The 114939-nt window shown below is 44.0% G+C and carries 120 protein-coding genes, 2 tRNA genes and 3 pseudogenes (3 of these 125 running past the window's edge); 75 read left to right on the top strand and 50 right to left on the bottom strand.

The window, feature by feature from the left end; all coding sequences use genetic code 11:
• The 4 genes from ACRQ5D_RS33025 to ACRQ5D_RS33010 all read right to left on the bottom strand — a co-directional run.
• Positions 1-506: the beginning of a glycoside hydrolase family 38 C-terminal domain-containing protein gene (locus ACRQ5D_RS33025; RefSeq protein WP_091169996.1), read on the bottom strand. It extends 2377 nt beyond the left edge of the window; the window shows 506 of its 2883 coding nt (coding positions 1-506); its start codon is at positions 504-506; its stop codon lies beyond the left edge, outside the window.
• A 648-nt stretch (positions 507-1154) separates the two neighbouring features.
• Positions 1155-2318 (bottom strand): hypothetical protein, encoded by a 1164-nt coding sequence (locus ACRQ5D_RS33020; protein WP_432327908.1) that lies wholly within the window; start codon positions 2316-2318, stop codon positions 1155-1157.
• A gap of 112 nt (positions 2319-2430) precedes the next feature.
• A complete protein-coding gene (locus tag ACRQ5D_RS33015) occupies positions 2431-2910 on the bottom strand; it encodes a GntR family transcriptional regulator (RefSeq protein ID WP_431198848.1) in 480 nt (159 codons plus the stop codon).
• Positions 2911-2921: 11 nt separating this feature from the next.
• Positions 2922-3164, bottom strand: a complete 243-nt coding sequence (locus tag ACRQ5D_RS33010; RefSeq protein WP_431198847.1) for a GntR family transcriptional regulator — start codon at positions 3162-3164, stop codon at positions 2922-2924.
• A gap of 398 nt (positions 3165-3562) precedes the next feature.
• On the opposite strand from ACRQ5D_RS33010, the gene ACRQ5D_RS33005 reads away from it, so the two are divergent.
• From ACRQ5D_RS33005 to ACRQ5D_RS32950, 12 genes are all read left to right on the top strand, one after another.
• Complete coding sequence (locus ACRQ5D_RS33005; RefSeq protein ID WP_432327906.1) at positions 3563-4513, top strand: GH36-type glycosyl hydrolase domain-containing protein; 951 nt, start codon at positions 3563-3565, stop codon at positions 4511-4513.
• Positions 4510-4776, top strand: a complete 267-nt coding sequence (locus tag ACRQ5D_RS33000; protein WP_431198845.1) for a hypothetical protein — start codon at positions 4510-4512, stop codon at positions 4774-4776. The genes ACRQ5D_RS33005 and ACRQ5D_RS33000 overlap by 4 nt, the downstream gene beginning before the upstream one ends.
• Positions 4777-4980: 204 nt before the next feature.
• Complete coding sequence (locus tag ACRQ5D_RS32995) at positions 4981-5571, top strand: carboxypeptidase-like regulatory domain-containing protein (protein WP_432327904.1); 591 nt, start codon at positions 4981-4983, stop codon at positions 5569-5571.
• Entirely contained in the window at positions 5472-8054 is a 2583-nt protein-coding gene (locus ACRQ5D_RS32990) for a SusC/RagA family TonB-linked outer membrane protein (protein ID WP_432329943.1), read from the top strand. The genes ACRQ5D_RS32995 and ACRQ5D_RS32990 overlap by 100 nt, the downstream gene beginning before the upstream one ends.
• Positions 8055-8109: 55 nt before the next feature.
• Positions 8110-9609, top strand: a complete 1500-nt coding sequence (locus ACRQ5D_RS32985) for a RagB/SusD family nutrient uptake outer membrane protein (protein ID WP_218134447.1) — start codon at positions 8110-8112, stop codon at positions 9607-9609.
• Between the two features lie 467 nt (positions 9610-10076).
• Positions 10077-10646, top strand: a complete 570-nt coding sequence (locus ACRQ5D_RS32980; protein WP_431198843.1) for a carboxypeptidase-like regulatory domain-containing protein — start codon at positions 10077-10079, stop codon at positions 10644-10646.
• Positions 10601-11176 carry a TonB-dependent receptor plug domain-containing protein gene (locus tag ACRQ5D_RS32975; protein ID WP_432329942.1) on the top strand — a complete coding sequence of 192 codons (576 nt, stop codon included), beginning with the start codon at positions 10601-10603 and terminating at the stop codon, positions 11174-11176. Before ACRQ5D_RS32980 ends, ACRQ5D_RS32975 begins: the two co-directional genes overlap by 46 nt.
• A gap of 179 nt (positions 11177-11355) precedes the next feature.
• Positions 11356-12705 carry a hypothetical protein gene (locus tag ACRQ5D_RS32970; protein WP_432327901.1) on the top strand — a complete coding sequence of 450 codons (1350 nt, stop codon included), beginning with the start codon at positions 11356-11358 and terminating at the stop codon, positions 12703-12705.
• A 29-nt stretch (positions 12706-12734) separates the two neighbouring features.
• The gene (locus ACRQ5D_RS32965) at positions 12735-13253 is read left to right on the top strand and encodes a hypothetical protein (protein WP_431198842.1); all 519 of its coding nucleotides are present in this window, start codon (positions 12735-12737) and stop codon (positions 13251-13253) included.
• A gap of 15 nt (positions 13254-13268) precedes the next feature.
• The gene (locus ACRQ5D_RS32960; protein ID WP_256337466.1) at positions 13269-15215 is read left to right on the top strand and encodes a RagB/SusD family nutrient uptake outer membrane protein; all 1947 of its coding nucleotides are present in this window, start codon (positions 13269-13271) and stop codon (positions 15213-15215) included.
• 48 nt (positions 15216-15263) lie between these two features.
• On the top strand, positions 15264-16442 hold the full coding sequence (locus ACRQ5D_RS32955; RefSeq protein WP_176844497.1) for a DUF5000 domain-containing lipoprotein: 1179 nt from the start codon (positions 15264-15266) through the stop codon (positions 16440-16442).
• Between the two features lie 23 nt (positions 16443-16465).
• Positions 16466-17668 carry a DUF4998 domain-containing protein gene (locus tag ACRQ5D_RS32950; RefSeq protein WP_091169975.1) on the top strand — a complete coding sequence of 401 codons (1203 nt, stop codon included), beginning with the start codon at positions 16466-16468 and terminating at the stop codon, positions 17666-17668.
• Between the two features lie 730 nt (positions 17669-18398).
• On the opposite strand, the gene ACRQ5D_RS32945 is transcribed toward ACRQ5D_RS32950, so the two are convergent.
• The 6 genes from ACRQ5D_RS32945 to ACRQ5D_RS32920 form a co-directional block, all read right to left on the bottom strand.
• Entirely contained in the window at positions 18399-19949 is a 1551-nt protein-coding gene (locus ACRQ5D_RS32945) for a RagB/SusD family nutrient uptake outer membrane protein (RefSeq protein WP_091169972.1), read from the bottom strand.
• 16 nt (positions 19950-19965) lie between these two features.
• Positions 19966-20841, bottom strand: coding sequence for a hypothetical protein (locus tag ACRQ5D_RS32940; RefSeq protein ID WP_431198841.1), 876 nt, complete (start codon positions 20839-20841; stop codon positions 19966-19968).
• A complete protein-coding gene (locus tag ACRQ5D_RS32935; protein WP_432329940.1) occupies positions 20811-23021 on the bottom strand; it encodes a SusC/RagA family TonB-linked outer membrane protein in 2211 nt (736 codons plus the stop codon). Before ACRQ5D_RS32935 ends, ACRQ5D_RS32940 begins: the two co-directional genes overlap by 31 nt.
• Positions 23022-23451: 430 nt before the next feature.
• Positions 23452-24135: a FecR family protein gene (locus ACRQ5D_RS32930; protein ID WP_431198839.1), complete on the bottom strand. Its 684-nt coding sequence runs from the start codon at positions 24133-24135 to the stop codon at positions 23452-23454.
• Positions 24084-24533: a hypothetical protein gene (locus tag ACRQ5D_RS32925; RefSeq protein ID WP_431198838.1), complete on the bottom strand. Its 450-nt coding sequence runs from the start codon at positions 24531-24533 to the stop codon at positions 24084-24086. Before ACRQ5D_RS32925 ends, ACRQ5D_RS32930 begins: the two co-directional genes overlap by 52 nt.
• Before the next feature lie 90 nt (positions 24534-24623).
• Positions 24624-25199 (bottom strand): RNA polymerase sigma-70 factor, encoded by a 576-nt coding sequence (locus ACRQ5D_RS32920; RefSeq protein ID WP_091169963.1) that lies wholly within the window; start codon positions 25197-25199, stop codon positions 24624-24626.
• A 551-nt stretch (positions 25200-25750) separates the two neighbouring features.
• Between ACRQ5D_RS32920 and ACRQ5D_RS32915 the strand changes: the two genes are divergently transcribed.
• Genes ACRQ5D_RS32915 through ACRQ5D_RS32905 form a run of 3 tightly spaced genes read left to right on the top strand, consistent with a single transcriptional unit; the run spans position 25751 to position 26551 of the window.
• Complete coding sequence (locus tag ACRQ5D_RS32915; RefSeq protein WP_091169960.1) at positions 25751-26104, top strand: alpha/beta fold hydrolase; 354 nt, start codon at positions 25751-25753, stop codon at positions 26102-26104.
• A gap of 55 nt (positions 26105-26159) precedes the next feature.
• Positions 26160-26390 carry a hypothetical protein gene (locus ACRQ5D_RS32910; RefSeq protein ID WP_091169957.1) on the top strand — a complete coding sequence of 77 codons (231 nt, stop codon included), beginning with the start codon at positions 26160-26162 and terminating at the stop codon, positions 26388-26390.
• On the top strand, positions 26390-26551 hold the full coding sequence (locus ACRQ5D_RS32905) for a hypothetical protein (protein WP_432327897.1): 162 nt from the start codon (positions 26390-26392) through the stop codon (positions 26549-26551). The genes ACRQ5D_RS32910 and ACRQ5D_RS32905 overlap by 1 nt, the downstream gene beginning before the upstream one ends.
• 219 nt (positions 26552-26770) lie before the next feature.
• On the opposite strand, the gene ACRQ5D_RS32900 is transcribed toward ACRQ5D_RS32905, so the two are convergent.
• From ACRQ5D_RS32900 to ACRQ5D_RS32880, 5 genes are read right to left on the bottom strand one after another with little or no spacing between them, the layout of a single operon-like run.
• Positions 26771-27490 (bottom strand): LytR/AlgR family response regulator transcription factor, encoded by a 720-nt coding sequence (locus ACRQ5D_RS32900; RefSeq protein ID WP_091169953.1) that lies wholly within the window; start codon positions 27488-27490, stop codon positions 26771-26773.
• The gene (locus ACRQ5D_RS32895) at positions 27487-28545 is read right to left on the bottom strand and encodes a sensor histidine kinase (RefSeq protein WP_091169950.1); all 1059 of its coding nucleotides are present in this window, start codon (positions 28543-28545) and stop codon (positions 27487-27489) included. Before ACRQ5D_RS32895 ends, ACRQ5D_RS32900 begins: the two co-directional genes overlap by 4 nt.
• A 9-nt stretch (positions 28546-28554) precedes the next feature.
• Positions 28555-28959, bottom strand: coding sequence for a c-type cytochrome (locus ACRQ5D_RS32890; RefSeq protein ID WP_091169946.1), 405 nt, complete (start codon positions 28957-28959; stop codon positions 28555-28557).
• Positions 28956-29450, bottom strand: coding sequence for a YceI family protein (locus ACRQ5D_RS32885; RefSeq protein ID WP_431198835.1), 495 nt, complete (start codon positions 29448-29450; stop codon positions 28956-28958). The genes ACRQ5D_RS32890 and ACRQ5D_RS32885 overlap by 4 nt, the downstream gene beginning before the upstream one ends.
• 44 nt (positions 29451-29494) lie before the next feature.
• The gene (locus ACRQ5D_RS32880; RefSeq protein ID WP_091170313.1) at positions 29495-30514 is read right to left on the bottom strand and encodes a metallophosphoesterase family protein; all 1020 of its coding nucleotides are present in this window, start codon (positions 30512-30514) and stop codon (positions 29495-29497) included.
• 265 nt (positions 30515-30779) lie between these two features.
• Here ACRQ5D_RS32880 and ACRQ5D_RS32875 point away from each other — a divergent pair, with 265 nt between their 5' ends.
• The 10 genes and pseudogenes from ACRQ5D_RS32875 to ACRQ5D_RS32830 all read left to right on the top strand — a co-directional run bounded on the left by ACRQ5D_RS32875 (position 30780) and on the right by ACRQ5D_RS32830 (position 37682).
• Entirely contained in the window at positions 30780-31421 is a 642-nt protein-coding gene (locus tag ACRQ5D_RS32875) for a TetR/AcrR family transcriptional regulator (RefSeq protein WP_432327894.1), read from the top strand.
• Positions 31418-32404: an alpha/beta fold hydrolase gene (locus ACRQ5D_RS32870; RefSeq protein ID WP_091169932.1), complete on the top strand. Its 987-nt coding sequence runs from the start codon at positions 31418-31420 to the stop codon at positions 32402-32404. Before ACRQ5D_RS32875 ends, ACRQ5D_RS32870 begins: the two co-directional genes overlap by 4 nt.
• 94 nt (positions 32405-32498) lie before the next feature.
• Positions 32499-32693, top strand: a complete 195-nt coding sequence (locus tag ACRQ5D_RS32865) for a hypothetical protein (RefSeq protein ID WP_091169928.1) — start codon at positions 32499-32501, stop codon at positions 32691-32693.
• Between the two features lie 183 nt (positions 32694-32876).
• A complete protein-coding gene (locus tag ACRQ5D_RS32860) occupies positions 32877-33749 on the top strand; it encodes an alpha/beta fold hydrolase (protein WP_091169925.1) in 873 nt (290 codons plus the stop codon).
• Positions 33750-33818: 69 nt separating this feature from the next.
• Positions 33819-34264: pseudogene (locus tag ACRQ5D_RS32855) on the top strand (DMT family transporter).
• Positions 34265-34303: 39 nt separating this feature from the next.
• A complete protein-coding gene (locus ACRQ5D_RS32850; protein WP_091169920.1) occupies positions 34304-35116 on the top strand; it encodes a haloacid dehalogenase type II in 813 nt (270 codons plus the stop codon).
• 252 nt (positions 35117-35368) lie between these two features.
• Positions 35369-35659: a hypothetical protein gene (locus ACRQ5D_RS32845; protein ID WP_091169918.1), complete on the top strand. Its 291-nt coding sequence runs from the start codon at positions 35369-35371 to the stop codon at positions 35657-35659.
• A gap of 62 nt (positions 35660-35721) precedes the next feature.
• Complete coding sequence (locus tag ACRQ5D_RS32840) at positions 35722-36165, top strand: DM13 domain-containing protein (RefSeq protein WP_091169915.1); 444 nt, start codon at positions 35722-35724, stop codon at positions 36163-36165.
• A gap of 12 nt (positions 36166-36177) precedes the next feature.
• Positions 36178-37107: a hypothetical protein gene (locus ACRQ5D_RS32835; protein ID WP_091169911.1), complete on the top strand. Its 930-nt coding sequence runs from the start codon at positions 36178-36180 to the stop codon at positions 37105-37107.
• An 80-nt stretch (positions 37108-37187) separates the two neighbouring features.
• A complete protein-coding gene (locus tag ACRQ5D_RS32830; protein ID WP_431198831.1) occupies positions 37188-37682 on the top strand; it encodes a GNAT family N-acetyltransferase in 495 nt (164 codons plus the stop codon).
• A 172-nt stretch (positions 37683-37854) separates the two neighbouring features.
• On the opposite strand, the gene ACRQ5D_RS32825 is transcribed toward ACRQ5D_RS32830, so the two are convergent.
• Positions 37855-38445 carry a TetR/AcrR family transcriptional regulator gene (locus ACRQ5D_RS32825; RefSeq protein WP_091169907.1) on the bottom strand — a complete coding sequence of 197 codons (591 nt, stop codon included), beginning with the start codon at positions 38443-38445 and terminating at the stop codon, positions 37855-37857.
• A 259-nt stretch (positions 38446-38704) separates the two neighbouring features.
• Between ACRQ5D_RS32825 and ACRQ5D_RS32820 the strand changes: the two genes are divergently transcribed.
• The 10 genes from ACRQ5D_RS32820 to ACRQ5D_RS32775 all read left to right on the top strand — a co-directional run bounded on the left by ACRQ5D_RS32820 (position 38705) and on the right by ACRQ5D_RS32775 (position 49543).
• Positions 38705-39766 carry an efflux RND transporter periplasmic adaptor subunit gene (locus ACRQ5D_RS32820; RefSeq protein ID WP_091169904.1) on the top strand — a complete coding sequence of 354 codons (1062 nt, stop codon included), beginning with the start codon at positions 38705-38707 and terminating at the stop codon, positions 39764-39766.
• A 9-nt stretch (positions 39767-39775) separates the two neighbouring features.
• On the top strand, positions 39776-42883 hold the full coding sequence (locus ACRQ5D_RS32815) for an efflux RND transporter permease subunit (RefSeq protein WP_091169901.1): 3108 nt from the start codon (positions 39776-39778) through the stop codon (positions 42881-42883).
• Positions 42884-42893: 10 nt separating this feature from the next.
• A complete protein-coding gene (locus ACRQ5D_RS32810; RefSeq protein ID WP_432327889.1) occupies positions 42894-44186 on the top strand; it encodes a TolC family protein in 1293 nt (430 codons plus the stop codon).
• 37 nt (positions 44187-44223) lie between these two features.
• The gene (locus ACRQ5D_RS32805) at positions 44224-44808 is read left to right on the top strand and encodes a TetR/AcrR family transcriptional regulator (RefSeq protein WP_091169896.1); all 585 of its coding nucleotides are present in this window, start codon (positions 44224-44226) and stop codon (positions 44806-44808) included.
• 174 nt (positions 44809-44982) lie between these two features.
• Positions 44983-45573, top strand: a complete 591-nt coding sequence (locus ACRQ5D_RS32800; RefSeq protein ID WP_091169893.1) for a TetR/AcrR family transcriptional regulator — start codon at positions 44983-44985, stop codon at positions 45571-45573.
• Between the two features lie 214 nt (positions 45574-45787).
• Positions 45788-46885, top strand: a complete 1098-nt coding sequence (locus ACRQ5D_RS32795; protein WP_091169891.1) for an alkene reductase — start codon at positions 45788-45790, stop codon at positions 46883-46885.
• Between the two features lie 28 nt (positions 46886-46913).
• Positions 46914-47693 carry an SDR family NAD(P)-dependent oxidoreductase gene (locus ACRQ5D_RS32790; RefSeq protein WP_431198830.1) on the top strand — a complete coding sequence of 260 codons (780 nt, stop codon included), beginning with the start codon at positions 46914-46916 and terminating at the stop codon, positions 47691-47693.
• A 39-nt stretch (positions 47694-47732) separates the two neighbouring features.
• The gene (locus tag ACRQ5D_RS32785) at positions 47733-48500 is read left to right on the top strand and encodes an SDR family oxidoreductase (protein ID WP_091169884.1); all 768 of its coding nucleotides are present in this window, start codon (positions 47733-47735) and stop codon (positions 48498-48500) included.
• 38 nt (positions 48501-48538) lie between these two features.
• On the top strand, positions 48539-48952 hold the full coding sequence (locus ACRQ5D_RS32780) for an alcohol dehydrogenase catalytic domain-containing protein (RefSeq protein ID WP_432327885.1): 414 nt from the start codon (positions 48539-48541) through the stop codon (positions 48950-48952).
• A 33-nt stretch (positions 48953-48985) separates the two neighbouring features.
• Positions 48986-49543: an NADP-dependent oxidoreductase gene (locus ACRQ5D_RS32775; protein ID WP_432329938.1), complete on the top strand. Its 558-nt coding sequence runs from the start codon at positions 48986-48988 to the stop codon at positions 49541-49543.
• Positions 49544-49890: 347 nt separating this feature from the next.
• Here the strand turns inward: ACRQ5D_RS32775 and ACRQ5D_RS32770 are convergent, their stop codons facing one another.
• From ACRQ5D_RS32770 to ACRQ5D_RS32755, 4 genes and pseudogenes are all read right to left on the bottom strand, one after another.
• Entirely contained in the window at positions 49891-50133 is a 243-nt protein-coding gene (locus ACRQ5D_RS32770; RefSeq protein WP_256337472.1) for a carboxymuconolactone decarboxylase family protein, read from the bottom strand.
• Positions 50127-50336, bottom strand: coding sequence for a hypothetical protein (locus ACRQ5D_RS32765; RefSeq protein WP_218134446.1), 210 nt, complete (start codon positions 50334-50336; stop codon positions 50127-50129). The genes ACRQ5D_RS32770 and ACRQ5D_RS32765 overlap by 7 nt, the downstream gene beginning before the upstream one ends.
• Before the next feature lie 619 nt (positions 50337-50955).
• Positions 50956-51543 carry an alcohol dehydrogenase catalytic domain-containing protein gene (locus ACRQ5D_RS32760; RefSeq protein WP_091169877.1) on the bottom strand — a complete coding sequence of 196 codons (588 nt, stop codon included), beginning with the start codon at positions 51541-51543 and terminating at the stop codon, positions 50956-50958.
• Between the two features lie 122 nt (positions 51544-51665).
• Positions 51666-52990: pseudogene (locus ACRQ5D_RS32755) on the bottom strand (NAD-dependent succinate-semialdehyde dehydrogenase).
• 153 nt (positions 52991-53143) lie between these two features.
• Between ACRQ5D_RS32755 and ACRQ5D_RS32750 the strand changes: the two are divergent.
• The 3 genes from ACRQ5D_RS32750 to ACRQ5D_RS32740 all read left to right on the top strand — a co-directional run bounded on the left by ACRQ5D_RS32750 (position 53144) and on the right by ACRQ5D_RS32740 (position 55968).
• Positions 53144-53314, top strand: coding sequence for a hypothetical protein (locus tag ACRQ5D_RS32750; RefSeq protein WP_432327883.1), 171 nt, complete (start codon positions 53144-53146; stop codon positions 53312-53314).
• An 867-nt stretch (positions 53315-54181) separates the two neighbouring features.
• Positions 54182-54787 carry a TRC40/GET3/ArsA family transport-energizing ATPase gene (locus tag ACRQ5D_RS32745; protein WP_432327882.1) on the top strand — a complete coding sequence of 202 codons (606 nt, stop codon included), beginning with the start codon at positions 54182-54184 and terminating at the stop codon, positions 54785-54787.
• Positions 54788-54807: 20 nt separating this feature from the next.
• The gene (locus tag ACRQ5D_RS32740) at positions 54808-55968 is read left to right on the top strand and encodes an ArsA-related P-loop ATPase (RefSeq protein WP_432327880.1); all 1161 of its coding nucleotides are present in this window, start codon (positions 54808-54810) and stop codon (positions 55966-55968) included.
• Positions 55969-56188: 220 nt separating this feature from the next.
• On the opposite strand, the gene ACRQ5D_RS32735 is transcribed toward ACRQ5D_RS32740, so the two are convergent.
• Positions 56189-56365 (bottom strand): hypothetical protein, encoded by a 177-nt coding sequence (locus tag ACRQ5D_RS32735; protein WP_176844495.1) that lies wholly within the window; start codon positions 56363-56365, stop codon positions 56189-56191.
• A 176-nt stretch (positions 56366-56541) separates the two neighbouring features.
• Positions 56542-56775 carry a hypothetical protein gene (locus tag ACRQ5D_RS32730; RefSeq protein WP_091169862.1) on the bottom strand — a complete coding sequence of 78 codons (234 nt, stop codon included), beginning with the start codon at positions 56773-56775 and terminating at the stop codon, positions 56542-56544.
• Positions 56776-57160: 385 nt separating this feature from the next.
• Between ACRQ5D_RS32730 and ACRQ5D_RS32725 the strand changes: the two genes are divergently transcribed.
• The 15 genes from ACRQ5D_RS32725 (at position 57161) to ACRQ5D_RS32655 (ending at position 71338) form a co-directional block, all read left to right on the top strand.
• A complete protein-coding gene (locus ACRQ5D_RS32725) occupies positions 57161-57337 on the top strand; it encodes a hypothetical protein (RefSeq protein ID WP_176844494.1) in 177 nt (58 codons plus the stop codon).
• Positions 57334-57531 (top strand): hypothetical protein, encoded by a 198-nt coding sequence (locus ACRQ5D_RS32720; RefSeq protein ID WP_091169859.1) that lies wholly within the window; start codon positions 57334-57336, stop codon positions 57529-57531. The genes ACRQ5D_RS32725 and ACRQ5D_RS32720 overlap by 4 nt, the downstream gene beginning before the upstream one ends.
• On the top strand, positions 57524-58357 hold the full coding sequence (locus ACRQ5D_RS32715; RefSeq protein ID WP_431198826.1) for a sterol desaturase family protein: 834 nt from the start codon (positions 57524-57526) through the stop codon (positions 58355-58357). The genes ACRQ5D_RS32720 and ACRQ5D_RS32715 overlap by 8 nt, the downstream gene beginning before the upstream one ends.
• Before the next feature lie 130 nt (positions 58358-58487).
• Complete coding sequence (locus ACRQ5D_RS32710; protein WP_091169854.1) at positions 58488-59627, top strand: formylglycine-generating enzyme family protein; 1140 nt, start codon at positions 58488-58490, stop codon at positions 59625-59627.
• Positions 59628-59820: 193 nt separating this feature from the next.
• Positions 59821-59994, top strand: a complete 174-nt coding sequence (locus ACRQ5D_RS32705; RefSeq protein WP_176844493.1) for a hypothetical protein — start codon at positions 59821-59823, stop codon at positions 59992-59994.
• Positions 59991-60296 (top strand): carboxypeptidase-like regulatory domain-containing protein, encoded by a 306-nt coding sequence (locus tag ACRQ5D_RS32700; protein ID WP_431198825.1) that lies wholly within the window; start codon positions 59991-59993, stop codon positions 60294-60296. The genes ACRQ5D_RS32705 and ACRQ5D_RS32700 overlap by 4 nt, the downstream gene beginning before the upstream one ends.
• On the top strand, positions 60281-63079 hold the full coding sequence (locus tag ACRQ5D_RS32695; RefSeq protein WP_432327877.1) for a SusC/RagA family TonB-linked outer membrane protein: 2799 nt from the start codon (positions 60281-60283) through the stop codon (positions 63077-63079). Before ACRQ5D_RS32700 ends, ACRQ5D_RS32695 begins: the two co-directional genes overlap by 16 nt.
• A 24-nt stretch (positions 63080-63103) precedes the next feature.
• Positions 63104-64660, top strand: a complete 1557-nt coding sequence (locus tag ACRQ5D_RS32690; RefSeq protein WP_091169848.1) for a RagB/SusD family nutrient uptake outer membrane protein — start codon at positions 63104-63106, stop codon at positions 64658-64660.
• Between the two features lie 341 nt (positions 64661-65001).
• The gene (locus ACRQ5D_RS32685; protein ID WP_431198823.1) at positions 65002-65271 is read left to right on the top strand and encodes a hypothetical protein; all 270 of its coding nucleotides are present in this window, start codon (positions 65002-65004) and stop codon (positions 65269-65271) included.
• A 13-nt stretch (positions 65272-65284) separates the two neighbouring features.
• Positions 65285-66298, top strand: a complete 1014-nt coding sequence (locus tag ACRQ5D_RS32680) for a sulfatase-like hydrolase/transferase (RefSeq protein ID WP_431198822.1) — start codon at positions 65285-65287, stop codon at positions 66296-66298.
• On the top strand, positions 66244-67119 hold the full coding sequence (locus tag ACRQ5D_RS32675) for a sulfatase-like hydrolase/transferase (protein ID WP_431198821.1): 876 nt from the start codon (positions 66244-66246) through the stop codon (positions 67117-67119). The genes ACRQ5D_RS32680 and ACRQ5D_RS32675 overlap by 55 nt, the downstream gene beginning before the upstream one ends.
• 18 nt (positions 67120-67137) lie before the next feature.
• On the top strand, positions 67138-69015 hold the full coding sequence (locus tag ACRQ5D_RS32670; protein ID WP_091169837.1) for an arylsulfatase: 1878 nt from the start codon (positions 67138-67140) through the stop codon (positions 69013-69015).
• Between the two features lie 2 nt (positions 69016-69017).
• A complete protein-coding gene (locus ACRQ5D_RS32665) occupies positions 69018-69749 on the top strand; it encodes a thioredoxin domain-containing protein (RefSeq protein WP_091169834.1) in 732 nt (243 codons plus the stop codon).
• 6 nt (positions 69750-69755) lie between these two features.
• Positions 69756-70673: a sulfatase-like hydrolase/transferase gene (locus ACRQ5D_RS32660; RefSeq protein WP_431198820.1), complete on the top strand. Its 918-nt coding sequence runs from the start codon at positions 69756-69758 to the stop codon at positions 70671-70673.
• Positions 70628-71338, top strand: a complete 711-nt coding sequence (locus tag ACRQ5D_RS32655; RefSeq protein WP_431198819.1) for a sulfatase-like hydrolase/transferase — start codon at positions 70628-70630, stop codon at positions 71336-71338. The genes ACRQ5D_RS32660 and ACRQ5D_RS32655 overlap by 46 nt, the downstream gene beginning before the upstream one ends.
• A 5-nt stretch (positions 71339-71343) precedes the next feature.
• On the opposite strand, the gene ACRQ5D_RS32650 is transcribed toward ACRQ5D_RS32655, so the two are convergent.
• The 10 genes from ACRQ5D_RS32650 to ACRQ5D_RS32605 all read right to left on the bottom strand — a co-directional run bounded on the left by ACRQ5D_RS32650 (position 71344) and on the right by ACRQ5D_RS32605 (position 84364).
• Positions 71344-71607, bottom strand: coding sequence for a tyrosine-type recombinase/integrase (locus ACRQ5D_RS32650; protein ID WP_091169825.1), 264 nt, complete (start codon positions 71605-71607; stop codon positions 71344-71346).
• 804 nt (positions 71608-72411) lie between these two features.
• Positions 72412-73386: an AAA family ATPase gene (locus tag ACRQ5D_RS32645; protein WP_431198818.1), complete on the bottom strand. Its 975-nt coding sequence runs from the start codon at positions 73384-73386 to the stop codon at positions 72412-72414.
• Positions 73361-73912, bottom strand: coding sequence for an AAA family ATPase (locus ACRQ5D_RS32640; RefSeq protein ID WP_431198817.1), 552 nt, complete (start codon positions 73910-73912; stop codon positions 73361-73363). Before ACRQ5D_RS32640 ends, ACRQ5D_RS32645 begins: the two co-directional genes overlap by 26 nt.
• Before the next feature lie 188 nt (positions 73913-74100).
• On the bottom strand, positions 74101-74379 hold the full coding sequence (locus ACRQ5D_RS32635; protein WP_256337463.1) for a winged helix-turn-helix transcriptional regulator: 279 nt from the start codon (positions 74377-74379) through the stop codon (positions 74101-74103).
• Between the two features lie 406 nt (positions 74380-74785).
• Positions 74786-75112, bottom strand: a complete 327-nt coding sequence (locus ACRQ5D_RS32630; protein WP_432327872.1) for a hypothetical protein — start codon at positions 75110-75112, stop codon at positions 74786-74788.
• A gap of 674 nt (positions 75113-75786) precedes the next feature.
• Positions 75787-76761 (bottom strand): hypothetical protein, encoded by a 975-nt coding sequence (locus tag ACRQ5D_RS32625; RefSeq protein WP_091169822.1) that lies wholly within the window; start codon positions 76759-76761, stop codon positions 75787-75789.
• 32 nt (positions 76762-76793) lie between these two features.
• Positions 76794-77489 carry a hypothetical protein gene (locus tag ACRQ5D_RS32620; RefSeq protein ID WP_091169817.1) on the bottom strand — a complete coding sequence of 232 codons (696 nt, stop codon included), beginning with the start codon at positions 77487-77489 and terminating at the stop codon, positions 76794-76796.
• Positions 77490-77513: 24 nt separating this feature from the next.
• Positions 77514-79013 carry a RagB/SusD family nutrient uptake outer membrane protein gene (locus ACRQ5D_RS32615; RefSeq protein WP_091169814.1) on the bottom strand — a complete coding sequence of 500 codons (1500 nt, stop codon included), beginning with the start codon at positions 79011-79013 and terminating at the stop codon, positions 77514-77516.
• A 49-nt stretch (positions 79014-79062) separates the two neighbouring features.
• Complete coding sequence (locus tag ACRQ5D_RS32610; protein ID WP_091169809.1) at positions 79063-82248, bottom strand: SusC/RagA family TonB-linked outer membrane protein; 3186 nt, start codon at positions 82246-82248, stop codon at positions 79063-79065.
• A gap of 1216 nt (positions 82249-83464) precedes the next feature.
• Entirely contained in the window at positions 83465-84364 is a 900-nt protein-coding gene (locus ACRQ5D_RS32605; protein ID WP_091169805.1) for an AraC family transcriptional regulator, read from the bottom strand.
• Between the two features lie 314 nt (positions 84365-84678).
• On the opposite strand from ACRQ5D_RS32605, the gene ACRQ5D_RS32600 reads away from it, so the two are divergent.
• The 4 genes from ACRQ5D_RS32600 (at position 84679) to ACRQ5D_RS32585 (ending at position 86551) form a co-directional block, all read left to right on the top strand.
• Positions 84679-85137, top strand: a complete 459-nt coding sequence (locus tag ACRQ5D_RS32600; protein ID WP_256337462.1) for a MarR family winged helix-turn-helix transcriptional regulator — start codon at positions 84679-84681, stop codon at positions 85135-85137.
• Complete coding sequence (locus ACRQ5D_RS32595) at positions 85137-85535, top strand: DoxX family protein (RefSeq protein ID WP_091169802.1); 399 nt, start codon at positions 85137-85139, stop codon at positions 85533-85535. The genes ACRQ5D_RS32600 and ACRQ5D_RS32595 overlap by 1 nt, the downstream gene beginning before the upstream one ends.
• Before the next feature lie 26 nt (positions 85536-85561).
• Positions 85562-86239, top strand: coding sequence for a type 1 glutamine amidotransferase domain-containing protein (locus ACRQ5D_RS32590; protein WP_091169798.1), 678 nt, complete (start codon positions 85562-85564; stop codon positions 86237-86239).
• A gap of 117 nt (positions 86240-86356) precedes the next feature.
• Complete coding sequence (locus ACRQ5D_RS32585) at positions 86357-86551, top strand: hypothetical protein (protein ID WP_256337461.1); 195 nt, start codon at positions 86357-86359, stop codon at positions 86549-86551.
• Positions 86552-86885: 334 nt separating this feature from the next.
• On the opposite strand, the gene ACRQ5D_RS32580 is transcribed toward ACRQ5D_RS32585, so the two are convergent.
• The gene (locus ACRQ5D_RS32580) at positions 86886-87575 is read right to left on the bottom strand and encodes a LytR/AlgR family response regulator transcription factor (protein ID WP_091169795.1); all 690 of its coding nucleotides are present in this window, start codon (positions 87573-87575) and stop codon (positions 86886-86888) included.
• Positions 87572-88090, bottom strand: a complete 519-nt coding sequence (locus tag ACRQ5D_RS32575; protein WP_431200913.1) for a sensor histidine kinase — start codon at positions 88088-88090, stop codon at positions 87572-87574. The genes ACRQ5D_RS32580 and ACRQ5D_RS32575 overlap by 4 nt, the downstream gene beginning before the upstream one ends.
• Positions 88091-88863: 773 nt before the next feature.
• Between ACRQ5D_RS32575 and ACRQ5D_RS32570 the strand changes: the two genes are divergently transcribed.
• Positions 88864-89853 carry a hypothetical protein gene (locus ACRQ5D_RS32570; protein WP_431198812.1) on the top strand — a complete coding sequence of 330 codons (990 nt, stop codon included), beginning with the start codon at positions 88864-88866 and terminating at the stop codon, positions 89851-89853.
• Positions 89854-90008: 155 nt separating this feature from the next.
• Positions 90009-90581: pseudogene (locus tag ACRQ5D_RS32565) on the top strand (TlpA disulfide reductase family protein); the annotation flags it as partial.
• Positions 90582-90710: 129 nt separating this feature from the next.
• Here ACRQ5D_RS32565 and ACRQ5D_RS32560 read toward each other — a convergent pair.
• From ACRQ5D_RS32560 to ACRQ5D_RS32525, 8 genes are all read right to left on the bottom strand, one after another.
• Positions 90711-91436 carry a LytR/AlgR family response regulator transcription factor gene (locus ACRQ5D_RS32560; RefSeq protein WP_091169782.1) on the bottom strand — a complete coding sequence of 242 codons (726 nt, stop codon included), beginning with the start codon at positions 91434-91436 and terminating at the stop codon, positions 90711-90713.
• A 199-nt stretch (positions 91437-91635) separates the two neighbouring features.
• Positions 91636-92130, bottom strand: coding sequence for an efflux RND transporter permease subunit (locus tag ACRQ5D_RS32555; RefSeq protein ID WP_431198811.1), 495 nt, complete (start codon positions 92128-92130; stop codon positions 91636-91638).
• Positions 92121-92987: a hypothetical protein gene (locus ACRQ5D_RS32550; protein WP_432327866.1), complete on the bottom strand. Its 867-nt coding sequence runs from the start codon at positions 92985-92987 to the stop codon at positions 92121-92123. The genes ACRQ5D_RS32555 and ACRQ5D_RS32550 overlap by 10 nt, the downstream gene beginning before the upstream one ends.
• A 167-nt stretch (positions 92988-93154) precedes the next feature.
• The gene (locus ACRQ5D_RS32545; protein WP_432327864.1) at positions 93155-94360 is read right to left on the bottom strand and encodes an efflux RND transporter permease subunit; all 1206 of its coding nucleotides are present in this window, start codon (positions 94358-94360) and stop codon (positions 93155-93157) included.
• A 35-nt stretch (positions 94361-94395) separates the two neighbouring features.
• Entirely contained in the window at positions 94396-94776 is a 381-nt protein-coding gene (locus ACRQ5D_RS32540; RefSeq protein WP_431198809.1) for an efflux RND transporter permease subunit, read from the bottom strand.
• 47 nt (positions 94777-94823) lie between these two features.
• The gene (locus ACRQ5D_RS32535; RefSeq protein WP_091169777.1) at positions 94824-95273 is read right to left on the bottom strand and encodes a hypothetical protein; all 450 of its coding nucleotides are present in this window, start codon (positions 95271-95273) and stop codon (positions 94824-94826) included.
• Positions 95266-96360, bottom strand: a complete 1095-nt coding sequence (locus tag ACRQ5D_RS32530) for a hypothetical protein (RefSeq protein WP_432327860.1) — start codon at positions 96358-96360, stop codon at positions 95266-95268. Before ACRQ5D_RS32530 ends, ACRQ5D_RS32535 begins: the two co-directional genes overlap by 8 nt.
• 222 nt (positions 96361-96582) lie before the next feature.
• Positions 96583-96774: a hypothetical protein gene (locus ACRQ5D_RS32525; protein WP_143020797.1), complete on the bottom strand. Its 192-nt coding sequence runs from the start codon at positions 96772-96774 to the stop codon at positions 96583-96585.
• 387 nt (positions 96775-97161) lie between these two features.
• Between ACRQ5D_RS32525 and ACRQ5D_RS32520 the strand changes: the two genes are divergently transcribed.
• Genes ACRQ5D_RS32520 through ACRQ5D_RS32505 form a run of 4 tightly spaced genes read left to right on the top strand, consistent with a single transcriptional unit; the run spans position 97162 to position 102612 of the window.
• Entirely contained in the window at positions 97162-98112 is a 951-nt protein-coding gene (locus tag ACRQ5D_RS32520; RefSeq protein ID WP_431198808.1) for an efflux RND transporter periplasmic adaptor subunit, read from the top strand.
• A gap of 5 nt (positions 98113-98117) precedes the next feature.
• Positions 98118-101159: an efflux RND transporter permease subunit gene (locus ACRQ5D_RS32515; protein ID WP_091169765.1), complete on the top strand. Its 3042-nt coding sequence runs from the start codon at positions 98118-98120 to the stop codon at positions 101157-101159.
• A gap of 2 nt (positions 101160-101161) precedes the next feature.
• The gene (locus ACRQ5D_RS32510; protein ID WP_432327857.1) at positions 101162-102118 is read left to right on the top strand and encodes a TolC family protein; all 957 of its coding nucleotides are present in this window, start codon (positions 101162-101164) and stop codon (positions 102116-102118) included.
• The gene (locus ACRQ5D_RS32505; protein WP_432327855.1) at positions 102064-102612 is read left to right on the top strand and encodes a TolC family protein; all 549 of its coding nucleotides are present in this window, start codon (positions 102064-102066) and stop codon (positions 102610-102612) included. Before ACRQ5D_RS32510 ends, ACRQ5D_RS32505 begins: the two co-directional genes overlap by 55 nt.
• 628 nt (positions 102613-103240) lie before the next feature.
• Here ACRQ5D_RS32505 and ACRQ5D_RS32500 read toward each other — a convergent pair.
• Positions 103241-103624, bottom strand: a complete 384-nt coding sequence (locus tag ACRQ5D_RS32500; protein WP_369596630.1) for a DUF3570 domain-containing protein — start codon at positions 103622-103624, stop codon at positions 103241-103243.
• A gap of 849 nt (positions 103625-104473) precedes the next feature.
• Here ACRQ5D_RS32500 and ACRQ5D_RS32495 point away from each other — a divergent pair.
• The 5 genes from ACRQ5D_RS32495 to ACRQ5D_RS32475 are packed head-to-tail and all read left to right on the top strand — an operon-like array spanning position 104474 to position 106827.
• Complete coding sequence (locus ACRQ5D_RS32495; protein WP_432327852.1) at positions 104474-105115, top strand: alpha-L-fucosidase; 642 nt, start codon at positions 104474-104476, stop codon at positions 105113-105115.
• Positions 105112-105573, top strand: a complete 462-nt coding sequence (locus ACRQ5D_RS32490) for a hypothetical protein (RefSeq protein ID WP_432327850.1) — start codon at positions 105112-105114, stop codon at positions 105571-105573. The genes ACRQ5D_RS32495 and ACRQ5D_RS32490 overlap by 4 nt, the downstream gene beginning before the upstream one ends.
• Positions 105560-105847, top strand: a complete 288-nt coding sequence (locus tag ACRQ5D_RS32485) for an ISAon1 family transposase N-terminal region protein (RefSeq protein ID WP_432327848.1) — start codon at positions 105560-105562, stop codon at positions 105845-105847. The genes ACRQ5D_RS32490 and ACRQ5D_RS32485 overlap by 14 nt, the downstream gene beginning before the upstream one ends.
• A 9-nt stretch (positions 105848-105856) precedes the next feature.
• Positions 105857-106186 (top strand): hypothetical protein, encoded by a 330-nt coding sequence (locus ACRQ5D_RS32480; RefSeq protein ID WP_256337536.1) that lies wholly within the window; start codon positions 105857-105859, stop codon positions 106184-106186.
• An 8-nt stretch (positions 106187-106194) separates the two neighbouring features.
• Positions 106195-106827 (top strand): ISAon1 family transposase, encoded by a 633-nt coding sequence (locus tag ACRQ5D_RS32475; RefSeq protein WP_256337535.1) that lies wholly within the window; start codon positions 106195-106197, stop codon positions 106825-106827.
• Between the two features lie 137 nt (positions 106828-106964).
• Here ACRQ5D_RS32475 and ACRQ5D_RS32470 read toward each other — a convergent pair.
• From ACRQ5D_RS32470 to ACRQ5D_RS32455, 4 genes are all read right to left on the bottom strand, one after another.
• A tRNA-Leu gene (locus tag ACRQ5D_RS32470) sits at positions 106965-107049 on the bottom strand.
• A gap of 53 nt (positions 107050-107102) precedes the next feature.
• Positions 107103-107175: transfer RNA gene (locus tag ACRQ5D_RS32465), tRNA-Gly, on the bottom strand.
• Between the two features lie 123 nt (positions 107176-107298).
• Entirely contained in the window at positions 107299-107373 is a 75-nt protein-coding gene (locus ACRQ5D_RS32460) for a hypothetical protein (protein ID WP_431200912.1), read from the bottom strand.
• Complete coding sequence (locus ACRQ5D_RS32455) at positions 107342-107779, bottom strand: regulatory protein RecX (RefSeq protein ID WP_431198802.1); 438 nt, start codon at positions 107777-107779, stop codon at positions 107342-107344. The genes ACRQ5D_RS32460 and ACRQ5D_RS32455 overlap by 32 nt, the downstream gene beginning before the upstream one ends.
• A 60-nt stretch (positions 107780-107839) precedes the next feature.
• On the opposite strand from ACRQ5D_RS32455, the gene ACRQ5D_RS32450 reads away from it, so the two are divergent.
• Genes ACRQ5D_RS32450 through ACRQ5D_RS32430 form a run of 5 tightly spaced genes read left to right on the top strand, consistent with a single transcriptional unit; the run spans position 107840 to position 110910 of the window.
• The gene (locus ACRQ5D_RS32450; RefSeq protein WP_431198801.1) at positions 107840-108919 is read left to right on the top strand and encodes a Mur ligase family protein; all 1080 of its coding nucleotides are present in this window, start codon (positions 107840-107842) and stop codon (positions 108917-108919) included.
• Between the two features lie 38 nt (positions 108920-108957).
• Positions 108958-109902, top strand: coding sequence for an alanine racemase (alr, locus tag ACRQ5D_RS32445; RefSeq protein ID WP_432327846.1), 945 nt, complete (start codon positions 108958-108960; stop codon positions 109900-109902).
• Positions 109871-110302 carry an alanine racemase C-terminal domain-containing protein gene (locus ACRQ5D_RS32440; protein WP_432327843.1) on the top strand — a complete coding sequence of 144 codons (432 nt, stop codon included), beginning with the start codon at positions 109871-109873 and terminating at the stop codon, positions 110300-110302. Before alr ends, ACRQ5D_RS32440 begins: the two co-directional genes overlap by 32 nt.
• A gap of 16 nt (positions 110303-110318) precedes the next feature.
• Positions 110319-110693 (top strand): DUF502 domain-containing protein, encoded by a 375-nt coding sequence (locus tag ACRQ5D_RS32435; protein ID WP_432327841.1) that lies wholly within the window; start codon positions 110319-110321, stop codon positions 110691-110693.
• Complete coding sequence (locus tag ACRQ5D_RS32430; RefSeq protein ID WP_431198798.1) at positions 110638-110910, top strand: DUF502 domain-containing protein; 273 nt, start codon at positions 110638-110640, stop codon at positions 110908-110910. The genes ACRQ5D_RS32435 and ACRQ5D_RS32430 overlap by 56 nt, the downstream gene beginning before the upstream one ends.
• An 88-nt stretch (positions 110911-110998) precedes the next feature.
• Here ACRQ5D_RS32430 and ACRQ5D_RS32425 read toward each other — a convergent pair whose 3' ends face one another.
• From ACRQ5D_RS32425 to ACRQ5D_RS32415, 3 genes are all read right to left on the bottom strand, one after another.
• On the bottom strand, positions 110999-112252 hold the full coding sequence (locus ACRQ5D_RS32425; protein ID WP_091174467.1) for a TCR/Tet family MFS transporter: 1254 nt from the start codon (positions 112250-112252) through the stop codon (positions 110999-111001).
• Between the two features lie 49 nt (positions 112253-112301).
• The gene (locus ACRQ5D_RS32420) at positions 112302-112820 is read right to left on the bottom strand and encodes a 3'-5' exoribonuclease domain-containing protein (RefSeq protein ID WP_091174464.1); all 519 of its coding nucleotides are present in this window, start codon (positions 112818-112820) and stop codon (positions 112302-112304) included.
• Between the two features lie 74 nt (positions 112821-112894).
• Positions 112895-114160, bottom strand: a complete 1266-nt coding sequence (locus ACRQ5D_RS32415) for a TCR/Tet family MFS transporter (RefSeq protein ID WP_091174461.1) — start codon at positions 114158-114160, stop codon at positions 112895-112897.
• Positions 114161-114253: 93 nt separating this feature from the next.
• On the opposite strand from ACRQ5D_RS32415, the gene ACRQ5D_RS32410 reads away from it, so the two are divergent.
• Positions 114254-114939, top strand: the 5' portion of a protein-coding gene (locus ACRQ5D_RS32410; protein WP_432327838.1) for a hypothetical protein. It continues 34 nt past the right edge of the window; only the first 686 of its 720 coding nucleotides appear in the window; its start codon is at positions 114254-114256; its stop codon lies off the right edge, out of view.
• A protein-coding gene (locus tag ACRQ5D_RS32405) for a redoxin domain-containing protein (RefSeq protein WP_431198796.1) crosses the window boundary here: on the top strand, positions 114928-114939 show its start. 1269 nt of this gene lie beyond the right edge of the window; only the first 12 of its 1281 coding nucleotides appear in the window; its start codon is at positions 114928-114930; its stop codon lies off the right edge, out of view. Before ACRQ5D_RS32410 ends, ACRQ5D_RS32405 begins: the two co-directional genes overlap by 46 nt.

Below are 114939 nucleotides of genomic sequence, written 5' to 3'. Positions count from 1 at the left end.
GGGTAATTGGCCGTTTTTTTAGCCAGATCAATAGCCTCATCAATATTATCCATGTGAAGCTTCAAAACCTTTGCCTGTGTGTTGGTGTAACCGATATCTACATGCGAGTGAGGGAGGATATACATGGTCCAGTTGTTACGGGCCGGTTCAACAATGCAGCGGGCCATATAGGTTTGCCCGCCGGAATTTAAGGTAACAGTAACCTGTGCTGCCGAAGTTATTGGCGAGCCGGGAAGCGGAAGCTCAAATACATCAGTACCCTCTTTACTGGCCGGTATTATAACATGATCGGTTATGCCATTGAAGGAAACGGTGACCTCTGTGGCTGCGAAGCTTTTACCTTCATGAAATAGTAGCCGGGCCATTCTGCGGGACTGTCCCTGGTAATTGATATAGGCTATTGTTGGTTGCAGGGTGATTCCATTAAAATGCTTACCACCTGTTTGCGCCATTGCTGATGTGCATATGAAAATGAATGCCGACAGGATGGAAAAAATCTTATTCATAACTTAGAAGGTTTTAAGAGGATGCGTTTTTGAGTTTGATTAAGCAGAAATATTAACAACATTCGTCTTTAACAAAAGCTTTGATAACCTTAGCCCTTGTTTTGCCCGTATTTTTAAGTGTATAGCTTTTAACCGCGGCCGGAATAATAAAGGTTTCGGCATAATGAATAACCTGTTCACGGCCGTTAGTGATCACCGCAATGCTTTCGCCCTCAACCAGGCTCAATACATGGCATTGGTTATTGGTATCTTCAGTTATCTCGGTATCAAACTCAAAGCGCTCAATGGCGTAAAAGTGTTCAGGATGAGTTGATAGGTTAATGATTTCCCAGTCATGGCCTTTTTTTAAGGTGGTTTGTTTGGAGATGAGGGTTTCCGTCACTACATCACCTTTCCTTTCGAAATTGAGGTTTTCAAAGGCCCGGTCGATATTCAGCGTTCGTGGATTTCCACTTAAATCGGGGCGGAGCCAGTCGTACATTTTAAAGGTAAAGATGTACGGCGTGGCGCTGATCTCCAGTACCATATTATTTTTGCCCGAGCAATGTACCGTACCATTCGGGATCAGGAACAAGTCGTGCCTTGTTGCCGGGAAGGTTTGTACGTAGTCTTTGATCTCTACCGGTTCGTTTTGCTCAAAACTGTTCTCTAAAATACTCCTGAATTGTTGTTTATTGATATTTTCCTGGAAACCAAGGTAAACTTCGGCGCCTGGTTTTGCATCGAGGATATAATAAGTTTCATCCTGTGTAAAATCTTCGCCGAAGTTATTTTTAATATATTCAACAGAAGGGTGGCATTGTAATGAAAGGTTGCCGCCGTCAAAAGTATCCAAAAATCAAACCGGATAGGAAAGGCATCGCCAAACCTGGCTGCCGCTTTGCCTAAAATGGCTTCGTTATCCAGTAACAGCAAGGTATCCAACGATACCTCTAACATATTGTTGCCACTTTGCAACAGGATGCCGTTTTCCGGGGCGATAAGTTCAAATGACCAGGCATAGTTTACAACATCTTTGTTCAGCCCATTGATGTTGTTTTTAATCCATTGGCCTCCCCAAACCCCGGGCTCAAACCATGGCCTGGCCCTAAACATGTGGCTGGACATGGTTTTAAGTCCGTTTCTTAACGCATCGCCAGTTGTCCACGATATTTCATTGATCCTTTGCTCATCGATGATTGCATCTATCGCAGGCAAAAGCTGTTTTTTATGCTTGTTGAGTACTGGCCAATCTATAAAGTAAAAACGTTTGTATTGATTTTTGGGATCGGCAGGCTGCTTTTCGCCAAGGTTGCAAATTGCGTTGGCCCTTGACCGGAACTGGATCTCATTTTTAGGAACATCGATATATAGCAATGTACATTTCCATCCCGCAAGAGCGGCACCCGCACCATACAATATGTTTAATTTGTTTGGTTCGGGTTTAAGACTTTTGAGCTTCTCGACATCAAAAAAATCGCTCAGCTGTCCATTGTATAGCTTACCAAATAACGGGTCATCGCCACCATCGTAATTAGCGGTTATTTCATGAATAATGCTTTCCGGTTTTAATGTTTTATTTACGTTAATCCAATTGGCCTGGATGCCTAAAGCGGCAAATTCATCGTTCAGACAGCAGATAAGTACATCCCAATATACGCCCGAATAGCCATCTATAACAATATCATGGTTGCATGTAACGATCCAATTGGCTAAAGTTTTATAGCCGGTATATATTGGCCCGGCAATGTCGAAAGTGGGGTAAATGTCATACTCCTGCCTTTTCGCAGCTTTCTTCAAATCCGGAAGCAGAAACTGTTTGGTGTTCCTCATTGTTTCGATATTAACCGAGTTCAATAAAATAGATTTATTCATGCACTTATATGTTGTAATGTGCAAACATATTTTATTTCGTTTATATTTCAAATAAGTCAAAAAAATAAATTTAGGAACTGCGCCTGCTTTCTACCGTATAAACAAAGCTTTCGGCTTTATAATAGCCCAGGTTATACTCCATCGGCCGTTCGCCCTGATCGTAAACAAACCGTTTCCTGATCAAAACAGGACTGCCCGGATCTATCTCCAGTTTACCTGCTATGAATTTATCGGCTGCCTTGGCGCTTATTTCTTCTTTTGACAGGTCTGCAACTACAGAATGCTCACTCTCAAGCATTTCGTAAAGTGGTTTCTTGAAATCTTCTTCGCCTGTAAGCCCGATCCTTGGATGAAAATACGAAATAAAATATACAAAAGCCTCTTCGGCGTTTCCCCTTAACCTTTCCATTTTCAAAATTTTCTTATCTGTTTTGATATCGAAAAAATTCGCGATATGATCTTCGGGAAAGACCCAGCTAATATGAAGCTCGTAATTTTTTATGGGGATGCTGCGGGCTTCCATCTCCTGTGTAAAGCTCAGCCAATTCATTGATTTGGAGCTCATTTTGGCATGGGCCACTTTGGTTCCAAGCCGTTTTTTCTCACCAGTAGCTCTTCGTAAACCAGTTTGTTAATGGCCTGACGTAAAGTGGTGCGCGATATAGCCAGCTTTTTAGCAAGGTCAACCTCATTAGGCAATAATTTACCTGCCTGATATTCAGGCTCGCGGATGAGCTCTCTTAGCAGGTTCTCTGCCTGGATATGTAAGGGTACGGCGCTTTTATGATCGATGGAAATTTTCATAATGAATTAAGTGGCAAGGTAGTAATTTATCAGGAAAACGGCAGGGGCCGGCATATAGTGGTATCACTTTTGGAGGAGGAACATCTACGGAGCAGAAAAAGGTTGAATTTTTTTATAATACGGTTTTGGGGTTCAATAGCTGCTTCCTTTACTAAGGTAATTTTCTGACCTCTGTTCATTTTTTATCATAGTTAATAAAAAAACTTTGGAAAAACTTTGGAATATAATATTATGATACTATGTTTGTACATAATATAACAATCTGTCTCCATTTCTATCTGGTAAGGCAGCAACCTAATTACATATTTACCTGCATGAAAAAACGTCTACTCATTTCTACGGCATTGTCTTGCTTTGTTTTTTGCATTGCCGGAGCGCAACAGTCCTCCAACAAAGCTTTGGCAAGGAAAATTCTTGCCGATATCCGGCTTGATACAGTCCAGGCGAAGGCTTTAAAACTGCTATCCGGTTTTTCTGCAGGTACATCCTACAGCGAGGTGTGGATCCGCGACTTCAACACTTTCATCAATGGTTCATTAAAAGTACATCCCAAAGAAGAAGTAAAAACCAAACTATTGATGTTTTTTCGCATCCAGGGCCAGGGCGGGGATATTGTGGATGGTGTAGTTGACAGCGCTAAAGCCAGTGTAGGCTATAAATACCGCTACTCATCTTTATTACCGGGTTGGGCAGCGCATAAAAACACGGTAGAGACCGACCAGGAATCGTCATTGATCCAGGCTGTCAAAAAATACATTGATTTTACCGGAGACCAATCTATTTTAAACGAGTGTATTGGTGGTAAAACGATTTTGCAACGAATGGAGGCGGCGCTGGCCTATCTGCATAAAGATCGCTGGTCGGAAAAATATGGTTTGATAACCGGGGCCACCACTATTGATTGGGGCGATGTGCAATCCGAAAACGGCTGGGGCGTGGCCATTAATGATAAAACCAAATGGGCTTTGGATATTTATGATAACGCCATGTTTGTGAAGGCAGTTCAAGATTTCCTTGCGATGGCACCTCGAGGCTACAAAGCCCAAACTGATTGGAAGGCCGTTGCCTCAAAAGTCACTGCCAATGTTCGTAAATACCTTTGGGATGCTGCCGCTCAAAAATATATCCCACATATTTACCTTGACGGCAGCCCTTTCTCATCGGATTTTAATGAAAAAGAGATCTTATACACCGGTGGATCCATATGTGCTATCATAGCGGGGTTTAACACTCCGGCCGAAGTTTTGGAAATAAACAGACAAATGCTTGCAGCCGCGGCTAAAGAAAAGCATGCCACTATCGGCATCACAGTGTACCCCCTTATCCTGAAAAGCAGTATCCAAACATGAAGCCTTATAGTTATCAAAACGGCGGCGACTGGACATGGTTTGGCGGACGAATGATAGCACCGCTCATTATCTATGGTCGCCCGCAGGAGGCTTACGCGGAGTTGTCACCGATGCTCGACAGGATGCTTGCCAACGAGGGCTTTTTTGAATGGTATGATGTGCAATCCGGCGCACCAAAAGGCTCGGGCGATTTCAGGGGTGAGGCAGGTGTTTTATATGATGCCATTACGGCACTAAGGCAATGGGCCGCTAAAAACCGGTAGCCTGTCAGCCAATAAGCTGACATAAACTAAAGTAAACTATAATCCAAATTGATGAAAAAAATGATGCCATAAAGGCAATCCGGACTTCTTTGCCCTTTCTGAAGGGCAACTTCCGGCCTTGCGGCGGTTATAAACCGCCATGAATGCTTCGCAGAGAAGTGTTCCTATAATTACCAGTTTAAAAACAACCTACTAAACAATGTTATGAAGAAAAATCTTATCTACTCAATTCTGCTCACCTTGCTGTCGCTGCACACGATGGCGCAGGTTAAGATCAGCGGCAAGGTAACCGATGTTAAGGATAATTCAGCTTTACCTGGTGTAAGTATCAAAATAAAGGGCACCCAGGGTGGTACCCAGACGGATCTTAACGGAAATTACACGATACAGGTAACCAGTGTTAAACCTGTACTGATATTTTCATATACAGGTTATGCCAGCCAGGAGATATCAACCGTTGGCAAAACTGTCGTTAACGTGCAGTTAGCTGGAACGTCCAGCGCCCTTAACGAAGTCGTCGTGATAGGCTACGGAACCGTTAAAAAATCGGATCTTACCGGCGCTGTTACCGGCATCAAAGGCGATCAGTTAAATGATAAACCCGTGGCTAACGTAACCCAGGCCCTGCAAGGCAAAATAGCCGGTGTGGAAGTTAGTGTTAACAGCACGGCCCCGGCGCGGGCGCTAAAGTACGAATTAGGGGTATCGGATCCATCAACTCCAATGTCGATCCATTATATGTGGTGGATGGCGTTGTTGGAGTTGATCCAAACTCTATCAACCCGCTGGATATAGCCTCGGCCGAGGTGTTAAAAGATGCTTCGTCCACAGCTATTTACGGTTCGCGTGGTGCCAATGGTGTAATTATGATCACTACAAAACGTGGCCGTACTGGTGCAGCAACTATTACTTATGATGATAACTTTAACGTAAGCGAACTGTATCGCCATTTACGCACTTTAAACTCGGCCGAGTTTGTTAAAGTTTACAATGAATCATTCGCCAACGGTCAAAAATTTGACCCGGCCGGAGGGGTATGGGCACCACCGGTTGCATTAAACCATGCTAATTTCCCTAAGCTTTTTGACGCTAATAATAACCCAATTTATGATACCAATTGGGAAAAAGAAACCTACAAGCCGGCGTTTTCGCAAAGTCACCAGTTAAACATTCAGGGTGGTAGCGAAAAGTCGCTTTACAGTTTATCGCTTGGCTATTTTAACCAGAATGGTCTTGCGCCAACATCGGCCTTTAAAAGATATACCATCAAAATGACAATGGATAACGACCTGAAAAGCTGGTTGAAAGTGGGCGGCAGCATCAACCTCATCAGCAGCAGGCAACGTTTAGTTACCGATGGCAACGGTGGCCTGAACGTGCCAAGGGACGTATCAGAAGAGGTGCCAATAGTACCTGTTAAATATCCTGATGGCACATGGGCAGGTAATTATGACATTGCCGGTCTTGAGGGCGCGCCAAACCCGGTGCAGGTTGCCAACGAGCGTTACACGCTTAACAATAACCTGCAAATGTTAGGTAACATCTACTCTCTGTTCCACATTACAAAAGAGCTGGATTTTAAAACAGATTTCGGCTATAACTTAAGCGCTCAAAAAAACAACTTCTATTCAGCAGGCGATCTGCCGCACTTATCACAGGATCAGGGAGGTGTAGCTAACGTAAACGCTTATAATAATTACTATTGGCAAACAGAAAACTACCTTACCTGGAACAAAAAGATCAACGAAAGGCAGCGCTTCACCGCCTTGTTAGGTATCTCGTTCCAGCAACAAGGGTATGCCCGGGTACGCTCAGAAACGCAGAATTTTATTGATGATATTTTTCAGTACCACTATGAGCAGGCCGGTTCTGTAAGGAGCGCCAATGAAACGCAGGATGAAAAATCATCATTAAGTTCATACTACGCCCGTTTAACTTATAACCTTGACGAAAAATACTTGTTTACCGCAACGGGCCGGTACGATGGCTCATCGCGGTTTGGGGTGAATAACAAGTACGCATTCTTCCCTTCGGTGGGTGCCGCCTGGCGTGTATCGCAGGAGAATTTCCTGAAGGATAACCATACCATCACCAACATGAAATTGCGGGCCAGTTACGGTACTTCGGGTAACCAGGAGATAGGTAACTATCGTTCGCTGGCACAGATCCAGCCGAGCACCACGGTTTTGGGTGGGGCTGCTCAGTCAACATTGTTGCCAAGCTATATTGGTAACCCTAACTTAAAGTGGGAACGTTCTGTTCAGTTTGATGCCGGATTGGAGTTAGGTTTATTTCGTGATCGTGTAAACCTTAACCTTGATTATTATAACCGCACAACTAAAGATCTGTTGTTGCAGGCGCCTATACCATGGTCTGCCGGTGAAACCAATGCCAATGTATATAAAAACGTAGGATCGGTGCGCAACTCCGGTGTCGAGGTTAGTCTGAACACCCTAAATGTTAAAACTCCCGATTTTGAATGGAGTACCAATTTTATATTCACTACCAATAAAAACAAAGTTTTAAAACTAAACGATAACGGCGCTGACATCTTCCCGGGCCCTAATTTCCTCGGTCAAAACTTTGTGATCAGGGTTGGCGAACCTATTGGTTCGTTTTATGGTATGACAAGGCTTGGTACCTATAGCACTTCGGCCGAGGATGTAGCCGAGGCCGCTAAACACAGCTTAAAGCCAGGCGACAGGAAATATATTTACAATCCGGATGGCAGTAATTATTATAGTATCATCGGCCGCGCTTATCCTAAATGGACGGGCACTTTCAGCAGCAGCTTCAGATATAAAGCTTTCGATTTTTCATTCGATATCCGCTTTGTTCAGGGAGTAAATACTGCCGCCAACTTCAAACACTCGGTTGAAGACAGGCAAACCCTTTCAAACAGTTTGGCCAGCGTGCTTAACGCCTGGACACCTAATAACCAGAATACATATATTTCGCAGGTGCGTAATTACAAATTCGCGCAGGATTCGCATTTCGATACATGGTGGGTTGAGGATGGTTCGTTTATTCGCGGCCAAAACTTTACGTTGGGCTATACCTTGCCACAGCCGGTGCTTAAAAAGCTTCATGCCAATCGTTTCAGGATCTACGCAAGTGTTCAAAACGCTTTCATCATAACCAAGTATACAGGTTATGACCCGGAGGTGGATACCTTCAATTCAAGCTACGGGTCGAACGGTTCGTTCTCGCAGAATTTAGATTTCTTCTCAAACCCTCGCCCCCGTGTATGGAACCTTGGTTTACAGGTAACTTTTTAAACAGCGGTAGAGGATCGATTGATAGTTTAATTTAAATGATATAAAAATGAAAACCATGAAAAATATATTGCTTGTAGGGCTGGTGCTGTTTGCATGCTCCTGCAAAAAGTTTTTGAAGGAGGAGCCTACCAGTTTCCTTACGCCCGAATCAAATGTATCGAGTGTTAAGGTGGCCAGGGCTTTTACCAATTCGGGTTACCAAAACCTGCAGGGATTTTTATCGGGCCAAAGTGGTTCGTACGGTGGTAATACCTGGAATTTGATGGAATTTATGACCGGCAAATCGGGCAGCGACCTTGGGCAAACCGGTTACGTAAATTACCAGAACCTAACTTATAGCACCACCTCATTTTATTTTGATACCTGGTGGCAGCAAATGTACCTTGGTATAGGTGCCTGTAACCTGGCCATTGGTAAAATACCTGCTATCAGCGCCCCCGGCCTTACCGATGAGGTGAAAAATAACATGCTTGCCGAAGTAAAAACCCTGCGGGCGCTTTATTACTTTCAGTTAGTACGGATGTACGGAGCGGTGCCAATGGTTACCGAAACACCTAAGGACCTTAACCTGAATATCCCGCGCACCGCGGCTAAAGATATCTATGATAAAGTGATCATCCCCGATCTGTTAGCTGCCGAAAAATCAACGCTGCCATGGAAGGATAACACAGGCAAAGTATCGATGGGTGCTGTTGAGGCCTTACTGGCCGATGTGTATTTAACCTACGCAGGGGCTGCGATCAATGGCGGTAAAACATTCTACGCCGAATCGGCCAAGCGCTCACTTAACGTGATCCAGAATGGTGGTTATACACTATTCCCGGAATATACCGACATGATCAAACCAGCAAATAAAAATACAGGTGAATTTATATTCCAGGTGCAATATGCGGCGTCGGTACCATCGTCAAATCCGCTTACACCGCTTACTATTCCAAATTTTTCGGGTGTTTCGCAATATTCAGATGAGTATGGCTCGGTTTATCCTACAACTCAGTTTTTAGCATCGTTTGCTGCTGGCGATAAACGAGTACAAGAAAAGCAGTTCTTTTACTCCAGCTATACCAATACAAAAACGGGCAAAAAAATTACTTTCCGCAGCCCCTATATATACAAGTGGTTTGATTCTACCGCAGTTAATACCACGTTAAAATCTAATCTTAACTACACCCTTTACCGTTTGGCCGATGTTGAGTTGATGTACGCCGAAGCATCAAACGAAGCCGAAGGCGCACCAAATGCTACGGCTATATTGATGGTTAATAATATCCGCGCAAGGGCTAAGCTGGCTCCGATAGGGGCGTTAACCCAATCAGCATTTGAGCAGGAGGTGTGGTTGCAGCGGTATTTTGAGCTCTGCTTCGAAAATAAAATGTGGTTTGATATGCTCCGAACCCGCAAAGTTCATAACGATGTTACCGGCAACTGGGACAATTTTATAGGCCATAAAACAGTATTTGGCGCCACGTTTACAGATAAACAGCTGCTGTTCCCGCTGCCTAAACAGGAGACAGATGTCAATCCGAAATTGTTACCTAATAATCCGGGTTTTTAAAGGGAAAGTAATCTGAAATTTATTTATAATACAAACAGTAAAAGGCCGGGCACGCGGCCTTTTACTGTTTGTGAGTTTGACTCATAGCTGCTTCTCAAGCATGCAATTTACAAAGGTAAGATAACCTGCAACGTGGTTTGTCCTGCTGAAGATGCCGTTGCACGCCTTTACATAAAAAACTTCATCCGCTTTATAATAGCCTCTTGCAAAATTTCAAAATCTATCCTGTTTAATAAAATGGCCATACATAATTTAAATGTTTGTACAATTTTATTGATTTTAATTTTATTTATAAAAACCTCTTAAATTAAGAAGTAAAGCCTAATAAGGCTATTTTATTATAACGTACTTAAAACAAGCCTGTTGTTGAATAAATTATTAAACTGCATAATTTGTTAATTTAAATTTAAATATGTAATTATGTATATACAATATAATAAAAAATTAATACTAAACCAAATCATTCTATGGTTCAAAGAATCTTTACCTATCAAAATTTAAAATTCCTGGGTTCTTGTGTTCTTTTAATGTTCCCGATCGGATTGGTGGTACACGGCCAAACTTCGTTTACGGTTAAGGGAAAAATAACGGATACCAAAGGTGTAACCATGCCGGGAGTTAGTGTAACCATTAAGCACAGCCCGCGAGGGGTTGTAAGTGATAACGCAGGCGACTATGTGATCAGTTTACCAAAGGGCAGGGATACACTGGTGTTCTCCTTCCTTGGGTTCGTTAAACAGCAAATTGTGCCTGGCGACCGCCACACCATCAACGTCGTATTACTTGATGATAAAAACGACCTAAACGAAGTAGCGGTAGTAGCCTACGGCACGCAAAAAAAGGAGAGCATGGTAAGCTCCATCACTACTATTAGCCCTAAAGAGATCAAAGGCCCTACCAGTAACCTTACCACCATGCTTGCCGGGCGCATTTCAGGTTTAATATCCTACCAGCGTAGCGGGAGCCGGGCTATGATAATGCCTCGTTCTTTATCAGGGGAATCACCTCTTTTGGTTCCGGTAAAATCGATCCGTTGATATTAATAGATGGTATGGAATCGGCAGCGAACGAGCTTGCCCGTCTCCAGCCGGACGATATCTCGGCATTTTCGGTTTTGAAAGACGCGGCTGCATCATCATTATATGGTGCACGCGGTGCTAATGGCGTAATTTTGATCACCACTAAAACGGGTAAAAGCGGCGATACACGGTTTAATGTGCGCCTTGAAAATTCAACATCAACCAATACCGAAAACTTCAGGCTCGCCGATAATATCACTTACATGAACCTGGCCAACGAAGCCGCCCTTACCAGGAATCCATTAGCACCTTTACCATATTCGCAAAACAAGATAGATCATACGGTTGCAGGTGATAATCCGCTTTTATATCCTAATAATGATTGGATTGGTTCGCTGATAAAAAAATACACCAATAACCAAAGGTTTAACTTAAACCTCACCGGCGGCGGCACTAAGGCGCAATACTATATAGCTGCTACCGCTAACCAGGATAACGGTGTTTTAAAAACCAAAGCCTCAATAACTTTAGCAATAATGTTAAACTAAAAAGTTACGAGATCCGGTCCAACATCAACGTTAAGCTTACCCCCACTACCGAAGGCATCCTGCGTACCTCCGGCGATTTTGATGATTATTCTGGGCCAATAGGTGGTACAGATGCTAATGGCAACACCGTTAGTGGTGGTACAAGGGTTTTTAACAGCACGCTTAATGCCAATCCCGTATTGTTTCCGGCTATTTTCCCGGCATCAGATCTGCCTTATGTAAAACACCCGCTTTTTGGCAATGCCGCTCGGGGCACTAATGGCGAGGTGTATACCAACCCTTATGCATCCATGGTATCGGGGTTTCAGCAATACAGCACATCAACGCTTAACGTTCAGCTGGAGTTAAAGCAAGACCTGAAGTTTATTACCGAAGGTCTTTCGGCAAGGGGAATGGTTTATACCAAGCGCTATTCATACTTCAACTTAAGCAGGCAGTACATCCCATTTTATTATGCTGCAAGCCCCTCGGTAAGCGATCCTAAAGGTTATACCATTTCTCTCCTGAATGAAGGCACCGCTACTGAGTACCTTAACTACACACAAGGTGATAAACTGGTAAACACCACCACATATGGCGAGCTTGCCTTGAACTATAACCGCACTTTTAACAAGCTGCACAATGTAAGCGGTTTGCTTATCGGCATCAGGCGCAACTACCTTAACGGTAACGCCGGCACCCTTACATCATCTTTGCCTTTCCGTAACCAAGGTTTATCCGGAAGATTTACTTATGGGTTTGATGGTCGCTATCTTTTTGAAACCAACTTTGGTTATAATGGCTCAGAACGTTTTGCTCAAAATAACAGATATGGTTTTTTCCCGTCTGTGGGCGTGGCATGGAATGTAAACAACGAGAAGTTCTTTAAGCCGCTCGAGCATGTTATTAATAAACTCAAGTTCCGCGCAACCTACGGCCTTGTTGGTAATGATCAGATAGGCAACGCCGGCGACAGGTTCTTTTACCTATCAAACGTAACGTTGAATGATCCGGCCTATGGGGCCACTTTTGGCGAAAACGGCGGATATACAAAAAATGGTGTATCTATTTCAAGATATGCCAACGAAGGTATCACCTGGGAGAGGTCGAAAAAATTAAACTTAGGTATGGACTTAGGTTTATTTGATTCCATGAACCTTATTGTAGACGCCTACAAAGAACGCCGGAGCAATATTTTGATGGATAGGGCATATATCCCAACCACGCTCGGCCTTACCGCCCCGGTTAGTGCCAACGTTGGTGTTGCTGAGGCAAAAGGCTTGGATGTTGCTATGGATTACAATAAAAACTTTGGGAAATCGTGGTTGCAAATGCGGGGTACTTTCACCTATGCCACCAGCAAATTGCTGGTTAACGAAGAGCCGCAGTACCCATCTAACATGCTATATCTTTCACGGGTTGGCCAGTCGCTTACACAGGCCTACGGGTTGATAGCAGAGCGTTTGTTTGTGGATGATGAAGATGTGAAAAATTCGCCTAAACAAAACTTTGGCGAAGTAAGGGGGGAGATATCAAATACCGAGACCTGAACGGCGACGGGCAGATTACCAACCTGGATATGGTGAACGGGTTAGGATACCCAACCACTCCCGAAATTATTTATGGTTTTGGCTTTACCTACGGATATGGTAATTGGGAACTTAGTTCGTTTTTCCAAGGTTCGGCACGGTCATCGTTTTTTATCAATCCAAGCCAGATCTCGCCATTTGTGGCCAACGGGCCCGATCAGCATGGTTTGTTGGATGTGATAGCAAAAGATCACTGGTCGGAAGATAATCGGAACCTTTACGCTTTTTGGCCAAGATTAAGTTTAACACAAAATAGTAATAACAATCAATCATCAAACTGGTGGATGCGTAACGGATCATTCCTGCGGATGAAGAGTGCTGAACTGGCTTATAACATCAGAGAGAAAACACTTAAGCGGTACCATATCTCTTCTATCCGCCTTTATCTCAATGGTACCAACCTATTCCTGCTTAGCAGCTTTAAGCTGTGGGATCCCGAGCAGGGCAGCAATGGCCTTGGTTACCCGGTACAAAAGGTGTTTAACATCGGCGCGAACATTACATTTTAAACCAATTCAAATCGCATGAAAATTTTATCTGTATATAACCAATATTTCGGGCATATCCCGGGGAGGATGGTAAAGCTTTTACTATTAGTTGTATTGCTTACCGGGATAGCCTCCTGCAAGAAAAGCTATCTTGATGTAGTACCCGATAATGTAGCCACGCTCGATAACGTATTCGCTAACCGTACCGAGGCCGAAAAATACCTGTTCACCTGCTATTCATATCTTCCGCAGGAGGGCAACCCAGATAAAAATCCTGGCTTTAGCGGCGGTGACGAGGCCTGGACCTATTGGCCCATGACAGAGGATTACTTTTTCCTTGACCCTTACAACATTGCCCGAGGCGAACAAAACAGGGCAGACCCATACATGAACTATTGGGACCAGTTTGATAACCGTAACCTATGGCAAGGCATCAGAACATGTAATATATTTTTGGAGAACATCGACAGAGTGGCGGATCTGCAGCCTTATATAAAACTAAGATGGATTGCCGAAGCTAAGTTTATCAAAGCTTACCTGCATTGGTACCTGTTCAGGATGTACGGGCCAATACCTATCCTTGATAAAAATCCGCCGATAACAGCCAACCCCGGGGTGTTTAAAGTGTTCAGGCAGCCGGCCGACTCGGTGGTGAACTACATTGCTAAACTGATAGACGAGGCCGCCGCGGGTGATGCCAATACCGGCTTGCCAAGCACCATTACCAGTACTACTACCGAATTGGGCCGTATTACCAAAGTTGCAGCTTTAGCTATTAAGGCCAGGGTGCTGGTAACAGCTGCCAGTCCGCTTTTTAATGGTAATAACGATTTTGCCGGGTTTAAGGGAGTTGATGACAAATTGCTGTTTAACCCGCAATACGACGCTAAAAAATGGACACGTGCTGCCAACGCCTGCAAAATAGCCATTGATGCTGCCGCGGCCGCGGGCCGTAAGTTGTACTATTTTTCAAGTACAGATGTAGCGGTTGATGATGCTACTAAAATTGAAATGAACATTCGTAATGCCATTTGTGAAAAGTGGAACAACGAACTGATCTGGGGCCTTACCTCCGAGGCGGCAGCTTCAACCTTCTGGTTGCAACAATATGCCTGCCCGCAAATTGATCCGGATAACATTAACCTCAGTTTGAAAGGCAAATTGGCCCCGCCGCTAAAAATGGCAGAGCTATTCTATACCAAAAATGGTGTGCCGATAGAGGAAGACAAGACCTGGAACTATGCCGATAGGTTCAAACTGCGAACCGTTACCAATTTGGACACCTGGATGCAGGAAGGCTATCAAACTGTAGGTCTTCACTTTGAACGCGAGCCCCGTTTTTATGCCGATCTGGCTTTTGATGGTTCAACCTGGTTTATGCATAATGGCAACTATAATATCCAAAGTAAGTCTGAACAGTACACCGGCAAAAAGCAAAGTCGCCTGTATTCGGTAACCGGGTATTACACCAAAAAAGTAGTTAACTGGAACCTGGTTTATTCAAAAACAAATGTCACTATCGAATCATATCCATGGCCGGTTATGCGCCTTGGCGATCTGTATTTGTTATACGCGGAAGCATTAAATGAAACAGGTAACCCCGCTGCCGCATTGCCTTATCTTAACCAGATCAGGGCAAGGGCGGGTTTGAAATCGGTTGAAAGCTCATGGGCTACTTATTCAACCAATCCTACCAAATACACTACGGTTGCCGGCTTACGGGATATCATTCGCCAGGAGCGCGGGATAGAAATGGCTTTTGAAGGCAGTCGCTTCTGGGACCTCCGCCGCTGGAAAACCGCGCCACAGGTATTAAGCGCGCCAATATACGGCTGGGATATTATACAATCCACCTACGAGGATTATAACCGTCGGGTATTACTGTTCACGCCGAAGTTTGTTGCCCCGAGGGATTACTTCTGGCCGATAAAAGAAACCGATTTGCAGGTTAACCCCAACCTGGTACAAAACCCCGGATGGTGATTGGCTTAAACGACATTAAAAATGGAGATCATTTTAAAATATAAGATAATGAAAAAGATATTGTTCAGGTGCTACATCGTCCTGATTGTATTATTGGCCAACTCCTGTAAGCAGGATGAGCTTGCGCCTATTGTTAATGACCATACCCCGCCCGGCCCGGTAAGCAAGGTTACGGTGACTAACCTGAACGGTGCCGCCAAAATAAGCTACACCATACCCACCGATGGCGACCTGCTTTATATTAAAGCGGTATACGCTATCAAAAAAGGTGAGGCCAGGGAAACAAAAGTTAGCCGCTATAATAGCGATCTGACTGTGGATGGCTTTGGTAACAGCATGGATTATCAGGTAAAATTATACGCTGTAGACAAAGGTGAAAACGTATCGGCTCCGGTAGAGGTAACAGTACATCCGCTCACCCCGCCTTTAAAACTTACCCGCGATTCGTTAACTGTAACGCCAGATTTCGGTGGTATTAACGTTAAGTTTACCAATAGCACTAAAGCCAGTTTGGCTATCGTGGTGTTAGCTAACGATTCGTTAGGCGAGTTCGCGCCTATCCTTACCAACTATACCAACCTGCAAAAAGGTAATTTCTCAACTCGCAACTTGCCCGCCAAGCCAACCAAGTTTGGTATTTACACCCGCGACAGGTGGGGTAATTTGTCTGATACCCTACTGGTAACTGTTACTCCCCTGTTTGAAGAACTTTTAGACCGGACGAAGATCAAAGGCATAGCCCTGCCAACAGACGCGCCACTTGGCCCACAATACGGCGGCGGCATTGATGAACTATTTGATGGCGACGTAACCAACGCCGGTGGCTACTACCACACGGGCGATGCATCTAAAATGCCGCAACAGTTTACTTACGATATGGGTGTTACGGCAAAACTAAGCCGCTTAAGTTATTTCATGAGGGAGGGGTTTTTCTACTCGTTACACAATCCGCGTGTAGTAGAGATTTGGGGCACTAACACCATTAATCCCGATGGCAGCTATGACGGCTGGACCCTTTTAGCATCACATACTCAAATAAAACCATCAGGACTGCCTGAGGGCCAGCTATCGCAGGACGATATTGATGCCGCACGTGCCGGCGAAACCATCACATTTCCACTGGATGCCCCAAAGGTGAGATACATCAGGTTCCGGACGCTGAAAAACTGGTCGAACGGATCGTATGTGAATTTTAATGAAATAATGATGTGGGGAGATACTAAATAAAACAAACTGATCAATAAAAGTTTATGAAAGTAATAAAATATTTTGCGGTGCTGTGTCTCGTTGCCTTTATCGCAATATTAAGCTCATGCACTAAAAGCGGCGACGCTTATAAAAAATACATGGCGGGTGGTGAGATCACATATCCCGGCAGGCTGGATACTGTACTGGTGCATTCTGGTTACAATAGGGTGCAGTTATCGGCAACGCTTGGTAATGACCCACTGGTAACCAAAATGAGGGTGTTCTATAATAACCATCATGATTCAACAGAGGTTGCTATTACCCACGCTCCTGGCAAGGACACAGTAAATGTGATCATCGATAAACTGACCGAGGGTAACTACAGTTTTGATGTTTATACCTACGACGCGCAAGGTCGAAAATCTGTAGGGGTAAACGTTTCGGGTGTAGTTTATGGGCCGAGTTATTTAAACTCCTTGATTAACCGGAAGCTGAAAACCGTAGAACAATCACCCGATGGAAACAAAATAGAACTGGGCTGGGGCGAACCTGCAAATGGAGAGCTTGGCGTAGAGATAAATTATACGGCGGTTAATGGTTCTGCCAAAAAGTTCATCGTTCCGGCAAATCAAACCAATACCGAACTGCCTGATTATAAAGAAAGCAGCGTACTTACATTTAAATCCTTATTCAAGCCTGATACCACGGCGTTCGAAACATTTTCTCCAGATCCATCATCGGTCACCTTGCCCAAGTTTGAAAGGCAGTTTGATAAATCTAAATTCGCGGTAAAGATCTTACCTACAGATGTGCTTGAAGGCGGCTATGGTTGGCTGGAAGAGTATTTATGGGATGAAAGTTATAACCCGCCGGGCTTCGCAACAGAATCTACAATTCCATGCTGGTTCACTTTTGATGCCGGTACTTCTACCTCCTTAAGCCGGTTTAAAGTTTGGCAAGCTAACGATAGGCTTTATCAATTGCAAAGCGTAAAAACCTTCGAATTATACGGCAGTAATAACCCCAACATGGATGGAAGCTGGGCAAGCTGGACTAAAATAGGATCCTATACTTCGGTAAAACCATCTGGCCTCCCCGTAGGTCAGAACTCTGACACGGATGTCACTTTTGCCTTGGCGGGTGAAAACTTTTCTGTTCCAGCCTCAACTCCAAAATTCAGGTATTACAGGTTTAAGCTTCTATCTAATTATGGTGGGGATTTTATGACCTTGGAGGAAATTACTTTTTACACGCATGAAAGATAGCCTAAACATAGCAATGGTTATTTATACCAAAAAACTGTGTAAGCCAACATGGATATCGGTATCGACATAGTAGGCTGAGGTTTATAATTCATGCCTGGTTTTACTGTTTGACTAATCATTATCGTTGGATCGTAATTCTTTCGATAAGTGTAGAACTGAACAAAGGAAAGAATACTAACGGGATAGTTGCTAACGGGTACCTGATTGAAGTAATAAATTTTTAATGACAATGGGGTTTCTTCATTTACAGAAATCATGTAAGAGACCGCTTTGATAAAAATAATTACTGGCGTTTCATCAGTGCCTGGATCTGAGATATACTAAATAATAGAAATGAAAAAATCTGCTCGATATCGAACAGACTTTGTTCGGATTTGTCTATAATCCCATATGTACCGGGACTGGGAAATTAATTGAACACATTTATGGCTTCCTGATGATGGTAGAGCTGATTTTGGAGAAATATGAGTAGAAAAAGTTGAGTGAAAAACACGAATAATTGAGCCATTTTTCTTTGTAAAAGGTGTTCAATAAATCAACATGGGGGATTTATTGAACACCTAATTATTTTAATTCAAAAACTGACTAAATTTATTGGGGCAATACTAAACGCTAAGCTTGCCTTTAGTCGAACTATTTTATTAGTTCCGATATATGCTGTCTTATTTTGTTAATTAATTTACGGTCCGCAGTTCATGCGAGATTGAACAACGGAAAAAGTAAGGAGCAATTACCAGGCACTGTTTTGTTTGAGTACGCCATTTGATGAAGTAACAAAAGTTTGAGGAAGTGGGAAATGACTGAATTTGGCATAATTAAAATTAGTTCTCCCATAAACAGTCTTCAGCAGGTTTTCTGTATAACCGGTGCCTGAACTGCCATTGGGGCCGGCCACTTTGTTATATCTTACCAGGTCGTACCAGCGATTGAATTCAAGGGCCAGCTCTATCCGGCGTTCATGCCAGATGGCTAAACGCAATGTTGTTTTGTCTGTGGTTATGATTTGTGGAAGGATACCCGCTCCATCATTTTCGCCTGCTGCGACTGATGCCGCGAATGTTTTATTACCACGGGCTCTGAAACGGATCATTTCCAGGTATTTCAACGCATCGGATATATTCCCCAACTCATTATTGGCTTCAGCGGCTATCAAAATGATGTCGGCATACCTCAGATACATTGGGTTCACACTCTGAAAGTTAAAGTTACCGCCGTTCCAGTATGAATATGGCCAGATCACTTTTTTATTGGCATAATTGGTTGATGCCGGGAATGCCACCGGCTGGTTGTTGTTAAAGCCGGGAATGATGTCAGTTTTCGTAAAAATAGTCGCGCTCATTCTCGGATCACCTTTTTCATAACTGCTAACCAGGTTAGGTGAGGGGAAGATATCACCATTTGAACCCAGCGAAGGAAGCCCCTGGTATTGAAGGTAAGGTCCGTACTGGCGTCCGGCGGGCAGGGATGTGTTGTAAATAAATCCACCGGGCATCATATTTTCAGAAGAATACAATTGATCCGGGCTAAACAGGCTGCGGTAATTACTGTAAAGACTGTATTCGCCGCCATTGATAACTGCTTCGGCATATAATTTCGCGTTAGCATAATCCTGCTCATAAAGATAAACCTTCGATAGAAGTCCCTGTGCTGTGCCTTTGGTAACACGGCCAAGGTTGGCCGTTCCCCATTGGCTTCTCGTTGGTAAATGATCGATAGCATACTTCAGGTCTGATATCACCAGCTTAATGATATCCGCGTGCGAACTTTTTGGGATATTATATTCAGCAGTTGACACCGGGTCATGATCTCTCAGCGGGGCATCGCCGAACACATTAGTCAGGTCAAAGTTGTAATAAGCCCTGAAATATTTGGCTTGGGCTTCAAATAATTGTGCCGAATAGGGGGCTTTTAAAGTCGATGTACGGTCAATTACTACGTTGCAGTAATGGATATTTTCAAAGGCCCGTCCCCAGTAGCGCTCTATCATGTAATTATCCGTGAGGTAGCTGTAATCCTGGAATACTTTAAAGTCAGCATTCCCGCCCACAATAAAGTCATCGCCGCACATTTCTTTTGTTGAATACTGGTGTTGCCCTATCCGGAATTCCCTCCAGGCAATGGAACCATAAAGGCGGTTTACCGCCAAGCCAAGTGTTGTTGTATCGGCCGAAAAGGTTGCGCTCGAAAGCACCCCAAGCGGCTCTTTATCAAGAAAACTCTTTTTGCAGGAAGATGTCACAAAAAGCTCTAAAACAACAATGAATTTTATAATATTTTTCATAACTGTTATTTCTTATTTAAAAAGTTAAGTTTATACCCAATCTGGCAGTGCCTGAAACCGGATATGTCCGGAAATCATCGCCTATAGTTGAAACCCCGTAAGCATTTGATACTTCAGGAGAGAAGCCTTTGTATTTGGTTATGTAAAAAGGATTGGTGGTGTTGACATAAACACGAAGCCCCGAAATTCCAACTCTTTTCAATAGCTGCTTGTTGAAAGTATATCCCAGCTCGATAAACCGCGCTTTGATATAAGTACCGTCAAAAATGTTAAAATCGGATGATTGCGTTGTTGACGTGTTAACAGCGTAACGCGGAATGGTGGTATTGGTATGAGTAGGGGTCCAGGAATCCAGCCACTCAACATTCAGGTTGGATAACCCGGAGCTTACAAACTGGTTCCTGGTGTCATTGTAGATCTTACCTCCGAAACTGCCCATCATATCAATGGTTAGGTCAAAACCTTTGTAATCTGCCGAAAGCGTCAAACCTCCGACAAATTTTGCATAAGGCGAACCGATATCTGTTTTATCATTTGCATCCACGAAACCGTCGCCGTTTATGTCTTTGAACAGCAGGTCGCCAGGTTTTAATCCCGACCAGTACTGTTTTGTTGGATTGCCTGATTTTGATGCTGCTGTTGCGTTTAGCTGGTCAATCTGTGCCTGGCTTTGCACAATGCCGAGAGATTGATAACCATAAAAGTCACCAATAGGGGCACCTGCTTTTGACACGTGGGTAGATGGCACCTGGAAATCTGATGTATACGAAGTGAGGCCTTTAAAGTCCAGGATTCTGTTCTTATTGGCGGTACCGGTCACTTTTACACCATATCCAAGCCCCCCGATACGGTCATTCCAGCTTACCGCCAGTTCCACACCGCTGTTACGCACAGTTCCCGCGTTTGAATACGCAGGGGCGGTACCCGTTGAGCCCCCGGAACAGGCAATATTAACAACAGGTTTTTGGTGTCCCTGCGGTAATAGTCACCTTCAAACCGCAGCCTGTTTTTTAATGTGCCGAATTCGATGCCGGCATCAGTTTGCTGTGAAACCTCCCATGTAATATTAGGGTTTGAAGCGGCTACGATTGTTGCCATCGGATAGAAAACGCCGTTAAATACGCCGTCGTAGGTTGTTTCCTGATTAAGCAGGTTAAAGGTTTGGTAATTGGCGATTTTGTTGCTGCCTATCCGGCCCCAGCTCCCGCGTACTTTCAGGTTGTTTATCCACGAAACGTTCTTCAGGAATTTTTCTTCGGAGGCCCGCCATCCGAGGGCTACTGATGGAAAATATCCCCAGCGATGCCCTTCAGCGAATTTTGAGGAACCATCGCCACGGAACGAAGCGGTTAACAAGTACCTGTCCTTGTAGCTGTAATTGGCCCTGAAAAGATAAGAAAGAATAGATTCGCTGGAAGGCAATGCACCAAGTGAATTGATGTTTGATATCGGGTAAACCTGGATATAGCGATAATTGGGATCGGTTGTAGTTAACGGGCCGCTTCCTGTTACGTCCACTCCTCTATAATCAGTATTCTGCGCGGTATAACCGGCCAGGAGGTTCAGATGGTGAGATGCGCCAAGCTGTTTGTCATAAGTCAGCGTATTTTCCCATAGCCAGGTTGAAACCGCAGTATATCCATTTTCAATACTGGTTAAACTGCTTTGATTTGCCCCCAGGTTGTATGGAGGTGTGTATCTGTTGATATTATTCAAAGTATAATCTACACCATAGCTGCTCCGGAATGTAAGGCCTTTAAATAATTCATAGTTCAGGTATCCGTTACCAACAAATTGCAGCGGATGGGTTTGGGCATCTTTATGAAGATAAAGCTCCGCAAAGGGGTTAACAATGTCCACATCCTGGCCTGATGAAAAAGAGCCATCACTTTTGTAAACGGGGATCAAGGGTGATATGCGGGTTATTGAATTAATCCCTCTGCCCGTATTGGAGCCGCCATCACCATTATAATGGCTACTGGCCAATGAGAGGTTATGCCCGAAGGTTAATTTTTTGCTGATCTTATATTCGTTATCGGCGCGCAGAGTTAAGCGGTTATAGTTGGTGTATTTCAATACGCCATCTTCATTATGGTAACTGGCACTGATATTATAATTGACATTTTCGCTTCCTCCGCCAACAGACAGCTGATAATCGCTGACAATTCCGTTTTGAGTTACTTCTTTGGTCCAGTCGGTTCCGGCGCCTATCTGGCTGATATTATCGTAAACCGGTGCTGCGCCTGCATTAGTTTTAAACAGGTTTACTAATTGGGCGTATTCCTGGCTATTGGCAACGTGAAACTTACGTGTAAGAAACTGGAATCCCTGACTTGTTAAAAAATTGATAACTGGTTTGCCTGGTTTCCCTTTTTTTGTTGTTACAAGTATAACTCCGTTTGCTCCGCGCGATCCATATATCGCGGTAGCGGAAGCATCTTTTAAAATTTCCATCGACGCGATATCATTCGGCGCAAGGAAGCTAATATTGGTCACCATCATACCGTCAACAACATATAGCGGGGTAGGGTCGCCGTTTGTGCCAAGCCCGCGTATCAGTACTGTAGGTGCGGCGCCGGGACCACCCTGGCTCAGTATCTGAACGCCAGGTATTTTCCCCTGCAGCGCCTCGGCCGCGTTGCTGCCCCCGATTTTAGTTAGGTCGGCGCTCTTTATGCTGGTTACAGCGCCGGTAAGGTCGGATTTGCGTTGAACACCGTAGCCAACTACTACCACTTCGCTAAGCGAATTATCTTTTGCTTTCAGCTTTATGTCGATAACTGCCCGGCTGTCAACATTAACTTCCTGGGCCTCGAAGCCGGTGTAAGTGAACACGAGATAAACGCTACCGTCCGGAACGTTCAATGAATAATTGCCGTTCAGATCTGTTTGGGTACCTGTGGATGTTCCTTTCAACCGGACAGAAACGCCGGGTAAAGGCTGGCTGTTATCATCCGTCACTTTACCTTTCACCACAAAAGCATTAAATTGTGCTCCGTTCAAGTAAATAATGACGGTATTGTCTTCACCGAGCTGGTACTTAATGGCAGTGTTACTGGTTAGCAGGTCCATCACCGCATGGATGGATGCGTTACTTACCTCAATAGATTTAAGCTTATCAATGTGCCTGATCGTTTCATCGTTATAAAGAAAGTGATAGTCAGATTTTTTTCGATCTCCCGGAATGCAGTCTTCAAGCTTACATTCTTCAGGTTAAGATTGATCGCGGTCTGCCCGAAACCCTTTGAATAGGATTGCAGGGTCGAGACAATGATCAGGAAAAGTATAAATTTTGTCATGAGAAGAACGTTCAAAAGTCGTTCGTGCCGCAAATAACATATGCGGCCTTGATTTTTTTCATAATTTAGTATCAAGGGTATTTAACTAATTGGTTTATTAAGACGGACTGGTAGTTATGTACCATTTGACGGGGAATGTTGGAAGCATTTCCCGTTCTTTTTTATCGCTGGTCTGTTATTTTATCATACGCATGTTTAAAATTTTAATAAATGAAAACCTGGTTATTTATAATTTGATAATTGAAATTGCTTGTTAGCTTAAGCTGCTGCAGCGCCTTGTCAAGCGTTATATTTTCAAATTTTCCGGTTAGAGTCAACTTTTTCAATTCTTCCTTTTTAAAAAGGATGGTGGTGCTGTATTTCCGCTCCATCATTTTTGCTACCTCCCCAAATTCCATGGTGTCAAAAGCTACTTTATTTTTGGTCCATCCGGCTTCTGCAGGTAAAGAATCCCTTTTACTCTGGTGGATTTCACTGAGCTCAACTATCGCTTTTGACGTGGTATCGGTTGACTTATACCGTGATGCCGATGTTTCTACCGGTTGATTGAATACCGTCAGTTTTTCCGAAGGCTTTAAAATAATTTGTCGGTCAGGGTTTTTCAGTACAGTAAGCTCAATAACACCGCGTATTAAAGCTGCTTCGGAAGTGTTATCACCCGGATAAGATCTGACATTAAACCGGGTACCCAGAACCCTGATTTTTATTGTTGGCGTTGTTATTATGAACGGGTGTGCCGGGTCTTTAACGATATCGAAAAAGGCTTCGCCTGATAAGGTTATCTCCCGGTGCCTGGCATCAAATGTGTTTTTATAGGCAAGCTTGCTGCCTGCATTCAGGATAACCGTACTGCCATCGGGTAATTGTATATTTGTAATTCCCCCCATTGGTACCTTAATCTCACAGATCCCGTTTTTTTGTCGGTTGACCTGAAATAGATCAATGCTATGCTACTACAAAATAAAATGACAGCCGCTGCTGCTATCAATATGTAGTTGAGCCTTCCGCGATGCATCGATTGGATCGTTTCGGCTCGGTATTCATCTTCAACATAAGCATCAGGCCTATTATTTAACTGAGATTGTAACTGCGCCCATCGTTCTTCTTTTGGCTCATTATCACATCCTTTTGATATCGGATATAATCGCCAAAGATGCTCCAGCATGGCTATAGGGTATTGTGACCCGCCATCTTCCTTCAGGATCTGGTCTATCTCTTCCAGTTCCTCCGGAGTTGCCGTATTATTCAGCTTTTTGTAAATAAGTATCCAGGTATTGTTGACCATAAGTGTTTTCTAATCTTATAGACAATCAAAAATTGCCCGGCACGGGGAAGGAAGAAAAATATTTTTTAATGAAATAAAATGAGAGCTTCCTTATTTGGAGGAAACCAGGGGAGCATTTTTTTTGTAATTCAGGCTTTCTGACAGTTTTTTCAGGGCAATGCTCATATGGTATTCGATGGTTCTTACGGATAAATTAAGAAGCTCGGCAACTTCCTTGTGCGGAAGACCATCTTCTTTGATCATCTTAAATACCAGCTTACACTGCGGGGGCAGGCTATTAACTGCATGCTCTATTAAAAGCTGAAAGTCTGCCACGATCATTTGGTCCTCAATATTCAGGGTAACATCTTCAATTTCTGCCTTAACGTCGTCGATGTTAAAATGTATCGGGAAGTTTCTTTGTTTCAGGAAATTCAGCGATTTGTTTTTTACCGCTTTGTAGATATAAGAAGTGAAGTCAGTAATGTCTGCCAAAAGTTTTCTCCGTGACCAGATCGAAATAAAGGTATCATTCACTACTTCTTCTGTAGCCTCGGCAGATCGCACGTAGAAAGAGGCCAGATTATACAGCCTTTTATAGTATTGAAAATACAGCACCTTGAAAGCCTGCTGATCATCTTCAAAAGCTATTTTTTGTAACAAGTCCTGAATAGTGGTTTCGTTCATACTGATATCCTAACATCCAGAGGTAATTCCCAACTGATGCATATTATTATAATGGGTTATAGTTTTGGTTTTGGCAGAGTCTGACCTGTGATTATTAAATAAGACAGCAGAACAGGATTGTTATACTCAAAAATTTCAGGAAGATTTAACGAGGCATTGAAGTGGCTATGTCAAATAAGTAAAACAACTGGCTTTTAATCAAGGGATTTCGCACGAATTATATTTAACGAAGATTCGACCAAGCGGCAAAATACCTTCGAAATAGAAGTATACATAGTCTTTGCGATTCAATATTGAAAGTGGGCATCCAGCTGATAGAAATTTAATATATAGTTTATTAATTGTTATATTTACAATTAATAAAGGCTTGAAGTAAGTTGTTACTGGCACTTTCATTAATTAGGGAGTGTTAAAACATCCTCTCAAGTGTAAATAATTCTGCCTGACCCGAATAAATCTTTTGGAGGGAATTTAAAAGAAAAAGCCCTAAATCATTTGATTTAAGGGCTTTTGAAGCGATTTTACGCTGCTTTTGTACTGACAGCGGGAGATTGATTGAACACATTTACGGCTTCCTGATGGTTGTAGTGCGGATTTTAGTGCTTCCCGAATATTTCCAGGTCGTCTATCCGTTCATAGGAGGAAAGAAAATAAAGCCGGTACCGCTGGTACTCCACATCCGGGTTATCGATCTGGGCATAACAATTCCGGACAAAGCCCTGCACGGCTTCTCATATTCGTCCTTTATGTACCGGGATATTATAAATGACCTCGCAGCCGACTACCATTTAATCGTACCTGATTATCCGGGCTTTGGCTTAAGCAGGCGGCCGCCGGTGTATGGGTTTGATTACTCATTTGATAACCTGGCCGCTGTGATGGAGGATTTTTATAAGCCAAATTAACCTAAAACACTTTAGTTTATACACGCAGGATTACGGGGCGGCTATAGGTTTCCGTTTGGCGGTAAAACATCCGGAGTGGATAAGCGCGCTAATTGTTCAGAATGTAAATGCTTACAGTGAGGGATTAGGCAGCGGCTTTAAAAAGATAATGACAATGGAAGATGTTGGCGATAAGGCTGAGGTTGAAAATATCCTTAAATCCATCATTTCATCTGAAGGCATCAAGGTACAAAATACACCGAGGGTGCAGCTAACCCCGCTCATATCAATCCCGATGCTTATTTAATGGACTATCAATTTATCAAAGGGGAAGAAAACGAGCCCATCCAAAATGCGCTGTTTCAAAACTACCATACCAATTTAACAAAATATCCCGACTGGCAGCGATACCTTCGCCAGCATCGGCCGCCTGTGCTAATTGTAGGGGGCAAAACGACCCGATATTAAACTTTCCCAGGGCTTTAGCTTATCTAAAGGACCTGAAAAGCGCGGAAGTGCATTTATTGAATGGCGGGCATTTTGCACTGGTGGAATACTATACCGAGATTACGGCTTATATCCGGTCGTTGTTACCAAGTAAGGGCATCAAGTAAACTTTGTTTTTAAAAGCACAGCCCTAAAATAATCGGCCGCGGGATGTGCATCCTGCTGAGATGCTTTGTGAAGCTATCGCTTGATGAATTTGTCCCTTAAGAGACGCTGCATTACTGCGTCGTGAAAGTTTAAACCAATTGTGATTTTAACCCCGCCCAGCCTTAGCATATTGCCTTCAATGGTTTGCACGTTATTTAGGTTAACGATATGGCTTTTGTGCACCTGCATAAATTTGTCGGCCGGCAGTTTCTCCAGGATGCCTTTAATGGTGAGATACACAACAAATTTACCTCCGTTAGTATATAGCGTAAGGTAATTTGCCATCGCTTCTATATAATTCAGCTCGGCATATAAAATTTTTTCTATTTTGCCTTCACACTTAACAAAAAAATGATCTGGCTTCGCGTCTGTATAAGACGTCTTTTTTTGTTTAAGCGATTTTAACTCCAGCGCTTTTTGAGTGGCTTTTAAAAAACGTTCGAGGCTAAAGGGCTTTACTAAGTAGTCTACAACAGCCATTTCAAATCCATCCAACGCATATTGGCCGTAAGCCGTGGTCATGATTACCATGGGTAAATTTACGGATGACCGTAAAAAATCTAACCCATTCATTTTGGGCATATTGATATCCAGGAATATCATGTCTACCTCCAGCTGGTTAACCAGTCCTGCTGCCTTCAATGGATTTTCGGCAGTACCCACCAAAACCAAAAAATCTGTTTCTTCGATATATTCCTGCAGTAATTTACGGGCAATAGGTTCATCGTCAATGATCAGGCAGTTAAGTTTCATAGATCGAAAAGTGTTAGAATAATTTCATAAGTGTCTTCTTTATCCACTATAAGCAGTTCATGTTTGCCGGGATAAAGCAGTTCGAGGCGCCTTTGGGCATTGGCTATACCTAAGCCGGAGGCAACCGTTGGCGCTTGATTGATGAAGGCATCCCTGGTATTGGCGATCGAAAATATCAACCTGCCGCTGCTGTAGTTTAAATTGATGTCGATGCGGTTTGCCGTGCACTCGTTAAAGCCCACGTATTTGAACGCATTTTCAATAAAGGTGATCAGCAGCAAAGGCGCAACCTGAATATTACCGTTGATTTCGCCAATGTTGAAGGAAACGGCGATCCGCTCATCAATCCGGCTTTTTTGCATAGCGATGTAATTGCGGATGTAGTTCAGTTCCCTGTTCAGTTCTATTTGCTCTACATTACATTCATATAATTGGTAGCGCAGCATTTCAGAAAAAACCAGTAGCATACCGCGGGCATCTTTGTTCGATTTATCGATATGACCGTAAATAGAATTGATGGAGTTGAATAAAAAATGTGGATTAAACTGAGCCCTTAAAAAATTCAGTTCATTGGTTGCTTTCTCTTTCTCTATCTGCTCGATATAGATCTGAGAACGGGTCTTTTCGATCACCATTTTTGCGGCGAGTATACAAAGTACCCAAAACAGGATATTGATGAACGAGTCAACAAAAATGGTCAACAAATCGAAATGTGGGGTTGGCACTTTAAAAATATAGGTAACCACCAGTATGGATACTGGTATGCGGATAAGCGCAGTAAGCACGATGCCACCAATAAACAGGATACCGAATTTTACATACCGTTTTTTGTTAAGCAATCTGGGTATGGTGTACAGCGCGTTAAAATAGTAGTTTGCCGATATAAACGCCAGATAACAAAACTGTATGGTAATGGTATGGGTAAGCACCAGCGCCCCGTTTCTGAAAATAAATATCCAAAAAAAGTAGGCCAGCGCCCAAAACAAAAGATGATATATTATTTTATTGATCTTCAATACCGGGTTCAAATTACAAGTAAGGTAAGAAAAAGACATTTAATTTTTCTATTGCGGTTCTGCCCCATCTGGGAAGGCCTGCCCTTTATGGCAGGTGCTGCATTGTACAACAAGAGCCGGGTCTCCCAATCGCGGGTGTTTGTTTTGCAGCCAGCGCTTATTCAGGTCGAGCGTCATGCGCATCATGGTACGGGTTATGGCCTTTTCGGGCTTGGCATCACTGGCAAAATCAAGGCCATGTCCATCCGGGGCATTAGCATGGCAAAAGCCGCAACTTACACCCAGACCATCTTCAAAATCGTCAGCCATGATACTTTGCAAGTCTCGCGAACTGATGTTCTTAGGCAGGACTTTCAAATTGGTATATTTAGCACTATCGGAAGACCTGATGGTGGCCGCAGCGGTTAAAAACACGGGCAGGGCAAGGCTTACTATCGTTAGGAATTTCTTCATTTTTTTGCGATCAGGTTAATGTTTACCTCCACCTCATCAGACACGGTGCTTGTTCCTCCCAGGCTAAAATCTTTCCGTTTCATTTTAAACGAACCCTTAAAGGCATAACCATCTCCTAAAGGTTCTGCCATGAATGGGAATGTTACGGTTTGCGATTTTCCTTTTATCGTCAGCAAACCATTAAACTGGTATGTGGCTTTCCCGGTAGCCGTGATCTTGTTAGATTCCATTCTGATCCTCGGGTTATTTTTAATGTCAAAATAGCCTTCCTGTTTCAAATGTTCGTCCCGCAGACTGTTATCTGTATTTACAGTAGCAGCGTTAATGGTTACGTCGATTTTGCTGCCCGACGGGTTTTGAGGGTCGAAGTTGATGGTCCCATCAAAGCCACTAAAAGTCCCCTCAACGCTGAAGCCCAGATTTTTTATGGTAAACTTTAAGGATGATGCTGCTTCAACGGGTTTGTATTGGGCCAGGCTGGTTTTTGACACACCGGCTATCAGTATCAGTAATATGATTTTTTTATCATCTCAGGTTATTTCTGTTCGATCATGGATTCTGCCAATATCAGCGGCGTATCTGTTATAGCCAGGGTATGGTTGTGTTCCACATAATTAACGCTGGTTAGACCCAGAAAGCTACGCAGTTTATCAGCAGGAACTTTCATTGGCCCCGGTGATGGTGCCGCGCCGGGTGCGGGTTGCGGGAACGCGGTAGAATTGGCCGTATGAAAAGTAATATTACCTTCAACTTTTTGAATGGTTTGATGGATATGCCCATTCAATACCGACACCGAACCGAAGCGTTTTAATAAAGTCAGGACCTGTCCGCTGTCATCTGTTCCCCAACCCCATTGCGGATAAATGGCCCAAAGCGGAATATGGGCGAATACCACAATAGGCGTACTGTTTGATAGCGGCTTCAGGTCTGCCTCCAGCCATTTTAACTGGGCAGCACCGATATAACCCAATCCGCCATCTACATGGTTAGTTACGTTATTAAGGCCAATGAAGTGAACGCCGTGCGAATCAAAGCTGTACCATCCGTCGCCAAGTGTGCCTTTACCGTAGCGTTCCAGGTATAGCTTGCCGTTATCGGTAACATCATGTTCGCCGGGCACATAAAAAACCTTTTCAGTTTTTACGCTTTTTAACGATTGTTCGAGCGTATCAAACTCATCAGCCTGTGCCAGATGGGTCAGGTCGCCGGTATGTAATACAAAAGATGGCGTTACCGGCATGGTATTGATTTTGGAGATGGCGGCATTTAGTGTCCCTACCACATCTGTATTGGCCGGCTTGGTAAAGCCGATATGGCTGTCGCTGATCTGCACAAAACTGAAATCAGATTTCGGCATAACAAGCCCTTTTTGCAAGGTCCCGGTCGTTTTATCTATCATCTGGCTCATCCCATACGATTTTAATATGCCGCCCGACATCATCCAAAGCACACCGGTACCGGCCCATGCCATGCATTCAAGGAAACCTCTGCGGTCAATACCATCGTTATTTGCTTGCGGGGTGTGTTCATCCCCGTTGTGAAAATGGTTTTTCATGATCTTTGTTTTATTTATTTTGTACGAAGTACCATCAACAAAAACCACTTTCGCAAAATTTTACACCAATCGGGAAATATTCTTGATGAATACAGTTTCCTTAATATTTCCGGATTGTTATCTAAAAGGAAATTACTGCCGTAAGGTGATTAATGAGCGTCTCCCAGATTACTGATCTTTTAGACAAACAACAACTTAGCGTCATACAAAAAATAAAAAAATACAAACCTGTCTGTATGTTTAAATTAATTTTTACATTTGTGCCATGAAAACAAGTGCCGTAAGAAACCAGATCGTAGAAACCGCATCCAGATTGTTTTATAAGCAAGGCTATAATGCCACCGGCATTAACCAAATTATTGAAGAGGCAGGGGTTGCGAAAGCATCCTTATACCAGCATTTCCATTCAAAGGAAGATTTGCTGGTAGAATACCTCACTGTAAAGGGGGCAGAAACGAATGCTGCACTGAAAGCCGAAGCTGAAAAATTTGAAGCACCGAAGGAAAAGGTACTCGCGGTGTTTGACTTTTTAGCGGAGGTCTCTGTGCAGCCGGAGTATTATGGCTGTAATTTCCTGAATATTGTTTCGGAACTGCCGGTTGACAGCGAAAGGGTACGGGGGATCATACGCAAACAAAAAGATGGTGTAAGGGCCATGTTTGCAGATATATTGAGGCCCGTACATAAGGAAAAACTGGCGGACGAGATTGTATATGCTGTTCGACGGTGCGCTGATTACCAACAAGGTACACGGCAATGGCTGGCCAATTCAGACAGCGAAAACACTGGCAGGAAAAATCTTATAACTAAACATCAGCCAACCACGGCAGCCGGGTTGGAAAAAAATTTAACTCAATTAAAACAGACTTGTCTGTATATTATCATCAATAAACAAATAAAAGAATGAAAACAAAGAGCATCGTCGCCTCGCTATTGCTGGGCAGTGTATTTAATTCAAGCCCTGTAGTCCATGCAGCAACTCAAGCGAAACAGGCGGCTCATCAAGCACCTAAAGTAAATGGTACTGCAGGCGTGTATTTCAGGACCATAAAAGTGGATGGTTTAGACATCTTTTACCGGGAGGCCGGAGATAAAAGCAAACCCACCATTTTATTGCTACATGGCTTTCCATCTTCTTCCCACATGTTTCGCGACCTGATCAGGGACCTTGCCCCTAACTATCATTTGATCGCGCCGGATTATCCGGGCTTTGGACAAAGTAGTGCGCCGGAGCCAACAGCATACAACTATACGTTTGATAACCTGGCTGCAACCATGAACCATTTTATCGACGCGCTGGGTTTAAAGCAATTTAGCCTTTACGTGCAGGATTATGGCGGCCCTGTAGGCTTTCGCATCGCAAGTGCAAGGCCCGGATTGATCCAGTCCATTATCGTGCAAAATGCTAACGCCTACACCGAAGGATTGGGTGATGCACTGAAGCCTTTAGTGGCCTATATTCAAAACCCCGGCGAATCCACTATTGGCCCGATTAAAGGGGTCTTAAGCATAGAAGGAACCAAATGGCAATATACCGATGGTGCGGAAGATGTGTCGGAAATAGACCCCGACAGCTACATCACCGATCAATATTATTTGAACAGACCGGGCAACCAGGATATACAGCTTGCTTTGTTCCGAAACTATGGCACTAACTTACTTTTATATGCAGAATGGCAGGCTTATTTCAAGAAACACCAGCCATTAGCCCTGGTTATTTCGGGTAAGAATGACAAGCTCTTCATTGCCGCAGGAGCGATGGCCTATAAAAAAGACCTCCCGAAGGCAGAGATCCATCTATTGAATGGCGGCCACTTTGTGCTGGAAGAAAAACACGAGGAAGCGGCCGGCCTCATCAGGTCATTTTTGTTAAAAAACAACATCAAATAATTTATTCGTGAAATTAAAACAGACTGGTATGTATGTTATATGAACGAATACATTGCATTTTTCCTGTTAAGGGCCGGGTTAGGCTTTAACATTATTGCTTCACGGGCTGGTTAGGCTTAAGAATGGCCGTTCATTATTCTTAAACGCACTGGGCCGGGAGTTTGAAGGCTCAGGCTTGCCGCCTGTTGTTACAATAGCCACCGGCAACAGCCTGCCTTACCGGGAAACTGGTATCGGCTTGCTACTGGTATGCGGGTTGGAAACTCAGGGTGTACTGATAGCGGGCTGACTGTTGATGTTTCTCTTACTTACCGGCAAAAGCCTGGTTTTGGATTGGGCCACGGTTACTTTTCAAATGATTTATATCCTGGTGTACTGCATCCTACTGTTTTACCTGCAATTGAACAGTATTTCAGCGGACGTATTTTTCTCGCTGAAACCTTAATTCCTATAAATATCAAACCATTTTAAAATGAAAAAAACAACAATTTACTACAAAAATGAAACCGTAAACGGCGTCAATATTTTTTACCGGGAGGCCGGGAGCAAAGAGAATCCTACAATATTACTATTGAATGGGTTCCCTTCATCATCTATTTCTTTCCGCGACCTGATTAATGACCTGGCAGGCGATTACCATTTGGTGGCACCGGATTACCCGGCGTTTGGAAACAGCGAAGTACCATCTCGCGATGAATATGAATATACGTTCCATAACCTGTCAGTCACGATTGAGAAATTTATCGACCAGATCGGTTTGAAGCAATTCAGCTTATACGCTTTTGACTATGGCGGCCCGGTAGGTTTCAGGATCGCCGCCCGCAGGCCCGAGTTGATCCAATCATTGATCATCCAGAATGCGAATGCTTACATAGAAGGTATCGGCCCGGCTTTCGGATTGGCGATGCCGTTTTTACAAAACCGCAACGCTGAAACAGAGCAACCGATCAGAGGATTAATGACCCTGGATGGCATCAGGATATTCTACTTTGACGGGGCTGAAGACCCGGCAAAAATAAACATGGATGGCCCTGTGATGGACTTGTATTACCTGACCAGGCCGGGACTGATAGATATTCATTTAGACCTGTTGCATAACTATTCTAATAACGTGGCTGAATATGCGAACTGGCAAAATTATTTCCGCACCCATCTGCCGCCTACTTTGCTCACCTGGGGTAAAAATGATCAGTTCTTCCCGCTGGCTGCTGCTGAAGCTTACAAAACAGACCTGCCGCACGCCGAACTGCATGTTTACAACACCAGCCATTTTGCCCTTGAGGAATATCATGCGGAGATTGCGGAGAATATAAGGGAGTTTTTAACCAGGAATAATATCCGGTAGATTAATTAACCTGTTTCCCGTTCTTGTCAAACCTAATGATGAGTGCGGGAAACTTTATAAAAGTAAGTTATGAATAACGTTTCCTATATAGCGGCTACAATGATGGTTGGGATGTGCCTGCCGGTTATGGCATCCAGTAACGGCGCATTGGGAAAGACACTGGGTAGTCCGTACTTGGCGACTTTATGCGCCTTTTTAATCGCGGCGATAATAGTAAGCTTGGTGATAACCGTTACCCGCACGCCTTTGCCTGGTATCGCGCAAGTGTTAAGTACGAATTGGGTGATGTGGCTTGGCGGAGTTATCATCGCCATGAACATCTTAACCTTCAGTATTGTACCCCAGAAGATTGGTGCGGGTAATACCATCATTTTTTTATCGCCGGGCAAATCATCTCATCGGTGCTTATAGAACATTATGGCTGGCTGCATTACGCTGCGCACCCTGTAAACCGGGCTCGGGCGGGTGGTATCGTACTTTTGGTTACCGGCGTAATACTGATCAAAAAGTTTTAGGCTTCGCAAAATTTCAACTTACAAAATAATCCTATAAGTATGGCAAAGAAACAAATAATATCAGAAAATGAGTTCAGTAATGTGTTTTCCCGTAGAGGGTTTATCGCAACTACCGTTACCGGCTTACTTGCCACACAAATCCCCTTAAAAGCGGTAGGCTCCGGGAAGGGATCAAGATCAAATAGCGTGAAGAAAGCAATTTTATTTGATGGCTTTGTGATTTTTAACCCGGCACCAGTATTTGCGCTTGCCGCAGAATTGTTTGGAAGCCAAAGCACTGAATTAGTTGCCCTATGGCGAACGAAACAATTTGAATATTCGTGGATATTGACTGCGGCCAAACAATATAAGGATTTTTGGCGGGTGACGGAAGATGCACTCACGTTTGCAGCAGCAAAAATAGGCTTGGCCATGACTGATGAGAACAAAGCGCGGTTAATGAACGTCTATTTAAATCTCGACATCTGGCCTGATGTTGTTGCAGGGCTGGAAACTCTGAAAAAGATGAATATCAGCTTGTCCTTTCTGTCCAACTTTACGGTGGACATGCTTAAGTCTTCTTTAAAGAAAAACAATATCAGCCAGTATTTCGACCATCTGCTAAGCACCGATGAGGTACGTGCCTTCAAGCCGAGCCCCGCTGCCTATCAAATGGGGATCGACACTTTAAAACTACCCAAGGACGACATCGTTTTTGCGGCCTTCGGTGCCTGGGACGCCTGCGGCGCTAAATTCTTCGGTTTCCCCACATTTTGGGTAAACCGGGGCGATAGCACTCCCGAGGAACTGGGGGTGTCTGCAGACGTAGTTGGGAGGGAACTGCCGGAACTGATCGCCTATATGAAAAAATAGCGGGTACGGCGTGCCTTTTAGCGAAATGGAATTGACCCGCGCAGCAGCGGGCAAACGGGCTGATTTTTGAAAAAACAGCTTCCTGCCGGTTGAACGCCCCATTAAGTGTGGAGGCATCCCATATCAAAACTGGCTTGCATTAATTCAAATAGAATAAAGGCCAATCGCTTTTTGTCGACAACAATGCCAGGAAACAAAAGGAATCGAATAAACTGGGAGATCTTCTATATTAAATTTTAAGATCAAGTAAAAATGACTTTTGGTGCCCTGGTGATTTTTTCTCTTGCTGCCTGCAAAAAAGATGAAAAATCTACGCTTCCTACAGAACAGCTGAATAACAACACGGTAGAAACTGTACTGAATTCCCAGCCGCTCGTAGAATCCGGGACCTTCCAGGGATTAGTACGCCTGCGTTTATCCGGCTTGACCAATCGACGAATAAGTAATGTGGCAGTTGCTTTAGCCGGCATCGTGAATTATCGAAGGTACATAATCGATGCTGATTGTTTTAACATTGGCCGCATAACCGGTGATTTCTTATAAATTGATGTAAGGTTTCCCGGAATATGTCGTCTAAACTGCTAAAACCATAATTATTAATCATCATGAAAACACCAAATTTCTTAAAAATAAGCATTATCGTGCTCTTGACATGTACGATTTTGGCGGGTTGCAAAAAAGGGAGTACGCCAACCGCTACTTTGAATGAGAGGATTGATGCGTCCCAATCTAAACCTGCAAGCAATAGCGGCGATTTTAGCAATGGCCCATACGGCACCGTCACGGGTACTGCCAGGGTCTTTTTAACGGGAGGCAAATATCAACTAGCCCTGGAGGGTTTTTCTACCAGTAACGGGCCGGATCTTAAGGTTTATATCAGCCAGGAACAAAATCCGGTTCATTTTATAAACCTTGGGTCGCTAAAATCTACTTCCGGCAACCAGGTGTATGATATCCCTTCGGAAGCGAACGTGAAAGATTACGCATACGCTTTGATCTACTGCCAGCAATACCACCATTTATTCGGTTATACACAACTCACTTTTTAATCGGGGCATATCATGAAAACTATATATATATTTGCTATTGCCATGGTAATAGCCTTAAACGGGTTTGCACAGGGCTGCAGCGATGCAGGGTTTTGTAGCCTTGGCGTATTGAAAAATAATATTGAAGATACAGTAGGCACATTGCCCAAAAAACATGCTATTGACTTTGGCATAAATTACGGGTTAGGAGAACAGAATACCAGCACGATCAATACTTATGTCCAATACCAGGTAAATTTAAACAATCATTTTTCTTTTCAATCAAAATTAACCGCAACGTATGCTACTGGCTTTTTAGGGCATGCATTTAATATCGGCGATGTGTACGGAACGCTCAATTATACACCCCGTTTAAATTCGGCCAATAGCCTTAATTTCATTGGCGGCATAAAGATCCCGGTGAGCACCGGGAACGATAAAAATAATGAGGGCAAGCCTTTGCCTTTAGATTACCAGGCAAGTATCGGCACTTACGATGCCATTGCAGGTGTTAACTATATCGTAAACCGGACATGGGAATTCGATGCGGCTGTACAGTTGCCTGTCATACAAATAAATAAGAGTACGTATTTTCCTGATGAATATAATGACCCGAGGGCACTGGAATTCGCGCCAACCAATAATTTCAGGCGAAAAAGCGACCTGCTTGGCCGGATTGGTTATTACATCCACTTACCACAGTCTTCCCTTACGCTTAAACCCAGTCTTTCAGCGGTTTATCATATTGGAGATGATGCCTATGAAAACAAATTCGGTTATAAGACTTCGATCGATGGATCACAAGGGCTTACGTTAAATGGCAGCATTGTCGCCACAAAGACTTTCAAAAATGCGAACCGTTTTGAAATTGTTGTCGGAACGCCGTTTATCGTGAGAAAGATAAGGCCGGATGGATTGACCAGAAGCGGTGTGATCAATTTTCAATACACAATTGCTTTTTAACTTAATGATGATCCAACCATGATTGATCAAACAGCGATCCGGCTATTAAAAAAACAGATGCCATCCCCTACGAACTTTTATTGCTTGCAGATGAGGAAATGCAAGCTATTGAACGTTATATATTCCAATCGGCTATTTATGTGGCTGAAACCGGCGGCATCGTAATTGCTGTTTACGCACTTTATCCCATTGACGAACACAGCGCAGAGATAAAAGCCATCGCTGTAAACGAGGCTTGGCAGAACCAGGGGATCGGCAAGCTGTTGCTCAAAGATGCAGAGACCAGGGCTACGGAGCAGGGTTTCTGCGAACTAATCATTGGTACACCCACCATCGCCGGAAAGCAATTAGCCATTTACAAAAGAGCAGGTTTTGAATTATTTGAAATCAAAAAAGGATTCTTTTTGACCTATTATTCAGCACCGATATTTGAAGATGGCGTCCGGCTAACGGACATGGTTTATTTCGGTCTGTTCTTCGACCTTGTCAAATGGCTTGCGTCTTACGATAGCCGCTACTTTCTTTTTCTTCCCTGGAATTGTTTTCATTTTCTTGTCTTTAGTGACAAGCTATAGCAGGACGAGACAATTAACCATTTATGAATTTAAAACTGTAAAAAGTTGAAAACATCGCAGTCTTTTGGTGGGCATTTAACCATCAAAAAGAAAAAGCAAAAAATGGCGTTGCCAGCGGTTATGCCATTGTTACCGTTATTAGAAGAGCAGCACCAACAATCCGTTTCAATGGTTATAACAAACCCTTATGCAGCATCTGCGCCAACCAGGCCACCTGGCTGTCGCTTTGCGGAAATTTTCCAAAAACGAGTACTTCCTGTTCAAAACTTTTGAAGGCAGCATTCAATGTTTCTGACAAAAAATCAATGTCTTCCTTTGTCAGTTCGCCAATATCCTTGTTTTCTACGCCCCATGCGATGATTTGACTGACAACGGCAACCTCTTTTTCAGCAAATCTCCTCAATTTGAATATAAAGCCTGAAGGGTCTAAACGCAAGTCGTCAATGGCTAACTTGTACTTTGAGACCATCTGACGGAGGTTCTTTAATTTGGTGATATTAAAAGATTCGATATTAGCCGAAAAGGAGCGCCTTTTACTGATGGTAGCTTCGCTCTCCGCCAGGCAATTCAAAAAAATCTTCTCGCAAACCGCATCCAGCACTTCCTCCTTATTTTTAAAGTAATGGTATATGGTGCTTCGGCCTTTCTTACATTCATTAGAAATATCCTGCATGGAAACCCGGAGATAACCGTAACGCTCGAAAACCGCTTCAGAAGCTAAAACTATTTCTTCCCGCACCTGATCATTTTCTACTCTTTTCATAGTCGACAAAAATACATTATTTGTTCAATACGGGCGTCGTCTTTTATTATATGGGCGCAAAGTACCCGACTTGAAGAATTTATGACAATTAAATTGAAAAAAATACAAATACAAAAAATGTATATTTGTCGAAATTAAAATAAATTGGTTTCGGGAAGATTGATTATTGCTCACCCCAATTAGGTAGAAAAAGAACGAAATCTGATGTTTCCTATGAACAAAAAATCGACAAAAAAACAATAAACGTTCAATTAACTCAATGAAAACAACGATCACACTGGCCGGAGCGGTATTAACTGCCCTATGGATTACCGGCTGCTCCAACAACAGCAAATTGAAGCCGGGACCTGATACCCTCACGGTAAAAGTATTTAATTTGTCGGCAGAGGCCCAGGCAATCAATGATCGCATTGTTTATGACGGAACCCTGGAAGCAGAAAAAACGATCGACCTGAGTTTCCAGGTTTCGGGTACCATTTTGTCATTCCCGTTCAAAACTGGTGATTACGTTAAAAAAGGTCAACTGGTGGGGGCTGTGGATGAAACCACCTACCGCAGCCAATACAACGCACAACTGGCGCAGGCTAAACTGGCCAATGAAAACTATACCCGTATCAGCGAGGTTTTTAAAAAGGGAAGCGTTGCCGAGATCAAAATGCTGGAGGCTAAGTCCAATTACGAGCAAGCGACTTCAGCTGCTAATGCAACCTACCAGAATATAGCACATACACATCTTTACGCCCCGGTAAGCGGATATGTTGGCGCTAAAATGGCAGAAGCCGGTGCGGTGGCCAATCCAGGCCAGCCGGTGTTACAATTATTGGATACCCATTCGGTAAAGGTGCTGGTCGCCGTGCCTGAAAGTGAGATCAACCACTATAAAGCCGGAACCCCGGCATTCATAAAAATCGATGCGCTCGGCGATCAGACTTTACAGGGTAAAGTGACCGAAGTCGGCATGCTTGCTTTGAACGGCAGTGCCAATTACAATCTAAAAATAGCCTTACCCAATACCAGTGCCCAATTAAGGCCAGGCATGCTATGTAAAGTGTCATTTGGCGCAGCAGATAAAAAAGGCAATACGTCAGTGGATACTAAAGAGATCATCGTACCTGTACAGGCTGTACAGGTTGACGATAAAGGAAACAACTTCTTATTCATTATGAATGCCCAAAATAAAGCGGTACGTAAAGATGTGACCACCGGACAGCTTTACAGCAACGGTATCGCCATCAAGTCAGGCCTGTCAGGTAACGAACAAGTGATTACCTCCGGCTATCAGAAGCTTGCCGATCAAACCCCTGTTATCGTTAGTAAATAATCGCCTATCATGAAGAAGAACTCGAATTTAATAGCATGGGCGATGGAGTACCATGTGTTCCCGCTTGCGCTATCGGCCATATTGGTGCTGCTCGGCCTATCCGGGCTGTTCAATATGCCCCGAAACGAATTTCCGGATTTTACTATCAGGCAGGGCCTCATCGTTGGGCAATACCCCGGCGCTTCATCCAAACAGGTAGAAGAGCAATTGACAAAAAAAGTAGAAGAATACCTTTTTAGTAATAACGAGGTTAACAAGAAAAAAACCTACTCCTTTTCCCGGGATGGCGTAATGTACATCTTTGTGGAGGTAGCAGATAACCAAAATGCTATCCAAACCAAAGCGTTCTGGAACAAAATCAAAAACGGGATGCTGATCCTGCAAAGCCAGCTTCCTAAAGAAGTTAAAGGCTTCTATATCGATAGTGATTTCGGTAATACCTCTGCCATGCTTTTGTCCGTAGAGTCCAAGACACGGCCCTATAAGGAACTGCTTCGTAATGTAGAAGACATCGAGGCAGAACTGAGGCAGGTACAGGACGTTGCCAAGATATCCCATACCGGCAACCTGAACGAGCAGATTACCATTTATGTAGATAATAATAAACTGCTGCAAAAAGGGGTATCGGTCAATAATGTGATGCAGGTGCTACAAAATGATGGCGCTATTAACGCCACCGGTAAAGTAGAAGGAAAGGTGGTAGATGAGCCTATTCATTTGAGCACCTACTATAAAACCGAGGCCGAGCTTGCTGAACAGATCATCAGGCAGGACCCCGGCGGCAACTCAGTGCGCCTTCGTGATGTGGCTACCCTGAAACGTGAGTATGACGAGCCGGACAGCTACGTAACCTCCAACGGCACCAAATCCATCGTGATATCACTGGAAATGATCACCGGCAAAAACATTGTACAGTTTGGTAAGGAGTTGGAAGAACATATAGAAAAAGTAAAGCAGCATCTGCCGCCTGATATCCAACTGGTAAAACTGGCCGATCAGCCTGAGGTGGTGGATGATTCGATCAGCCACTTTATGAAAGAGTTTGCTTTTGCGCTTATCGGCGTAGTGTGCGTTGCCTTACTCTTGCTTCCTTTCAGGGTTGCCGCAGTTGCAGCGGCAACTATACCGATTACTATAGCCGCAACGCTGGGTATTATGTATATGACAGGTATAGAACTGGACACTGTTACGCTTGCAGCGTTGATCGTGGTGCTGGGGATTGTGGTTGACGACCCTATTGTGGTAATTGATAACCACGTAGAAAAGCTGGACCACGGCATGTCGGTTTGGGATGCCGCCATTAGCAGCGCCAAGGAATTGTTTCCATCAGTGTTTACGGCTACGCTGGCTTTATCAGCAACCTTTGTACCCCTGGCATTTTTTATGACCGGTACGGCAAAAGATTTTATCCGCCTGTTCCCGGTAACGATTATGATCGCTCTGACACTGTCGCTGATCATCTCTATGATGGTGGTGCCGTTTTTCAATACGCTGTTTATCAAAAAAGGCTTGCTGCATAATAAGGCAGATGAAAAAAGATCTTTCCTGGACCGATTACAGGATTTCTTTAATAACCATATCGGCAATTCTATGAAACACTACAAGCTGACCGTATTTTTTGCGGTACTGTCTGTAGTGATCGGCATAGGGATTATGGGAATATTGCCGCAACAGTTGTTCCCTAAAGTAGAGCGAAACCAATTTGCAATGGAAATCTACCTGCCATCGGGTTACAGGCTTTCGCAAACGGACAGCGTGGTGAAGGGAATGGAAAAAATATTAAAACAGGATAAGCGCATTCTTAATTATACCAGCTTTATCGGCAGCAGTTCGCCGCGTTTCCACTCGGTATATGCACCAAATCTTCCGTCAAAAAATTATGCGCAGATCCTGGTCAAAACAGTATCTGAAGATGCCACCGCAGCGGTGATTGTTGACTATCAGCATAAATACAGTAACCTGTTTCCGGCTGCTTATGTCAGGATGAAACAATTAAACATGATCAATGCGCTGGCAGCTATCGAGGTAAGGATCAGTGGAAATGATATTCCAGCCTTAAAGCAGGTTGCCAATCAGGTTTTAGCCATCGGCAAAACGCATAAACAGGTTACCTGGGCCCGGACAGATTATAACGAGATACAGCCAACCCTTAAAATAGATGTAAAAACAGCAGAAGCTGCACGGCTTGGATTAAGCAAGGGCGATATTGCTAATGCAATAGCCATGCATTCAGAAGGGATTACAGCCACACAGGTTTGGGAAAATAATTACGCGGTAGATGTAAAGATCAAATCGCCTAAACTGTCCCGGACTGACCTTTCAGCTCTGCGTGACCTGAATATCGTAGCGCCACAAACTAAATCCCTGATCCCTTTAAGACAGGTTGCAGACGTAAACCCGGAGTGGAATGATGGCCAGATTGCCCGCAGAAACAGTGTACGTACGCTGACGGTACGTATGGATGTAACCCAGGACGCTGTTGCCAATGCCGTGTTGCAGGAACTGCAACCGGCCATCGAAAAAATAAAACTTCCCGCCGGCGTTGAACTGCGTTACGGGGGCGAACTGGAATTGCAGGGAGAAAACCAGGGCCCAATGGGTACCGCGCTTGGGGTAAGTATAATATTGATATTCCTCATCTTATTATGGCACTTTAAGCACCTTAAACATGCCCTGTTGAGCATTACTACTATGCCATTAAGCTTATTGGGGGCATCTTTTGGCCTTTTTATCATGGGCTATCCCTTTGGCTTTACGTCGTTCCTCGGTTTACTTGCGCTCTGCGGAATTGTAGTTCGTAATGGTATCATCCTGATAGATTTTGCGGAAGAACTACGATTACATGAGGGTAAATCTGTTTTTGAAGCTGCAAAACTTTCTGCCGAACGCAGGATGCGGCCCATCTTTTTAACCTCTTCGGCAGCGGCCGTGGGCGTAATACCGATGGTGATCAGCAGGTCATCCTTATGGGGACCGCTGGGTACTGTGATCTGTTTCGGGTTACTGTTATCCATGTTGCTGACCCTATTCGTGTTGCCAACGCTATACTGGCTGTTCTTCCGCAAGGAGGATCAAAAGCATCCGGAAAGCAAAACACCGGAATCTGTAACTGCATAAGCTCATTATCATGAAAACATTCCTATTATCAATATTCACTTTTACATGTCTGCAGGCCGGGGCTCAGCAGCATATCATGTCCCTGCAGGAAAGCAAGCAGGCTGCCATAGCCTACAGTTACGCTTTAAAAAATGGTGAGCTGAGGATAAACTCTGCAAAAACCGATGTCGCTGCAGCCAAGTCAGATTATCTCCCATCGGTCAGCGCAACCGGGCTGGGTTTATTGGGGTTTAAAGACTTCATATCGGCCGCGCCGCCATTATTGGAAAAAGGTATCAATAACTTTTACCTGTTTGGCGTAACCGGTACGGAATCCCTTTATGCCGGCGGCAAAGTTAAAACGGGTAACCAGTTAGCGGCATTGCAGCTACAGGTCAGCCAGATCAGGAAAAAACAATCGGCAGATTCTGTGATACTGCTTACCGAGCAGAAATACTGGAACCTGGTAAATATACAGGAACAGCAGAAAACCATACTGGTCAATGAAGCATTGCTTAACACTGTACTGAAAATGCAAAAGGACATGCTGGCATCCGGATTGATTGCCCGGAATGATCTGCTCAAAGTAAAAGTTCAGCTAAGCCAGTTGCTGGTTAATAAAAGCAAGCTGCAGAACGGCCGTCGGGTGGCCCTGCTTGATTTTTCCATGTATACAGGTATTGCCTTTGATTCGCTCATGGTGATGCAGGATACCTTTAACAAAAACGGCACGCCGGTATTGCCTGCCCTGCAGCCCGATACCAACCTGGCCCGCAATGCCAATTATCAGCTACTGACCAAACGCATAGAAGGCGAGAAGCTACAAACCAGGTTAGCCAATGGCGATAACTTGCCGAGTCTGGCAGTTGGTTTAAGTGCATCACAAACAGGGTCAATCAACAGCGGGATCGGGAGCAACTTTGCACCTGCCAGTTTTGTTACCCTGAGTATTCCCATCTCCGGCGGTTTATGGGGCCGAGGCAAGCAAAAGATGCAGAAGCAAAGGATCAATGAGCAAATAGCTCAAAACGATTTCCGCGACGGACAAAACCAGCTGAGAGTAGGCATTATACGTTATTGGTATGATATGCAGGACCAGCTTACACAAATTAGCTATGCAAAAGACAACCTGGAACAGGCTACCGAAAATCTGAAAGTTAACCAGGATAATTACAAAGCCGGTTTGGCCACCATTTCGGAGGTGCTGGATGCCCAGGCTGCTTATCAGCAGGCCTCAAGCACTGTTGCTACAGCATTTGCTGATTTTTACGTAAGGTCGGCTGTATATAATTATGTTACCGCCAAAACTGAAAATCAGCCCTGACCTGAAACTTTAAAAGTTAACAAATTAGCAACCGGGAATGGAAGATAAAAGAAAACGTTTGATTGATATTACTATTGAGCTTTTTATCAACCATGGTATCATCAGTGTAACAATGGATGATGTAGCGAAAGCAGCCGGTATGTCGAAGAAAACCGTTTACCAATGTTTTGCCAATAAGGGACTCCTTGTAGAAGCTGTTGTTCATCAACTGATAGGTCAATCTAAAAGCATCATCAGTTCAAATACCAATGCCGCAGATGACCCGGTACAGGAGTTGGTTCTTCAACAAGGGCTTTTTAAACATTTGATCGCCTTACGGCACCTTTTTAACGACACGATGTTGAAAAGGTACCCGAGGGCCATGAAAGCTTTCCATGAGTTTAAAATTAATCATCTGAAGATAATTATTGAATCAAATTTAGCGGATGGCATTGCAATGGGATTGTACCGCACTGGTCTGGATGTGCCGGCCACAGCAGCCATCTATATATCCGTGGCAGACTTTTACCTGTTTAATAATACTGGGAAAAAAACAGCTGATATATTTGAAGCGCTCCAGCTATTTATAAACGGAATAATTACCGATGATGGGCGTCGGCTTCTCGCGGATTATACCAAGTAAAAGCAAACGCCTCTATGTAACCTATTGTTAAGCAGACTAAATCAGGTAGCGCCACTTCGGATATTTTTAAGGATCACCATGATTGTCATTCTCCTATCACAAAGTTAAAAATATACTAAAAAGTATTTTTAATTAGACTTTTTAGTATATTTTTGTATCATAAAATTTATTAACTTGCTTACTAAAGCCGAAAGAACAAAGCAATTCATCCTGGAAACAGCGGCGCCTATCTTTAATCAGAAAGGAATATCCGGTGCTAACATAGACGATGTGCTCGCTGCCACGAAACTGACAAAAGGATGCCTTTACGGTCATTTTGAAGGAAAGGAAGACCTCGCTCTGCAGGTTGTTGACCACATGCTGAATACTAATGGCGAGAAAATGCTACAAACCATCAGTAAAGGTAAAACAGCGAAGGCTAAGGTATTTGCCTTTCTCGATTTTTATAAAGATCCTTTGAATACTTACCTTAAAGGTGGATGTCCTGTATTTAACATTGCAGTTGAGTCGGATGATAACTTTCCGGCTGTTAAAGAAAAGATAGCCGGTGTTATTCGCCATGGACAGGAAGTATTTGTTAGTATTTTAAATCAGGGCATTGCCGATGGTGAATTTTCTGACAAACTTGATCCTGCTGTCTATGCATTCAAAGCGGTAGCTGCGGTTGAAGGTGCAGTTGTAATGTGCAGGGCGATGAATACTGCAAAACCGATGGCCGGTTTACTCAGGGACCTGAAAGCGGAGTTAGAAAGTTATGCAATATAATTTTTTTGATATTAAATATACTAAAAAGTCTTTTTTGTAGACAGTGGGATTGTATTGGAGATTAAGTGTTCAACGGACTACCGCATACTTGATTTAGCAAGGGATACAAGCAATCAAAATGAAATAAAATATACTAAAAAGTATAAAATAGAATTTAAACAACTAAAAATCAGGGTCGGAAACCTGCTTCCTGATACTATTTGAAATTAAAACAATGAATGAGCAAATTATTTTCGAGCCATATAATTTAAATGGCCTTGCACTAAGCAACCGCATAGTAATGGCACCTATGACGCGCAGCCGGTCTGCTAATCCGGGCAATGTGCCAACCGAACTGACAGCACGCTACTACCAGCAGCGCGCCTCGGCAGGGTTGATTATCACGGAAGGAACTTACGTCAGCCGTGAGGCTGTAGGGTATGTTAATGTGCCCGGAATTTACACCGAACAACAAGTTGAAGGCTGGAAACTGGTTACCGATGCGGTGCACGAGCGGGGCAGCAAAATTTTCGCCCAGTTATGGCACGTAGGGCGCATATCGCACCCTGATCTGCTTAACGGTGAACTTCCGCTGGCGCCATCCGCATTAAATCCGCTTACCAAAGTATTCACCCCCGAAGGCTTCAAAGACACGGTTGATGCCAGGGAGATGACAACTGCGCAAATCCAAAAGACCATTAACGATTTTAAACAGGCTGCCGCAAACGCGGTAGAGGCGGGGTTCGACGGTGTTGAACTGCATGCCGCCAATGGCTACCTGCTGCACCAGTTCTTTAATCTTTACTCCAATAAACGCCAGGATCAGTACGGCGGCACTATAGAGAACCGCGCGCGGATATTATTCGACATTCTTGATGAACTGCGCACGGTAATTGATATCACGAGGGTGGGTGTAAGGCTAAATCCTTCTCTTCACGGCATTCAGGGGATGATGCTCGACGAGGAAACTATCGCCGTCCACGATTATATCGTTGCCAAATTGAATGAATATAGCCTGGCTTACCTACACCTCACCGAGCCTTTTACCGATGTATCGGGCAATCCCTGGGGTATTGAAGAAGTGGCCAAACGTTACCGCCCGCTCTATGATGGTACTATCATCATTAACCGCGGATTTAACAAGACAACAGCCAGCCAGGTATTGAACGACGGTGATGCTGACCTGGTATCATTCGGGGTTCCCTTTATTGCCAATCCGGATCTAGTTGAACGCTTCAAAGCAGACGCGCCGCTCAATCAGCCCGATCAATCAACATTTTATACGCCGGGCGAAAAAGGTTATACCGATTATCCGGTGATGGCTGAACAATAATGCTTTTTAATAATTAAAAGACATCAAAATGAAACACACGATTTTAGTCACAGGAGCCTCATCAGGGATCGGGCTGCTTGTTGCCAACAAGCTTCATCAAGAAGGCTACCAGGTGATCGGCACAAGCCGGAGCCCGGAAAAACACCAGGCGAAACTGCCATTTAAGTTACTGGCAGTGGATCTGAATGACGACCGATCCATCGCATCCCTGGGCAAGCAATTGTTCAGTGAGATCAAAACTTTAGATGTGCTGATCAATAATGCAGGTTACCTGGTTAACGGACTGGCAGAGGAAACCCCCGTTGAGTTAGGCAAGCAGCAGTTTGAAACCAACTTTTGGGGAACGATCAAATTAACAAACGAACTACTGCCTTACTTCAGGAGGCAAAAACACGGAAAAATAATCACGCTCGGTTCCCTGCTGGGTTTAGTCGGCCTTCCTTATGTAGCCTATTATGCGGCTTCCAAACATGCCCTTGAAGGTTACTTTAAATCGCTCCGGTTTGAATTGAACCAGTTCAACATCAAGGTGGTCATGCTTGAACCGATGAGTTTCAAAACCAGCATCGGCGAAAGCGGGACTGTAGCGGAAGGAAATATCAGGGATTATGACCTGTTCAGGAAAAAGATTACTTCATATACCAAAAGCACATTTGATAAGGCGCCGGAGCCTGCGCCGGTTGTGGCTGCTTTATTAAAGGCAGTAAAAGAAAAAATCCGACATTTAGCTACCCTGTCGGCAAAGGATCGTCGATCATACTCCTGCTTCAGCATTTCGCCTATAAAATCTTCGAAAAATCTATTTTAAAATCAATCAACGCCTCTAAATAATTCAAAAATAAGGATTATGCAAATCAAAGGAAAAACGGTATTGATCACCGGCGGTGCATCAGGTATCGGGTTGGAAGCGGCAAAACAATTCCGGCAACAAGGCGCAAGGGTGATCGTGACCGGGCGCAATAAAACTAAACTCGATGCAGTCAAACGAAGCTATCCCGATATGACGGTCTTCCAAAGTGATGTATCCAATGAAAGTGATGCAAAGAGACTCTTCGAGGAGATCGAGCAAATAGGCGGTATTGACATACTTTATAATAACGCTGGGGTTGGCGTGTCGCCATTAAACCTGGGAGTTGCGAATGATAAACATCTCGAAGGGGCAGTATATGAAATGGAAGTGAATTACTTTGGGGTAATACGCCTGAATAATTTATTTATGAAAATGCTTAACTCACGCCACGAATCAGCGATCATTAATACCACTTCATTGCTCTGTATGGTACCTTCCGTGTTAGAAGCTACCTATTCCGCGTCCAAAGCGGCCTTGTCGTCATATACAAAAACCTTAAGGGCACACCTGCAAGCGATCGGCAGCTCCGTCAAAGTGTATGAGTTGCTTCCACCGCTGGTAGACACCGATATGGTGGCAGATCGGCCAGATAAAAAGATCAGCCCGGAAAAACTGGCGAAAGCGCTCATCGAAGGTTTAAAGAAAGAGCAGTTGACCATCCGGGTCGGCGATAGCAAAGCAGTTTATCTCATCAATCGGCTTTTTCCAAAAGTGGCTTTCGGGTTAGTCAATCCTAAAAAAAGTTACCAGGTGTTAGTATCATAGAAATCATTCCAATCCTAAAAATAAATTAAAAAAAGATCATGCGGGCATTTATAGTCAAAAGCTACGGCAAAAAGGAAAAACTGCATCTCATCGAATTACCTGAGCCAATGGTAAAGGAAAACGAGGTGTTGGTACAAATACATTCGGCAGGTGTCAATTTGTTGGATTCGCTTATAAAAAATGGTGACTTCAAATTGTTTTTACCCTACAAGCCACCATTTGTAAACGGCCATGATCTGGCAGGTGTGGTAACTAAAGTTGGTTCGAACGTCGGCCGGTTCAAAATTGGCGATGAAGTGTATTCAAGAGTGGGCGATCACAGGATAGGCACTTTTGCGGAATACATCGCTGTAAATGAAGGCGACTTAGCCTTAAAGCCTAAAAACCTTACTATGGACGAGAGCAGGTTCCATTCCTTTGGTTGGCTTAACCGCGTGGCAGGCATTGGTTGAGATCGGCCAGATCAAAAAGGTCAGAAAGTTTTTATTCAGGCAGGCTCCGGTGGTGTAGGAACATTCGCCATTCAGTTGGCGAAGCATTTAGGGGCCTATGTTGCCACAACCACCAGTTCAGCGAATACTGATTGGGTTAAAAAACTGGGCGCAGACCTGGTGATCGATTACAAAACAGAAGATTTCGAAACCAAACTTAAAGATTACGATCTGGTATTACACAGCAACCGGGATCCTAAGGTGCTGGAAAAATCATTCCGTATTTTGAGATCCGGCGGACAACTGATCTCATTGGTTGGTCCCCCAACCCCGGAATTTGCACAAGAACTGGGCTTGCCCTGGTATTTAAAATTGGTGACAAAATTATTGAGCTTCGGCGCAAAGAAAAAGGCAAAAAAGGCAAATAGCAGTTTCCGGTTCCTGTTTATGCGGGCTGATGGCAATCAACTGGCAAAAATTACATCACTGATAGAATCAGGTGTGATTAAACCGGTAATAGATAAAATATTTCCAATTGAACAAACCAACGAAGCGTTGGCCTATGTGGAATCCGGGCGAGCGAAAGGTAAAGTGGTTATTAAGATTAAATAGATAATAGAATGAAAGCAGTACGATTTCACCAAACCGGAGGGCCGGAAGTTCTGTTACGAAGATGTACCCGACTTATCACCTAAACAAGGAGAGGTTCTGATTAAAATTGAAGCCATCGGCTTGAATTATTCGGATACCATGCGCCGCCGCGGCGACCCTTGTTCCTGTACCGTCACTCACGCCACTTACATTGGGCGTGGAAATAGCGGGTACCTCAGGTTATAAAAAAGAGTTTTTTATTAAGAGAAGGCGATGTTAGCCGTTTTGAAGCTAAACCGCGGGAACCGCCAGCGGATCGGTCATGGCGTAAACATAGTTGGTGATGATCCTCAGGTCGGTCAATAAAATCACATCGATGAGCTGCCTTTAGTGTACCCCCTGGGTAAGGAAGTTATCAACTGCTTCGGGAGCTGCATGTCCTTTGTTCTCAGAGATGCTTTTGCCAGTTTTACCAGGGCTTCAAACTTAGGATCGAAGGAGGCCTGGCCGATTCGTATTTCCATGATTTGCTCATCTGTAAACCCGTTCATTTTTGCAAATTTGCTGTGCGCACTCCGGCAGTATTCACAGTTATTAACCTGGCTTACGATCGGGTTAACGATCTCTTTTTCTTTATTGTCAGGGAGGTTTTGGCTCCCTGAATTGTTAAAAACGCAGACAGGGCATCACCGGAGTACGCAAAGTTTGCATACAGGTTAGGGACGAAGCCTATTGCTTTAATCAATGTATCAAAGATAGCTTGATTGGCCGCAGAAACCTCGTTTCTTCCGGGCACGTTAAATGTGGTTTCCATAGAAGTAAAATTAGGGGCTGTGCTTTTCTGTTCCTATGCATGATAAAGCGTTTCTGTGGTATCAAACGAATATTTACAGAGCAGCGGCCGATGTGATTTCGGTTTTATTAATACAAACCTGCCGGCAGATAGCTGACCATCAAAAATGAAGCCCGAGGACTGACGAGCTGAATATCAGGACAAACTGAAGCATCTTAATAAAGCTGTTTTTTTGGCAGAAAAAGAAAATGCACGAATCAGCTCATCCGTGCATTAAAAGTAGTATCGGTGTAAACTGATTCCAGTATTACCACTCAAAAACTACAAATAAAATAAGGACGAGACAACATGGGGATATTCCGCATCCATTGACGAATGCATTCCGAAAAAGAGTTCTGAGCGTTCTATTACGCTTTGACCATGCTATCTTCTTGGTTTAGATATTTAAATTTAAAATTTATTAACAGAACCCGCTGCTCTAATGAGCACGAAACAGGGTGGTTAAGTATGCCGGAATATCCAGCACAGGGACTGAATTGTTTATAATTGCGAGAAGTGCTACCGGATAAATATAAGATGATCATTTCAGCTGGGAACGAAGCCGCAATCTCGTCCAGGTCTATCTCTCTTGACTGTGGCCCTAAGCTTGCCTTCCACCGCGAATGAGATGGCTTCTTCCATGTCCTTGCGGGTTCCGACGATGGAGCCCCGGATCGTTGTGCCATTGAGTATTCCCGGGTTTGGCCTTTGTTTGCTTTAATCCCTTATAAACGGTAACCCCGGCACAAATTATCGGAGCCATTTCTGTAAATTTAATATGGGAAGGGAAATGCGCGACATACTGCGCGTCAGCCACGACGTATTCGGCAAAACCGCCGTCAACGCTGTAGCCGCCATTTTGTTGGGTTTCGCACAGGGTTTCCCAGCCCGTATAACAGTAGTCGCAACAGCCGCAGGCACTGTAAAGCCAGGGAACACCCACGATATCGCCTTCCCTGATCTTATTGACGCCTTTTCCCAAAGCGATCACGTAGCCGATGGCTTTATGGCCGGAGACTAAAGGCATTTTCGCTTTGGCCGGCCAGTCGCCCTGGCAGGCATGCAGATCTGTATGGCAAATACCGCAGGTGATCACCTTTACCAGGATCTCGTTTTTACCGGGTTCCCTCACGGGCATTTCTTCGATATGCAGCGGCTCTCCAAATCCATGAATGACGGCGGTTTCCATTTTTTTCGGGTATCATAAACTTTATATTCGTGTTGGTTTGACAGCACTGAAATTACGTCCTGGTTTATCCAATAAGAAAGCCCGCAAAACTGTGAGCTTTCTTATTAAACGGCTGGGCTAAATTAATAGGCGCTTTCCGGCGTAGTCACCCGGATCAGTTTGGAGTTGACGAATTCGTATATCGCAGCCTGTGATTGCTCCCTGCCGTAACCGGAATGTTTGGTGCCGCCAAAAGGCAGTTCAGGGGCGATTCCGGTCACATGGTTGATATAGACCATGCCCGTATCGATCTGCCTGGCGACCTTAACCGCACGTTCATTATTCGAACTGAACACGCTGCCGCCCAGACCGTAGTCGGTGGCATTGGCCAGGTCAATTGCCGCCTGCTCGTCCTTTACTTTGTAAAACATAAACACGGGGCCAAAGATCTCTTCCTCATACGCCGCAGTTCCAGGCTGTATACCGGTCAGGATCGTAGGCTCCATAAATGCGCCAGGACGATCAATGCGGTGCCCGCCTGCTAAAACGGTCGCGCCCTGTTCTACCGCTTTTTGTACTTGTTTGATCACGTCTTCGACCGCTTTTTCGCTACTGAGGGGGCCAGATCGGTTTGTTCGTCCATCGGGTCACCTACCTTTAAAGCAGCGAATTTGGCCTTTACTTTGTCCAGGAACAGGTCGGCTATTCCTTCCTCTGCGATTACCCTTTTCGGCGATACGCAGACCTGCCCGGCGTTCCACATACGGCCACGCACGGCAGCCTCGGCGGCTTGTTCCACATCGGCATCGTCCAGCACGACAAAAGCGTCGCTGCCGCCTAATTCCAGCGTAGATTTCTTGATATATTTTCCGGCAGCGGCGGCGATGGAAGAACCTGCCGGCTCACTCCCGGTCAGCGTTACCCCTTTGATCCTCTTATCGGCTACTAAAACATCAATTTTGCTGCCGGGAATAAATAAGTTCTGGTAAACACCTGCGGGAAAACCAGCTTCCAGGAAGATATCTTCCATGATCTGGGCGCATTGTGGTACGTTTGAAGCATGTTTAAGCAGCATGGTATTACCTGCCATCAGGTGTGGCGCTGCGGAACGGGTGATCTGGTAGAAAGGGAAATTCCAGGGCTGGATACTTAATAAAACCCCGATCGGCTCAAAACTTAAGAAAGCTGAACCCTGCGGGGTTTCCAGCGGCTGATCGGCCAGGAACTTTTCGCCGTTCTCCGCATAATAATCAAAAATAGCAGCGCAAAGCCCCACTTCCGCACGGCTTTCCGTTACCAGTTTTCCCATTTCCAGTGTGGCCAGTTTTTCCAGTTGAACTGATTTAACGCGCATCAAGTGGGCCACACGGCGCAAAAGCTGCGCACGATCCGCCATCGGCGTTTTTTTCCAGGTTTGAAAAGCATGATCGGCAACCGCGATCTTTGATTCGATCTGCTCATCGCCCATGATTTCGAAAGATTTGACCAGTTCATTGTTAAAAGGGTTTACCGTTTTTATCGGCGAAGTTTTCGCTGCTGTTTCCATTTTGATTGATTTTAAATACTCTTTCAAAATTAGAAACTCGCTGGCCGGCAGAAATGACACAGAACAACTTTTGAAATGAGCATACTCATTTCTTTCGGCGTGGTTTTTCCTAAAATTTGCCTTGTTAAACAATATATCATGAGCAGGGAACTGATAGAATTTTCGGACCGGATAGATGAATTGTTCGATCATCAAATGGTTGAACCAGATGATTTTTGGGAACAACCGTGTAACCTGTTTATCTGACAATATTTACTTCTTGCACGTTGCATCCATGCCGAAATATTTAAGCATGTTAGGAAAAGACAAAATACCGGACACTTACCGGGGAAAATAACGGAATCGGAGTAGAATAACATGAAGAAATAGACGACGAAGCGGATGAAACGTGGTGCCTGTTTGACGGACAACTGGTGGATGCCGAATTATATGCCATATGGACCAAATTTGCGGCCGGCGTAAGGATATTGATTATATCCTGCAGCTGCCATAGCAGTACAATCATCAAATTTAATAATACCGAGATTATCCGTAAAGGCGCGAAAACCTTCCGGAACGAGAGGCAGGAAAAACTTATATACAGCGCAAAGATTTTTACGACAATATTCAAAAAGCCACGGCTGCATCCAATCATTTACCGGTCAAAGCCTCGGTCAAACTTCTTTCCGCCTGCAAAGATGATGAACTTTCTTACGAAGGACCACTAAACGGTGCTTTCACTAAAGCATTGCGGGATGTATGGGCATCAGGCGGATTCAGCGGCAACTACGAGCATTTCAAGGGCCTGATTAAAAGCAAACGATCCGGTCAGGCGCCGCAGTTATTGAACATCGGACAAAACGATGTGGTCCGGTTTCATCGACAATCGCCCTTGAAAAAGACACCAAATACGAATTCTATCCGGCCCCCAAAGGCTTTTACATCGGTTTACAATATAATTTCCGACTTTCATGCAATAGCAAGTCAACCACACTCAGTGAGCTACATGAAAAAAGCCCCGCCCGGAATATTAAACCTGATAATGACCAATATCATTAAATGGGCCGTTAACGATCACCTTGTTTTCGTGCTGTTAGTGTAACTTTAATTATTCAACAATCAGTAAATGCTAAAATGACTGCCCAGGGATTTAGATTTCTATTTTTTACAGGAAAAGGTGGCGTAGGTAAAACTACGCTGGCCTGCGCCACAGCGGTGGCCATGGCGGATAAGGGTAAGAAGGTGCTGTTGATCAGTACGGATCCCGCGTCCAATCTGCAAGATGTATTGGGCACCCCCGTTAGCGATCAAATAACGCAGCATCAGGATCTAAATCTCCTGTTCACGGTCAATATCGATCCCCAAACTGCTGCAGAAGATTACCGCAAAAGGGTGATAGATCCGCTTGCAGCCATTGCTACAGCTGATGAGATAAGCAAAATAAGAGAAGGGCTTTCTGGCGCCTGTACCACGGAGATCGCTTCCTTTGATGAGTTTTCCCGGTTTATCACCGGGGAAGGTCTTTCGGAAATATTTGATACCGTCATTTTTGATACTGCGCCGACCGGGCATACCATCCGTCTTCTGGAATTACCCGCCGCCTGGGATGATTTTCTTGGGAATAACCCGAACGGGGCTTCCTGCATCGGGCCTTCGTCGGCCCTGAAAAGTAGTAGGGAAAGATATGAAAAGGTAGTGTCCAGTTTAAGAGATCCCTTGCAAACTACTTTTTCCTGGTAACGCGGCCCGACGCTACATCATTGAAAGAAGCGGGCAAAACAAGCCGGGATCTGATCGACCTGGGGATGGCCAATCAAAGCTTATTGATCAACGGAATATTTCAGGCAAGGGACCAAACGGACACTACCGCGCTAAAAATGGAAAAAATAGCGGAAAGGGAATTGCTGGAGATGCCCGGGACATTAAAAAACCTAGCTGCTGAGCGTTATGCATTATTGCCTTATAACGTACTGGGTCTGGAAAAGCTACGGTCTGTATTTGATACGGACCTCCAAAGTAAAATCGTATCCGCTGAATTTTTAAAATTAACGGAAGCTGGTCATTTGCTGCCTGATTTGAAGGCATTAGTTGATGAACTGGAAAAAAATAGCGATAGTGGCCTGATCATGACCATGGGAAAAGGCGGTGTAGGTAAAACCATCGTAGCAGCATCGATAGCAACGATGCTGGCCCATCGGGGGCATACCGTTCTTTTAACCACGACCGATCCGGCGGCACATATCAGGAACTTTATGGATCAGTTAACGGCCATCCCGGAAAAATTAACCATTGAACGGATCGACCCGAAAATTGAAACGAAGGATTATATCGATAAGATCGCCGCACAAAAGGGGAAGCATTTGGATGAGGAAGGTAAAAAACTCCTGCGTGAAGACCTTCAGTCGCCTTGCACGGAAGAAGTGGCTGTATTCCATGCTTTTTCTAAAGCAATTCAAAGTGCCAGGCGGCGGTTTGTGGTGATGGATACTGCGCCGACAGGCCATACACTACTACTGCTGGATACAACCGGCAGCTACCATAAGGAAATCATGAAAAACATGGCTGTAAGTCCAAGCAAGATTACCACACCGTATATGATGCTACAAGACGGTGTTTTTGCCAAGATTCTATTGGTCGCCTTACCGGAAACAACGCCCATGAGGGAAGCTGAAGCGCTTCAAAAAGATCTGCAACGGGCCGGAATTGTACCCTATGCCTGGGTTATTAATGAATGTCTTTCAGCTGTAAACGATTTAAAAGATCCCCTTTTAAGAAAACGGGCATCCGCTGAAGTCCCTATCATTGATCATATTGCTGCTCATTTATCAAAAAGAGCGTTTGAGATCCCATATATAGCGGAAGAAAAATTGCTGCCGGCGATCCTTTCACGCTATGACGACGCGGTGATCCAGGCGACTTGATTTTTTGCCCGACTATAAAAGGCGTATATTATTGCCCATGAAAAGCTAACGCCGTTAACCGTAAAACGGGCCATAGAACCCATTGGCCTGTCGGCCTGTGACGATCATCGTTTCCGGGAACACGATCCTATGCTCTTGCTGATGGCTTTTTTCAGCCTGGTGCTTTTGCCGGTATCCTTTTTTCAGAAAGATAGGGATTCCCGAAGTGATCGCCGTTTTTTTACCATGCTTTCCATCCTTTTTTGATCTCCAGGTTCATCACCATATACTTTCCCCATCTGCCAGGGGGCTTGCCGTTGGACGGGCGTACACCATATTTGTTGAAGTAATAATTGGGGGATTGGCCAAAACGTTTGAAATGCAGGGGCAGGCCAATCTGTCCTTTATTGCTTATCACGCGGTCATATCGACAATAGACGAATCCTTTTGCAATAACTAAATGTATTTTGTTTTATCTCTGGTTGGAAATAAAATGCCTTGTAAATCATTAATTTACAAGGTTATAACAGGTGTCGGTACCCGATTTTGTAGACGACTTCGGCAATTCGAAAACTAATAGCAGGTTAACAAGTTTTATTTCTCCAGTACATAGATTTTCTTTTCGTCAAAATCCCAAACCGTTTTGTATTGGTCAAAAAACCGGTAGCCCAAATATATATAGCTGGCCTCGTTGATTTGCATCCCTTTTCGAAACGGAGCATTGTCTGCAAAGGTATATGGAGCAATACCTTTGATATTTACTTTCAATCTACCATTTAAAACAACATCATTAACATTCACTATCGGATCATCAAATGCTATAATCAAATATACAAAATGCAGTAATATGAAATACTGATCGCTTAATTAATTATATAATTTCTATAGAAATTGTAGTATTTATCAAATCTTTTTCTACATTTGTACCAGTAAACAAAATCACTACAAAAAAACAGTTTAAAAGCAACCACCATGCAACCCGAACTTTTACTTAAATACGGCTTTGCTAATCAACATTTAACTGCTTCTGCTTTTATATGCTGTTGTCCTTCTTGTTGTTGCTGTTAATAAAGCAATACAGGGATTCTCTCCCTTCCTTTCATTCTGCTATTTATAGGCAGATGCTCTGATCCTTTTTAATTAACAGGTGCTTGTACCGGTAATGCGGACCGCTATAAGGTGCCTATGCTATAATAACTTAATCAGATTTATCATGACGCTTAACGACGTTTCCCTTATCGGGAAGAAGGTATTGGTGGGCATTATCGTAACCATTATCCCTTTCATTATCATCTTCGGAGGCCTGTGGCTCGGTCGCAAATTGCTCGACAATGCGCCGAAGGCCAAGACAGCGCAAATTGTTCAACCTCAAAACACCAACGTATCATGAAATTAGAACAATCAACCAAAAAGCAGATCATCAAAAACGCTTCATTGAGCTTGTTGCTGTACATACTGCCTATCGCACTCATGTTTGGCACTTTCGCCATTACTGGTCAGCGGCCTTGGGAAAAAAAGCGGCATCAGGATAAACAGGAAAACACAGTAAAAACTAAAACCACGAACTCGCAAGACAATGATTGAGCAAATAAAACAAGTAATAGATAACCTTAACGGCTACGGTTTTTCCGTTTTAACGCTGGTATTGGGCGTACTCGAATTTTCGTTCGGCCTGTACAAAAAACGTTGGAATAAAAATGAAAAATGGGTGGATATAGCCTGTTTTACAATTCCTAAACTGGTGGTGAGGCCCTTGGTAGCCTACTATAGTTTATTGGTATTGCCAGCTTTGTTACCGGCTTTAAAAAACACGTTTGATTGGGTGCCATTTTTATGGGGATGCGCCATCATAGCTGTGGCCGACGATTTGACCCAGTACTGGTATCACCGCCTGCACCATCAAGTGCCATGGTTATGGCGTTTCCACCGAACGCACCACTCGGCATCGTACATGGGCATGGCTATGGCCAGCAGGCAAAATATCATTTACACGCTGTTCTTTTCGCAAACTTATTTAACCGCAGCTTTGGTTTATCTGGGTTTGGGAATCCCAGCTTTGGTTGTGAAAGGTATTAAAGGTACTATCACCACGCTGGCGCATTCAAGCATCCCATGGGATAAACCTTTTTATCAGTATAAGGTGTTACATCCGCTGGCCTGGATATTGGAGCGCACCATATCAACACCAGCAACACACCACGCGCACCACGCAGCTACTACCGATGATGGCGTGGGTTATTACAAAGGCAACTTTGGCAATATGTTTTTTGGTGGGATGTCATTTTCGGTACAGCGCACATCTCTCGCCAGTATCCTAAAGCTTACGGTATTTCGCACTATGGGGGCGACCAATGGTATGCGCAACTGGCCTGGCCAATTTTTAAATCGAAAGTTGAGGGAAGTGAATTAGCTGCCGATGGCCCTATGGTTAAGGACGATGTGCCTTTGCAGCCTCACCAGTTATACCGTCCTGATCCATTGGCCAAAGCCGAAGCGGAGCAACCTGTTGCAGAGTTCCAGTTACAGCCGGTAAAAGTGTAATGAAAAATAGAATACTGATATTGTTTGGGGCGATATTACTTGCTGCGTGCGGGCAGCAGGAAAAACCGGTGACCATTGCTGCTATTGCCCGGGTTCCGGGCAATAATAAGAAGGTTTGCTGCGAATCGAATTTACCAGGCAGGTTTAAAACAGCAGGGCTAAGCGGTGCTGCGCTTATCCTGCCTGATACTGGCAACACCCATGCCAACCATGCGGGGATGGTTTGGATACCCGCCGGGACTTTTAGGATGGGGGCAGATAACCAACAGGCCGAGCCCGATGAGTACCCGAAACACGATGTTACTGTTGATGGCTTCTGGATAGATAAAACCGAAGTAACCAATGCCGAGTTTGCCCGGTTTATTAAAGCTACCGGCTACGTCACCACCGCCGAGCGCAAGCCTGATTGGGATGAACTGAAAAAGCAAATGCCGCCAGGCACCGAAAAGCCTGCCGATAGTTTACAGGTACCAGCGTCGCTGGTATTTGTACCGGCAGAGCACCCGGTTAATCTTAATGAGTACGCGCAATGGTGGGCCTGGAAAACGGGAGCCAACTGGAAGCATCCCCACGGTCCCGGCAGTGATATCAAGGGCAAGGAAAACTACCCGGTAGTGCAGGTATCATGGTACGATGCCGTGGCCTACAGTAAATGGGCCGGAAAACGCTTGCCAACCGAAGCCGAATGGGAACGGGCGGCAAGGGGAGGACTGGAAGATAAAATCTACCCATGGGGTAATGAAAAAATAAACGAAGGACAGCCAAAAGCCAACACCTGGGAAGGAAGTTTTCCTTACAAAAATACCCAGCGAGACAGATACTATTATCTGGCCCCGGTAAGTTCGTTTAAACCAAACGGCTACGGATTGTATGATATGGCCGGCAATGTATGGGAATGGTGTGCCGATCTGTACAACAATAACTATTACAAAACATTGGGTACATCAAGCGTGAAAAACCCCAAGGGCGCTTCCAAATCGTACGACCCGGATGAGCCTTATGCCATAAAACGGGCGGTACGTGGCGGGTCATTTTTATGTAACGATAGCTATTGCTCTGGCTACCGGGTATCGCGCCGGATGAAAACTACCGAAGATAGCGGGATGGAGCATTTGGGTTTCCGTTGTGTTAGTAACTAAATTAAATACCCCGAATTAAATAATTGACCTGCCTGCTTAATGGCGGGCACAAACAGAAAGGAACATGAAACGATAATATTTACCTACTGCAAATAAGGGAAAAGCATTGCTTTTCCCTCCGGATCAAAACAACGAAACAGGGATCGATTGGCGTTGAGCCTGTTTTATGGTGTCATTTTAATTAATCAAATCTATGCAAAATATTGCAAAGGCGGGAAAAGGCTATACGTTGCCTTTTGCCCGGCGGGCAGCAGCCTTTACGCTGCAATTTATGGAGGATGCTTTTCATCCGCACCAATTATACAAGCTGTTTTACGCAGACAATCAACCGGCGGAGTTTTTAACCTTTAACAACCTGTCGACATGAAAAAACTGTTATTAATTACATTTTTATTATTGATAGGCTTGCCGTTGCTAACCATAGCGCAGCAAACCCAGCCTACTATCAACTCACACTTGGTTGGCCGTGTAATTGACAGTGCCACCCGCGAACCATTGCCTGGCGCGGTAGTAAAAATTCAGGGCACTACCCACGTTGTATCTACTGATATTGAGGGTAAATTCAGCTTTGTTACCGGGCAGAAATTTCCATATAAACTGATCATCACCTTTACCGGCTACGAAAAAAGGAATTTATTGCCGATGGTAGCCCGGTGGAGATCAAGCTGAAAGATGCCCAAACCCAGCTAAACCAGGTGGTTGTTGTGGGTTATGGTTCGCAAAAGCGTAAGGATATTACCGGTTCGGTGGCTTCAGTGCCTGCTTTAGCCTTAAAGCAACCTATCCCGTCGTTAGACAGGGCTTTACAAGGTTCGGTATCGGGCATCCAGGTTACGCAGGCTACCGGGCAGCCGGGTGCAGGTGTTACCGTACAGGTACGCGGTGTGAACTCTATTAATGCCGTGGCCGAGCCGTTATATGTGATCGATGGTTTCCCTACATCAAACAGTAACTCATTAACTGATGCTGGTGTAACCAACGGCCCCAAGATCAATCCGCTGGCTTCGATCAATACCTCAGATATTGAAAGTATCGAGGTGCTGAAAGATGCTTCGGCTACGGCTATTTACGGTACCCGTGGTGCCAATGGTGTAATTATCATCACCACTAAAAAAGGCAAAGCAGGTGTATCATCCATCAATTACGATGGAAGCTTCGGCAGACAGGAGGTGATCAAAACTTTATTGCTGTTAAACAGTACCCAGTGGGAAGCGTTACGTAACGACGCTTTGATAAACACCGGCAAAACTGCCCAAACCGAAGCCCAGCTTAACCCTTATGGCGCCAACACAGATTGGCAGGCAGTCGCCTTCCGCAAAGCATACTCGCAAAACCATAGCCTTTCGATATTTTCAGGTACCGAGCGTACAAGGCTGGCATTTTCGGGCAACTACTTTAAGCAGGATGGTATCCTGCAGAACACCAACTTTGAGCGTTACGCAGGCAGGGTGAATGTGGAGCATGACTATAACGATAAGTTCAAGATCTCCTCCTACATAACCGGTAGCCGCAACACCGCGCAGGTTGCGCCGCAGGGTGTTGTTCCTGCCATTTTGCTGATGACACCTACCACACCAGTTTACAATGCCGATGGTTCGTTCTACGTCAAAAACGTTTTTGAAGGTACTTATGGTAACCCCATCAATACGCTGTATAACCAAACCAACCGTACCACTACCAGCCGTATTTTAGGTAATATCGCGGGCGATTATAAGATCACCGAAAACCTGACCGCAAGGGTGCTGGCCGGTGTGGATATCATCGATAATAAACAAAACCGTTACCTGCCTGCCACCGTGTATGAAGGTGCCGGTTATTCGGGCCTGGGCGAGGTTGGTACGCTTGATTCTTTCAATTGGCTTAACGAAAACACGCTTACTTACAATAAAAAATTCGGCAAGCACTCACTAAACGTATTGGCCGGTTTTACCCAGCAGCAGTTTAAGGCCGAGGGTGCCATAACCGGTTCATCGGGCTTTGTGAGCGATTACGATACCTTTAATAACCTGGGCTCGGGTAGCGTTACTTCGGTGTCAGGCAGCGGTTTCGCTATCGCGCCGTCGTCCTCATCAAACGTGTGGGCATTGAAATCATACCTGGGCAGGGTGAACTATGGCTTTAATAGCAAATACCTGTTAACGCTTACCTTGCGTGCGGATGGCTCGTCCAAATTCGCACCTGGGCACCAGTGGGCATCGTTCCCTTCGGCAGCCATTGCGTGGAATGCTTCGAGCGAGGATTTCCTGAAAAATGTGACCGCTGTTAGCCAGCTGAAGTTGCGTTTAAGTGCTGGTCAAACCGGTAACAGCGACATTCCAGCTTATCAATCATACTCGCAGCTGGGCTACTATCGATACAATTTCGGTAACTCAACGGTTGCCGGTTTCGCGCCGAACAGCTTGTACAATCCTAACTTAACCTGGGAAAAAACCAGCCAATACGATTTCGGTTTCGACTTAGGTTTGTTTAAAGACCGCATCACCGTTACTGCCGATATCTACTATAAAAAAACAACCAACCTGCTGCTTTACCTGCCATTGCCTGCAACCAGCGGTTTAACTATTATTACCAATACGGCCATTGCCAACCCGCAGCAGTATGAAAACGTGGGTTCGGTACAGAATAAAGGTTTTGAATTGAGTATTAGCTCGCACAACTTAACCGGTGGTTTTGTATGGAATACCAGCCTGGTGTTCGCGGTTAACCGTAATAAGGTACTGAGCTTAGGAGGTAACGGTGTTAATCAGTTCATCCCCGATTCATCGTTGCCATCTATCATTAAAGTTGGCGAGCCTATAGGTTCGTTTATCGGCTATAAAACCAACGGCCTGATCCAGGCTGGCGGTCCGGTGCTTACCCCGGCGGCTAATACGCAACCCGGCGGACAAAACTATGTGGATATTAACGGTGATGGTAAAATTACCCAGGCGGCAGATAGGGTGATCCTTGGTAATGCGCAGCCTAAATTTACGGGCGGTATCACCAATACCTTCTCGTACAAAGGTATCGACCTGAGCGTATTTGTACAGGGATCGTACGGTAACAAGATCTATAACCAGCAACGTAACGTGCTGGAACTGGGTACCGGCTACACCAATGCCACCACCACTTTGCTTAACCGCTGGACCCCAACCAACACCAATACCGATGTGCACAGTGCCTACCAGGACCCGGCGCCAACCATATCAGATAGGTTTGTGGAGAACGGCTCATACCTGCGCCTCAAAAGCCTCAGCTTAGGTTACACTTTCCCGCAATCGGTGCTTTCTAAATCGCCTATTAAAAAGATCAGGATCTATGCCAACGCGCAAAATCTGGCTACCCGGACCAAGTACACAGGCTACGATCCGGAGGTGAGTAGCAACGAGCAATCGGCCATTACCTCGGGAGTTGATAACGGGGCGTATCCAAACAACAAATCATTTATTCTGGGTATAGGTATCACCCTGTAACCAATAACTTTTGATTTTTTTAACATGAAAACTAAAAATATTAAATACATGGTTTTACTGCTGGCTTTAGGCGCGGCATCATGCGCCAAGCTTAATGAAGACCCCCGATCATTTATTCCGGCCAGCCAGTTTTACAAAACACAGGCCGACGCCGTTGCGGCTGTTACAGCCGCTTACTCACTGCTTAACGCGGGCGCAAATAGTGTGCAAACGCCATACAATACCCTTTTTAACACCGGTATGAACTTTATGGCCGACGATGAAGGCCCCGGTCCGGGTGCTACCAATGCCGATGTACGGTCGCAAGCTGTTTTAGGACATTCGGCTTCCGGTTTGCGCATCCTGCAGATCTGGCAGCAGCATTATGCGGCCATTAAAAAGGCCAATATCGCTATCGATACTATCCCCGATATAAAATTTGATGCCACGCTGAACAAACGCCTGGTAGCCGAAGCTAAATTTTTAAGGGCGCTGTATTACTTTAATTTAGTGCGTTTGTATGGTGATGTGCCGTTGGTGTTGCATGATCAAACTTCTATCAATTTATCTGATTTGCAGGTGCCACGCAGTCCGGCGGCTACGGTTTACGCGCAAATAGAAACTGATTTAACCAATGCAGCAGTTGATCTGCCAAATAACTATACCGGTGCCGATGTTGGTCGTGCTACCGCGGGTGCTGCAAATGCTTTATTGGCTAAAGTTTATTTAACCGAACGCAAATGGAATAAAGCCGTAACCCAGGCTGAAGCTGTAATAAACGGCCCTTACGGATATGATCTGTTCGCCAACTATGCAGATGTATTTTTACCTGCTACCGAAAACGGCAAGGAACATATCTTCTCGGCCCAATTCAAATCAAACTCGCAGGGGCAGGGTAATAACCAGGCACCACGCTCGGTGCTGAACGGGATCCCCGGCATGGTAGGCAGCTATGCCGATCAGGTGGTTTTTTATTCGGTGCCTGATGTTACTAAACCGGGAGGGGTAGACAAATTTTTCAGCATTTATAAACTGTATTCGGCCAATGATAAGCGTAAACGCGTAAGCTTTGTAACCCGCTTTCAAAGCCCATCAACCAACCTATGGTATGGTAAGCTGAATGACCCAACCATTGCTAACGATTCTATCCCATTTTTCAATAAATACTTCGACCCAAGCGTAGCCGCAAACGAGGCCGAATCTGGTGCGAACGTATCGATCATCCGTTTTTCGGACGTATTGCTGATCCATGCCGAGGCCGAGAATGAGTTGAACGGCCCAACTGCTAAAGCTTATGCCTCTGTTAATCGGGTAAGAAGGCGTGCTGGGTTAGATGACTTGGCCGGGCTTGATCAAAACTCACTCCGTGATGCGGTTTATTTAGAGCGCCGGTTGGAGTTTGTATTCGAATATCAACGCTGGTTCGATCTCATCCGCGAGCGGGATGCATCAGGCAAAGGGATTTTGGAAGCCGCCTTGCTGAAGGTTGGGAAAACCAATGTGAGCAAAGGTGCGGCGGGCAAGTTTTACCTGTTCCCGATACCGCAGCAGGAGATTGATAATAGTAATGGTAAGCTTACTCAAAATCCGGGCTGGCAGTAACAAAGGCTTTTAAGATATAAAGGGCAATTGACAATACGATTTCTCCTCACCGCTCCCGCGCAATCCCACCCCAGGCTCGTCGAAATGACAAAAGGTTTATTTGGGCGCGAGATTTAACAAGATAATCGATAACCTATGAAAAAGATAATACTATTCCTCCCCGTCCTAACTACCCTAACCGGCACAGTATCTGTACAAGGCTCCGTAATAGAAAACGGCTCGCACGGCATCGATCCACTGGTTAGCACCGCAGTATTGCAGGCGCTTGATGAATACATGACCACCTTCAACGCCAAAGACCCGAAAGGCCGGGAAGATGCCTACCAGTTCCCCACTACAGATTGGCCGGCGGCAAAATGTCGGTATTGGAAAGGGCAGGCCTGCGCGATTCGGCAAAAGTATTTGGCGAATTACAAAAGCAAGGTTGGGAGCATAGCCAGTGGGACTATTGCAATATCGTGCAGGCATCTGCAGATAAGGTGCATGTTGATACCCGCTTTTCGCGGTTCCGGGCTGATGGCAGCTTGATAGGGTATTACAAATCACTATACATTTTAACCAAAGAGAAGGGCCGCTGGGGTATAGAATTCCGCTCCAGCTATGCCGAATAAAACCTACAACAACATGAAAACAAAAAGAATAACCTTGTTCCTGTCGCTTGGCTTGCTCGCAGCAATTACGGCCAAAGCGCAAAACGGACAAACACCGGTATTTGGCGGCACGGTGGGCAAAACGCTTGATGATTCGAAGGAGTGGTGGCCCGAGCCTCATAAAGCGCCCGCCGGCGCGCCAAACATATTATGGATCCTTTTGGATGATGTTGGCTTTGGTGCAACCAGCACTTTTGGCGGCATTATCAAAACTCCAAACTTTGATACGCTGGCCAATAATGGCCTGCGTTACACTAACTTCCACACGGCGGGCATTTGCGCGCCAACCCGTTCAGCTTTATTAACGGGGCGTAACCACCATTACGTTCACGAGGGTGGGTTTTCGCATGTAACCATGTCGGCGGGTTTCCCGGGGTATGATGGACGTATTCCATCGGATAAGGGGACCATTGCCGAGATCCTGCGCGAGAATGGTTACAATACCTTCGCGGTTGGTAAGTACGGGTTAACGCCCGATGAAGACGCAACCGATGCCGGTCCGTTTGACTGCTGGCCATCGGGTAAAGGTTTCGAGCATTTCTTCGGATTTTTAGGTTCAGCTACCGATCAGTACAAACCCGACCTGGTGGAGGATAACGCCCACGTAACACCAGATGGCCGTCACCTTACCGATCAGATCACTGATAAGGCGATCTTTTACCTAACCCGCCAGCATAACGTAGCGCCCGATAAACCATTCTTTTTATACTATGCGCCGGGCGCAACCCACTCGCCACACCAGGTAGCCAAAGAGTGGAGCGACCTGTACAAAGGCCAGTTTGATAAAGGCTGGGACGATTTCAGGGAGAAGGTTATCGCCAGGCAAAAACAACTGGGCATTATCCCTAATTATGCCAAACTGCCCGAGCGTAACCCGCGCATCCCGGCCTGGAAAACCCTGCCCGATGTCGAAAAAAACTATACGCAAGATTCATGGAAATTTATGCAGGCTACCTCACTTACACCGATCACGCTGTCGGTCGTTTGATCAACCATTTAAAACAAAGCGGTCAGCTGGATAATACGTTGTTATTTGTAATTATCGGCGATAATGGCGCGAGCAAAGAGGGGACGGTTCACGGCGTGATCAATCCTAAAAAGAACTCGCCTAAACTGGCTACCGAAGAAAATTTCCTGAAAACCAACATTGAGGATATTGACGATATAGGCACACCGCAGTCCAGCACCAATTATCCCCTTGGTTGGGCACAGGCGGCCAATACGCCGTTTAAATACTGGAAACAGGATGCCAATTCTGAAGGCGGCACACGTAACCCGTTGATAGTTTATTACCCTAAAGGGATCAAAGATAAAGGCACTATCCGTACCCAATACGGCCACGTGATTGACGTGCTGCCTACTACTTTGGAGTACACCGGCATTAAACTGCCTGAATATATCAGGGGTGTAAAACAGGATACTATCCAGGGTACATCGCTGGTTTATTCGTTCGATCATCCCGAAGCCAAATCAAAACACACATTACAGCACTATTACATTTTTGGTTCGAGGTCAATTTACAGCGATGGCTGGAAAGCAGAAGCAGCGCACCACCCAGATAATGTGGAACTGGGAGATTTTAAAGTAGGGCAGAACGTACCGGATAAAAGTTTTGATGAAGATACCTGGGAGCTGTATAACCTGAACGAAGATTTTAACGAACGCGTAGACCTCGCCAAAAAATATCCTGAAAAGCTGAAAGAACTGAAAGAGGTATTCGAGGCGCAAGCGCAGAAAAACAACCTGTATCCATTTATTGATTGGTACGATGTATACCACCAGCGCATCCACAAAAACCACAAAAAATAACCAATAAGCCATTTTATTATGAAAACTTATCAACGTATTGCCGCGCTCTCGGCCTTAGTCCTCGCGTTCAGCGGGCAGGCCTTTGCACAGTTGCCCCAGGTGAAGGTAACGCCGGCCAACATAGCGCCTATCGACCCGGCCAATTACAAGGGCGTAGAGGGCAAAACCTTCGCCGAATCAAAAGAGTGGTGGAACAAACCGCTTAAAGCGCCTAAAGGTGCGCCAAACGTTGTATGGATCCTGCTGGATGACGTCGGCTTCGGCGCATCAGGAACTTTTGGGGGATTGATCAGTACGCCAAATTTCGATACGCTGGCCAATAACGGTCTGCGCTATACCAACTTCCATACGGCAGGTATTTGCGCGCCTACACGTTCATCTTTGCTTACCGGGCGTAACCACCATTATGTACATATGGGCAATTTTGCCCATGCTTCAACCGCTGCTGGTTTCCCGGGTTATGATGGCCGGATCCCGCCGGATAAAGGGACTATTGCCGAGGCTTTACGCTCCAACGGTTACAGCACTTTCGCTGTAGGTAAGTGGGGCGTAACGCCAGATGAGGATACCACAGCCGTTGGTCCGTTTGACAGGTGGCCGACCGGTAAAGGTTTTGATCACCATTTTGGCTTTCTCGAATCGGCTACCGATCAATATAACCCGCCGCATTTGGTGGAGGATAATTTCCATATTAAACCCGATGGCCGTAACCTGAACGAGCAGATCACCGATAAGGCCATCGCCTATATCGATGCCGCCCACAAAGCCGCGCCCGATCAGCCTTTCTTTTTATACTACGCGCCCGGAGCAACCCACGCCCCGCACCAGGTAAGCCACGAATGGAGCGACCTGTACAAAGGCAAGTTTGATGAAGGCTGGGACGTGTACCGCCAAAAAGTTTTCGAAAACCAAAAGAAAGCGGGCTATATCCCCGCTTATGCCAAGCTCCCCGAGCGTAACGAGCGCATTAAAGAATGGAAAAGCCTCCCTGCCGATCAGAAAAAGCTTTACGCCCGTTTTATGGAGGTTTATGCAGGTTATTTAACCTACATCGATAACCAGGTTGGCCGTTTGATCAGCTATCTGAAAGCATCGGGGCAGTTTGATAATACTTTGGTTTTTGTAATGATAGGCGATAATGGTGCCAGTAAAGAAGGTACGGTTCATGGTGTGATCAATCCTAAAAACTCAGCTGCAACTACGCCGGAGGCTGATTATATAAAAAAGAACGAAAGCGATTATGAAACCATAGGCACGCCCGAAGCCAGCACTAACTATCCTTTAGGCTGGGCGCAGGCCGCCAATACGCCATTTAAATACTGGAAATCTGACGCCGATGCCGAAGGTGGTACCCGCAACCCGCTTATTGTTTATTACCCTAAACTTATCACCGAAAAAGGCGGCATCCGCACGCAATACAGCCACGTTTCGGATGTATTCCCAACAACTATAGAAGCTGCCGGTTTAAAATTGCCGGAGTATGTTAAAGGTATTAAGCAGGATACCTTGCAGGGCAAATCGTTCATTAATTCATTCAATAACGCGCAGGCAAAAACATTGCACACGCAGCAGTATTACTATATTTTCACTTCAAGGTCGATCTACAAAGATGGTTGGAAAGCTGAAGCCGCGCACCGCCCGGATAACGTGGACCTGCTCAATTTTCCGCAGGGAAAAATCATCCCAGAGCGTAACTATAATAAGGACGTTTGGAAACTATACAACCTGAACGAGGATTTTAACGAGCGCAACGACCTCGCCAAAAAATATCCCGAAAAGCTGAAAGAACTGAAAGACCTGTTCGATGCCGAGGCCAAAAAGAACCATATTTATCCTTTTATCGACAGGGACGATATCAACAACAAACGCATACACAAACTCGAAAACAATAATTAACCATGAAAAACTTAAAAGTTGTTTTACTGGCGCTACTGGTGATCATTACCGGCGGAGTAAAAGCGCAATCGCCAAAGCTGTTATCGCTCGAGGCCTTTGCTGCAAAGCTGAAACAAGCAAAAGAACCACAGATACTGGATGCCCGTTCGGCCGAGGAATTTGTGCAGAACCATATTAAAGCGGCAATCAATGTAGATGCCAAAGCACCCGGTTATCTGCAAAAATTAGATGCTTTGGATAAGCAGAAGCCAACCTTTGTATACTCGATAGCCAATGGCCGCAGCACGGTACTTTCGCGAGAGTTACGGGCTAAAGGTTTTAAAGATGTGGAAGAATTGCCAGGAGGTTTGGCGAACTGGATTGGCTCTGGTTATCCTATCATCTCAACCATTAAAAAAGGCGTATCTCTTTCGAGAAGCCAGTTTAATGAATTGGTGGCCTCATCACCGGAGGTTTTGGTTGATTTCGGATCGAAGTATTGCGGAGCCTGCAAAAAGCTGGTGCCGGTACTGGATTCGTTGAAAGCAAATAAAGCTTTTTCGCCAAAAGTGATCAGCATTGAGGTTTATGATAATACCAATCTGGCCAAAGATTTGAAAGTAAATGTGCTGCCAACCTTAGTGCTATATAAAAACGGTAAACAGGTTTGGAAAAAGCAGGGCTTTTCATCAGCTGTACAGGTTATCGCTGCAACCGAAACGGCCAAAAGTCCATTGGCGGTAAATAACAAATAAGCGTTTATGCTCAAACAAATCGGCTATATAATCATCTCCATATGTTGCACGGGGCCTGTATTGGGGCAGGCTCCTAAACAAAAGCCCAATATCGTGGTCATCCTGGCCGACGATATGGGTTTTTCTGATATCAGCTGCTTCGGTTCGGAGATCAGCACACCCAATATCGACAGGCTTGCCCGTGAGGGCTTGAAAATGACCCAGTTTTATAATGCAGGCCGATGTTGTCCCTCGCGCGCGGCCCTCTTAACCGGTCTATATCCCCATCAGGCAGGGATAGGCGATATGGTGAAATACAAATGTTCGCCAGCCTATCAGGGGTACCTCAACGATCACAGCGCTACCATTGCCGAATTACTGAAAGAGCAGGCCGACTACAATACCATTGTATCGGGCAAATGGCACGTCGGTTTGCAAAAATCAGCGCTGGCCTATAATCGTGGTTTTAATAAGTCGTTCACCATGCTGAACAATGGTAGCAGTTATTTTAATTCGGCGCCTTTGTATAACGATGGCAGTAAAATCACTTTTATGCTGAACAATAAGGAGATTACCCGGAACGATACTTCCAAATATCTAACGCAAGGCATCACAGATTTCGCTGTCAAATCATTAGAAGAAATCAAAGACGAGCAAAAGCCCTTTTTGATGTATGTGGCCTACAACGCCCCGCACTGGCCAATCCAGGCGCTGCCGGAGGATATAGCTAAGTTTAAAGGACAATACCTGAAAGGTTGGGATTGCTTGCGCAAGCAGCGTTACGAAAAGCAGGTGGCGCTTCGTATCATTAAAAAGAGCTGGGCATTATCCCCCGGGATAAACGTGCGCCTGCATGGGATTCATTATCCGAAGAAGATAAACAAAAATGGGATACCCGTATGGCTATTTATGCTGCCATGGTTTACCGTATGGATGCCTGCATAGGCGAGATTATGGCCAAACTTAAACAACTGGAGAAAGATAAAAACACCATCATCCTTTTCGCATCCGACAATGGCGGAAGTGCTGATGAGGTAAGAAGCCTGAAAACAGTGATCCAGAAGAACGGTGAGCCCGGATCAGTAAATTCTATCGATAGTTACGAGATTCCCTGGGCTAATGTAAGTAACACGCCTTTTAAACTATTTAAGCGCAACACCCACGAGGGTGGGATAGCAACGCCCATGATTGCTTGGTATCCAGGGCATATTAAAGCGGGAAGTACCAGCAGTAGTGTAGGGCATCTGGTCGATCTGATGCCTACCTGTTTGCAGCTGGCCGGGGTAACTTATCCCGCTCAATTTAAAAACCGGGAACTTACGCCTTTGGCAGGTAGAAGCCTTATTCCAGTTTTTACAGGCAAGGCAAATAATGGGGAACGCACACTTTTTTGGGAACACGAAGGCAGCCGCGCCATCCGAAAAGGCAAATGGAAGCTGGTTGCAGAACCGAAACAGCCCTGGGAACTCTACGATATCGAAGCAGACCGTTCTGAAACGAAAGACCTGGCTAAAAAATGTCCCGCAAAGGTAATCGAACTGGAGAAAGCATATCTGGCCTGGGCAAATAAGACCGGCGTAGTTGACTGGGAAACAATAAAAGACTTGTAACTTAATTAATTGCTGATAATATCTTTTCTAAATGTAAGTTCGCGCATATCCGCGCTCACTTTTTTATCTATCAGTTTTGCATAATGTTGTGTTTGTTTAATATTGGTATGACCAAGCAATTTTGATACAGTTTCTATAGGTACACCATGATTCAATGTTATTGTTGTAGCGAATGTATGTCTGGCGATGTGAAAGGTCAACTCTTTGTTGATACCCACTATTCCTGCAATCTCTTTCAAATAGGAGTTCATTTTCTGATTACTCAACATAGGAGGGGCCAGTCCTGTATTTAGGCATTTTGGGTTTTTCTTATATTTTTCTAGAATAATGATTGCTTCAGGTAGTAGTGATTGTGATAATGAGAGGAGTGAGTATTCGTGATCGAAAGCGTAGGTTTTCGTTACCTGTGAAACATTAACTTTTCCTCATGACCCACTAACTGTTTCACTATTGTTTCACCAGAAATTTCAGAAAACAAAAAAGCGATTACTGTCTTTCATCTAATCGCTTGATTTTCAAGTACTCAGAGTGGAAATCGAACAGTGTATGTAAGTCCTTGATTTTTATTGACTTGTAAGGTGGTGTTTAAGCTAATGAATCGTTCAATAAACACATAATCGACCTTTGCCGATTGTGTTACGAAGATAGTAAAAAAGTTTTTATGGGCTTTTCATATTCCTAATAACTTATTTTATACACTCATTGCGAACACCTGATATGAAATAATGAAATAAAAGACAAGAATGGGATAATAGTTGTCATAAGGATTAAAGTCTAATTTTTTATATCTTAGGAGCAGCCCCCGAGGAATTCTCGGTGGTTCAATACAACAGCAATCGCATTTTTTCTGTTATAGAAATGCCTATTGATGTTGTGCATTTTTTGCATAAGTTATTGTCTTGCCTAAATTAGCGGGCTTTTCAAAAATATAGCGACCCGACAGTTACTGTTAAGGAAAATTCAATTATGTATCCTGATGTTTTTGTAACTGCTTAGGTAAATTAACTATGGATAAGGCTTTCAATATTACCAAATCATAAAAAAATCAGTTTTGGCGCGATTTAGGAATTATATCAATTAAACAGACTTTCTAGTTTGATATCATTTTGTACAAGTCCTATTTTGAAGCTATTGTCTTGTGTGCCAAAGGTCGTAACCATGACAATAAATAATGTTTTGGCGGTTTTAGTCTTGTTTTTAAACACATCTTTTTTATGCACCAAATCTGCCGCATAAGCCTTATCTATTGTGAAAACTGAGTTTGAGAATTTCATTTCACAAATACTGATACAGAAATCCTGACGATCAAACAGTAAATCAATTTGTGCGCCTGGCTGGCCTTTCCCCGGAACATATCGCCATGCCGACTCTTCGGTATAAACCCCGGCGATCCCCAACGCCGCTTTAATTTCTTTTATGTGCTTTAAGCAAACGCTTTCAAAAGCTGTACCACTCCAACTTCGCCATGAAGAACTTGTAGAAAGCTTTATCCAGGTTCCAGCACCAGTTGCACGGCTGTTTTCTATGAATTTAAGATAGAATCTTGAATATTCATCCGATAATTTATAAATGCTGTCGCGTACGTTTTTTTCAAATGGCAGATAAGCGGAAATAAAGCCCGATTCTGTTAGTTCCTCCAATAGCAAGGTAACCGTTCCACCTGTAGATAAACCACATTCTGCGATAATTTCCTTGCGTGTTAAACCTGATGGTTTATTGGCAAGCGCCCTTACAATAGAAACATGTTTATCTGCTTGGGCAAATAGCGATTGGTACAGATTATTAAACTCATTTTGCAAAATGCCATCTTTTGTAAAACAAATCCGGTCTATATTCTGAGCTGCGCTTTGTCCCGGAGAAATTTCTTTCAAATATTGTGGGATGCCCCCCATAGCCATATATAGCTGTGCAATTTGATAATGGTCCAGATTTATATTGTTGTGTCGCAAATATTCATTTGTTTCAGCAAGTGTAAATGGAAGTAACCGTAGTTTCTTTGTAATCCTGTTATGTAGGCCGCCTTTATTGTTTACTACTTTTTGGATCATCCATGATGCTGCTGATCCACAAATGGTAAGAACCAGGTTGTTTTGTTTTGTTTTGTTCCCCATGAGTTCCAAAAAACTCAAACGCAGGTAAAAAGCCAGATTTGGCCGAGCTTAACCAGGGGAACTCATCCAGGAAAATAACACATTTGTTTTTCTTTAATAGCGGCTCTGCATAGTTTTTAAGCATTTGAAAAGCCTGTGTCCAGTTACTTGGAATAGCTGGAGGGATAGGTAATTGCATCCTTTCAGCCAATGTGTTGCTAAAATTTATCAGCTGATCTTTTAATGTTGCATTATGGACACCAGAAATTTCAAAAATAATATGTTTTTGAAAGGATTTTCGGATCAGATAGGTTTTGCCAACTCGCCTTCTGCCAAATATAGCTATCAATTCAGCTTCATTAGATTGCAAAGCCTGCCCGAGTATAAGCTGTTCTTCTATACGACCGATAACTTCTTTCACTTCTATTTTAACTTTGATTTTCCATGCTTGTGAGCAAATCGTATTCTTTATAATCAGCCACAACTATGCAAATATAAATACTTGTGGCTAATTATAAAAACACATAATCAGCCACAAGTCTATTTAAAAAGATGGTTATGGCTGAGTATGATATTAGGCTAATGTTTGTAGATATAGGGTTTCCGGGCTTCGCATTTTGCATTAATCAGATAGGTTTTTGACAGCTTGGAGGACCTATACTTAAAATTTTTTTAAGTGATGCTTTTTACGTACTTGCCCTTTTGAACAGCAATTTCATTCCCCCAGTTAAGAATGGCATCGAGTACCGGTGTAAAGGATTTTCCAAAATTATTTAAGCTGTATACAACTTTAACAGGCGGCTTTTCACCATAAACCTGCCTTGCAATTAATCCGCATTCCTCTAATTGTTTTAATTGCAAACTCAAGGTCATTTCAGTAATGCCAGGCATTTCTTTTCTCAGTTCGCCATAGCGCTTACTCCAATCTTTTAAATGATACAGGATGACCACTTTCCGCCGACTAGGTCCATAGCTACACTTACGGTGCAGGAGTATAACTTATTCCGTTTTTTTATAAGTTATTTTACAAATAATGTTAAATTACAATGCAGTAATCGGTGTTTATCAGTTTTTGTATAAATTATTTTACATGCCATCCAGAGGATCAGGCGGGGCAACTCTGTCAAGCTTTCCATCGCAAATCCGGGCATCTCGATGAAAGGCATGATGTATAGGCCGGTGATCGTTTGATTAGGAACTGTAAGCTTCCAGAGATCGATCGCGGTGTTCTCACCACTCGCCTATCCGAAGAAGATCATCCGCCCGAAATCTGCGAGCGCAGATAATGCCTGCTGAGCGACCGTTCCACCAACTGTTTACAGTATGATATATACACCTTTGCCATCTGTCAGCTGCTTCACCTGTTCCGGCCAGTCGCTTTGCGTATAATCCACCGTCGCATCAGCGCCAAGGCTCTCCGCGATCGCTCTTTTTCAGGCGTACTGGCTGCGCCGAGCACTTTAGATACACCGTACAACTTAGCGAGCTGCACACTGGAAGAACCGAGACCGCCTGTAGCTCCTTCTACCAGTACCGTATCACCCGGTACCTTCTCCTGCGCAAATGATGATAAACCATTTATCTTTTTCTTTTCTTCTTCCTGGTTAGTGGAAACATCGGAGAATGGTATATCTCTGCTGTTTTTCCGGATACGAAAAGCGTAATAACTAAAACAAATACACACTATCAGGAATATTCCTAAGAGTCACTTGTATGGCGATCCGTCAAATCCATAATAGCTATACCTGTCCAGATAAGTGTAAACACGGTCATCAATGTCAAACCGGAGGCTATTTCTACTGTGGGATTCTGGGAATTTTGATTCATTAATGAGATGTAGCTACAGTAGATAAGTTAACCAATGTAAGTACGCGATAACTATCAATAGGGTGTTATTAATAATTTGACTTCTATTTAAATACAATGTTACAGATCAAAATCGCTTTACAGGATGCTCGACATCTATTTGCTGCAAATTTGCTATATATATTGAAAGCCTGCCCGATTTTTTTACCATACTCGACAGTATTTGCGAAAAGTACAAACTTTGATGGTTACAGATAAGCGTAACAGTTATTTTCATATTACATCAGGTTAATTAATAAAGCAAATCCAGTCTTTCGTATCCCGATTATTATTGGGCAAATGCTCAAAAAGCTGCGAAATTGCGGAAAAGCCACAATTAGAAGAAAAAATTCACTATCTGTTGATCAGTGCATGCCTGCACCGATCAACAGATAGTCTTTTTAAGGTCTTCCCTGAAAGGAACCTCAAGGAACTGTCTTGCGCAAATTGATAAAAATTAAAGGCTAAGTTGATTGCACTTTACGAGATAACGAATACAGCCGGAAAATGACCTTAAGGGACTCTGGTCACGTCTGTTACCGTAGTTGTAACAACAAAAGTTCCCTTTGTCAGAAAAAAACCTACAGTTAAAGTCGTATTAACAGCCATTGCAACATCAGTATGCTTTCCAACAATACTGTAATAATAAGGTCCACCGACAAAACCGGGATAGTTTTTTGAAGTGGTAAAAACCGGGAAAACTGGAACACCGCCTGGATACTTGTATTCTAATGAGGTATCTGTTTTCACCACTGGATAATAGGGGTCGAAGTCCGAAAAATTCGGTCTTCCAGGCCGTCCGATAACTTCCCCGTTGGCCGGGTTCCAAGGTTTGCCATTTTTATCTTTCCATACATAAATGATTTTGTCCGGACCGTCCGGCTTATAGGTAACTTTAATATCTAATAACGAAGCCGAGAAACCCACGAAGTTAGTATACGTTGCGTCAGAATGGTTATATGCTTTGTAACTTACCGTATCCGGTATGCTGCCTACTACGTTTATTTTGCAGGCGTTCGTTAATATCCGTGTTCCTCTGACGTTAGATACCTGTAAATCGATATTGTAAGACCCTACAGGAACAAACTTGGACGCTTGCGTAAACTGAAGGCGTCCACCTATCGGATTAATACTAAATGGAGCTAGTGTACTATCCTTAAGTTTTGCACTCAACAATGCAATCGTAGAGTCGTCAGCAGTAACATTGCCTTTATATACCCGCACAGTATCCTTTGTTAGCAGATATTTAGAAGCGTCAGCGCCTGTTGCCATATCTTTGACTGCCAGCAATTTTACATTGACGGGTGTCGTGGAACCATCAATCACCAAGCCGGCAGACACGGTTGTAATTCCTTGTGCAACAGTAAACGGATTGACATTATAGTAGATGTTGTCGCTTATAAACCCTGTTTTTATTTTATTGCAACTGAAGGTTGCTATCGTCAGCAGCAGCGTTACTGCTATCCAATATGTAAAATTCTTACGCATGATAATTGATTTAAATACGTTGATAATTTATATTATAACTTTCTCAATACGGCAAAGTTAGCCAGCACGTGAAGCGTGGTACCCGTACTGGTTTGGATACCTGACGTCTGGCAGGGTAAATTTGCGTCGACCAGGTCGCCTGGAGACGGACCGGAGGGGCCATCTATCGTACCGTTCACCACTACATACTCTAACGTATAATAATTATAACTTAAAGCGCTGTTGGACAAATAGACAGAGCTTATTCCTGCAACTTTTTTTATAGCACACGGGGCGGCGGAACCCGCTTTGTTGGCGTAAGAAACCGCTGTAATACCTGCCCCGTCAAGCGTAATGGTTTGGTTAAACATATATTGTTTAAACAGATTGGCACTGACAGAATCTGTAAGCTGTTTCAGAGTGGTGATTGGACTGGAAAGTATGGCACCATCTACTTCCCTCTTTACAGTTATTCTTTTCATTAACAAGTTGATAGCCATGTCGGGAGGTGCGAAAAAGGTCTTACTGTTGTTTATGCTGTCCTTTAATTTGTAGAAATCAATTAAAGTAAGCAAGGTATCAAACTGGTGAAATTTGTTGTTTTTCAGATAATCATATGTTGAGAACGGAGTCGCAGCTTTTTGGAGGCCGCCGTCTGTAAGGTAGCTATTCTTTTTACAGGCACCTAAACAAAACAGGAGCAATAGTGCCACCGGCACAACACTTAAATAATGATTTGATTTTTTCATCGTATGTCTTTATTTATTTGTGGATCAATTAACTTTCCCGATCCAGAACGGGGTCTGGATAATTTTAGAATTATTGAGAAACAAATTTGGATCGATAGGCCAATAAGTTTTGCCTGCTGCGAATTCACCCGGGGTGACATTGTCAAACTGTTGTTGCTTCGTTATTCTTTCCAGTCTGATCAGGTCAAATGTTCTGTGTCCTTCCAGGAACAATTCACGACCCCTTTCGTCGGTTACGGCTTGAACAACTGCCGTACCCAAAACGCCGGCCAAGGGCCTGGCATTTCTGGCACTACGTACCTCATTAACAAGAGACAACGCTGCGACATAATTAACGGTTTGTCCGGCACTTAATGCCTCCGCTTTTAATAATATGATATCAGCCAACCTGAATATCACAATGTTATTAAGCGCAACCTTTAACGCGGCATTGTTATTAACTGTTTGAATGTTGGTATATTTGATACATTCGTAAAAAGATGTTGTGCCATTTTTTACTGTAATGAATCCCTTTTTTAAGCGTACGTCAGCCGTATCGCTATATAAGCTCTGAACAAGCGAACTATTCACATGCCAGACTGGAACAGTGCCATTTAAATAGGGAGCAGTAAGTGTCTGGGATGCCAGGGTGTAATAAACGTTTGCATTGTAACCTTCCGCCAGCGTGTTTTGCGCAATTTCAAAAATACTCTCCTGCGACTGACCCTTATAGATATCCATAAAGGATGCAGAAGGCATTAGGGAATATGATCCGGAGTTAATAATGGCGTCACAAGCGGCATTGCAGGCAGGATAATTGCCCATCCATGCGTAAATATGAGCCAGCAAAGCGTAAGCTGCGCCCTTATCTGCACGAACTGAACGATCAGACGAACCACTGTCCTTCCAATTTAGGTATTGAATGGCTTGGCTAACATCTTTGATTGCCTGCTTTAACACATCAGTTTGCGGAGACCTTGCATACTGTTGTGCCGCCGTTGCGTCGGTATTCTCCAACACCAATGGAACATCTCCCCAGATCCTGGCCATTGTAAAGTAACAAAATGCCCTGGTAAAATAAGCTTCACCCAGATATTTGTTTTTTTGAGCAAGTTTTTCGGCATCTGAAGTCCCGTTAAAAACAGTGACCGGCATGGCTGTAATAAATGACATTGCCCTGTTACTTTGCGCGATGGCGGTAAAAAAGGGAGTCCATAACCTTAATTTCAACAACGGGTTATCAGTAGCTGTTGAAGCTACTCCCGCGCCGAGGTTAAAGTCAATCACTTTTTGAAAGTCGGGCTGGTCTGAGCTGCTGAATTCGCCCGATGCAAGATCTCCATACGCATAATATCCTATAGAAGCATTAAATGCCGCTCTGATCAGGGAGTAGCAAGCCGCTACGCCGGTATTCGCGTCACCGTCGGCCTGCCATGTGGTAACGTCTGTAGGTGTGCTTACGGGCGTTTGATCAAGAAATTTGCGGCAGGAAGCAGTTGATAATGCCGCAGCCATAGTATATATCAATAGGTGTTTTCTTTTCATTGAAGTATGATTTATAAGTATTACTTGAATTAAGGTTTGCCCCACTCTTTTAAAAACCGATGTTAACGCCAAGGGTAAATTTTGCGGCTGTCGGATATATGATATTTGCAGAGCCTGTTGTCGGGTCTACCAATTCTGGGTCTGCTATATCCTTGGCTTTTTTCCACATGGCCAGATTATCGCCCATAACGTATATATTAAATCTGCTCATACCAAGCTTTTTAATCCATCTGTCCGGAAGATCATAGCCTAAAGTCACGTTTTTGAGTTTTACAAAGCTGCCGTCCTCCACAAAGTATTCGTTTCCTATATTCCAGGGATCCTTCACGTTGGCATCCGCGTTACTGTAAACTAACCTGGCATATTTAGTTTGGTCGCCAGGGTTTTGCCAGAACTGGTTAAGCAAACTGACAAAGGTAGCTGGACCTGCCGTAGTACCATAACTGCCCGGGTATTTACTGCCGTTTAACTCGTCGGAAAGTGCTCCATTTAATATTTTCCTTCCAAATACATACGAGGCGAAGAAGCTCAGCGAAATACGTTTATATCGGAATGTACTACCGAACCCGCCTGTGTATTTAGGATTGGGGTTTCCTCCGTCATACTTATCGTCATTGTTAATGTTATAATCTCCATTGACATCGACATATCTTGGGTCACCGGCTTTCAATGGAACACCGTTAGCAGTTTCTTTTGCGCCGGTAGTAGGATCAATAGGAACTTCCGCATCGGTAGCATAAACACCGTTGGTATGGAATATCCGGTAACTGAATATCGGCTTGCCCAACGTTAAAGTTTTGTAAAACCATGGCACATCAAACAGGAAATCGCGGTTGTTATTTGGCAATTTGGTCACCATGTTTTTGTTAAAGGAAATGTTAAAGTTGAAATTCCACTGAAAAGGGGACTTGGCACCTAAAACATTGATGTTAGCAGCAAACTCCAAGCCCTGGTTACGCAAGTCGACATAGTTCCCGGATTGATATTGATAGCCACTCGTCGCCTGAGCGGGGACATTATAGAAGAACACGTCTTTTGAATCTTTCCTGTACCAGTCAAAAGTTAAATTAACCCGGCTGTTAAAAAGCTCCACATCAGCACCAAAATCCAGTTGTGGATCCCTTTCCCACCTCACCGTTGAATTTGCTTTTGTCCCGTAGTTCGAAAAGTTATTGTAATACGAAAAAGGAGATACAACTGTAGTACCGTTATAGGTGCTGGCATTTCCACCCAACTGTCCAAAGTTGTTAATTGTTCCGTTTGTACCGCCAAAGTAGCTCGCATCGTTTGACAGGGACTGGTATTTAGAATACCATTGTCCAGGATCTTTTCCGGTGATGCCGTAGCTTGCACGGATCTTAAAGAAATTTACAGCTTTTTTTATTGGCTCAAAAAATGGCTCGTCCGAAGCAATCCACCCGGCAGCAACCGCTGGAAAAGTAGCCCATCTATAGGCTGAACTATATATAGAACTTGCATCTCTGCGTATGCTGGCCGTTAAAAGGTACTTGCCGGCATAATCATAGTTAAAACGAGTATAATAAGACTCGGTTGTTTTTCGCTGATAAGAGGTGGATGCATTCAGGTTCGTTCCCGGAGGGACGGTCTGGACGGTACTTATCCCCGAAACGGAAATACCCGCTGCAGAAGCATAATTATAATAACTCTCGTAGCTATAGAGCGAAGCACCCGCAGCTAGCAGAAAGTTGTGCTTGCCAATCCTTTTGTTGTATTGCAGAAAATTCTCAAATGACCAGGATGGGTTGCTGGCATAAATATCGTAAGCGGTATTTAATGTGCCATTTAATTCAACCGGAGAAAAGTAACCGTATTTATTGGTATAATTGGTCGACCCGTAGGTGCTGTTAAATATAAGGTCAGGAGTGATCTGTTGTTTCAATTGTAAAGAGCCGATAATTGAAAATGCACGATCATCATCATAATAGTGTTTTTTTCCGGTGTAAACGTCATATTGGGCCTGTGTCAACGGTGCAAGCGAGGTTGGAAAATTCCATGCACCAAAGAGATTGGCCCCCGCTCCTCCAACCCCATGTTGCTGGCGTTGAGAAGACATTAACAGATCGGCGGTTAACTCCATACCTTTCAATGGTTTGATGGTAAGATTTAAGTGAGGAGAAAACTTTTCCAGCCCGTAACCGTGCAATACGCCCTGTTCGTTGTAGTGGTTAATAGATAGCCGGTACGATGTCGAACCAGTGATCGCGGAAATTGCCACATCCTGGCTATTGACCAGTGATTGTTGCCGAACAAGCAGGCCTTGCCAATCAACATTGTTGTTAAAAGCGGAATTGAGACTATCGGTTATAGCCAGGGGTATGACACCAAGTTGCCGGTCACCGTACGTAAGCTGCTGCAACAGTGCAAGCTTGAGCGACCTTTCTGCTGCTCCCGTCGAAACTTTGATAAAATTAGGTTTAGTAACAGAACCCACAAAAGCGGATACTGTAACCTGAGGCTTCCCCTGCTTAGCTGATTTTGTTTTTACAATAATTACTCCGTTACCCGCTCGTGCGCCATATATGGCAGCTGCGGAAGCATCTTTCAGCACATCTATCGATTCAATATCGTTAGGGTTGATGAGTGATAAAGGATTATTATTCCCATAAGCGCTACCCATTGCGTTGACGTCGAAAATAATACCGTCTATGACATATAAGGGGCCTGTGTTACCGCCGTTAGCGTTCCCAAAGTCTATATTGGCTGTCCCACGGATTACAATAGCAGGCTTTGATCCCAATTCACCGGTGCTTGACAAAACGCTTACACCGGCGAGGCGCCCTTGAAGCGTCTGATCGAAACTTGCCGCCGGTATATTGGCAATGTCCTTTCCGCTTAAAGAAGATATCGCTGCGGTGACTTCCCGTCTGTTTTGCTTCTGGTAACCTACAATAACGATATCTGATAAGGAATTTTCCTGAATTTGCAGGGTTATCGTTAATGGTTTTCCCTCGGCTTTAATTTCCTGCCGTCTGAAACCGATTAGACTGACGGTGATAGTATTTAAATTGCCCTTTAAGGTAAGCTGAAATTTACCATTAAGATCCGTGGTAGTACCGTTAGTAGCCATTCCTTTTTCGGCCACAGTAGCTCCCGGCACCACTTTACCCTCGTTGTCCTTAACTACGCCGGTTACGGCGTTGGTCTGCGCCAGAACTGTTGTAATATTATTGCAGAAGAAGTAGCAAAGCATTAAAATTAGTAAGCGTTTTCCCATTTCGATGATGTTTAAATTTAATTTAGTGGATGTTGAACTTAAATTCACAAGTTAATGTACCGGCAGCCCCATAGTAATGCCACCGTTTGTTGTTGTTGTTATGTCATAGGCAAATCTTAAATTTTTAAATAATCAGTTTAACCACTCTTGAATTGATATTACTACTGCTGGGTGTTCAGGTTTATGTAGTTTTACAATGGCCGTTTAATTTCTAACAATAACTTACTGATAACCAAAAGTAACGAGATACTTAACTGCCATTTAGTCAGAAATTATCCTTTGATAACTACATTTTGTAAATTATTTAAATGACATGATAGGAAGTTTAAATATGCCTGTGGGCTTTCGGGAAAAGATTACCTGTTATAGTTGAGGCGGGCATGCGTCGATCAAAATCAGCCATTTTATACGGGAGGGCATCGCACCATTGATTATAATTGAATATATCGCGAATTTAAATTTAGGATGAACCACGAAACTTACGCCCAAACCAGCCAAGCTATCGCCGGCCTGAATGCGCTTCTGTCCCAATGATTAAAAGCATATCTTAAGATTACTCCTGGTTACAGCGCGGCGTTTCGCCTGTATTATATACACTGCCTAAAAGGTTCCAAAAATCCTCCTGCGGACCGTAACTGCTTTGAAACAAGTCAATCTGCAACGGTCCGTGACCAAGTCACGATGTACCGGACCTCTTGGAAGAGCCTTCCAGGTTTTTACCATGTGCACAGATCGGATAAAAAGGGTTCGCTGATCCTTAACTTATAAATACCTGTTAAAATTTTAGTTGACCTGATTGAACATTTGTAAACAGATTGCCGCGATTCCACAGGGAACAGACTGTTTTGTAATTGTACTTTGCCTGTATTATCATTGCAAGAGAGGCTGATTCGCGTACCATCAATCCGACATCATTGTTACCCTCTACTGATCGTTCTTTGTACAGATTTATAAATAAACAGATCACAGGGCCAGTTACCATCCCTATTAATTCATTGTCAACAAGTTACAAGTACCAAGAACGCCATTTATGCTCCCAGCCCCCCCACACCCTTTACACTGTTTCAAACGGTTTTGCCAGCCAATACTGCTGAAAGTATAAGTTTACTAATAAGTAAATAAGGTACCCGGCAACAATTATTCTTACGGAAGATTGTCGTGATTTAAGTAGGGCATTAATAAACTAATCGCTCTTACGGTTAGATAACGTGCAGCATCAACCTGCCTGAATGTTAAACGTTAAAATATTTTGGTTATAATTATCCATGTAATTTTTGGGTGTTAAGCCAATAATTAATTTAAATACCCGGTTAAAATTGGTTATGCTTTTAAATCCGCATTTATAAGCAACGGTATTTATTGTTTCAAACCGGTTCGCTATAAGTTTTTTACAAGCCTCATTAATTCTCACTTCATTTAAAAAAGAAACAAAGGTGTGTCCGGTGTGCTTTTTAAAATATCTGCAAAATGATTCAGGAGTCATAAATGCTACTTTCGCAACATCCTCCAAGGTTAATTCTTTGCCGTAATGGTGGATGATATAGTCGTAAATGATGCCAATCCGGATACCTTCATGATCAGTGATTGCAGGAAGATTTCCATAGGACAATGGATCAAGTTTTGTTTTTATATTAACAACCAACTTAAGCAGGTCGAAGAAGGCAATTAACTGGTCAATCCCCGACACCTGTTCTAAATTAACCATAGCACTTGACATTTTTCCCCGCAGATAAGCCGGAAATTTAAACCCTTGTTGATGTTGCCGTATAAAATATAATGTTTGCTTCATTTCCGGAAGGTCAAACGATTGCGTGAGTCTTCCCTCCGGGTTAAAAAATATGGTAAGTGCCTCTACTTCCTTATCTGAGCCTGTAAAAAAACAATCCGGGTTAGTCTTGAAAACGTGCGGCATATTAGCCCCGATGAAAAACATATCACCGACGGTATAATCATGCATATGGTTTCCTGCTATCAAAGTTCCTTCACCTTTTCTGATCCAGGTAATTTGTATCTCTTTATGGCGGTGCAGGTAAGGATAATGGCGCTTCTGGCAAACTTTCTCTGCGATCACAGTTTTATCGTAAGCGACAGGGATGGTAAACTGTAAAACTTTCATACCGGGTTTATTAATTATTGTTTAATTTACAATTAATAAATATAAAAAAGCAAGTTTTACGATTCTATGGATAATTTAATATTATAAAAGGATAATTTATTGCTTAATAAATCTTAAAAAAAGGATTTTATAAAAATGCAAAGTATTATAATTGTATTTTATACGATTATAATCAATAATGTGTGGCGATTTAGCTAACAATGAAAGACTTACTTGGCTTAAAATGGAAGATAAATAATTTATTTTGGAGCTAATTCGCAATAATTTTTGAATTTTTTGCCGAAAAAACGCTAAATTAATTTTGGAAAATTATATTGTGCAAAACATTTATACATGAATGTCGTTATACATCTATAGAAGATTTACTGAAGCTCGAAAATCAGATCTGTTTCCCCGCGTACGCCTTTTCCAGAAATCTGACCAATCTGTACAGGCCCCTGCTGGCCCAGCTGGATATTACCTATCCGCAATACCTGGTGTTAATGGTATTGTGGGAGCATCAAACGCAAACGGTAAATCAGTTAGGCGAAAAGTTATATCTCGATACAGGAACCCTTACGCCATTATTGAAAAGATTAGAACAAAAAGGACTGATAAACCGGATCCGCGGCAAGCAAGACGAGCGCGTGGTGATGATCTCTTTAACAACTTCAGGCACCCAATTAAAAGGGAAAGCAATACATATCCCGATAGAATTAGTTAAGTGCGCTAATGTATCCAACGACGAACTATTGCAATTAAAAGCTCTTTTAAATAAAGTTTTAGGCAAATAATGCGTACTACCAAAATACAAAATACAGCCCGTGTAGTTCTCGGTGCTTTCTTAGCCTTTGCGGGTGTAAGTCATCTTACTTTTAACCGGACGGAATTTTTAGCACAGGTACCTAAATGGCTACCCGTTGATCCTGATCTTACAGTCGTTTTATCCGGAATTGCAGAGATAAGTTTGGGTTTAGCCCTCATTTTTGCAGTCAGATATAAAAAATGGGGTGGCATTACGGCGGCCGTTTTCTTTGTACTCATTTTCTCGGGGAATATCTCACAATACGTTAATAACGTAAACGCCTTCGGCCTTAATACTGATAACGCAAGGCTTATAAGACTCTTCTTTCAGCCAATCCTTTTCCTATGGGCGCTCTGGAGTACCAATGCGCTTAAAAAGAATAGTTAATAATTATACTTTAAAAGAAATAACCAATGAAAATTCTATTTGTAGTTACCTCGCACGATGAATTAGGCGATACCGGCCACAAAACCGGTTTTTGGGTAGAGGAATTTGCCGCACCGTATTATAAATTTACTGATGCTGGTTATGAGGTAGTGGTAGCCACTCCTAAAGGCGGCCAAGCACCTATCGACCCCAACAGCGAAGCGCCTTCTGCGCAAACCGAATCTACCAAACGTTATTACAACGATGCAAAAGTACAGGATGTAATTGCCCATACTCATAAGCTTGACGAAATGAATGCATCTGACTTCGATGCAATATTTTATCCTGGCGGCCATGGCCCGCTCTGGGATTTAGCTAATGATGCAAAATCGGCACAGTTGATACTTGACTTTTACAACGCCGGTAAATTAGTTGGCGCGGTTTGCCACGCGCCCGGCGTATTTAAGAATGTAAAATTTGATAACGGCGGGCCTTTTGTAAAAGGGAAAAACGTTACCGGTTTCACAAATACAGAAGAAGCGGCAGTAAAACTGACCGATGTTGTACCGTTTTTAGTTGAAGATGAATTGAAAAGCCTGGGCGGAAACTATAGTAAAACCGAAGATTGGGGCATACATGTGGTTGAAGATGGTTTGCTGATAACCGGACAAAATCCCGCTTCGTCAGAAGGTGTTGCCGAAAAGATGATCGCCCGTTTAAAATAATTATTAAGAAAACCTTTTTAAGAAATGAAAACATTATATACGTGGATGCGACTGCAACCGGAGGCCGCAATGGTCATGTAAAAAGTAGCAACGGGGGTATTAGACCTGGAAGTTAGGGTGCCCAAAGTACTTGGCGGCGCAGATGACGATCATACCAATCCCGAGCAATTATTCGAGGCAGGTTACGCAGTCTGTTTTGACAGCGCCCTCAATTTAGTGATCAAACAAGAAAAGGCTGCTGCCGGTAACACCGCTGTCATTGCAAAGGTAAGCATCGGGCAAAACTATGAAAAAAGTGTGCAACCCGGTTGAAGGCTTCGTGATAGAGGTGAAATAAATTCCTTGTTAGTAGCCCTGTTAAAAAAAGGTTTTAACAGGGCTACATGGAAAAAATATTTTGGTTGACCCCACCTCGCCAATTTTGTTTGCATTTCTAACTGCTTGATTACAAAAATAGAAAGTGGTCAAAGACAAATCGGCCGACAGGGGTCAATAGACTGTGGTTTATCCACTGATCGCTAATTATTCTATACTTTGTGCCTTTAACATCTCGCCCCAGCGAGTAGGACTGTCTGTAAACTTTAAATTCATTGCAGAGCTATCGACAGATGCTTTGATTTTTTACGGTTTATATAATCGTATTAACTTACTTCGGGTTGGCGTATTTTAGAATTGCGGAACGATAGTTCACTCCTATAGGCACCTCTTTGTAAGAAGTTTCTATCGTGTTCCCGTTGATCGCTTTGATCGTTATAACTGGTACGATATAGGATCGGTGTACCCTGATGAAGCTTGCTGATGGTAAGGTTTCGGCCATCGCTTTCATGGTGGTGCCAGCTACCAGCACCTTGTCTTTCAAATGCAGTTTACAATAATTTTGCATGCCTTCGATCAATAAGATCTCTTCGAAATTCACTTTAAGCAGCTTGAGTCCGACCTTGACAAAAAAATAGCTGCTAAACTGAACCGTCGGAACTGGTCTCTGCCTGAAACGGTCCTGAACTTTTTCGAGCGCCAACAGCAACCTAGGCAATGCGATAGGTTTCAACAAATAGTCGACCACATTCAGTTCATAACCTTCGATCGCATACTTGTTATAAGCAGTGGTAAAAATGACCAAGGGCGGATTTTTCAGAGACCGCAGAAAATCGGTTCCCGAGATGATGGGCATTTTAATATCCAGGAACATCATATCGATCTTCTCGCTGTGTAAGGCTTCAAAGGCTTCCATAACATTTTCACATTCCCTTACCAAATGGAAGGTACTCAGGTTTTCCATATAGGCCTGCAGTAATTTACGCGCCTGTGGTTCATCATCAACGATCAAATAATTCATGATTTATCAATTTGTAATTCTACTGAGAAAAAATCATCCGCTTGATTTATTAACAATTGGTGTTTTGCTTTATAATAATGATCCAGGCGCATCCGCACATTTTGCAGGCCGATACCGCCACTGGCAATTAAATCTGTTTTTTTGTGGTATCGGTTGTTTATTTTAAGTAAGATAGCTTCGGACCCATTAACCAGTTCCACGTGGATGTCGATCTCGTTGGTAGGCAATGCCCCTCCGTATTTAAAGGTATTCTCGATAAAAGGCAGAAAGATAAACGGAGGAATCTGATAATCTGGATCCTGATCAGCCAGATTGATCCTGATATCAGCCTTTTCAGCGAAACGGACGAGTTCGATGGCGATATAATTGCGGAGCAGGGAAATCTCTTGGGACATAGTTATAAAATCTTCATTGCAATCATATAATGTTGACCGCATAAATTCACCCAGTTTGATCAGGAGGTCGACGGACTTGGCTTTTTCGTTCCGGACTATAAATGATTGTAAATTATTCAGTGTATTAAAAAAAATGCGGATTGATCTGTGCCTTAAGAGTGGATAGCTGTAACTGGGCGTTTTCTCTGGCTAGCCAGGCTTGCCTGATTGCCGATTGGTAAGCGTAGCGGATAAATTTAATGGACAACGGTATATAAATAACCTGAAGCATGCTGGGTATACTGCTGAATAAAATTTCGGTCAGGATTGTGAGGTTAAACCGGCTGCTACGCAAACGCTCCCAGAAATCCCCCCGATTACCCAGGTATTTTTGAGATTGTAAAAGCCGACGACCAGTTTGATATGATAATCGCGAAGCAGCACGGCCGCCAGGTAATACAATAAAAAAAACAATGCCGATAACCATTTTTTATGGCGGAGCAATGGCAAAATAAAATACACAAGCGGGTAATATAGGAAAAGCGAAAAGAATACCCCCACCAAAGATACAGAAAGGCGTTGCTGCAGATCAATACGGACACTGGTACTTTCCCCCATTCCGAAAAAGAGGAGAATAAACCAAAAACAGCTATGCAAAATAATTCGGTAGGGCGTTTCTGTAAAAGATCGGTCCCATAAGGTTTTCAGCCATTTCATGTGATGAATATAAGGTAATTCCCACTAATTACCGGATTTTCCTGACAAAGCGATGGAAATAAATGACGGGCGATGTTTTTTATAGCATAAATTCGATTCAGAGGTCCAAAACAAAGCCTCATCCGTTGTGGACTACTAGTAATCAAAATATTTTGCACTTCAGGCATGTTTGTAGTCAATTTATGAAAAATTAAAAAATGGTTAGAACTAGTGCTGTTGCTTTGATCGTCTGCTTGTTGCCTCTCCTGGCGACGGCGCAGCCAGGGAACAGGGATGCCCGGAAGCCTGCAGCAGGAGAAACAATGCGTTTCAGTTATAACACAGGGGCGCCTGGCGCTGAACTAAATGGCCATAACAAGCTCTTTATAAGGGTAACATCTTATTTTCAGGATGGTAGTCTGCGAACCTACCATCCCAGGCTTAGAAGGGTACAAAAACTTTTTGTGGCCTACTTCAGGATTCCTAAGGATGCTGCATCGCTTCAGGCGGTATTTTACGACAGGACTAAAGATGCGCGGCGTTCGGCGACTGAGTCCCCGGTTTACACCAGGGACACCCGGGTACCAGTCCGCGGCGCCTTTCTTCAAACCCTGTATACGGATAAGCCGGACAGTATTTTCCTGCGGGAGATCGTGCGTTATACGAATAATTTCCTGGCCTATGCCAAATACATTAACATTGTATCGATGATCAGGCCGGACAGCTCGGGCCAACTACAAATAGCCGGGCTCCGCAGGCGCCTGGAGTACTACTACCGGCATAGTAGAACGACGAGCAATGCCGGATTGCTGACTGCTTTATGCATTGCAGCTGTGAAAAATGGAGACCCTTTGGCGGGAAAAGAATACCTAACAAAGGCCCTTAATGATTTTCCCACAAGTGCAGAATCGGATTTTGCTTTCAGCATTTATAATTATGAGCATTATAAAGCTTCTGGACGCGGCCCAGGGGAGGATATCCTGCCTTTAATCAAGCGGATCTTCATGAAGTACCCCGCTGCGGAAATATCACGGGACCCCGACGTGTGGAACGCACTTAAGGATGATCTGTCCATCCCCGTTGAAGCTTTTGAAAAAGTAAGGAGGGCAACATGCCGTACCGGTACACTTCATTATTATGATTTGAACAGGCTTCCTGAATTATATATCGCGCGCCGGAAAAAACTGACAGATGCCGTGTACTGCTAAGGCAGGAACTGGCTTACTTCCGAAGCGGTAGTGTCTATCGGGAAGGCGGTGTAACGCCTGGCGAATATCAGCTCTATTTATCACTAACCCGCCTGGATTTGGCCAGGCTTGCATTGGCACAGAAGGACTATCGTCAATCGGTCGCCCAGGCCAGCATGGCGATGCATATGATCAACGGAACCAGTATAGAGGGAAATTTCAAAAGGTTGATCCTGAGCGTCCGAGCTGAGGCGTACAGGCTTAGCAGGGATTATCAGCGATCTATAGAAGATTACAGGGTGTTATATAATGCGGCGGCACCTTCCATAAAGCTGGACTCGCTCCGGTTATTGTTTTCAGCGGACGCGGCAGCTAAAAGGACATTTGAATTATTTGCAGCTTCGTTGAAGAAGCGTGCAACTACAAATCAGGGTGGTGAATCCGCCGTGCACATACTGGATTTGTTGACCTCATCAATTGGCGGAGTTCCTGTTCGGATCGGTGACTTCAAGGATAAGATTATTGTGATTAATCTGTGGAGCATCAGCTGCGCGCCTTGTGTAGCCGAAATATCGCAGTTAAATAACCTGGTCAATTCCTTCAATGACAAGACAGATGTTGTTTTCCTGGGCATTACAACGGATGGGGCAGAACACCTGCGGTATTTTTTGAATCGACATCCGTTCAGCTATACTATTCTGCGTTATGATGGTGATCTCGGCAAGTCGTTCGGTACCAACGTCCTTCCGGCACATATCGTCATCGGTAAAAACGGCGCTGTCCTTGACAGATCGATTGGGGCAAGGGAGGATCTGGGCACATACCTATACCAGCTCATTAAAGACAATACTGACGGGGGTGAGCATCGATATCAGAGGTCAGGCCGTTTTTCTGGCTCCGATCACCTTGGTTGTGAGACTTTCAAAGAAACCATTTTTATAGGCCGCCCCGATGCCGAATGTAAATTTGCCGTTTACCGTCACCTCGTTACCGTTAACTTCCGTGATCATTTCGTTATTGATGATGTATGAGCGGTGAATCCTGGTGAATTTTAACTGGCTTAAATTCATGTAGATATCAGTAAGGGAAATATATGTCTTATGCTTGGTCCCGTCTGTGAGATGTATCTGTATATAATTCAGGGCGCCTTCTATAAATATGATGTCAGAATAATTGATCCTGATGAATTTGCCGCGGGATTCTGCACGGATGAAGAAATGATTTTCCCGGGAGTAACCATTTAGCCTTTTCGCCAATTTCTTCAGGCTGTTCATACACTGTAAGAAGCGTTTATAAGATACCGGCATGAGCAGGTAATCAAAAAACTCATTATCGTAAGCTTCCAGCGCGTAATTCGGTTCTTCGGTAATCAGCACAATGGTAGTCAGGCTTCCGATCATTCCGGCCGGATCAGCCTCCGCTATCCGCTGCATACTGGCGTTAATGAAACAAACATCCGGTATTGACCGCCTTACCTGGTCAAAGCCCTTCCCGAAGCCAGTGAAAGAACCTGCAAATTCGAGGCCGAGCGTATCACTAATATGATTTTTAATAACCTGTGTCGAGTAACATGGTTGATCTTCGATAATACAGCACTTTAACATATTTATTGGGGGGATGTGATAAACATAGGTTAAAAAGACATTCGAGCTCCGGCATACCCGGCTTTTATTTGCTTTAAAGTATGAAAAATAGAGGGTTGGATTTCTGGACAAATGACGAATACGGCTAAAAAGTTGACAAATGCCCTAGATCAGCGGATGAATGATATTGACAATGATCATCAAAGCTTCAGGAAGTGGTTCAGAGATTTCCTTCGACCTGCCGATAGCCGGATTTATGCCATAACATTACCGGAAGAAAAATAAAGATGCTGAAAAACGAAAATATCACCCCTCCGAGAGTACCAACGGCAAAGGAAAACCAGAATATCTGGCTGCTGCCCTCAAACAGGAACGGGATCAAACCACATACCGCAGATATACTCGTCAATAAAATAGTACGCGACCTATTCGCTACGGCAGCAATCAGCATCCTGTTCCGATCCGCTTGTCCCGGGTTGTTTCTCCGAAGCAATACGTCGTAGTCGTAGATGATAAAGATACCGGCGTTAGCTACCAGCCCACCGAGCATAATGAAAGCTGCATAACCTCCCTGATCGAAAGAAACCCCAAATAGGTAGAAAACAAGAAATATCCCGATAAAAGAAACGAGGATGGTAAAAATGATGATCAGTGGTCGAAAAAGATTTTCAAACAAGATAGCGCAGATGATATAATTGACGACGATCAATAGCATAATGATGCTGCCATAAAGACCATTATCGTTTTTTTCGTTCCGGAATCGTCGATCCGCTGCATCAGGTACCCTTGTGGGATCTTTTCTTTGAATTCCTTAATACTTCGGTCTAAAAAGCGACCGCCGAAGTCTGCAGATCCGTTATACTCAAAGCTGACAATCCTCACATAGGCCCTGTTCTCTTTATAAACGGCTCCAGGTATTTTATCTAAAGTCATCGCCCCGATATCCCTGAACCGGATGGCACGGCTGGCATTAACGAACAACGGGGAGTTAAGTAAATCCCAACCAGTTAAAGAACTGGCAGACATGGAATGGAAATAAAGAGAATAAAAGGTATTATCCACCTTGATGGCTGGGCTTTCGGAACTGCCACGCTCCCAGGCCAATGCATTGTTGATATCTTCGTGATTGAGTCCCCGCGCAGACAGCGCACTTTCATTCAAATGAAAATTATATTGCTGGGCAGGTTTATCTTCATAAGTATACCGGTCATTAAGATCAACTTTCCCAACGCGTTTGTTGGTGCTTAGTAACTGGCCGTAATCCGAGACCATCTGATCGAGCTTTCCCGCCTCATATCCTGTAATCTTGATCCTGAAAAAGGGTAGCTGGTTCTCCAGCGAATTACTGAAGCCCTGGCCAGATCCATAAATTCCCCAGACCACTCCGCCATAAAAGACCACTTTATTGGTAAGTAAAAGTTTTATTTGTGCAGGATACCCGGAATGATCGAACCCCTTCCTGAACAGAACCTCCATTACGCCCTGCTGCGGGGATGAGATCCGGGTGATGCATTTATCAATGCAATTGTAAGGCTTTAAAATGCTTTCCAGTGTCGTAAAAAGCTTGTCCATTTCGCTTAATGGTTTCCCCGCGGGCATTTCAGCACTGATGATCAGTCTGGTCTTTCCCGCGTCACGAAAGCCGCTTCCGTCAAATACATTTACTTTAAATAGCCGGAGCGCGCCGCCCGTGTATTTATCCAGGTACGGCCGGATACCTTGCTGGTAAAGTGCCGAGCCTATGGTCCGGTTGTAAAGCGGAGCGCTTTCAATTTTTTCCGGAAGGAGGAAAAAGGAGTTCCAAAAGATAAGGTCACGATTACAAGAAATGTCTTCCTGATTCCGCTGATTCTTTCGATCATGCAAAAATAAAGCCGGTGCGACCGCTCAAAGCCGGCTTTATTTTGTTTCGCGGCCCCCAGGGACGGTTGTCCATGACCGGTGCGATAAAGCAGCCGATAAAGCGCAGTCGTGAATAAAAGGTTCGTTAGGAGCGAGGATACGAGGGCGATGCAGATAATCGTCGCAAAATCAACGAGATTTTGTTTTTCTTCATCCGGCAACAGAAAGACCAGCAAAAGGGATGCGATAGTGGTGAGTGTGGCCCCAAGTAGCGCAGTGTAGGACCGGATATTTTTATCCTGATGAAAGTAATCGAATATAATGATGCCGTGATCAATCATGATTCCGAAAGCAATGGTGATACCCGCCAGTGAATAGAGATGGATATGGATCGCCATAGCCCAGCAGCACCAAAGGAGCAGCCCGAGGTTGATCAGCAGAGTCCCGGTCAGAATCACAAACGGTCGCCAGTTATGATAAGAAACAAATAAAAGAGCGACGAGTATGGCCACGACAAAAAAACTTCTGATGATGTTATCTCTAAGCTCCGCGGCGATGTACGCTGCGTTGTCGTGTGTCAGATGGAACGAGCACCGGCCTGCCAGCATCGATTCAAATTCTTGGATGATCCGCTTTATCTGTCCGGCCATTTTTACCTGGTTTTTTTGGTCATCGGCATATATGGCCAAATTGACCGATCTTTCCCCGTTGATCCGAAATATGTTGGTTACCGGCTGATCGGCGAGGCTGATTTCGGCCAGTTCTTTCAGGCGGATCAGGCCTGAACGGGGGCTAACCACGGGGATGTTCCTGATGTCATCAAGTGAATTTATCGGGCGCAGCGACCGGATAAATAACTTTCCATGGCCCGGGTAGACAGCTAAACCATGATAGTATTCTGAGGTGTTTTTACTGATCGCTGATAAAAGCGATGATGGTTGAAGCTGAAGGGCCATTAACTTTTGTTCATCGTAAGTGATTGTAAGTTGCTGACTGGCATATCCGGACAATTCCACCTGCTTGATACCTGGCACCGCTGCCAGCTTTCGTCTGACAGACACCAGTAAATCGTTTCCCTTCTCCGCATTTTCCCTGAACGTCACGGCATATACGAGGAATGGCGTCTGTCGAAGCTTTGTCAATTCATCCCCTTTGATAACAGTTGGAAACGAAACACGGGGGAAAGATGTTCCCGCAATTGCCGGACAGCCGCCATGATTTCGAAATACTTGTAATCCAGATCGGATTCGCTCTCAAATGAAACGACGATACGTCCCGAATTATAAGAGGATACCGAAGATATTTTCTTGATACCAGTAATGCCCGAAAGCGCGTTTTCCAGGGATTCTGTCGCCAGTGCCTCAGTTTGTTCCGGATCGGAACCGGCAACATCAAAATATACAGATATCTGATTAGTGACCGTAGTTGCCGGCAGATAACTTACCTTCAGTTTACTGATACAAAGGATGCTCAGCAAAGCCACTACCACGAAAAGGATGACAATTCTTCTGGGCGTCATTGATGAGGAGGCTTGACATAGTATAGCACATAAGAGCCCGGCGCCGGCTACTTATGTACCATCAGTTTCAGGGATGTGATTTCGTTGACACGATGGTCACTGATCTCGATTTTGTAGGGTCCTTTGATATCATGTGTATAATTTGCCGCATTTTCCAACAGCGCATAGCCTGGCAGGATCACCAAATTACTGCTGTCCACGATGCTTCTGATTGGGAGATCAGCATAGCGTATTTTACTAAATCCCGTAGTATAGAGGATATGCCTGTCAGTCCGGGGCACTTTACGCAGAAAAAACTCCAGGTTTTTAACGCAGAACTCACAGGAAGCATCAGCTATGAGATAGAATGTTCCTGAATTACGGTCGCTGATATGGTACTTTGTTAAAACAGAATCCGCCGCCCGAAACGGTCTCTGTTCATCTTTCCGGCTACAGCCGCATGATAAAAGACAGAATGTTAGCAGTGAAATGAGCACAGCGAAAGAGGTCTTATTCATAAGCTAATCTTAATTTATAAAGCTGTATATCTTCACTGGTCTTGGAGTTTCCGGAGATCATTACTTCCTTCCGGTTAAGTGCAGCTACATGGCTGTAAGGAGAGAATTTACCCGGAAGGTTAGTATAGAATTGCTTCCCGGTCTTCAAGTCGATGATATGGAGTACAGGAGTCACCAGCACCTTATTCTCCTCGAACTGGTTTTTAGGTATCCCGTCAGCGGGCAGCGGTTTCCAATAAAGCAGAAAGGCTTTGCCATCCCTGACATCCATGCTGTAATAATAAATATTGGCGTATCTCCATTTGAAATCTGTTTCCATACTTTTTTGCGGATCGCTGATACCCTGGTTAAAAGGGATGCCATACCCCGCACCAGAGTAAGGAGGAGAAACATGATAAGTTCTGAGCAGGTGCCAGTTTTGGTCGTAGGCATACAGGTTATCATCAAATTCATATTTTACATACCTGCTGCGGGTAATCGGGTCGGCAGCAAGCTGGGCTACCGGACTATCCCAGTCCTTTTTATTTTCCGACAGCGCAGATCTGATCTTTTCAAAGGACTGATATGGAAGAAATCGCTTTTTGCCTTTCACGTTAAAATCTTTATCCAGGTCAATTTCTATAATACTGCTGGTCCGTTTATATAATTCGGCTGAACTAAAACCGTATTGCGTGGTATTGGTGCTCAGGAATATTTTCGTCCCCTGATTATTCTTCTCAACAAAAGAGGTAGACTGTAGGGTGGGAACATAATCATAATCAATGTATTCGTTCAGGTAGATCCTTTTAACAAACTTCAGATCAGGATCAAATACCGAGATGCAGGGCGTATTGCCATCTTCTACCACGAAAAGGTAACCATCCGCAGAAAAATTCGGCTGTAAAAAAGTCCCGATGAACTGGCCGAGCAGATCGCCCTTTTTACTGATGTTTTTCCGGAAAACTCCCTTGCGATCTAACAAAGATAAATTCAAGGCAGGATGCTGAAACGCCAGTATGGAGTCCTTGGAAAATCTGCTGACGTCAAAGAACCGGAAAGATAACGAATCATTATATAAGGGGATACTGTCGGTGACCTTGAATGTCATTTCCCTGGCATCCGAGGGCTTTTTCCGGCATGTCCGCAAGAGAAATTAATCGCACATAGGAGCACCATCGATGCGGCAAGAGCTTTGGGTAAAAGTGATTGTATAGGTTTCATGTTCGTGTAGTCATTGAGATGTATCCGTTAAGCAGGAATATGCCGGCCTGTGCTAAAACTTTCCGGCGGTCTGAAAACGGAGCCTGTGATCACAGGCTCCGGTAACGAATTAATTGGCAACTGTACACGGATGGGTACAGTTGTTCGCCGCGCCGTCACAAACCGAAATACCCTGCACGGTGCGAAGGCTGCCCCAGCAATATTGTACTGTTGCATTTGATTTGGCAGGCAAAACGATTCCTGATCCTACAAGAACGAAAGTTGCCACGATTTTTGAAAAGTTTTTTTTCAAGATTTTCATGATAATGTTTTTTAAGTAATAAAAAAATAATAATTGACTATTGCTGCCGGCCGGCGACAAAGCAAAATTATATAACAAAAAATTAAATAACAACAGAATATAATATTTATTTTATTTAATATTGAGAATATAATTCTGTATTTCTGTATTATGGGTTTAGTCCTCATATAATACTATTTCATATACGGATAAATACTATTTAATATAAAAAACAGTTTTTGCCCAGTACATCATTTATAGACAAACTAATAGGTATATGACAAAACAAGTACGTTTTTTTATCCCGATCACCTTCCTTTTCTGCCTATTTCTTTCTTGTAGCGGGGGGATCAGGACAGTGTTCCGACAGATGTTGCCGGGCTGCAGGCATCGACCCCGGATCGTATTATGGTCGATACTATTCACGCGGAAGTCAGGGAAATGCAATTTAAAATAGAAGGCAACGGAAAAATCTACCCGGAAAGATTCGCCAAGGTTTATAGCCCTGCGAGTGGCGTTATCAGTTCGAGCAGAGCCGGCAACAGCGCGGTCTTCGGCATCGGCGAAGAAATATTAAAATTTGACACTAAAGACCTGCTCCTTAAGCTAAACCGTGCAAAGGAGACAGCGTTCAATAGTACAGTCAATTACAAAAGTGACCTGTTAAGCCAGGAGTCACTGTTAAAAAACAAAGCACCTGCAACGCTTGATACTGTTTATCATAAAATCAGATCGAATGTCGGCCTTGTTCAGGCGGAACTCGATATACAGGAGCGCCAGAACGAACTTGACAGAGCCGTAGTACGAGCCCCGTTCGGAGGGAAAGTGGCTAACCTAAAGGTGCATCAGGGCGATTTTGTCAGGGCTGGCGATGAACTATTTACCATCTATTCCGCAACGGATCTTTCTATGGAAACCGATCTTCTGGAAGAAGATATCAATAAGATCAGGCAAGGACAATATTGCACGGTTATTCCTTTGGCAACGAACAAGATACATAAGGCAGTTGTCGAAGAGATCAACCCGATCGTAGCGGACAACGGTATGGTCAAAGTCCGGCTTCATATTAACGAGCCCGGAGCTCTTTTGCCCGGGATGAACGCCCAGGCTACGATCAATGTCCCGGCGAACCGTGCGATCATGCTCCCGAAGCGGGCTGTCGTCAGCAGAGGCGGAAAGATGATCGTGTTCACGTTTGAAAACGGCCGGGCCGTTTGGAATTACGTCAACATCGGGCATGATGATGGTAAAGAAGTCGAAATACTTTTCGGCATCACTTCAGGCCAAAGCGTCATTATATCCAATAATCAGCAGTTGAACAGCGACAGCCCCGTAGCCATCAACAAAACCTCAAAATAACATCTATGGTCAGGTATTTAATCGCACGGCCGGTAGCTGTGTTAATGTCGTTCTTGGTGATCAGCATATTAGGGATACTTGCGCTGCAAAAAATACCGGTATCCTTACTCCCTTCTATTGATGTTCCGGTCATACTGATCAAGGTAAATTATCCGAATACCGCCGCCGCTGCTATTGAAAGAAATGTGACCAGTCTGATCCGGGAAAGTGTCATCAATGTAGATCACCTCCAGGATATAGAAACAACAAGTACCAACCACGCGGCGACCTTGCGGGTTTCCTTTCAGTACGGCACTAATATGAATTTGGCCTATGTGGACGTGAATGAAAAAATCGATAGGCTCATTAGTACGCTGCCATCAGGTATGCCACGGCCGCAGATTTCCAGGCTAAATACGTCTGATGTGCCGATTCTGAGAGTGCAACTGACCCCAGAAAGTGAAGCCCAGCTACCTGAACTGTCGGTATTGACCCAAACTTCGATCAAACGCCGGTTTGAGCAGATCGAGGGTATTGCACAGGTAGATATCAGCGGTGCCCAGCGTCCGGTGATCAAAATTATTCCTGATACCCGGAAAATGTCCGGGATCGGTTTAAACATAGACCGTATTGCTTCAGCAATAGATGCTTCTGCAACAGATTTGGGTTCATTAACCGTACAGGACGGTACTAATAATTATTTTTTGAAGCTTAAAGGCCGCACGCCGGGCATTGAACAACTGAAGTCCGTAATGATTCCCATTGATTCCGCGCATCACGTGACACTCGGATCAATAGCAGATGTTACTCTATACAGGGAGTCTCCAACAGGATACCATATTTATAACGGTAAAGCAGGGCTCGTTATCAATATTATGAAACAGCCGGGCGCTAAGATGAATGAAGTTCTGCCCCATCTCCTGAGTACCGTATCATACCTGCAAAAGGACTACCCCAAAATCAGATTTGCAACTACCCAGAACCAGAATTTTCTTTTGGAAGCCGGCATCAGTAATCTTGTACAGGACCTGCTTTTCGGAGGATTACTATGCATTTTGCTCTTATTTATTTTTTTGGGGAATTATGCGATGCCACTGCTAATGAGCATCAGTATCCCGTTATCGCTGATCATCTCCTTTGTATTCTTCTATATATTCGGAATATCTTTTAATATTATTTCGCTTTCTGGCCTTGCATTAGGCATCGGCATGCTGATCGATAATTCCATCGTCGTGCTGGATAATATTTACAGGAAGCAGCTTGAAGGGCTGAATACGGAAGAAAGTTGTGTCCAGGGTACCAATGAGGTCATAGTTCCGGTGATCAGCCAGGTGCTGACGACGGTGGCTGTCTACGCGCCGCTGGTCTACCTGAGTGGGATCGCAGGCGCACTGGTATACGACCAGGCCATCGCGCTGACCATATCACTAACAGTCTCGCTTTTGGTTGCATTTATGCTCAACCCCCTGCTGTACAAGCTGCTCATAGGAAAACGACAGATAACGCTAAAACAGGATACACAATTCTATTTGTGGATATCCGGCGGTTATCATCGCATGATCAGCGTTGTATTCAGGCACAAAAAACTCTTTTTCTACATCACGCTGCTTTTCATGCCTGCCTGTTTTATTATCTATCGTTTTATCCCCGTTGCCTCGCTCCCGCACATTGCGCAAAACGAAAGCCTAATGACACTTGACTGGAACGCCCCCTTAGCAGTCGAAGCTAATCGTTATAATACGCTTACAGCAACCCGTGTTTTGGACAAAGATGTTGCCTGGGAAGCTGAGATCGGTATAAGGCAGTTTGCCCTGAACGAAAACACTAACAACACACAGCACGCGGAAATCTACTTCAATTTTAAGAACGAAGCACAAAAGAGACAGGGAATAGCGAAGCTCGCACAAATCATGAAGTCCCACTTTCCTGATGCTACATTCACGATCACAGACGCACCGAATGCTTTCACCAAATTGTTCGAAGATAATCAGCCGTACTTTGAGGCCCGCTTCAAACCTATTTCTGCATCTTCAGGAGAAGTGGATTTTAAAACCCTGAAAAAAGCTCTAGCTGGCATAAACAACAATAACTGGCAATTCGGCCCCGGCTTCCAGGAGGAAGAAAATATTGACATGTCTTTCAAGGAAAAGGTGCTGGAAGCTTACCACATCGATGCTGAAGATGTCAGGTCGGAACTTAAAAGGGTTTTCGGTCCTTACAGGATCAGGCAAGGAAATGAAGACCAGGGGGAGTCGCTGCAACTAAGCGGACCGGAAGCTGATTTCACCACTTTGCTTGCCAAGTCGGTGATCAATAAGCAACATTCATCTTACCCACTTACTGCTTTGGTCGATTACGAACTTGTCGGACATCCCAAAAACGTTACTGCTGACAGGGCCGGCCCTTACCGATCAATCCTGTTTGCACAGCAAAATCATGATGACATTGATAAGCTCAGCGACTCCATTACTCAAATCGCATTACGTTCAAACTGTTCTGTTGCGTTCACGGGAAAGTATTATAGCAGTAAGGCCACTGTTAAAGATCTGGCAGTCATTTTCTTCATTTCTATCCTGCTGCTCTACTTTATTCTCGCCATGCAGTTTGAAAGCATCACTTATCCGCTTATTGTGCTGCTGACCATGCCGATTGGGTTGTCTGCAGCATTGCTGCTATTGTGGATCTCAGGCGGCACGCTGGACATCATGGCTGCGGTGGGCTTTGTGGTCGTACTGGGAATCATTGTCGACGATCCGATACTGAAAGTCGAAACGATCAACCGGCTGAGGAGGCAATTTCAGGAGTCAAATGGTTCAGAAAGTGTCGAACAACTGGAAAATCTATTACATCAAGCAGGTGAAATCTGTCTGAAACCATTGTTAATGACCTCACTGAGTACCAGCCTCGCGCTGATACCCGTCCTGTTAACGCCGGGAATAGGCAGCGACCTTCAACGACCGATGGTCTATGTGGTCATCGGGGGATTAACAATGGGGACATTCCTGGCCGTATGGTTTGTTCCTCTGTCCTATTTCTTTCTTACTACCAAATTCAAAATGTCAAAATAAAGATGAGGTACTTTTTGTTTATCTTATTACTTATTCCTGTCCTTGGCCATAGCCAGGAAAAGAAGGTCTATTCGCTGTCCGAGATGATCGCTTTGGCCATCCATAATTCTGCATCGGCCAAGCTTGCCAACAGTACCCGTCAAACCATAGCATGGTCATTCGAAAACTACAAGGCAACACTCAAGCCGCAAGTGGTAATCACCGGTAGTCTTGCGAATTATACTAAGGAATATTCCAAAATATCGCAGGATGATGGCTCATTCCGCTTTATTCCGATCAAACAAAATTACTCCAACCTGGGTGCTATTTTAAGTCAGAGTATTCTCGCTACTGGAGGTGACTTATCGCTGACCACCAATATGTCCAGATTCGATGACTTCGGGAATCGCTATAAGCAATACAGCGGAAGCCTCTATAACTTGGTCATTAACCAGCCGTTGTTTGCTTACAATCGGTTCAAATGGCAAAAACAGATCGAACCCTTGAAAATGCAGGAAGGAGAAAAAGCGTTCGTTCAAGAGATGGAAAGTCTGTCTGACAACATCGTAACTTATTTTTTTGATGCTATTGAAGCATCGGTGAATAAAAAGCTAGCCATTAAAAACCTGCAAAATATTCAGCACCTGTACACTATTGAAGATCGGAGAATCAGTCTTGGTACGACAACCAAGGACAAGATTTTGCAGTTAAAACTGAAAATACTGAATTCACAGCAGGACCTACAAAAATCGAATGTCGACTTTAAATCTGCTGTATACAAATTAAAAGCTTATGCCGGTATCAAAGACACCAGTCTGGCTGACCTGCTGATTCCGGAAAATCTCCCGGCAATGCAATTATCCGTTGACCAAGCTATTGCGGCTGCTAAAAAAACAGGAAGGAATTTATTGCCTTTAAAAGACGCATGCTGGAAGCCAAAAGCAATTTGGAAAGCGCTAACCGGGAGCGTTATTCGATGACTTTGAGCGCCGTAGCAGGTGTAAATGGATCTGATGATAACATATATGGTGTTTATAATTCGTCGAGAGGCCAGCAACAGCTTTCGTTAAATCTAAGTATTCCTATCGTCGATTGGGGACGGAACCGGGGAAAGAGAAGCTTGGCTTTATCCAATTTAAAAACAGAGCAGTACAATATTGAGCTCGAGCAAATCGCGATTGAAGAAGAGATCGTTAACCTGGTTCAAAACACAGAGCTCATCAGTGACAATATCAAAATCGCGCGACAGGCTGATACTATAGCCAGTGAACGGTATGATCTGGCTGAACAACAATTCCTTATCGGTCGTATCGGGCTGACCGAATTGAATATCGCCTTAACGGAAAAGGATGAAGCTAAGCGGGCGTTTATAAAAAATCTCCGGTTGTTTTGGGAATCATATTATCATATTCGGAGGCTGACGCTTTTCGACTTCGTTAACGGAACGAAAATATCCTACGACGTCTCTGATTAAGCTTAACGTCTATTAAAAGATGGTAGGCGACGAGTTTACCAGTATTTATTAAATGGTAAATAAAGCTGCACGATACGCAAAGCAATAGTGCGGCTTTTTGAGTATTTAAAAACGCTACATTTTTAAGGATTGCATTGCTTCAGCGGATAAAATAACAGGCTTTAGCTTTTCAACTTTATTTTTTTACTTCTTTGTTTTGCAGCTTTAAATCGCTTATTGAACAGCGTGCTGCAAAATCGAGTGAAAATGTGTACATTGAACGTTTGTTTACAATGCACACATTTTCTTTGGATCGTGAAATTTAAACCCATGTATTTTAAATTTCCACAATTTAATTATCCACATTAACACCCGCCCCAACAAATCATCGTAACAATATCGGTCGTTGTATATCCCTAAAGTTGGAGCGTTTTGTAACATTTAGTGTCATTTAATGGTATTTAGTCATCCATAATTACAACTATTTACGTGACACTGAAAAATGAGGAACAAAAGACAAATTGGGAACCAAAAAAGCAGCAGAATTACTTTATAATGGTATCTCGTTTTGTAACAAAACTGGAGAAATAAACATAACTAACCAGACTAAAACCTTTCCGGATTCTTTGACATGTTCATTTTGTTGGGATTATTTAAAACCGAGGCCGATTGATACCACATCAGAAACTAAACCAACATTTTGCTTATAGTGGCCATACCGTATTTCCAGGTCATGTAAACTTCCCCAGCCCAACACACCTTTAGGCGGAGCGATCCTGAAACCGACCCCAAAAAACTGGCTGTTGAATTTTGCATATTCATAATTGCTGGTAAAATAAGTCTGCGATGCGCTATTTTGCTCGAAAGGAGCAAAATATTTGGCAGCAGTTTGCGTATAATATCGGTAGAACGGTGAAATGGACAAAAAAGGTGACACTTTATAAGTTATCTCCAGGTTAGCCGTATTTGATTTACTGCCCCAGCTGTCAGTATAATACCGATAATAGGACCGTAGAATAATATTATCTCCCAGGAAATAGTTTGCCCTACTAAATCCGAAGGATTTACCCTGGTTGGAAAGTTTGACATTGTCTGAAAAAGGGTAGCAATTGGCGACTGATTCTTTACCTGCTCTGCAGCCCCTCGTTAATCATGCTTAATGGCAGTATCCTACGATCAGGTATAACAGGTCCGACAGGCGTACGATCTTATTTCTATCATTCATATTTCGATTTAGATGTCACCCTCAGGTGTTTGTTACATAAAACTAAGATAAAATTACTCTGGAAGAGACTGTTCAAATACATTTGGACGGTAAGGCACTGGCCAATTGAGCTGTGTGACCTGGCTGAAATAAATCTTATCTCGGCAATAAACGTAGCGCTATATCGGTTAAGAATAATGCCAATTTCTGTTCTGCATGGTAAGATGAGGCTGGCGGCGAATATGGATGAAGCAAGGCGAGTAGTGTAATAGGTTAAATGTTTTGCCCACAAAAAAACCGCTTTATAATAAATGAAAGTCGGTTTTTGACAACTTTTCAGTTTAATAGAAAATCTACTTTTAGCCTGACCATTTTGTTGCCTTTTATTTATTGATCAATGAGAAAAATAAGTACGTTGTTTGTACTTGCTATCCTGTTAACAGTTGATAGCTATGCGCAGAAAGTTGATAAGAATATTAAGTCCGGACACCTGCCTGTTCCGGTTATCCCGGCTAAACTGCCGCCTGATAGTGTGTCGTTAGGCGATTCTAAATCTTTTCCGGAAGTGCAGCTGGGTATTCCTATCGCCAGGGGGCCTTTTGAACCTAACTGGACATCCATAGAAAAAATTACCCCGGGGACCCTCAATGGCTCAGAGATGCAAAATTCGGTATCTGGGTGCATTTTGGCCCACAGGCATCCGGTGAAAGTGGTGACTGGTACGCACGCAAAATGTATGTGCAAGGTACCAGGGCTTATGATAATCACCTTAAAAAGTACGGTCACCCCTCAGCGTACGGGTACAAGGAGGTGCTGAGAGATTGGAACCCTAAGCAACTGAACCCGGCGAAGCTCGCCAGGATTTACCAGGATGCCGGCGCGCGTTTCCTGATGATTCAGGGTGTTCACCACGATAATTTCGATCTTTGGGACTCGCAATATCAACCCTGGAATTCGGTAAACATAGGGCCCAAACGCGACATTATTGGTGAGTGGGCAAAAGCCGCAAGGGCCGCCGGCATTAAATTCGGGGTGACCTTCCACCATGAATATACCTGGTGGTGGTGGCAAACCGCTTTCGGAAGTGATACCAGTGGAGTCAAAAAAGGAGTGCCTTATGACGGACACCTTACCCTGGCAGATGGCAAGGGTAAATGGTGGCAAGGCCTTGATCCAAGACTTTTATATGGTATCGACCTCCGGGAATACAAAGGTGTAGAGAGGGCTGCGAAATCCCCCTGGTCGCCGCCGCCTGCGGGTATCTTTTCAAGGCATCTGGCTTACGATAATGGTATGCGTCCAACTGGGCACTGCGCATGATGGATGTAGTGCAGCATTATGATCCGGATTTTATATATACCGATGGTACCGTTCAGGGACCGTTTACCGGTGAGGGCACAGGCACCGGGTATAAAGCTAATGCTATGCAAACGGTTATAGCTGATTTTTATAACCGCACTTTAGCCAGACGGGGTAAGGTAAACACGTTTAGCATTGTTAAGTTCAGGAATAAGACAAATGGTACCGTAACTACGGAGGGATTCGGGATTCCCCCAGATATAAAAACCGACCAGCCGTGGATAGCAGAAGCGCCGGTTGGCGACTGGTTTTACGCCCCTGGATTTACGTATGATTCATTTCAGATCAAGCAGAAAAATTGTGGGGGAATAAAAAAAATGGTTGCTTTGCAGGCAGAAATAAAAACGTCCACACGTGTCAGCTGCATACGAAACCCTTGTCCGTCTTATCTTGCCCGAAGGGCTTTTGGAATACTTTGAACTTACTGATGTCCTTTCCTCTGAGAACGGCCAATTGAACATATACCTTGAGGAAAAGAATCTTCCGCCAGCAGGTTATGACAAGCAACAACTTGAGTCGAAAGGATTCTTACCGGAGACAGCTATCCAGGATTTTCCTATCCGGGGCCACAAAGTAGCTCTTTGCATTAAAAGGCGCAGATGGGAAGTAAAGGCGAGTGGGGAGATCATCACAAGAGATTTGGATTTGGTAAGAAAAGGGGCGCGAATGACAACGGAATTCGGCATTTTTTAAAAGGAATATTTGGATAATCACCCGATCAGCAGCCATTTATTAGGCCGGTTATACCAGGTAGACGGCAAGCAGCTCGGGCAGCAATACAAAGACCACCTAAGTGATTTCCACAGCTGGGATCAAAAAGAGCATGCAGAGGACTGGATGCTGTTTGCAGATAACATAGGCCCTTATCTGAGTATAGATGAAACCGCGTTAAGCAACGGGGAGCTCTATACCATCGTGACTAACAAACAGGCCAAAGGGAACAAAAAAGCTATAGTGGCGATGATCAAAGGCACACAGTCTGAACAGATCATAGCTGCGCTGGAGAAAATACCCTTAAGGTCAAGGAAGTAACGATGGACATGGCGGCTAATATGATCAAAGCTATCCGCAGGTGTTTTAATTATGCTGTGCGTGTGGTAGATAGGTTCCATGTACAAAAGCTGGCTTATGATGCTGTACAGGAAGCAAGAATAAAGTATCGCTGGGAAGCTCTTGATGCGGAAAGTGAGCTGATTGAACAGGCCCGGAAAAACAAACAACCCTATCAGCCCGAAGTATTTAGTAATGGCGATACTTTAAAACAATTACTGGCCCGAAGCCGCTACTTATTGTTCAAACACCGGTCAAAATGGACACTATCTCAAAAAGAGCGGGCTGATCTGCTTTTTACCAGATATCCGGAATTACTTAAAGCTTATGATCTTGCCATCGGTTTAGGTAAGATATTTACAACCTGTAAAACCAAAGTGATAGCCTTTAAAAAACTGGCTATCTGGTATAATGATGTGGAAACGGCAAATATTGACGCTTTTAAAACTGTAGCCAGATCTGTTCATCAACATTATGAATCTATCTTAAACTTCTTCGACAACAGAAGTACAAACGCATCTGCAGAATCTTTCAATGCGAAGGTGAAAGCTTTCAGGGCAACTTTAAGAGGAGTCAGAGACACTTCCTTTTTTCTATTCAGACTCGCTAAAATCTATGCATGACTTTTACCCCCCCCCCCCCCCCAACTTTTCGGTCTGATCCCTGATCCTTTATTTGCGAATTTTGAGTGGGTTTTAAAACAAAAAAGCCCCTAAATCATTGATTTAAGGGCTTTTGAAGCGATTTTACGCTGCTTTTGTACTCAGAGCGGGAATCGAACCCGCACTCCGTTTACGGGAACAGGATTTTAAGTCCTGCGTGTCTACCAGTTCCACCATCTGAGCAGGTGTCTAACCTTTTAAAAATAAAACCCTTCTTTTTATCAGGAAGGGCTTTGAGCGAAAGACGAGATTCGAACTCGCGACCCCGACCTTGGCAAGGTCGTGCTCTACCAACTGAGCTACTTTCGCATTGGTATTTTCCTCGCTTTGATCCGGCTTTCGTTAACCGGCTGCCTATCTCGTTTGCGGGAGTGCAAATATAGGTAGAAATGCATACTCTGCAAGGAAAAATTTAATTTTTTTGAAAATAGTTTATAACTCGCTGTTTTTCAAAATATCTGATATCAGCTCAGCTTCAAATCCGCGGCCCATGGCGTACTGCTGCAGCTTGTACCGGCGCTTCAGTTGGTTCTTCTCGTTTAGGGTAGCTTCTTTTTTGTAATAAGTGGGTCAAAGCAGTTAAATAATCGTCAGGGTCAATAGTAAGGAGAGCTTTTTTGATCAATATATCGGGCACTCGTTTAAGTTTAAGCCCTTGTTTAATTTTAATACGTCCCCACACTTTTTGGTTAAATTTACTTTTAGCATAGATCCGTGCAAAGCGTTCCTCGTTAAGGAAATTGCCCTCTATCAATTGGCTTATAATGCGTTCAACAGCATCAGGCCATAGTCCCCACTCGTAAAGTTTGTCGCGTACTTCCTGCTGGGCGCGCTCCTGGTAGGCACAAAAGTGTTCGGCTTTTGCAAGGGCAACTTTCTCGTCAGTAATTTTAATTGATTTGGTCTGATCCATTTAAAAACCAAAATTCGTTAAAAATTATTCTATTTGTTTTAATATCTCCAAATTAGCAGCATGCCAACTAACACGTACACCATAAGCGCTATAAAAAAGATCATCAAGGCAGATGGAAACATCGTTGAAGAATATACGATCAGTGCGCTTTTTACCGATAGCCGCAGGATCAACAACCCTGCCGAAGGCTTGTTTTTTGCCCTGAGCGGCAGACGCAATGGCCATGAGTTTGTTGCCGAAGCTTATGCAGGCGGTGTGCGCAATTTTGTGGTAGAACATGGACCGGAGTTTAACCTGCCTGGCGCAAACTTTTTGATTGTGCCAGATCCGCTGGCTGCCCTGCAAATGCTGGCAGCCTATCACCGCAGCCGTTTTAAGCTGGAGGTAATTGGTATTACGGGCAGTAACGGCAAAACTATTGTTAAGGAATGGCTTTACCAGCTGCTTTCGGCTGATAAAAATATTGTACGTAACCCTAAAAGTTATAATTCGCAAATTGGGGTGCCGCTATCCGTATGGCAAATCAACGACCGGAACGAACTGGGGATTTTTGAAGCGGGCATCTCTACCATAAATGAGATGAATAAGCTGGAAGCTATCATCAAGCCCGAAATAGGGGTACTCACGCATATAGGCCCTGCGCACGACGAGGGTTTTGAATCGCCCAAACAAAAGCTCCTGGAAAAACTTGGGCTATTTAAAAACAGCGGACTGTTGATCCATAATTACGATCAGCTAATCGGTTATGAAAAAGATATCGCGGCTAAAGAAACCTTTACCTGGAGTCGTAAGTTCCGTGAAGCTGATCTGTATGTTTTCAGCGAGACGGTGATCTCTAAAAATTATTATTTCCGTGCACGGTACCAAGGTAAAGAGATTGAGTGTCTTGTTCCTTTTACCGACCAGGCCTCGGTAGAAAATGCCATTACCTGTTGGGCTACTATGCTGGCTTTAGGCTACAGTGCTGTGGAGGCGGATAAGCGCATAGAGCGCCTCGCGCCGGTAAGTATGCGGTTGGAGTTAAAAAACGGCTTAAACAACTGTTCCGTTATTGATGATTCATACAATTCGGATCTGCAATCGCTGGAGATAGCGCTTAACTTTTTGTCGCAGCAAAATCAGCATCAAAAAAGACGCTGATCCTATCAGATATTTATCAATCGGGCCTGCAGCAAGATGTGCTGTACAAACAGGTGGCCGAATTGATCCGGGCCAAAAAGATTGATAAATTTGTTGGCGTAGGGGAGGCGCTGCTCGGCCACCAGCAATATTTTGACATAGCCCAACAATATTTTTATGCTGATACAGCCACTCTGCTGCAACAGTTAAAAGTGCTCAATTTTAAAGATGAAACCATCCTGATCAAAGGTTCGCGCAGTTTTGAGTTTGAGCAGGTGAGCCGCGCGTTGGCCCAAAAAGCGCATGAAACCGTAATGGAGATCAACCTGAACTCCTTACTAAACAACCTTAACTTTTATAAATCAAAGCTTAAGCCGGGCGTAAAAGTGATGGCTATGGTAAAGGCTTTTAGCTATGGCAGCGGCACTTTTGAGGTTGCCAATATGCTGCAATATAATAAGGTTGATTATTTGGCGGTTGCCTATATTGATGAGGGGGTAGCTTTACGGCAGGCGGGGATTAACCTGCCCATCAAAGTGCTTAACCCCGAAGCTTCGGCATTTGATAAGCTCACCGAATATAAGCTTGAGCCGGTAATTTACAGTTTTGGTTTATTAGATGATTTTGTGAGCTATGCTTCGGCACAAGGCATTGCCGGTTACCCGGTACACCTTAAAATTGACACCGGTATGCATCGCCTGGGTTTTGAAAATTACGAGATAGAAACCCTGTGCGATATGCTGGAGGTCAACCGTTACGTGCGGGTGCAATCGGTATTTTCGCACCTGGTAGCAAGCGAAAGTCCGGAACACGACGAGTTTACTAAAAAGCAGATAAGGCGCTTTGAAAAGGCTTTTAAAGAAATAGAGCGCACACTGGGTTATAAGGTGATCAAGCACATCTGCAATACAGCCGGCATTATCCGCTGGCCTTCGGCACACTATGATATGGTTAGATTGGGGATAGGATTGTATGGAATCGATTCTGTCGGTATCAGGGGCTGATGTGGGCTTGCAGCCTATAGCCAGTTTAAAAACCAGCGTTGCCCAGGTTAAAAAGATTGGAAAAGGAGACACAATCAGCTACGGGCGAAGCGGGAGCCTTGTTAAAGACGGGAAAATAGCTACTGTTCGTATTGGCTATGCCGATGGTTACCTGCGTGCCTTTGGCAAAGGCGTGGGTAAAATGCTGGTGAAAGGCACACTTGTGCCTACCGTGGGCAACATCACTATGGATATGTGCATGCTGGATGTGAGCGGCCTTGATGTGCATGAAGGCGATGAGGTGATCATCTTTGATGAGCATCAGCGCATTGAAGAACTGGCAAAGCAGATAGGTACCATCCCTTATGAAATATTAACCAATATTTCGCAAAGGGTAAAAAGAGTGTACTTTTACGAGTAGAAATCAGGGGCTTAAAATGAACAGGTTAGCGCGGGCATTATTCAGGTATTTTGTAAAAGGGATGTTGGTGGTTGTACCGGTAGGCGCAGCTATTTTCCTGATGTACTGGGCGGTGGCCAGCATTGATAAGGCGCTTAATCTGAGTGATCTTTGGGTTGATAAGACCGGGAAGCACATGTATATCCCGGGTTTGGGGATCCTGAATGTGGTAGTGGTTATCATGATCATGGGGGTGCTGGTTACCAATGTAATCACCGAACCAATTAAAGCCTGGTTTAAGCGGTGGTTTGCACGTTTGCCCATCTTCGCGTTCCTGTATTCTGTCGATAAAAGATTTGACAGAAGCCTTTGTTGGCGAAGAGAAAAAGTTCAACGAACCGGTACTGGTTGAGGTTAATGAGTTCGGTTTAAAAAAGATAGGTTTCCTGGTTCAGAAAGACCTGACAAAGATTGGCTTGCCCGGCGAGGTGGCTGTATACTTCCCGTATTCCTACTCGTTTGCAGGGCAGGTAATCATCATTGCTGCCGATAGGGTAAAACCGATGGATAAGAGTGCTGCCGATGTGATGAAGTTTGTGATATCTGGCGGCGTGAGCGGATTGGATTAGCTCTCTATAAATCTCCTCCGGTGTAGGGGCGATTTTCTTAAAGCCTTCCTTTCGGGTAGGGTAGGGTTGGGGTGGGGCTTGCGTGTTTCTACGGCAACACTTCCACCTGTTTTGAATCTGTCACCCTGGCTTTCTTGAAGCTTCTTACTGCCCAAAAAACAGCTATTAGCATTAAAATCGCACCCAAAATATACGGAGCACCCGGAAAATAGGTTGAAGTATCACGATGGGTAAACAAATGAAACACCGAACTCATTAACAGGGGGCCGATGATTACTGCTAAACTACTGATACTGGTCAATGAGCCCTGCAATTCGCCCTGCTCTTTAGCTGATACTGTACTGGTAATCATACCCTGAAGTGAAGGGCCCGAAATACCGCCAAGGCAATAAGGTACCATAAAAACATACATCATCCAACCCTGGTTGGCAAAAGCAATGAGGGTTAAGCCGATGGTGTAAAATAGTAAGCCGGCTACAATATTTTTCTCCTGCCCGAATTTAGGAATGGTAAACCTGATGAGCCCTCCCTGTATGGCTACCAGTACTATTCCAATAAAAAAGCCTAAAAAACCAATGCTTTTCAGCGACCAGTCAAACTTTTCGGTTACGTAAAAGGATAACACATATTCAACAGCTTTTTGGGCGATATAAACCAACGAGAATGCTCCGATCAATCCGGTTAAGGATTTATAGCGCGACAGGCTGCGTAATGAGCTAATGGGATTAGCCTTCTTCCATTCAAAGCGCCTGCGGTTTTTGATATTTAATGATTCGGGTAATACAAAATAGCCATACGCCGCATTCAGGAGTGCCAGACCGGCCGCCAACATAAAAGGGAACCGCACATTTAATGCACCCAAAAAGCTCCCGGTGCCTATACCAATAATAAATCCAAGCCCGGATGCTGCCCCAACCAAACCAAAATTTGCCGCCCGGTTTTTACCTGTACTGATATCGGCAATGTAAGCGGTTGCTGTGGTATTACTGGCGCCCGCAAAGCCTGCTATGGCACGGCCGATAAATAACCAGGCCACAGTAGGAGCAAAGGCCATAAAAATATAATCTATCCCAAAGCCAATAAGCGAACCTAATAATACAGGCCGGCGCCCGTACCTATCGCTCAGGTTACCCAATAGTGATGAAAACAGGAACTGCATGGAGGCGTACGTGAAAGTTAAATAGCCATTATATTGCGCAGCGGTGCTTACATCCATGTTGCCCAGTTTCTCGAGCAGCGAGGGCATTACCGGTATAATGATGCCTAAACCAAGTACATCAATAAAAAGCGTTACGAAAATAAATCCTAAGGCAGCGGTATGTTTTTTAGGTTTGGCGCTCATTAATAATGATAAAGGTTTAAGCAGGTCAAAAGTTTTATTTCAGGTTATATTACAGCTTTATCTTCAATCCATATTCATGTTTTAAGGTAAGCAATGCTTCGGCATTGCCTTTGGCATCATCAACCGGGTGATGTGTGTGCGATGTTTGGCGCAGGTGTTTAAAGTTTTGAAACATATCTTTTACTATGCCTTTGTACAGGCTGCCCAGGTTTTGCGAGCTGAAACCAAAAGGATTGTCGCCTGTGAAATGATGAAAATACCAGCAGATGAACATCCAGTCAAATCCATTATTATCACTGATGAAATGTGGTTTATCATGGCAAACCCGTTTTAACCACGCTGCGAAATCATTCATGACCTTTGCCGGATCATCAAAATTTAAAGTTTCCTCGCGGGTATGTCCGGATACAGCCAGCGCTTCTGGAATGTAATTTTCAGAAATGGGCTTCAACTGCCCGTAAAAAGTTTCTTTGAGGCCGTCTTGTACCAGCACCGCCCCAAACGAGATCATAGAATAATCGCCCGGAATTGGACCGTCGCTTTCTATATCTACCATAATGTAAGCCATTGTATTAATTATTATAGTTTGTATTTGCTTTAAATAAGCATGTTAATTATCTATAATATACAAAAAATAAATGATCAATGCAATGTTGCTAAGGCATCCACATCCTTTGCTGAGGTTTTCTTCACGTTTTTGAAATTACGGATAGCAAGCAACGCGCTTATCAACATCAGTATTGCACCTAAAATAAAGGGGGCTCCCGGAAAAAAGAAGGGCCTTTTATCGTTGGTGAAATAATAAAATAAAGTGGTCATTACCCAGGGGCCAAAAATGGCGCTCAGACTCATGAGGCTGGTTAGGCCACCCTGCAGTTCGCCCTGTTCATTGGCAGGTACCTGGTTGGTCATGATGCCCTGCAACGCCGGGCCTGCAATACCGCCAAGGGCATAAGGCACCATAAAGGCAAACATCATCCAACCCTGGGTTGCCACAGCAAACAGGATAAGGCCGATGCTATATAGCAGCAAGCCAACCCAAATGCAACGTTCCATGCCCAGTTTAGGTAAGATCAGGCGCATCAGGCCGCCCTGTACCAACGCTATCATCAGGCCTATAAAGGCAAGAGAATAACCAACGGTATCCTCGCCCCATTTAAATTTTTCGAAAGTAAAATATGTCCAAACGTTTTGTACGGCCTGCCCGGCAAAATATACCAGGAAAAGCGATAGGGCCAAACCCATAACCGACGGATATTTTTTAAGCTGCAGCAATGAGCCCAGCGGGTTTGCCCTTTTCATATCGAAGGGACGGCGATGGGCCTCATCCAGCGATTCGGGCAGGATGAAGAAGCCATAGAGGGCGTTCAAAAAGGCCAAACCTGCGGCAGCGAAAAATGGATATTGAACATCCATTTTACCTAACACACCGCCAATTGCCGGACCAATGATAAAGCCGAGACCAAAGGCAACGCCAATCATACCAAAGTTTTGGGCACGCTTTTCGGGAGTACTCACATCAGCTATATAGGCCGATGCTGTGGTGAAGCTGGCGCCGGTAATGCCTGCAATTGCCCGGCCTAAAAATAGCCACCATATGGATGGTGCAAAGGCAAGGAACAAATAATCAATGCCAAAACCCAGTAAGGAACAAAGCAAAACCGGGCGGCGGCCATACTTATCACTCAGGTTGCCTATCATTGGCGAAAAAAGGAACTGCATTACCGAATAGGCCAGCGTTAAAAAGCCGGCATACAAAGAAGCTTCGCTCAACCCGGCGTGGATCAATTTTTCAATCAGTTTGGGCAGTACAGGTATGATGATCCCTAAGCCTACCACATCAATCAGTAAAGTAACGAATATAAAGCCTAAAGCTCCCTGGGGTTTATTCTTGGCGGACTTATCCATGGCGCAAAATAAATTATTAACGTTAATAATTGTTAAAATAATTGTATTTATAATAATTTGTATTTAACTTGAACTATATAATTAGTTAAACCTATGAAACCACACAAATCAATGCTACTGTTGCCGGCACTCTTGGCTGTGCAAAGTTTTTTTGCACAAAGTAATCATCTTACATTATCTGATAGTTATCCATCGGCAACCGAAAAGGTTAAAATTACTTATGATCCGAAAGGTACGCCTGTTGCCGATAAAAAGGATATCAGCGCAGAGGTATACTACATTGATGGGAAGGATAACCCGGCAGCCGACATCGAATTAAAACCTAATGGCTCTTTACTTTCCGGCGATTTCACTATTCCTGCCACAGCGAAAGCTTTTTTTGTAAAGATTTTTAGTAACGGTGATATTGATAATAATAACGACAAAGGGTACATATACTTAGTTTATAAAGATAAAAAACCTGTTCAGGGTGCTTATGAAGCAAAAGCTTACATATTGGCCAGTGGGGTTGGCAGTAATTTTGCCAAAATAAAGATAGACTCCGAAGAAGGCCTGACTTTATATAAAAAAGAATATGATGCCTACCCGCAGGCCGAAAAACCATATCAGTTTAATTACTACTATATATTGGCCAAGAAAAAAGATCCGGCTACTTCTGCCTTGTTAGAAGCCAAAGTTAAAGCGCTTGAAAAAAGCGCGGTAGAAAAAGATCTGATCCTGGCCGCTAACATACTGAACTGGCGTAACAAAAAAACTCTGCCGATTCATTGGGAGAGATT

Source organism: Mucilaginibacter sp. P25 (assembly GCF_050859465.1).
In the GTDB taxonomy this organism is placed as follows: domain Bacteria; phylum Bacteroidota; class Bacteroidia; order Sphingobacteriales; family Sphingobacteriaceae; genus Mucilaginibacter; species Mucilaginibacter gossypii.
The sequence above is the reverse complement of the archived record's forward strand: the minus strand, read 5'-3'. Positions and strand labels throughout refer to the sequence as shown.

Excerpts from the sequence above, each read along its gene's own strand:
- ACRQ5D_RS32670 (WP_091169837.1), top strand. The coding sequence starts at position 67,138 with ATGAAAACTTATCAACGTATTGCCGCGCTCTCGGCCTTAGTCCTCGCG.
- ACRQ5D_RS32900 (WP_091169953.1), bottom strand. The coding sequence starts at position 27,490 with ATGAAACTTAACTGCCTGATCATTGACGATGAACCTATTGCCCGTAAA.
- ACRQ5D_RS33010 (WP_431198847.1), bottom strand. The coding sequence starts at position 3,164 with ATGAAAATTTCCATCGATCATAAAAGCGCCGTACCCTTACATATCCAG.
- ACRQ5D_RS32455 (WP_431198802.1), bottom strand. The coding sequence starts at position 107,779 with ATGGATCAGACCAAATCAATTAAAATTACTGACGAGAAAGTTGCCCTT.
- ACRQ5D_RS32420 (WP_091174464.1), bottom strand. The coding sequence starts at position 112,820 with ATGGCTTACATTATGGTAGATATAGAAAGCGACGGTCCAATTCCGGGC.
- ACRQ5D_RS32950 (WP_091169975.1), top strand. The coding sequence starts at position 16,466 with ATGAAAGTAATAAAATATTTTGCGGTGCTGTGTCTCGTTGCCTTTATC.
- ACRQ5D_RS32920 (WP_091169963.1), bottom strand. The coding sequence starts at position 25,199 with ATGAACGAAACCACTATTCAGGACTTGTTACAAAAAATAGCTTTTGAA.
- ACRQ5D_RS32700 (WP_431198825.1), top strand. The coding sequence starts at position 59,991 with ATGAAAAAACTGTTATTAATTACATTTTTATTATTGATAGGCTTGCCG.
- ACRQ5D_RS32615 (WP_091169814.1), bottom strand. The coding sequence starts at position 79,013 with ATGAAAAGAAAACACCTATTGATATATACTATGGCTGCGGCATTATCA.
- ACRQ5D_RS32860 (WP_091169925.1), top strand. The coding sequence starts at position 32,877 with ATGAAAAAAACAACAATTTACTACAAAAATGAAACCGTAAACGGCGTC.
- ACRQ5D_RS32875 (WP_432327894.1), top strand. The coding sequence starts at position 30,780 with ATGAAAACAAGTGCCGTAAGAAACCAGATCGTAGAAACCGCATCCAGA.
- ACRQ5D_RS32490 (WP_432327850.1), top strand. The coding sequence starts at position 105,112 with ATGATGGATGTAGTGCAGCATTATGATCCGGATTTTATATATACCGAT.
- ACRQ5D_RS32680 (WP_431198822.1), top strand. The coding sequence starts at position 65,285 with ATGAAAACAAAAAGAATAACCTTGTTCCTGTCGCTTGGCTTGCTCGCA.
- ACRQ5D_RS33000 (WP_431198845.1), top strand. The coding sequence starts at position 4,510 with ATGAAGCCTTATAGTTATCAAAACGGCGGCGACTGGACATGGTTTGGC.
- ACRQ5D_RS32675 (WP_431198821.1), top strand. The coding sequence starts at position 66,244 with ATGGAAATTTATGCAGGCTACCTCACTTACACCGATCACGCTGTCGGT.
- ACRQ5D_RS32580 (WP_091169795.1), bottom strand. The coding sequence starts at position 87,575 with ATGAATTATTTGATCGTTGATGATGAACCACAGGCGCGTAAATTACTG.
- ACRQ5D_RS32825 (WP_091169907.1), bottom strand. The coding sequence starts at position 38,445 with ATGAAAAGAGTAGAAAATGATCAGGTGCGGGAAGAAATAGTTTTAGCT.
- ACRQ5D_RS32935 (WP_432329940.1), bottom strand. The coding sequence starts at position 23,021 with ATGGACCTGCTAACCAGTAACACTGCCATTAAGTACCAGCTCGGTGAA.
- ACRQ5D_RS32665 (WP_091169834.1), top strand. The coding sequence starts at position 69,018 with ATGAAAAACTTAAAAGTTGTTTTACTGGCGCTACTGGTGATCATTACC.
- ACRQ5D_RS32895 (WP_091169950.1), bottom strand. The coding sequence starts at position 28,545 with ATGTCTTTTTCTTACCTTACTTGTAATTTGAACCCGGTATTGAAGATC.
- ACRQ5D_RS32840 (WP_091169915.1), top strand. The coding sequence starts at position 35,722 with ATGAAAACACCAAATTTCTTAAAAATAAGCATTATCGTGCTCTTGACA.
- ACRQ5D_RS33015 (WP_431198848.1), bottom strand. The coding sequence starts at position 2,910 with ATGAATTGGCTGAGCTTTACACAGGAGATGGAAGCCCGCAGCATCCCC.
- ACRQ5D_RS32810 (WP_432327889.1), top strand. The coding sequence starts at position 42,894 with ATGAAAACATTCCTATTATCAATATTCACTTTTACATGTCTGCAGGCC.
- ACRQ5D_RS32560 (WP_091169782.1), bottom strand. The coding sequence starts at position 91,436 with ATGTTAAAGTGCTGTATTATCGAAGATCAACCATGTTACTCGACACAG.
- ACRQ5D_RS32780 (WP_432327885.1), top strand. The coding sequence starts at position 48,539 with ATGCGGGCATTTATAGTCAAAAGCTACGGCAAAAAGGAAAAACTGCAT.
- ACRQ5D_RS32710 (WP_091169854.1), top strand. The coding sequence starts at position 58,488 with ATGAAAAATAGAATACTGATATTGTTTGGGGCGATATTACTTGCTGCG.
- ACRQ5D_RS32525 (WP_143020797.1), bottom strand. The coding sequence starts at position 96,774 with ATGAAAATCTTGAAAAAAAACTTTTCAAAAATCGTGGCAACTTTCGTT.
- ACRQ5D_RS32820 (WP_091169904.1), top strand. The coding sequence starts at position 38,705 with ATGAAAACAACGATCACACTGGCCGGAGCGGTATTAACTGCCCTATGG.
- ACRQ5D_RS32965 (WP_431198842.1), top strand. The coding sequence starts at position 12,735 with ATGGTGAACGGGTTAGGATACCCAACCACTCCCGAAATTATTTATGGT.
- ACRQ5D_RS32955 (WP_176844497.1), top strand. The coding sequence starts at position 15,264 with ATGAAAAAGATATTGTTCAGGTGCTACATCGTCCTGATTGTATTATTG.
- ACRQ5D_RS32655 (WP_431198819.1), top strand. The coding sequence starts at position 70,628 with ATGGCTATTTATGCTGCCATGGTTTACCGTATGGATGCCTGCATAGGC.
- ACRQ5D_RS32625 (WP_091169822.1), bottom strand. The coding sequence starts at position 76,761 with ATGCGTAAGAATTTTACATATTGGATAGCAGTAACGCTGCTGCTGACG.
- ACRQ5D_RS32510 (WP_432327857.1), top strand. The coding sequence starts at position 101,162 with ATGAGGTACTTTTTGTTTATCTTATTACTTATTCCTGTCCTTGGCCAT.
- ACRQ5D_RS32505 (WP_432327855.1), top strand. The coding sequence starts at position 102,064 with ATGCTGGAAGCCAAAAGCAATTTGGAAAGCGCTAACCGGGAGCGTTAT.
- ACRQ5D_RS32530 (WP_432327860.1), bottom strand. The coding sequence starts at position 96,360 with ATGACATTCAAGGTCACCGACAGTATCCCCTTATATAATGATTCGTTA.
- ACRQ5D_RS33020 (WP_432327908.1), bottom strand. The coding sequence starts at position 2,318 with ATGAGGAACACCAAACAGTTTCTGCTTCCGGATTTGAAGAAAGCTGCG.
- ACRQ5D_RS32795 (WP_091169891.1), top strand. The coding sequence starts at position 45,788 with ATGAATGAGCAAATTATTTTCGAGCCATATAATTTAAATGGCCTTGCA.
- ACRQ5D_RS32540 (WP_431198809.1), bottom strand. The coding sequence starts at position 94,776 with ATGACGCCCAGAAGAATTGTCATCCTTTTCGTGGTAGTGGCTTTGCTG.
- ACRQ5D_RS32980 (WP_431198843.1), top strand. The coding sequence starts at position 10,077 with ATGGTTCAAAGAATCTTTACCTATCAAAATTTAAAATTCCTGGGTTCT.
- ACRQ5D_RS32520 (WP_431198808.1), top strand. The coding sequence starts at position 97,162 with ATGGTCGATACTATTCACGCGGAAGTCAGGGAAATGCAATTTAAAATA.
- ACRQ5D_RS32415 (WP_091174461.1), bottom strand. The coding sequence starts at position 114,160 with ATGGATAAGTCCGCCAAGAATAAACCCCAGGGAGCTTTAGGCTTTATA.
- ACRQ5D_RS32985 (WP_218134447.1), top strand. The coding sequence starts at position 8,110 with ATGAAAAATATATTGCTTGTAGGGCTGGTGCTGTTTGCATGCTCCTGC.
- ACRQ5D_RS32925 (WP_431198838.1), bottom strand. The coding sequence starts at position 24,533 with ATGGTCAACAATACCTGGATACTTATTTACAAAAAGCTGAATAATACG.
- ACRQ5D_RS32650 (WP_091169825.1), bottom strand. The coding sequence starts at position 71,607 with ATGTTGAGTAATCAGAAAATGAACTCCTATTTGAAAGAGATTGCAGGA.
- ACRQ5D_RS32790 (WP_431198830.1), top strand. The coding sequence starts at position 46,914 with ATGAAACACACGATTTTAGTCACAGGAGCCTCATCAGGGATCGGGCTG.
- ACRQ5D_RS32960 (WP_256337466.1), top strand. The coding sequence starts at position 13,269 with ATGAAAATTTTATCTGTATATAACCAATATTTCGGGCATATCCCGGGG.
- ACRQ5D_RS32555 (WP_431198811.1), bottom strand. The coding sequence starts at position 92,130 with ATGCTATTGATCGTCGTCAATTATATCATCTGCGCTATCTTGTTTGAA.
- ACRQ5D_RS32930 (WP_431198839.1), bottom strand. The coding sequence starts at position 24,135 with ATGGGGGGAATTACAAATATACAATTACCCGATGGCAGTACGGTTATC.
- ACRQ5D_RS32610 (WP_091169809.1), bottom strand. The coding sequence starts at position 82,248 with ATGGGAAAACGCTTACTAATTTTAATGCTTTGCTACTTCTTCTGCAAT.
- ACRQ5D_RS32535 (WP_091169777.1), bottom strand. The coding sequence starts at position 95,273 with ATGAATAAGACCTCTTTCGCTGTGCTCATTTCACTGCTAACATTCTGT.
- ACRQ5D_RS32945 (WP_091169972.1), bottom strand. The coding sequence starts at position 19,949 with ATGAAAAATATTATAAAATTCATTGTTGTTTTAGAGCTTTTTGTGACA.
- ACRQ5D_RS32870 (WP_091169932.1), top strand. The coding sequence starts at position 31,418 with ATGAAAACAAAGAGCATCGTCGCCTCGCTATTGCTGGGCAGTGTATTT.
- ACRQ5D_RS32435 (WP_432327841.1), top strand. The coding sequence starts at position 110,319 with ATGAACAGGTTAGCGCGGGCATTATTCAGGTATTTTGTAAAAGGGATG.
- ACRQ5D_RS32595 (WP_091169802.1), top strand. The coding sequence starts at position 85,137 with ATGCGTACTACCAAAATACAAAATACAGCCCGTGTAGTTCTCGGTGCT.
- ACRQ5D_RS32715 (WP_431198826.1), top strand. The coding sequence starts at position 57,524 with ATGATTGAGCAAATAAAACAAGTAATAGATAACCTTAACGGCTACGGT.
- ACRQ5D_RS32705 (WP_176844493.1), top strand. The coding sequence starts at position 59,821 with ATGCAAAATATTGCAAAGGCGGGAAAAGGCTATACGTTGCCTTTTGCC.
- ACRQ5D_RS32570 (WP_431198812.1), top strand. The coding sequence starts at position 88,864 with ATGGTTAGAACTAGTGCTGTTGCTTTGATCGTCTGCTTGTTGCCTCTC.
- ACRQ5D_RS32995 (WP_432327904.1), top strand. The coding sequence starts at position 4,981 with ATGAAGAAAAATCTTATCTACTCAATTCTGCTCACCTTGCTGTCGCTG.
- ACRQ5D_RS32620 (WP_091169817.1), bottom strand. The coding sequence starts at position 77,489 with ATGAAAAAATCAAATCATTATTTAAGTGTTGTGCCGGTGGCACTATTG.
- ACRQ5D_RS32645 (WP_431198818.1), bottom strand. The coding sequence starts at position 73,386 with ATGATCCAAAAAGTAGTAAACAATAAAGGCGGCCTACATAACAGGATT.
- ACRQ5D_RS32515 (WP_091169765.1), top strand. The coding sequence starts at position 98,118 with ATGGTCAGGTATTTAATCGCACGGCCGGTAGCTGTGTTAATGTCGTTC.
- ACRQ5D_RS32660 (WP_431198820.1), top strand. The coding sequence starts at position 69,756 with ATGCTCAAACAAATCGGCTATATAATCATCTCCATATGTTGCACGGGG.
- ACRQ5D_RS32890 (WP_091169946.1), bottom strand. The coding sequence starts at position 28,959 with ATGAAGAAATTCCTAACGATAGTAAGCCTTGCCCTGCCCGTGTTTTTA.
- ACRQ5D_RS32440 (WP_432327843.1), top strand. The coding sequence starts at position 109,871 with ATGGAATCGATTCTGTCGGTATCAGGGGCTGATGTGGGCTTGCAGCCT.
- ACRQ5D_RS32450 (WP_431198801.1), top strand. The coding sequence starts at position 107,840 with ATGCCAACTAACACGTACACCATAAGCGCTATAAAAAAGATCATCAAG.
- ACRQ5D_RS32750 (WP_432327883.1), top strand. The coding sequence starts at position 53,144 with ATGAGCATACTCATTTCTTTCGGCGTGGTTTTTCCTAAAATTTGCCTT.
- ACRQ5D_RS32835 (WP_091169911.1), top strand. The coding sequence starts at position 36,178 with ATGAAAACTATATATATATTTGCTATTGCCATGGTAATAGCCTTAAAC.
- ACRQ5D_RS32605 (WP_091169805.1), bottom strand. The coding sequence starts at position 84,364 with ATGAAAGTTTTACAGTTTACCATCCCTGTCGCTTACGATAAAACTGTG.
- ACRQ5D_RS32845 (WP_091169918.1), top strand. The coding sequence starts at position 35,369 with ATGACTTTTGGTGCCCTGGTGATTTTTTCTCTTGCTGCCTGCAAAAAA.
- ACRQ5D_RS32785 (WP_091169884.1), top strand. The coding sequence starts at position 47,733 with ATGCAAATCAAAGGAAAAACGGTATTGATCACCGGCGGTGCATCAGGT.
- ACRQ5D_RS32475 (WP_256337535.1), top strand. The coding sequence starts at position 106,195 with ATGGCGGCTAATATGATCAAAGCTATCCGCAGGTGTTTTAATTATGCT.
- ACRQ5D_RS32765 (WP_218134446.1), bottom strand. The coding sequence starts at position 50,336 with ATGGAAACCACATTTAACGTGCCCGGAAGAAACGAGGTTTCTGCGGCC.
- ACRQ5D_RS32805 (WP_091169896.1), top strand. The coding sequence starts at position 44,224 with ATGGAAGATAAAAGAAAACGTTTGATTGATATTACTATTGAGCTTTTT.
- ACRQ5D_RS32550 (WP_432327866.1), bottom strand. The coding sequence starts at position 92,987 with ATGGACAAGCTTTTTACGACACTGGAAAGCATTTTAAAGCCTTACAAT.
- ACRQ5D_RS32760 (WP_091169877.1), bottom strand. The coding sequence starts at position 51,543 with ATGGAAACCGCCGTCATTCATGGATTTGGAGAGCCGCTGCATATCGAA.
- ACRQ5D_RS32725 (WP_176844494.1), top strand. The coding sequence starts at position 57,161 with ATGACGCTTAACGACGTTTCCCTTATCGGGAAGAAGGTATTGGTGGGC.
- ACRQ5D_RS32720 (WP_091169859.1), top strand. The coding sequence starts at position 57,334 with ATGAAATTAGAACAATCAACCAAAAAGCAGATCATCAAAAACGCTTCA.
- ACRQ5D_RS32815 (WP_091169901.1), top strand. The coding sequence starts at position 39,776 with ATGAAGAAGAACTCGAATTTAATAGCATGGGCGATGGAGTACCATGTG.
- ACRQ5D_RS32425 (WP_091174467.1), bottom strand. The coding sequence starts at position 112,252 with ATGAGCGCCAAACCTAAAAAACATACCGCTGCCTTAGGATTTATTTTC.
- ACRQ5D_RS32880 (WP_091170313.1), bottom strand. The coding sequence starts at position 30,514 with ATGAAAAACCATTTTCACAACGGGGATGAACACACCCCGCAAGCAAAT.
- ACRQ5D_RS32850 (WP_091169920.1), top strand. The coding sequence starts at position 34,304 with ATGGCAAAGAAACAAATAATATCAGAAAATGAGTTCAGTAATGTGTTT.
- ACRQ5D_RS32905 (WP_432327897.1), top strand. The coding sequence starts at position 26,390 with ATGGACTATCAATTTATCAAAGGGGAAGAAAACGAGCCCATCCAAAAT.
- ACRQ5D_RS32745 (WP_432327882.1), top strand. The coding sequence starts at position 54,182 with ATGACTGCCCAGGGATTTAGATTTCTATTTTTTACAGGAAAAGGTGGC.
- ACRQ5D_RS32590 (WP_091169798.1), top strand. The coding sequence starts at position 85,562 with ATGAAAATTCTATTTGTAGTTACCTCGCACGATGAATTAGGCGATACC.
- ACRQ5D_RS32690 (WP_091169848.1), top strand. The coding sequence starts at position 63,104 with ATGAAAACTAAAAATATTAAATACATGGTTTTACTGCTGGCTTTAGGC.